Raw genomic sequence first — 105,011 nt, 5'->3', positions numbered from 1 at the left:
TTGTCACTAGGAGTCCTCTTATGCTCAAGCAAGCAACTCCAAAACTATTTTTCTCACTGCTGCTACTGTACTAGTTAGTCACGCAAAGTGCTGTAGCGAGTGTTTGTAGTAGTTAAAACAACTTCTGGGGCATAACGATTACGACTTGTAATACATCCGACTCCAACGGCATAAAAGGAAGTATTCATTAAGTCGGTAACAGGTAAAACATCTGTAGAGTCAATTGCTGCAATTGCTCCACGGCTGAAATCTGCTGCTACTTCTTCATCCAAATTATTCCCGTATGTCTGGAAGTTAAATAAAAAACGAGTTGGACTGTTAGCTGCTTCCATGATTTGGCGTATCCGACGCTGCACAGCTTCATCTGATTGGTGAAGATTCTGGGCAATTGTTTGGTCAGCAGAAAAATCCAGGAAGAAGGTTTCTGATACTGGACGTTGATTTGCCAGTGCAGAATCGAAGATACCCTCATCAGGCTGTATATTTCTATTGGTCATTGAGCATTATCTCTCCCACGGATTAAGCAGATTCGTTTCGCTCATTGAGTCTCTTATTCAACTGCTGATCAATAACATCCAACCACACTGGAATCACAAGTTTACCTTCATCCAGGGATGCGATTGCCTTTTTTCTGTCAAACTCCATAAGCTTAAGCGATCGCTCTTGTGCTTGCAACAACATAAAGCGTTTACCTTTACCTGAAAGAAATATCTCCGGTCTTTCGTCTTTCAGCTTTTTCAGCGTGGTGCTGGCTATGTCAAAACTGGTTCTTGCGTTACTTTTATGGTAAAAATTAAAATGATTAAAACTTCACCTATTGTAATGTATCACCAAAAATATCAAATTCCATGACTTTTACCAATTACCCAATTACGACGGAAAAATCGGGCTAAAGCTGATTCTTCTAAAGATAGATAAATTGGTCGTCCGTGGGGACAGGTGCGAGGGTTGCGAGTGCGTTGCCAATTATCTAAAAGTGTCTGCATTTCTTGTTGATTCATGGGTGTACCATTACGAATGGCACTACGACAAGCAACAGCTACTTGAGCAGTTTGTAAATCGCCTCCCCAACTAAGCTCTAAAATTGCTTCTGCACAGTCGTCTCTTTGTCGCAAAGGTGCGGGGATGTTTCGGACAGCCCAAAGTTGCTCGCCAAAGGGTTCTATTTCTAAACCGATGCGTTGCAGTTGCGATAATTGCGCTGGCGACAATTGATAAAGAATGATTGACGGTTCTACGGGAACAAGTTGCCAATCATCGCATAATTGCTCATACAAAACTCGCTCATGGGCAATGTGCTGTTCGACTAACCACATACCACCTGGATGTTCCACCACAATATAGGTGTTGCTAACTTGAGCAACAGCCTTCAAGGAATTAGGATTTTTGCAATCTTCCTTGGGATTTTGAGGATTAAAATTGTAGCCGCCTTTTGCTTCTGCTACTTTGAGTAATTTACTAACTCGTGTGGTGTGAACAGCTTCTTTGAGATTGGTAGAAGATATACTGAGTGCTTGGTTAATTGCTTGCGTAATTTGCTCTTGCCAATAAATGATTTCGTTGAGGTAAATTTCTGTTTTGGCTGGATTGCGATTCCAGTTAATTTGGTCGGGAGAAATGGCAAGATGTAAGAAACAAATTGGATAGCGATCGCGTGGTAATGTTCTGTGAAATGCTGATAATATTGTTTGCTCTAGTTCTGGTGTCTTAACCATCCGTCCGTTAATGGCTACACGTACCCAATCTGGACGATGACGATGAATGCGATCGGGTAATCCTACCACTAAATTTAGTGAGGAGTGAGGAGAGACGTGATTAATCACGTCTGTACAAGGGTTAGGTATTTCGAGTTTCACCTCTTGCAAATCACCTTGTCGCACCTGGGGTAAAATCTGCGGTAGGAGTTGCCCAGTTGTCGCAGCCGGAGAGATGGTGAACCATTGACGGTCATTTTGCCAAATCTGCCAAGTAACGTGGGGATGACATAGGGCAATTTGGTGAATTGTGGCTTGCACGGCTTTCATTTGCTGTGCTGCTGTAGGCAATCCCTGACGGCGTGATGAGCAGTTACCGAAAAGATGAGAAACTGTTACCACTGTACCAGGTGCGATCGCAGTTACTTCAAGTTGCACAACTTCCCCACCATCACCATAGCTAATCCGCCATCCTAATTTTCCGCCCACAGGACGACTCAAAATTTCCAAATCTGCCAGAGTTGTTAAGCTGTGTAACGCCTCACCACGAAACCCCAAACTGTTAATTTTCCATAAATCGGCACTAGAGCGAATTTTACTGGTGCTGTGGGCTGTGGCTGCTTGTTGCAAGTCATCTAGGTTCATTCCATAGCCATTGTCTGCAACACGAATTCGCCATTGCTGCGGCCATAGAGAAACCACAATTCGCGTTGCACCTGCGTCTAGGGAATTTTCTACCAATTCCCGCACCACAGAAGCTAAAGAGTCGATAACTTCACCAGCTGTAATAAGATATACGACTTCTGTTGGTAGATTGAAAATAGTAGATGCCATAAATGATAGTTTATAGCTTCTGCGGCTAAGGGAAGTGGGGGAAAGAAAACAATTCAAAATTCAAAATAAACTTCTAGAAAAAATCTAATCAGCGAAAAATAAACAACAAATAAACACAGATGAACAATCTGCGTCCATCTGTGGTTTAATTTATGAAGCATTGTTTTTGCCAGATATCTATTGTGCATTACAGCTTTCTCTAAAGCATCAGACAAATCAGCGATCGCAACACTCAACATTCATTAACGTTAATTACTATCCCTAATTGCCAAAACTTTCGGTGGTTCGGGTTTGAGCAAATCGTTCAACAACGATGCAGGACGTTCACTGTAAGGCCAAGCGAAAGCATGACGGAAAGCTGCATCCTGACAAGCTTGTAGTTGTTTAAAACTGATAATGTCGTAAGTCAAGAGATTTTCATACTCAAATGGTAGACGTACATTGTGCAATCCAGCATTATCAGTACAGATAGCGATATCTACCCCAGCATCAAAACAACGGTCAAAAACTACTTTGAGTTGACGGATATCTTGCAAAGTACCAGTTTTTATGTAAGTTGTCGGGCAAATCTCTAAACATTGTCCGCGTCTAGCTACATCATTAAGTAACTTTGGATACAGTAAGGGGATTTGGATACCGTGACCGATTCGCATGAGATAGGGTAACAGTTCGGGATAACAACCGGCGGTGGTTTCATATAGATGTCCCGTGGTGTTAACGCCTAGCGATCGCGCATAATCATATAAGCTAATCCATTCTTCTAAGCGATCGGCATAATAGCTATCACCGCCAGCTACATCGACTGCACAGACATACTGCTTATTTTGTGCCGCCAAATCAACAATCGCCTTGTTCACCTCATAAGGTAAGCGCGTGTGCATACAAAGAATTTGGCTAGTAACAATCGGATGTTCTGGCTGGTGGCTAGCAAGTCCTACTACTTTCACAATTTCAGCCATCTTGTCAATTCTCTGTGATTGATTCAGATGCTCAGGTGTTCGTAAATAGGGAGTGTAGCGTAGTTCCAAATAAGCCAAATTTTCAAAAATGTAAGCACCTCGCACCAAGCGATAGATAAAGTAAGGCAAAGTCTCCACAGTTTGCACACTTTCTACCAGGGTGTGTAATTCTAGATACTCATCTAAGCTGTTGCGTGGGCGAGTATAAAAATCTTCAAATTCTGAATAGTCAGCAAAGCGGGAAATCAACTCCGAAGAATGTCGCTCAAAATATCGCCATAAAACTCGCGGTACGACGGAACCGCCTAAGTGCCTATGTAATTCAGCATATAAAGCCATAGTGGTATTTTTAGGTAAAAATTTCAATAATTGTAACAAAAACATAGAAGGAAAAATCTGCACTCACAAAAATTCAGAGCAGATGGAGATTTAGCCCTATCTGGGTTTTCAAGATGAGGCTGCCAACTTAGTCCCAGAGGACACAGAGAGAAAGAAAAATACTTAACTGAACCGTATATGTCATACAAGTAAGTGAATTGCTCCTCCTGCATCCTCCAATAAAATCCAGGATTGAAAGGAGTTTTGAGCATAAATCAACTTGACATTATCAAGATAAAATTGATAGCATTTAGAACCTGTGTTTTTTGTGTTATACTGAAATAAATATTTAAACTGTTGAGCAAGTGAAATATAGCAATATATTTTTCACCTTAGCTAAACAAAATCTTGGGCGAGGTTGGTATTAAGTGAAAATTCAAGCATTAGATGTCAAGGCTGGCGATCGCATTATTGCTTACTGCAACAACAAAATGCAAACCTGCAAGGTAAAACGCATCTTAGATCCCGGTCAAGCTAATATCACACTATCAGTATTCACCTCTGAGAATTATCGTGGCTGCTCAGTCTCATCTATAGTCCGCTTCCAGTCAAACGCCTTGGTTGATTTGGTAAGTTAAAAATCAAGGAAAAATTCAATTTCAAAAATTTTTCTAGCAATTGTCCAGCCTCAAGCTGGATTTAATTTTTATTAAAAGTGCGATGCCTGAGTTAGGCTAGACCTACGCAGATACCAGTCTGTGCAGACTTGCCTTATCTAAATCCCTGATTTCTCAAAGAAATTGGGGATTTAACTTTTCACCAAAAATTTAGTGACTACTAAGCAAAAATAATATCCCCGACTTCTTTGATAAGTCGGGGAACTGCGGCTTGCAATTCTTACAAATCAAATAGAATTGCTATAGAACTAATATTTTATTTTTGAAAAAACTCAGTAAAAGTCAAAAAGCCTTTTTTTACGTTGCCTATTCCCTGCTGGGCTTCGCGCACCACGCAAATTGATTTTATGAATCAAATCAGATTCCGATATAATTCAACGCGTAGCAGTTTAAGCTTTAACTTTAGCTTTTGACCAAACACCATTTTCATCTTCATCATATTGCTGATGAACAGACTCCCAGGCGGCTTGTTCAGCTGTAAACTCGTCATTTTTCTCATTGAAGACAGTATTATAGCTCTCAATGAATGTGCGTTGAGCCGCATCAGAAAGATGAGCGCGAACTTCAGGAGACAAGTCTTCTGGGCTGTTGCACTGTCCAGGACAAGGGCGAGCAAAGATTTTTTCAATTGTGTGAATTTCTTCGCCACCAGCACTTTCGAGTAGCAATTGAAATTCGCCAGTGCGATCGCTCGGAACTTCTGCCATCACTAAGAATTCACCAGCTTGTAAGCGGGTTTGGTAGATAGCCGCTTTATCTTCTGACATCCCCAAAGTAGTTAGAACCGATACTAAACCAGCACCTGCACTACCTGCGATCGCTCCACTTGCAGCCCCCAGCAGCACTGCACCAATAGGCCCTGCTGCCACAATTGGGCCGACAAAGGGAATAAACAGTACGCCTACACCCGTGAGTAAGCTGAGAAAGGAACCAAACAAAGAACCAAAAACTGCCCCTGTTCTCAAACCTCCCAGAATCACATCCTTTTTACTAATAAAGCCAGCGATTCTAGTTTCTGACTGAAAGTTTCTACCCATGACCGAAATATGATCTCTAGGTACACTTCTGTCTAGTAAACGTCGAATCACATCATCAATTTGCTTCTGTTCTTTGAATGCAGCAGAAATGGTACGTTCTGCTTTATATACTTCTGTCACTTAAATACTCCTTGTATTATTTTTAGGACTTACGTAGAAAGGATTTCCCAACCCCATTAAAAAGTTGGTTCTTTTAAGATCCCCCCTTTTAATGAAGATGCGCGAAGAGTAAGCTAGGTGAACCAGATTTCACCTTTTCAATGCCTAAGGTGAAGAGCTAGGTTAATCCTTTCACACCAATTAGAAGGAGCATGATTCCCCCTTCTAATCGGTTTCACAGACAACCATCCTCAACTCAAACGTTATGAGCTACACGCCTACGGGAGTCTTAGCCCCAGATGCTGGCTGCTTACCATCTGGATCTAATGCTTCTCCTTCAATAAATGAACGCAGCATCCAAGCTATTTCCTCATGCTGTTCCAGCAGTCCAGTCAAAAAGTCAGCAGTCCCTTGATCGTGGAATTTATCGCTAGACTGATCCACATGGTCTCTTAAGTTACGGATAACCTGCTCGTGATCGTGTACTAGATTAGCTACCATCTTCGTTGATGTGGGAACACTACCAGCATGTTCCTTGAGGGTAGCAAGCTTGAGAAATCCTTCCAATGTACCAACTGGATAACCGCCCAAAGCACGAACCCGCTCTGCTAAGGCATCAATATTTAGAGTCAGCTTTTGGTAGTGTTCTTCCCAAAGCTGGTGCAAAGAGCGGAACTGAGGGCCGACGACATCCCAGTGGTACTTTTTGGTTTTCACCAACAGTAAATAGGCATCTGCCAAATCTTGATTTAACAGATTGATTACACCTTGACGCTGTTCTTCTGTCAACCCAATGTTTATCGCACGCATTTTTTTTCCATCCCTAAGCAAACTTATTTATTAATTTCTCAAATTTCAGATAGATTCCACATCAACCAAAGGAAGCATTATGAGTTTAAATTAATCACCCCATTTAGAACTATGCCTATGCCTTAATAGGTAGTATCAAGGCAATAATCTAGTCATTAGAGAATTTTATTATTTTTTTAGTTCCAAACATAAAATTTTAAATACAACTGCTATGGTTAATTCATAATTAAAACTATCGAAACGTAGTTTTCCCTATTTGATATTTAATTAAACTTGCCAGGTTGAAATTAGTAATGGGTGATTGCTTTTACGCAATCACCCATTACTACCGAAAAATTACCAGAACTATTAATTTAGTTACTTACCTGTAACTTTCTCCAACACTTTCTTTATATTTTCTTCAACAGTGGTTGCACTCTGTGAATTGTCAGGACGCTTCTGCTTGTCAATATCAGCATCTCCCTGAACTTCATTGAGTCCTTTGTTGGACTCCCTTTGAACCTTTTTCAATCCTGCTGGTGGTTCTTTAGCAGCTTTATCAGTTTTGCTTTGAATATCAAGCAGTTGTGTAGTACCTTCGGTAGGATCGCTTTGATAGCTATCCATCGCAAAAGCAGGAAAAGCACTAGATAACAGTAGTAAAGCGCAAGTAAAAGCCACAACTAGAAAACGGACTGGGCTTAAGATAGATAAAACAGAAGCAATAATCTTCATTTGAAATCCTCGATAACAGCTTTAACAACGCAGAACTTCACTGAGAGAGCGTAAGCTTATATCTTTATTTGGCAATCAATAATAAAAATAGCAAGCTACACTTCAATCTGGAATTTCTTTTAAGATGAAGTTGATGAAGGAAATGTCTTTGTATTTCTGCATCGAATTAGTAAGGGATAATAAGCAAAGTACCACCTTAATTCTCTTGCACAATTATTACATTTTATCTTGACATTCTTCTTTCAACCTTCGCTGTTTCTACTTGTACTTTGAAAATACTAAAGCCTGCATCAATCTCTGGAATGAACTTTCCTCTATCTGTGGTTACAATAAAATCAGTCTCTAGATATATCGACTTAATTTAGTTGTGGCAGCTTAATCACTTTAGTATTTATGTTTATTTAACTCCGCTTTATCTAATCAAAGGACTTTCAGTAACATGCACCTTATCGGATATTTGTAAAGTATAAAGTTATATAAAGTTCCCCTTTTTTAACTGTAAAAATAAATCTTTTATTTAAAATTGATAAGTCTGCCTTATTACCTCATCTATTGAACTTACACAATGGAACATTTCTATTAATTCGTGGGATCTAGTTTTTCGCTTCGCTAACAGCACTTTTAACGGCGTTAAATACTGAATATCTGGGTCATCTCCCAAGGAAACTTCGGCTGCTTGCAAGATTTTTGTCGCATTCTCAAAAATATCCTTGTTGTCAAAACCTTCTTTTGCAGAAATTTGATGTAGTGCTGCATCGGGTACAGTTGCTCTACCTACCAAGGTTTCATCTAACACCAAACCTTTCAATAACGTCAGCAAAGCCGCGTAGATTAAAAAATCATCACAACTATCACACGCCTTAAATTCAATGCGTCCCACTTCCGCTGGAATACGGGCGATTTTTGTTAAGGAAGGTATGCTATTAATTAGTTGCTCCTCTTTCTGAACGAAAACTAGAGCTGCTGGTCTTTTTCCGGTTCTGATAAAAGTTCGTACAGATAACCCATCCCATAAACCTCCTTTATAAAAAGGGGAACTATAACTAAAAGGGACGATATAAGGACTGTAATAAGTTAACTTTTTGCCAATATCAATTACATCTTCAGTAGATAAACCTGCCACTGAAATATTTAAATCTGGCCCATAAGACACCATGTGAATATTAGCAGTTTGTTCGTCAGGATAAGCCTCAAGCTGTTTAATTTCGTAATCATTTAGTGGGGGTTGAGGCTCAAAAGCCGGATTATAGGGATTGAAACTGACTAAAACTGGTGATAAACCAAAGTTAGCAGCAACCTCACGTAGTAGATGAAAACTTTCTGATAATTCCGTAATAGCGCCTTGAATATCAGAATGTATAGTTGTTCTAATTTCAATACCTTTAACATGGCAGTCTATAACCTCGTCAGAATCTGCAAATCTTTCAAATCCCTCAATGTACCATCTCTTCATCTTAATACCCGCATCGCCTACGCGCAGTTGAGGATAGTCACTGGGATATGTGGGTAGCTTTTCAATAATTTGATTAAAATCAGCAAACTTTGTGTGGGAAAAATCAGCAAACTTTCCTTGTTTGTTTAGGAAAGCGACTTCATGCTCAATGCCAAAGAAAAACATTATCTATACCTTTATTGCTGAGAGTTAATCTAATCTAACTAATAGATATTCGCCGAAACTAAATATGCGTTAGCCAGAATCATTTCACTTTAAATATAAAAATTCTCAATAATAGTATAAATGGATTTTACCCTAAGACCGACTTTGCGATTTGAAATCTGATTTATTTTTTCTGCTGCCCCACTATCTTCATAGTCACTGGTTAGGGTAGCTTAGTAGTGACTGAGGAAAGCTTGAGACGTGAGTTTATGACAAGTACCGTTCAATCCCCCTACAGTAGCGAACAGATTGCCGCTTGGTTGCGTGGACTGCTCACCATTGCTTGGGCAGATGGTAATTTTGATGCCCAAGAACAGGAATTAATTGCCAACATCACCAAAGATGAATTAGCTCCTAAGATAAAATGGGACTCATTAGAGGTAATTACGCCAGAAGAATTAGCCGCAGTGTTGGGTAAAGGTACACCAGCCGCAGAAAATTTCTTAAGGACTGCGATCATGGTAGCGATCGCAGATGGTACTTATTCCCCCAGCGAAGATGAGGTTCTACATCAGTTCTGTCAAGCCTTAGAACAGCCAGAGAATTTACTAGAAGCCCTTCGCCACACCCTAGAGAACCCACAGCAAGTTACCCCCATTATCCCCAGCCCTGGACTTACAAAGCGTCAAATTAATGCATTATACCCCCTGCGTGACTGGCTTGATAGGCTAGATATCCAAGACCCAAGAGTAGCCCGCTTTTTGTGTAAAATGATTCCCTCCCAGTGTCCCTTTGAGCGAGATGTCACCTTATTTGGACGCAAGATTGTCCACATCCCGCCGATGTGTAAAATTAACCCCTTGTATGAGCAACTGGTGGGGTTACGTTTTCGCGCCCTCTCTTATCTAGCAGATAAATGTGGTGAAGATGTTTCGCCATATATTTAGTTAGAGTTAGGAATGAGGAGTAAGGAGTTATAATTTGTAACTCCTCACTCCTCACTTTTCACTCTTATTTAAGTATGCAATTTATCGATCAAGCAAAAATTGAAGTTGAAGCTGGTAAGGGCGGCGATGGTATTGTCGCCTTCCGGCGAGAGAAATACGTGCCGACTGGTGGCCCCTCTGGTGGTAATGGAGGACGAGGCGGTTCAGTATTTTTCGTTGCCGATGAAAACCTACAAACCTTGCTGGACTTCAGATATAACCATCGCTTTCAGGCAGAAAAAGGAACTCGTGGTGGGCCAAGTAACTGCACTGGGGCAGGAGGAAAAGATTTAATCATCGAAGTTCCTTGTGGTACAACCATTTATGATGCTGAAACTGGCGAACTGCTGGGGGATTTAATTGAGCCTCAGCAGACTTTGCTCATTGCCCAAGGTGGTAAAGGTGGACTAGGAAATCAGCATTTCTTAAGTAACCGTAACCGCGCTCCAGAATACGCCCTCCCAGGATTACCAGGGGAAATAAAGCAGTTGCGGCTAGAGTTAAAACTTTTGGCAGAAGTTGGGATTATTGGCTTACCAAATGCTGGTAAATCCACTTTAATTTCATCTTTATCAGCTGCACGTCCAAAAATTGCAGACTATCCTTTCACTACCCTGATCCCAAATTTGGGTGTAGTGCGGAAACCCACTGGCGATGGAACTGTTTTCGCCGACATTCCCGGACTAATTGAGGGAGCGGCTCATGGGGCTGGGTTGGGACATGATTTTTTGCGTCATATCGAGCGCACGCGAGTGCTACTTCACTTGATTGATGCAACTAGTGATGATGTGGTTAGAGATTATAACACAATCAAGGAAGAATTACAAGCTTATGGACGGGGTTTAGCAGAACGCCCACAAATTTTGGCGCTGAACAAAATTGATGCAGTCGATCGAGAAAATGTTGATTTAGAGGCGTTAGCTACCCAACTTAATCATCTTTCTTACGCCCCGGTTTTTGTGATTTCAGCAGTTACCCGCACGGGGTTAGAGCCGATGCTACAAGAAATTTGGGGAATTCTCGATCAAATGAAAGTTGTCCAAGAAGTAGAGGTATTGAGATAATTACTAATTCGTAATTACTACTTTTATAAGAGAAGTAGATGATGGTAGTAGAAATACTTTCTTTTGACTTACCGTTAGGACTTACCTATTAACAGGAAAGTTCAAATATAAATGATTTGAAAAACCACATCTGTTGTAGGGGCAATTCATGAATTGCCTCTACACTCTGAGTCTATTTACCATCAAATAATGATTAATAAAACCTAGAACAATGTTTTTACATTAATACACAGCATAATTTTTAATGGGATGAAAACTCTTAAAATTATGAATTATGTTGAGTATCTTGAATCAGGGGAATATTAATCACAAACTCAGCGCCTTGTTCTAGCTGCGAAATACATTTTAAGGAACCACCATGTCTTTCTGTAACAATCTGGTAGCTAATGGCAAGTCCCATTCCCGTACCTTTGCCGATGGGCTTGGTGGTAAAGAAGGGGTCAAATAGTTGTTTTTTAAAATCTTCTGATATTCCCAATCCATTATCGGCAATCCTAATTATTACCTGATTTGAATCTTGTAGTTGAGTGCAAATGCGAATTGTCGGAATTGGGTATTGGTTATTCCCTTTGTTTGCCTCATCTACACTACCCACTCTTTCTTCTAAAGCATCGATCGCATTTGACAAAATATTCATGAATACTTGGTTTAGCTGCCCGGCGTAACATTCAACCAAGGGTAGTTTGTCGTATTCTTTGATTATTTCAATTATCGGGTGTTGCTTATTACCCTTGATGCGGTTTTGCAAGATCATCAGAGTACTGTCGATTCCCTCATGGATATCAACAGCTTTCATTTCGGCTTCATCCAAGCGCGAAAAAGTTCGTAGGGAAAGTACAATCTCTCGAATGCGGTCTGCCCCAACTTTCATTGAGTCTAGTATTTTTGGTAAATCTGACTTCAAAAAGTCCAGTTCAATTTGTTCTACAAAATCCTGAATTTCTGAGATGGGTTCAGGATAATTACTTTGGTAGAGTTGCAAAAGTGAAAGTAAATCTTGGGTGTATTCTTTGGCAGGAGTCAGGTTGCCATAGATAAAATTTACCGGGTTGTTGATTTCGTGTGCTACTCCTGCGACTAATTGACCCAAGCTGGACATCTTTTCACTTTGAATTAAGTGAGTTTGGGTGTTTTGAAGTTCGCGGAAGGCTTCTTTGAGTTCTTGGGCTTGTTGCCTTAGTTGCGCTTCCGACTTTAGCAGGGCTTCTTTGGCTTGTTTCCGATCTGTAATATCCCTAGCAACAGCTACCCGACAGAAAGGCTCTCCTGTTTCAGGATGTTTAACCATAAACAGGCTGCAATCAGTGGGAATTTCTATGCCTGTTTGAAAATGTCTATGGCGAAACTCGCCTTGCCAAAAACCATGTTGAAGCATCAAAGGAGTAATTTGTTGCTGGAACTCGGCAAAAGCTTCTGGTGAATGAAAATCAACTACTGACTTTGTTTTAGCTGCTTCTAGACTACTAAGCCCCACCATCTTGAGTCCGGCAGGGTTCACATAGACAACTTGCCCTTCCATTGAAGAAATGCCAATAAAGTCACTGCTGTTTTCAACCAACGCTACAAATTTTTGCTGTTCTTCTTCAGCGCGTTTGCGTTCTGTGATGTCTAACACCATTGAAGCAATACCAACCACCTGTCCATCAGGAGTTACCAATGGGTTGTTATACCACTCACCGACTATCGTTTTACCATCTTTAGTGATGTTATCGTTGACACTAAAACTGCCTCCACGTTGGGTTAAGAGGGCTGTGATAATCTCATTTACGTGCTTTCTGGCGTTTTCAGGTACTATGATCTCAAAACGATTACCCAACATTTCCTCTGTGGTGTATCCAAACATTCCTTCTGCTGCCCGATTCCATGTTTGAACCTCAAAGTTGGTATTCCATTCAATAATGGCTAAAGGTGTTTGTTCAATCAGCAATGCTAGCCTTTGCTGTGAAGTCCTAAGTTCTGCTTCGGCTTGTTTGTATTCGGTAATGTCGCGAAAGTACCAAATTCTACCGTAATAGTCTTTTAAAGCTGATGTTTCACCACAAGCGCCTTGCTGTTTATGCACGGGTGCAGAATAACGCTCAAAAATCTTTCCAGACTTGAGCAAAATTTGATCGCGGCTGCTTTCCTCTGGATGCTGATAAAGATATTCCACTTTACCCAGAAATTCGTCTGGATTTACTAGTTGGTCTAGTACCCATCCCACGAGTTGGCGACTGTCGCCTGTTTGAAGCAGTGCGGCAGGAATTTGCCATAACTGGGAGAATTTCTGATTTGATGATGTAACTATACGATTTTCATCAATAATTAAAATTCCGTCGATGGAAGCTTCTTGTTGAGCTTGGAGTACAGCATTAATGCGGTGTAGGTCTTTCTCTGCTTGTTGGCGTAAGCGCAGTATGGCTTGTTGTTCGCTGATGTCGCAAAGTAACCAACGCCAGCCGACCTGCTGACCTTGTGAATCATACATAGCAACCATCTTGATACTAGCAGGAAAGGTTGTACCTCCTCGTGACTGTAGATCGACTTCCCAATCTTGTATCTGCTGCAAATTTGCCAGTTTGTTCATGAAGGTTTGGCGATCTGCTTCAGCGATAAAGATAATGAATGATTTGCCTACCAGATAGTTTTGTCTCACAGATAGTAAGGCTGCGGTTACATAGTTAGCCTCTTTGATGATGCCGTCAACATCAGTCACTAAATAAGCATCTGGGGCGAGATTGAACAAATCTTGGTAACGCCGCCACTCTAATTCTGCCATTTCACAAGCGATCGCTAGTTTTTGGTTTTGTTGGCGCAGTTCTTCTAGGGTTTCCTGAAGTGCTTCACAGGTTTGCATGAGTTCAGTCAAATCGGTAACTCTGTCAGTTACACCCAGAAATTTCCCAGTTTCATCCTGTAGAATAATGTCTCGAACACTACCTACCAGAAATTTGTTACCAGTCTCATCCTCAAAGCAAGACTTTTTTGTAGAGATGAGATGAGTTATACCCTGAGCATCGGTAAAAAGATGCTGGTTCTCATTAGTAATATTTGTGGTGAAAACTAGTTCATCTTTTTGTCGAAACACATCAGCTTCTGCTTGCGGAAAAAAATCATAGTCTGATTTGCCAATTAATTCTTCTCGGCTATAACCGACGAAATCACAGTAAGTATCGTTAATTAATACCCAGCGATGTTGACGGTCTTTAACAAAAATTGGGTCAGAGATGGCATCGATCGTCTGATACAGAAATGCCAGCGAAAAGGTTTGCTGGTGTGTGTTTTGTTTTTGGGCGGGGTTATCTAAGAATCTATGATGGTTCATACTGGAGTTTATCTTTAAAATTAAGCAATAAAGAAATCTCTCCCTGGTCTTACTACCCAAAACTGTCCCTCTCTGAGTCAGAGAGGGAAAGAGTTGAACGAAATTTCACGGTAGGGAGAGGTTTCTTAAACTCACATTTATTTAGTTTCATCTGTGTCAGGATGATTAGTATTTATTATTCCCAGACTAAATAATGGATGCAACAATCAAGTCAATCTTTAATTTTGAGTGTTTTCAGGGAACTGGGGACTAGGAAAATTTTGTTTTCTGTTGGAATACTGATGCTAGGCAATCGCACTCATCATCTGTGGTAGGTTTTTTTAGTAGCATAATTGATACAAAAGCTTAAAAGCCTTGCTTACTGGTAAAAAAACGGAGTTAAACTAGAATTACACGGTAACAACCATAGGAAAATTATGATGAGCGATCGCGACTATACAATAATCATTGACAAAAGTGGTAGTATGTCCACTCCAGACCAAGTGGGTGGTAGAACTAGATGGGAGATCGCCCAAGAGTCTACTCTTGCCTTGGCAAGAAAGGCTGAACAGTTTGACCCCGATGGCATCACCGTTTACTTGTTTTCCGGTAGATTTAAACGCTACGATGATGTCACCTCAGCTAAAGTTGCACAGGTATTTCTCGAAAATGACCCTGCTGGGACGACAAACTTAGCAGGTGTGCTTCAGGATGCACTCAATAATTACTTTCAACGCAAAGCTGCCGGTAAAAGTAAGCCAAATGGAGAGACAATTTTAGTTATCACTGATGGTGAACCAGACGATCGCAAAGCTGTATTTGAAGTGATCATTCATGCTACTCGCCAGATGGAGCGTGATGAAGAATTAGGAATTTCGATTATTCAAGTCGGTTCAGATGCTCAAGCAACTAAGTTCCTCAAAGCTTTGGATGACCAGCTGGAAAGTGTCGGCGCTAAATTTGATATTTGTGACACGGTTACTTTAGACGATTTAGAAGAAATGAGTCTGGTAGATGTATTGACAAACGCAATAACTGACTAATGCATTAAAGTCCAATAACTTTTAACTGGAGAATTGAATAATGCTAGAAAATCGTGACTATACGTTAATTATCGACAAAAGCGGCAGCATGGCCACCCAAGATCAAAAGGGTGGTAGAAGTAGATGGTTAGCGGCACAGGAATCTACTTTAGCTTTAGCTAGCAAGTGTGAGCAATTTGACCCCGATGGGATCACCATCTATGTATTTTCTGGTAAATTTAAGCGATATGAAAATGTGACATCCAGCATAGTATCGCAAATTTTTCGAGAAAATGATCCTTCCGGCACAACCGACTTAGCAGGTGTGTTAAAACACGCAACTGATGATTACTTACAACGCAAAGCGTCTGGTAAAACAAAGCCAAATGGTGAAACAATTTTAGTAGTTACTGACGGTGAACCGGACGATCGCAAAGCAGTTATGAAGGTAATTATTGAGGCTTCTCGCCGCATCGATCGAGATGAAGAATTAGCCATTTCCTTCATTCAAGTCGGCGTAGATCCCCAAGCTACCCGTTTTCTCAAAGTCTTAGACGATGAACTTCAAAGTGCTGGCGCTAAATTTGATATCTGTGACACCATTACTATGGAAGATATGGAAGATATGAGTTTATCGGAAGTTCTACTTAATGCCATTAATGACTAGCTATACTATTTATTAGGAATTGCAAAAATGGATTCCATTGATAAGCTGTTAGCCGAACTCGAAACTGAATACAAAGCAGTACAACCACAACAGCAGCAGTCAAAATCAGCCACAGCCAAATCGTTTATTCCATCATCGCCCAAGTCGGCATCTTTTATGGATAACCTTTTAGCAGAAGTTAAGGCTGATTTTGCCCAAGAGGATGCTGCTATTGAGTTAAAAAGACAGCAAGAACTAGAACAGGAAGGAATTAGACAAGAAAAACTCAAAGCTAAACAATTAGAGGCTTTGAAAGTACAGGCAAAAAAATGGTTAGCCAAAGTAGATCCGCTTTCGTCCGAAGGACTTTGGTTTGAAAGGTTTGCTGAAAGTTATTCCTCAAAATTAGAGGCGGCGATTGAATATTTACGAAACAATGAATGAACAATTCAAAATTCTACAGATAAATCTGCTAGTTCAATTTGAAAATTAATAATTATTATTTCTTACCTATCATCAATATTGATGACGATTTGTGATATTTGAATGTTGAATAGCCCATTCATGCATCGCATAGAGGATTGGTTGCAAAGTTTCTCCTAAAGGTGTTAGCGAATATTCTACCTTGGGCGGAATTTGGGCATAAACTTCTCGATGAATAATGCCGTCTTCCTCCATTTCTCTAAGTTGTTGGGTTAGAACCTTTTGGGTAACTCCAGGTAAAGCTCGTTGCAATTCACCAAAACGTTTAACGCTAATCATTAATTCTCTAATAATTAAAACTTTCCAACGTCCTCCTATAATTTTTAGGGTAGTTTCTACTTCACAAGTCAGCCTGCTATTGTTTTCTGCTTCAGCTTTCATAGTTTTTTTATAGAAAGTACAAAGGCAGAGATCCTGCCTTTCCAGCTAGCTGTTAAATATGCTCAATTTTTTGAACATTAGATACTTAAGAATATCGATAACTACGTAGCTATCAACTCAGAATCGATTTCTGACGGCGCACTGTCTTGGACTAGCGATCGCGTTTCGCCATTACGCTGAAGGATACCACCAACCATTGCTAGCAAGGCGTTTACCTTCTGGGTTCGCCACATATCTACAAGTTTTTGCACTTTGGCAGCAGACATCCGTCGCATCATCGCTTCGTAGAGATAAGCAGCATGTCCAGTTTCATCTTGGGCAATATTTAGCATTCCTAACTTTAAATTACGAGCGGGTGGATCGTTATCAGGTAATACTTTCGCCATTCGCGCAAAGTCTTTACTAGCATCTAACTCCAGAATATATGTGCTAGCCATAAACACATCCCAGTCAATGACAGCCGGTTTAAGTTGTTCTTGGGTATAGCCTTCAAAGAATGCTGCGAAAAAGGGGCTACGCTGCTGTTGTGATTTATTTGTAGATGTAGTTTGGGGTTGACGCTTAAAATCTATAACTTGTTTATTCATCTGTTGTAAGGCGTGGGCAAAAATTTGACCATGCCTAGTTTCATCTGATGCATGTTTTGCTAGTTTTGCGGCTAGCCATGTATCGCCTTCAGCTGCGGCGCGATCGCTAAGTGCAGATAAAAATGGTACGGAACCCGATTCAGCAAAATAAAACCCCGCAAGGATGTTAGGACGGGTTTTAGAATCACGAATTTGAGCAGCAGAGTAATAGGCAAAGGCTCCTGAACCAGCTAGATGCAAAATGTGAGTTAAGAAGTTCATCAAAAATTGCCACTGATAATTGGAAGGTTACAATTCTTATACTAATCCGCATTTTCTATTCGGTTGTCGCCAGAGGGTCTTATGATTTGGAATTGATTGTCCGTGGCAGTATGTCAGCAGTTAACAAATATATCTGGTCATTTTGCTAATATCATCCCACAGAGGTAATGTAGGTAAGTTGGGATGGATAAATTAATTAAACCAGTGCGATTTTGGCTTTGTGCAACTATCATGATTGTGGGTTTGCTTGGCTGCGATCGCTTTACTGGTAGATATGGAGAACCAGTTGAGCGAGTCAGTGATGGCGATACTATAGTAGTTAAAGATGCCAATGGCAAAAACTTTAGCGTGCGCTTTGCTTGTGTAGATGCGCCAGAAATTGCTCATACCAACAAAGAAAAACAGAGTAAACGCACTAGCGATCGCAATCAATTTACTTGGGGTGTGAAAGCTCAAGAACGGGTGCAACAACTAGTCCAACAAGGAGGCGATCGCGTCACTTTAAATATCACAGATAGCGATCGCTATGGGCGCAAAATTGCCGAAGTCCGTTTACAAAATGGTACTTTTGTGCAACAGGTATTGTTACAAGAAGGATTGGCAAAAGTGTATCGTCCCTATTTAAACAAGTGTCCTAGCAAAGACTTAGTGCAACAAGCCGAAGCTGAAGCGAAACAACAACGGCTTGGTGTTTGGAGTGACACTAAATTTGTTAATCCTTGGGAATATCGCAGCCTATCAAAAAAATAAAAACTCTACATTTTTTGGCATTGCATATTTGCGGCATGATTTAGCAACTTCCAAAACATTTCCCCCTGCCCCTACTCCTCTCCCCAAGTTTGCAGTTGCAAATAAACTAGTACCATCGTCACTGCTAGTAATACCGTCGCGGCGGCGGCGGCATAACCAAAGTCAAATTGAGCAAAAGCTTCTTGATAAATGTAATAAACCAGCAAATTAGTCGAATTCAGTGGGCCTCCACCAGTCATCACATAAGCTTGCTCAAAACTCCGCAATGTAAAAATCGCGGTAGTGATGATTGCAAATATTACAGTAGGGCGCAATCCAGGCAGAGTAATATACCAAAATTGTTGCCAAGCATTTGCTCCATCTAAATCTGCCGCTTCATAACGACTGGGAGGAATTGCTTGCAACCCTGCTAAAAAAACTACCATATTGAAACCCAGTTGTTTCCAAATACTCATTAAAATAATTACCGGCATTGCCCAAAATGTATCTCCTAGCCAGGAGATGGCTGGAATACCAAAAAAATCTAAAAGTCCGTTAACTGGCCCTGATGTTTGAAACAGCCAGCGAAATCCTAAACCAGCTGCCACCAGTGAGATAATCGAAGGCAAAAAATAGGCACTCCGCAAGATTCCCCGCAAGGGAATAGAGCGGTTTAATAGCACTGCCAAGCCCAAGGAAATAACTATACTGGGAATGATGGTAGCAACTGTAAAATAAAAGGTGTTACCCAGAACTTGCCAGAAGTCGGAGTTGAGTAGCAAGCGCCAATAGTTTTTTAAGCCTATCCAATAAATACCTTTTAAAGTGAAGCTACCAGAGGTGAAGCTGAGGTAAAACAAATAAGCGATCGGCCAAATGACAAAAACGCCTAGTAAAATTAGTGCTGGTGTGAGAAAAATCCAGGCGGCGGCTGTATCATTGTCTAACCACGACTTAGTATATTTTTTTTGCATCTATAATTTTCCCTCTTAGCTGTTATGACCCTCCGCCCTGATTTTAGCCTGAGCTTGGTTTCTCCCAGCATTAGCGATGTTTGCCAACAAGTCGCACCTTTAAAACTGGGAATTATGGCTTCTGGGAATGGCAGCAATTTTGATGTAGTTGCTCAAGCTATCCAAGATGGACAGCTAAATGCCCAAATTCAAGTTTTAATTTACAATAACCCCTCGGCGAAAGCAGCCGTCAAAGCAGCCAATAGAGGTGTAGAAGCTGTTTTATTAAATCACCGCAACTATAAAATTCGAGAAGAGTTGGATGAGAAGATTGTGCAGACATTGCGACACTACGATGTGGAATGGGTGATTTTGGCGGGTTGGATGCGATTGTTAACCTCAGTTTTTATTGATGCCTTTCCTGAGAGGATTATTAATATCCATCCTAGTTTGTTACCTAGTTTCAAGGGAATCCATGCTGTAGAACAAGCTTTGGCATCTGGGGTAAAAATTACTGGTTGTACGGCACATATAGCTTGTTTAGAAATGGATAGCGGCCCCATTTTAATCCAAGCCGCAGTCCCAGTATTGCCGGATGATACAGCAGAAACACTCCACGCCAGGATTCAAATTCAGGAACATCGAATTTTACCATTAGCGATCGCTCTGGCAGCTTCTTCATCCAAAAATCCACTAACCTTAACGTCACTTACTTAAGCTGAATTTAGAACCCCGACTTTTTCAATAAGTCGGGGTTCTGGCTATGAACTACGCCTACGCAGTGATTTCTACGTATTTTTTAATTGCCGCAATTGCCACATTTTCCAGAAATAGCTAGAAGTCCAATTAGTAATCATGTGAGCGACAATCGGCACTAATAAGTTTCCCGTGAGCAAGGCACTATATGCCAATATCATCCCGACAATCGTTGCCCAAATGACATAAGGCCATTGTTGAGAACCACTAAAATGCAAGATGCCAAAGCAAAGACTAGATACAATGACAGCGACATTATCCAAGCCTAAAGCTGACAGCATTACACCCCGAAATAATAATTCTTCACTCAAACCCGGTAGCAACCCCAGCCAAATTAAGTCTGGTAAGGCTAAGGGCTTTAGTACCACTTCTAAATAATAATCTGCACTTTTACGGTAGGGAGTCCAAACGCGATAGGCTATGCCACTTAACGCGGTGATGACAAACCCCAATCCTACACCCAACAGCAAATCCTTCTGGTTCCACTTCCAGGAAAATAGGGAAAAGTTACCAAAGTGCAATGACAATTTGGCGACTATCAACAAAATGATTGCAGTCGCTCCCATCGCCCCAAGGACTTGGATGCGTGTCAGATATGGAATTTCTGGCTCTTGCTTTTGTTGTTCAACCACAGGTTTTTTAAGGCGAAAGGGGCGGGCGAGGCAGGGGGCAGGGGGCAGGGAGCGAGAGAGAAATAACTTCTAACTCCTAACTCCTAACTCCTAACTTTTAATTACTGGCTGCAAAGGTAATAATTTGGGACGGAGGGCGGAAGGGTTGATGCCTGCTTTGTGTGCTACTAATACGCCTACTGCTTCCAAATATGAGTTTACCTGTATAGCTCTGATCCCCAACGCTTGGGGAGGAACTTCGATCAGAGTTTTATTTTCTTCTACTGTAATTATTTGGCATCGTCTTTGGCTTAAACTCAGTAAGGCACTGCTACCACAAGCATTTGCAGGTGCGATCGCAGCATCCACTTCATCTGCCCAAATATCTCCTTTATCTGATGCAATCGCTCTTTTCTCTATTATAAATTGTGGGGCACGACTTAATCCTACAAGGACGCACGGCAAAAAGGTATAACCTAATTCTTCGGCGGCGGAACGGGGGGATAAATCAGGTTGGGGAGGTTCGCTCAAAAGGGCGGGAGAATGGGCGCAAGGAATTTGAAAGGTTCGCACTAGCAAATGGCTAATTACGGCTTCTGCACCTGCTAAGGAATCAACGCCTTCACCCTGGCGGTATTTTTGTACTGCTTCTGAGTCCATATCATCGGGGAAACGGGCAACAACTGCGATCGCTTCTGCCCCCGCTTTTTTTATTAATATCTCAGCTGCCCTTAACAAACTATCTGGGTTGCCAATTGTTCCCCAACTAGCTCCTGATGCTGTAGTCCGTAATTCTACATTTAATGGTGCATCTGTAATTACATAATCTGTTAAGGTCAATCCCAGAGTTGCTCTGACTGCATCGGCAGCTTGTATATGTCGTAGCCGTAACTCTGGCTCAATGCCTTGGTCTAAAAGCAAACCTACTTTGTTGTTGCGGACTGGACGCAAACCCCAGCATCCAGACGCAAATTTGTCAAGCCCGTAACCTTCAACATAGAAAGCGTTAGGGAGATTCCAGTACAAACTTGCGCCGTTAAGGACATTGGGGTGAGTAATTAGGCGATCGCAAACCTGTGCCATAACTTTGGCAACAGGTAAAGCATCACCTGCATAACCCCCAATGGCAGCCCCAACGCCAGTTGGCACAATTAAGATAGCTGTGTATGGACGATTCATTTTAAGTGATGAGTTATGAATTATAGAAATCAGAAGCCATCAACTCATAACTTTTAACTCCTAACTCCTAACTCCTAACTCTTGACTGTAGTTACCACGGCTTCAACTGTAGCTTTTTGTTCTTTAACATCTACAGAGGTAACAGCCCAACGGAGGGGTTCACCTTGTTTCTTCAATTCTGTTTCAATTACTTCTAGTAATTCTGCGGGAGTTTCTTGTAAATCAATTTCTGCGGTAATAAAATGAGTGGTCATCTTGGGAAATCCTGTTAATTTGTAGTTTCTAGAATAGCTGATGTCAGTTGCAATGAAATACTTATGTTATCCATCAGGTTTAGTAATCTCCAGTGAACAGTTATTCAGTTATGAATAATCATCCGATATACTGATAACTGTTCGCAGATTATTTGTCTTTGCCAAATTGTAACTGATAAACGATGTCTTCCTTTTCTGTCTCAACTTTCAAATCAGAAAGGGGTTTGGCAACACAAAGCAACACGTAACCTTGCTTTTGTAAATCTGGACTAACGCCCATACCATCAGCTTGATCCACAGTTCCTTCAGATATTTGACCGGCGCAAGTTGTACAAACCCCTGCATTGCAAGAACTTGGCAGTTCCAAACCAGCAGCATCGGCAACTGATAATATCGTTTTATCTTCGGGGACTTGCAATGTATGAATTTTGCCTTGGTGATTAATTTCTACGGTGTAAGTTTTGGACATATACAAAGGAAGTGTGACGCAACAGACAAATTTATTATCTTATCTGAATTAGTTAAAAATATCTAGATATTTACCATATAAATTATATGAAATCCTGATGTGATAGCAAATATTTTCTAGAATAGTCACATTAATTACTATAATTAACTGAATTACTAGTTAAATTTACTATAAATAATATGCGCGATCGCCTCCGGCACGCAGAACGCGATCGCAAAAACGGAGAAACCATCGTCAAGCGTTTAGCTGGCGATACCAAACGGATTTGACGTAACCGCAGCCACGACACTTTTAAAATGCGTCTGGGAATGGGTACTGTTCTGGAACAATCCGCTAAAATGACTTGATGCATTAACCCTTCATACAAATGAGGGGTTTTAAAATGTTTGGTTCTTCAGTTACCCTGAAAAGATAAGCGATCGCTTGTCATCTAAGTATACTTATGGTTGCAATAACCACTAAATTCCTGTTATCCCTGTTTGGGGGATGACTTACAGCAGAAATAAAACTGATGATTAAGTATCACTTGATAAAAGTAAACTGGCTTGTGGTTGAGGAATAAATTTTTATGAAAGCGATGATTCTCGCGGCTGGTAAGGGTACTCGCGTGCGTCCAATTACCTACACAATTCCCAAACCAATGATTCCCATCCTGCAAAAGCCAGTGATGGAGTTCTTGCTGGAACTGTTACGCCAACATGGATTTGACCAGATTATGGTCAACGTTAGTCATTTGGCTGAAGAAATAGAAAACTATTTTCGTGATGGTCAACGGTTTGGGGTGCAGATTGCCTATTCCTTTGAAGGGAAAATTGATGACGAAGGTAAACTGGAGGGAGAAGCAATCGGTTCTGCTGGAGGAATGCGGCGTATCCAAGACTTCTCACCGTTTTTTGATGATACCTTTGTGGTGTTATGCGGTGATGCTTTGATTGACCTGGATTTAACTGCCGCAGTGAAGTGGCATAAATCCAAAGGAGCGATCGCTACTATTGTTACAAAATCTGTCCCCAAGGAAGAAGTTTCTAGCTACGGTGTGGTAGTTACTGACGAAGAAGGGCGTGTTAAAGCTTTCCAAGAAAAACCCTCAACTGAAGAAGCCCTCAGCACCAACATCAATACAGGTATTTACATCTTTGAACCAGAGGTATTTAATTATATCCCCTCTGATGTCGAATACGACATTGGAAGCCAATTGTTTCCCAAATTAGTAGAAATCAAAGCCCCCTTCTATGCCATCCCAATGGAGTTTGAATGGGTAGATATTGGTAAAGTCCCAGACTATTGGCGGGCGATTCGTGGTGTACTGCTGGGTGAAATAAAAAATGTGCAAATTCCCGGTCATGAAGTTGCCCCTGGTATTTATACTGGCTTAAATGTCGCTGTAAATTGGGACAAAGTAGATATCACAGGCCCAGTTTACATTGGCGGGATGACGAGAATAGAAGACGGAGCGAAAATTGTCGGCCCAGCGATGATTGGCCCCAATTGTTGGATATGTAGTGGCGCAACAGTAGAAAATAGCGTGATTTTTGAATGGTCGCGCCTGGGGCCAGGAGTCCGCTTAGTTGATAAGCTGGTGTTTGGGCGTTATTGTGTGGATAAAACTGGAGCCGCCATAGATGTCCAAGCTGCGGCTTTAGACTGGCTGATTACCGATGCCCGTCAGACACCGCCATCACACACCCCTGTTGAGCGACAAGCAATAGAGGAATTGCTGGGAACAAACGCGAATTAGGGAATAGGTATTGGGGACTGGGTATTAGGTATTGGGTATTAGGTATTGGGAAAAACTTTCCTATCTAGTCCCCATTCTTTACTCTCTTTTAGTCCCCAGTCCCCAGTCCCCAGTCCTCAGTCCCCAGTCCCTAACTATTTAAGTACGTATATCTTCTAAGACTCTGCTCGTAAGTTTGCAGTAATCGCTGGGATTCTGCTAGGGTGATACGTTTTTCTTCTAATGCTTTCTCGCAACGCTGGCGAATGTTTTCTACCATATCTTCGGAGTCATACTGAACGTAGCTTACGACTTCGCTCATGGTGTCGCCTTTGACAACGTGTTCAATCTGGTAGCCTTTGGGCGTTAATTGGATGTGAACAGCGTTAGTATCGCCAAATAGGTTGTGCAAATTGCCCATGATTTCTTGGTAAGCTCCATTCAAGAACATTCCTAAATAATAGGGTTCTCCAGGCTTGTAGGTGTGTAGCTCTAAAACCGATTTGACATCGCGCAGGTCAATGAAGCGGTCTATTTTACCATCACTATCGCAGGTGAGGTCTGCTAAAATTCCCCGCCGGATTGGTTCTTCATCCAAACGATGAATTGGCATGATGGGGAAAAGCTGATCTATTGCCCAACAATCTGGTGCTGATTGAAACACTGACATATTAACGTAGTAGATGGAAGCCATGATTTTTTCAAGGTCTTCTAGTTCATCGGGTACGTATTCTTGCTGTCTGGTGATGTTCAAAATTTTCTGGCAACAAGCCCAGTAGAGACGTTCGGCTTTGGCTCGTTCTCTAAGGCGTAAAATTCCTAAGTTGAAGCGGCTGATGGCTTCTTCTTTGAATTGGGCCGCGTCGTGATACAACTCTTGGTAATTCTCTTGGTTGATGGATTGGTAGCTTTCCCAAAGGTAATTAATTATTGGGGATTCTCCCTCTTGTGGAGGTTCTGGTGAATCAAGGGGGACATCGCTGGTACTAAGAACATCAAAAATCAGCACCGATTGATGGGAAGCGATCGCTCGTCCACTTTCACTAATCAGTGTTGGTACGGTAATTTGGCGCTCTGCACAGGTATCTTTTAACTCTGCAACTATGTCGTTAGCATAATTTTGCATGTTGTAATTTTTCGACGCATAGAAGTTGGTTTGGGAGCCATCATAATCTACGCCTAAGCCACCACCAACATCAAGGTATTTCATATCTGCCCCTAGCATGGACAATTCCACATAAATGCGGCTGGCTTCTTGGATGGCATCTTTAATTACATTGATAGCAGAAATTTGTGAGCCGATATGGAAGTGCATCAACTGCAAAGAATCAAGCAGGTTAGCTTCGCGTAACTTATCAACAGCCTCAATGACTTCCGGCATTGTCAAACCAAATTTAGCGCGATCGCCACTAGAGGTTCCCCAACGTCCCATACCTTGGGTACTGAGTTTAGCACGGACACCTAATATCGGCTTAATACCTAACTGGCGATTGGCATCAATTACCAAATCAACCTCTTCAATCTGTTCAATAACGATGACTGGTGTTTGTCCTAGTCTTTGGGCTAACATTGCCGTTTCGATGTATTCTCGGTCTTTGTAGCCGTTGCAAATTAACAATGCTCCTGGTGTATCGAGGACAGCCAGAGCAATCATTAATTCTGGCTTGGAACCAGCTTCTAAGCCAAATTGATGAGGTTTGCCAAATTTAACTAAATCTTCAATCAAATGCCGCTCTTGGTTACATTTGACAGGAAACACACCCCTGTATACACCAGGGTAGTTGTAGCGGGCGATCGCTTTGGCAAAACAAGCATTCAACCGCTCAATCCGGTCTTCCAAAATATCGGAAAAGCGAATCAACATCGGAAGTCCCAAGTTGCGCTGTTTCATGGAGTTAACCAATTCAAACAAGTCTAGGGAACCACCGCGATCGCCCTTGGGTGAAACGGTGACGTGACCAGCAGCGCTAATGGAAAAATAGGGTTGTCCCCAACCTTCAATGCGGTATAATTCTTCGCTATCCTCAATTTTCCAGGAGCGAGGTAAAGTTCCTGTGGTAGTAGGTGGTAAAAGTTTCTTTTGTTTAGGATTTTTCACTTCAGATTTTTGTCCATTGGACGGTACTTGTACCACCTCGTCAGATGTAGCAGTTGACTCAACACCCATTTCTTCCTAACCTCTGTTTTTCGCCCACAATTTAACAATTTAACGCATTCATTTGGGAACGTATATGTACCCAAAGATAATTTCTAAGATAAACTCTGATTGGTCAAGAGTCATTGGTCATTAGTCATTGGTCATTAGTGCAAAACCCTTGGACAAAGACAAAGGACAAATGACTAATGACAAAATAAAAACTTTATTAAGCTTTGGGAGATGGCAATGGAACGTACATTTTTAGCAATTAAGCCAGATGGAGTACAACGGGGATTAGTGGGGGAAATTATCCGTCGCTTTGAAACCAAAGGTTTTACCCTAGTTGGTTTAAAGTTCTTGAAAGTCAGTAAGGAACTGGCTGAACAACACTATGGTGTTCACCGTCAACGTCCATTCTTTGCTAGTCTAGTGGAATTTATCACTTCTAGCCCAGTGGTGGCGATGGTATGGGAAGGTGATGGTGTTGTTGCATCTGCTAGAAAGATTATTGGTGCGACGAACCCCTTAACATCCGAACCGGGAACAATTCGCGGTGATTTTGGCATCAATATTGGCCGTAACTTGATTCACGGTTCTGATGCTCCAGAAACCGCGAAACATGAAATAGCCCTATGGTTTAAAGATGAAGAACTAGTCAATTGGCAACCACACATAACCCCTTGGTTGCACGAGTAAGGCATTAGGGAGTGGGGAGTGGGGACTAGGAATTTAGTTATTTCCCCTGCCCCCTACTCCCTGCTATTTTTATTTTGAGACTTCGCTCTTTTCTGGTTCTAACTCCTGCACTTCAGTGTCAGCACGCTTGGAAAATCCCCAGCCTAAAATCAGGAAGATGGCAGTAATCATGATCCATTCTGGTGGAACTAAATTATCGTTCACCACTTTCAACAACAGGCGCAAGCCTACGAACGCTACAGTTACATAGCCTGCGTCTTCTAGGTTTTCGTATTCGTCTAGCCAACGGATAAACAATCCCGCCATGAATCGCAGCGTAATAATCCCAATTGTTGCACCCGTCAGCACTAGCCATTTTTCTTGAGAAACTGCGATCGCAGTTGTCACGCTATCCAAAGAAAATGCCAAATCTGTAAATGCAATCACAGGTATGGCTTGCAACAAGGAATTAAAACGCGGCCCGTGATGATGCTCGTCTTCACTTTCTTGAGAGGTAAAGTGTTGAAATACCAACCACAGTAGATAAGTAGCGCCCAATAATTCAAATTGCCAGAATTGTTGCACCCAAGTGGCTGTGAGAATCAGGCTGATTCGCAGCACATAAGCAACGACTAAACCAAAGTTCAAAGCTCTACGCTCTAGTTCCTTATCTTCCAACCCCTTTGCGATCGCAGCTAGGGCGATCGCATTATCGGCAGATAACAGCGCCTCTAAAACCACCAGGATCGACAGAACTATAAGGGCTTCAAGGCTGAAATGAAAGTCGAGGTAATCAAAAATTTGGTCTAGCATTCCGGGTTTCTCAAGCAGAAAAAATTAAAATTTGACAAGTTCAGAGATTTGCATATTATAAAAGCGCAATAAATTGCTACTCTAATTCAGCTTAACGTGCTTGTGGTGCATTTTGAAGAGGGTTGAATGGATGCGATTTCAGTGCAAGTGGGGTAATTTGCGTATAAGTCAATACATCAAAAGTTTTAACATCTAGGCAGTGCGATCGCCTTTCTTTTGACTACGATTTTACGTCATTACGAGCGAAGCGAAGTAATCGCAAAGGCTTAATTTGTCGTCACGAGTGTAAGTCCTAGTAATAATTTTCAGTCTATTAAAAAACAAATTTTGTTACAGTAGGCTCTAGCTTCCCGTTCCAGATAATCAATTTCTCTTTTCCATCGCTCAAGCCTGTGTTCTCGCTGTTGTAATTGATCTGCTGTCGGATTTCTGGAAGGCTGGGTATCTGGATTAGGCAAAATTCCATTATTTGCAAGCCAGGTGCGGGAAAATATTTGCCAGAGAAATACATGATCGTGTTTATCGCCACCCAAACAGCGAATCTGTTTGACTGAAAGTGTTGATTCACCAAAAAGGATTTGCTCATTTGTGGAATTTTTAGGAAACAGGCGCGTCTCACCACCTCTTCCACGAAAGAATTCTACTACAAACCACTCACCAAAATCGAATATACAGACCTCTGTTGGGTCGCTACCATCATCCTCTAATAGATCAACATCACCTTGGATTTGATACCCTATGGCAATTTGTGATGTCTTGGGTAACAAGATGCGAAGTCGTTCAAAGCGGTTACTGTAATTAGCCCAAAAATCCCTGCGACTACATAGCCGATTTGACTCGAAGTTTTCTAAATTCAGCTTGTTCAATATTAGATTTACTAACTTTTGGAAATCACCATAATTGATACCTCCAATCCACTCTCGAAGTCTTTGCCTTGCTGGATCTGAAAGTTTATATCAATTTTCACCATTTCTATAGTTATGTCTCAACCAATCAACCAGTAAAGAATGATTGCTTGCTATATCATTGGAAACATTAGTTAGCAAATGATTAACAGCTTTTATTTGCTGACTCTCTGACATTTCATCCAAACAACTTAACAACCATCTTACTTGCTGCTGATTTGGAGAACGAATTGTAGTGAAATAGGGGGCTATATCTTCTATGAAATTGCTGAATAATGGAATCCAAACAGGTAAATATTCTCGGATTTTGTTTAGAAGTTCAGTTCGATTAATACGCTGTTCACAAGCAAGTTTCGCTAATTCTCTACCTGGTTTTTTACTGCAAAACGCCCGAATAATTTGAACTGGTAGCAGGTGACTAACTAGGTCAGAATTAGCAAAGATATCAAAAGATTCAGCTAGAGACTTTGCTAACACCTGTTCTTGCCGATCGCCATAATAAAGAGCTAAACGCCACAATAGCTGATGCTGCAACCATAAATTAGAAATTGCTACGTTCCAAATAGCTGCTGATGTTTTCCCGGATCGGTCAATATTTTGCCGATCCCATTGTGATTTAGCATGGATGCAGTAAATCCAGTCTAACTTACTTACTCGATCGGCTTTACCCTGTTCAATAGCTTCTAATACTTTATCAACACTTGGTATTGATATTGTTGCATCTGGTAAGTTCCTCGCAAGCTGAATAAGTTGATTAGGACTACACTGGGGAGTTTCAGGTAGCGAAAGAATGGAAGATTGAGAATTCAAAATTATTTCTCCTTTAAAGAGAGGTTTTTACGATATCTTTCTTTAACTCATCACTGCGAAACTGAAAACGGAAAACTACCTTGCGATCGCTTGGGTTATCACGTGTTTTGTCAGATTCAATTTCTCCACGACCAGCAGCTAATATTTTTTGGCTTAAAGGTGCTTTGGTAGGGAAATTCATATCATAGAAAATATATTTGTAAACTGATGCCGATCGCAACAAGCTTAGTTGTAGATTGGTCTTATCGTCTCCATCTGAGCTAGTATGACCTTCTATAACTACACGGCTAATTTCCTGCTAAAATTCTGGTTTTGAGAAAATAACCCCACTGTAAACAGGAATAAAGCGACGTAGAAATGCTTTCCCTTCTGGTTTTAGTTCTGTACTTCCCTTAGCAAAAAGAATTGATTCTTGGATACTGACATCCCCAGTATCTGGGTTAACTTTGACATTGATGTTGTTACTTTTCATCTGCCCGACAACATTACCAATTACTACCCGTTTTGGTACATCCTTTTGTGCAAGCTGGAGTAGTGCAGTAATAAATAGCAAAGCAAAAAACATTAGTAAACCAGACATCAGATCGCTAATAGACAGATAGATACTAGAGTCATCATCCTCTATAATTTCTGCATCCATTTCACCTCTGATAAAATCATCCATCATTGCTTCTACCATTACCAAATTGGCGGTTATCATGTGCAGCAGCCAGCACTTCTGCTGTCTGTAGTAAACGTCCGCAAACTCTAGACATAGAAGTATCTGCTTGCTGGAAAAAGTTTAACTGTGAGTCAACAGTCCTTTGCATAGAAACTTCAAGATGACCTTGCCAAGACTGGAGACTATTGTCAAATTTCTCATTCAAATTTTTGTATGAATTGTCAACTATGTTCACTTGCTTTGCAATATCAGTAGTAAGATTAGGTTTTTAAATCCCGTGAAGAAATAGATAAGGGTGAATCTTCTCCAAATAATTCACGAGCGACTTTCCAAGCGTGGTTAACTGCCACAATTTCGTTAACTAATTTTTCCACCGAGGGATACAATAGACATCTCCAGGATTGAGGTATCGATCCTGACTGCACAAGGCTTTTATCTTCTTTTTCGGAGATGTCTAATAGTGTTGCAGTTTCACTAATCAATGCTTTTGACCTACTTGCCGGAGCTTCAATAGGTCTATAGTTCCCAAAAGGGAAACTTATTTAACTTTTGTTGGTAAAGCTATTTTGATAAAAGTGTTTTTTGATGCCAAACGGCTCTTTGCACTTTGAAAAAATGCAGAGTGTGTCACTGCGTTAGCATACTGAAATGGTGCGTTACGGAAGCCGTAACACACCCTACAACTACAGTAGCCAATTCTCCGCGTACCTCTGCGCTTACCTTTGCGTCCCTCTGCGTTTCAATTTCCGTCCTCAATTGTCACAATTTTACGCAAAACTAACAATCGAATTATTCAAGGTGTGTCATTAAGTTCATAGTTTACTCTACCACTACGCAACTCAAAATCTCACAAAATCTCTGCCAACTTTACTAGCAGACTGTTTACTAAATTAAATAACCTGATATTATGTGTATCAAGACTATTTCCTTCACCAGCTAACAGATTTCTCACAGCAGATAATCTGTCATTAGGTTCATAAATTCTCCAAGATTCTTCTAAGTTTACTGCAAAATCAAATAGCGATCGCTCGCCTAAATGCTCTCTTACTTTCACAGCTACACTATCATGACTTACCAAAAATTCTTTGATAGCATCTAATTGAGAATTACCTAAAATTTCGTCATGTCCCCAAGTTTCTAGCCAGTCTCCATCTACATCTTCAACGTAAAAATTTACAAAATCAACTCCGTAAGTTAGCCAGTTTTGCTGCATTTGTCGCGCTGTTGCTAAAGCTTCAGCAAATGTATCTACTTGATTGTTGCAGTGAGTTTCTCTTTTGTTAGCCATAAAAGCTCTAATTAGCACGTAAGTATGTAGGCTGAACACAAATCTGGAATATCAAATTCCTTAAAGTTCACGAAAATTTTAAATATTTGCCACCAGAAAGGTAATCACTGTTATACAGGGCCACGTTGACTAACTGGTTGACAAAATTGGTATCTTTGGGATTGTAACTTAAGAACAATCCTCTCTCTATATCCCACGATCGCAGTGTATTTTGCCAAGCTTGGTACTTTTGGTAATTAAGTTCTTCAGAGACACTAGTAACTTGAATGCAAAGCGGTTGATTGTTACGACTACTAACAATTAGGTCTGTTGCCATCGATAGGTCGGCGATATAACGCTGCCAAAAACTACCTTCTCGACTAACAACATCTTGGGCTATTGATTTAATGATATCATCATCAACCTGATTAAATTCACCTGACATCAATTTTTGTTTCCAAATATAAAACTTGGAGTCACTTGCATTAATCCATCTAGGAAATAGATAACCATACCAATATCTCTCAATCGGTGTCATCAACTGGAACTTTGCTTTTTGTTCTTCTTCCGAAGGTAAGGATTTGATTATCAGCCAAATAGTAGAATCCGTAATTACCTCTAAGAGAAATGCAATCACAAATGGTTTTGCAGTCAGGGAACCTGGCTTGATATCTTTTACCCAACGATTGATTTCATCTAATCTTCTCGCCAAATTCTCATCTACCGAGGAAGCTTGCAGGGTAAGGGACTTTAATTTATCCTTAATCTCTGTTGCTTGCAAACTATGCCCTACTTTCAGAAGATAACGCTTTTTTTACACATTTATAACTAAATTTTAACTTGAAAGTGGACTCAATTAATTTCCTGATGTCGTTAAATATTCTCTAAGTCGATGCCCTGTGTGCGTAATACTTCCCGCAATCGAGCAAGTTTTTGCTCTGCTTGTTGGGCACGTTCTTCTGCCTGGTCAGCACGTAAACGTTCTTGTTCAGCTAGTTCCTCTGATGATAATATTAATTGATTTTCAGTAGTGAAGAATCTTAATTTACCTTCATATACTCCCAAATAAAGTTCTAACTGCTGGCTCCACAAACGTCCATCAGTGGTTACTTGGATTTCTTGATACTTCCCATCAACTAAATGAAATCCCTGAAGTTCCATTGTTACAGGGTGAAACCAGAAATAATCTGGTGTACGGAAGGTATCTTGATAAACTTGTTTTTTTAAACTTTTATCAACTGCTGTGGTTGAACTTGACAAAATTTCCACAATCACATTGGGATATTTACCATCTTCTTGCCAAACTACCCAACTCTTACGGTCTTTTTTCTCCGTTCCCAAAACTACAAAAAAGTCTGGGCCTCGGAAATATTCTGATTTTTTCTGATTAGGACTATAATAAACCGTCAAGTTCCCAGAAGCATAAAAATCTTGCCTTTCTCGCCACCATAATTTTAGGATGCGAATCAGCAAATCGATTTGGTCACGGTGTAAATCGCTTTCCAAGGGTGGTTCGTCACTCAGTATATCACCAGGAGGAAAAATCACTTCTTCCTCTGAAATATTATCAGAGATTAATTCTAAAGTAGCAGGTTCCGACATCCGCGATCGCTCCACAATTTATCTACTGAAAATCTGGTAACTTACAGATAGCTTTGAATACTTGCAATAACTCAATTGCATCTGGAGATTCGTTTAAACTTAATAATGGCATTAAGTCATAAGTTGGCTGTTCGTCACGTCTTAGATAAACAAATTGATAACGCAGTCCGTTAGTTGCTAGTCCCCAAACTGATGTTTGTTGCTCTAAACTCTTAAAAGCATAAGTGAGTAATTGAGGTAAACCTTCACCAACTTCGATCGCACTATTTTTCGTTTCAATCACTACAACCCAAAATGGCGGCGCAATCTTACTTTGAGGACTGTTGATTGCTAAAATATCCATCCGTCCGGTAATTCTTCTGTCTTCATCTTCAACTGCGATCGCAACGCTATCTTCCATTGTCAACCGAATTGGCACATCGTAAAACCCGGCTAACCGCATTAGTGGCGCAATTGTTAAAAATTTGACTAAACCTTCAGAAATTTTACGATAACTTAAGTAACGATCAAAATCGTTTCTGATTCGCAATAAATCCTGCTGTTCAAACTCGGAGAGTGGTTCTAGACTCAAGAAGTCTGTAAATGAACCAGTTGCAAGCTTATCTAATTTAAGAAAGCGATGAACATCGTTGAGAGATAGGCTGCTAGCTTCGACGGTGAGCGTCATAGTTTCAGGCGTTGTTTGTCAATACTACTTATATTTTGCAACATTCCCGGTAGATAGGCTGCAATCTCATATCTTTACAATTTTCGATGCTTGCTTTTAGTAGCTGAAAATCAATGTAAACTAAATGACTCGGCAATTTCCACCGAGCTTAATGAAAATCTAAACACCGTGTAGCACAAGTAAGCTAAGAATAGTTTTTAGTAATAATAGCGATCGCATTCATAACTAAACCATGTCTGAACCAAATATCGAATCAATCCTCCAAGAGAATCGCCTCTTTCATCCTCCTAGTGAATTCTCGCAGAACGCCCATATCAAAAGCTTAGACGACTATCAGCGTCTTTATGACAAAGCCAAAGCCGATCCGCAGCAATTTTGGGCAGATTTGGCTGGAAAAGAATTAGAATGGTTCCAAAAATGGGATACAGTATTAGATTGGCAACCACCTTTTGCTAAATGGTTCGTTGGCGGTAAGATGAATATTTCTTACAATTGCCTTGACAGACATCTCACTACTTGGCGCAAAAATAAAGCAGCCTTGATTTGGGAAGGAGAACCGGGTGATTCTCGTACCCTTACCTATGCCCAACTGCACCGAGAAGTTTGTCAGTTTGCCAATGTATTGAAGCAACTGGGTGTCCAAAAAGGCGATCGCGTTGGTATATATATGCCGATGATTCCCGAAGCTGCGATCGCAATGTTAGCCTGTGCGAGAATTGGCGCACCCCACAGCGTAGTATTTGGTGGTTTTAGTGCCGAAGCTTTGCGCGATCGCTTAATTGATGTTCAAGCTAAATTAGTAGTCACGGCTGATGGTGGTTGGCGCAAAGATGCGATCGTTCCTCTGAAGGCACAGGTAGACAAAGCCTTAGCTGATGGTGCTGTTCCCAGCGTCCAAAACGTCCTCGTTGTCAAGCGCACCGGACAAGAAACTGATATGCAGTTGGGGGGACGCGATCATTGGTGGCATGATTTACAAAAAGGAGTATCAGCCGATTGTCCCGCCGAACCAATGGACAGCGAAGATATGCTGTTTGTCCTCTACACTTCTGGTAGTACGGGCAAACCGAAGGGCGTAGTGCATACAACTGCGGGTTATAATTTGTATACCCATATCACCACCAAGTGGATATTCGACCTGCAAGACACAGATGTATATTGGTGTACCGCAGATGTCGGCTGGATTACGGGACACAGCTATATTGTCTACGGCCCCCTTTCCAACGGTGCAACTACGTTGATGTATGAAGGTGCGCCCCGTGCTTCTAATCCTGGTTGTACATGGGATGTGATTGAAAAATACGGCGTTAATATTTTTTATACTGCACCTACGGCAATTCGGGCATTTATTAAAATGGGCGAACAACATCCCAATGCGCGAAACCTGTCTTCGTTGCGTTTGCTAGGAACCGTTGGCGAACCCATTAACCCCGAAGCTTGGATGTGGTATCAGAAAATAATTGGTGGCGATCGCTGTCCAATTGTTGATACTTGGTGGCAAACCGAAACAGGCGGTATCATGATTACACCGTTACCAGGAGCAATCTCCACAAAACCAGGTTCCGCAACTCTTCCCTTCCCTGGAATTATCGCAGATATCGTGGATTTAGAAGGAAACACCGTACCCAATAACGAAGGTGGTTATCTGGCGGTGCGTCATCCTTGGCCAGGAATGATGCGGACAGTCTACGGCGATCCAGAACGCTTCCGCCGCACCTATTGGGAACACATTCCGCCCCAAAATGGTAATTATACTTACTTTGCTGGTGATGGTGCAAGACAAGATGAAGACGGCTACTTTTGGGTAATGGGTCGTGTTGATGACGTACTGAATGTATCAGGGCATCGCCTTGGTACAATGGAAGTAGAATCAGCCTTAGTTTCTCATCCAGCGGTTGCAGAAGCGGCGGTAGTGGGTAAACCCGATGAACTCAAAGGTGAAGAAGTAGTTGCTTTTGTGACTCTAGAAGGCACTTATCAGGGAAGTGAGGAACTGATTAAAGAACTTAAGCAGCACGTTGTTAAAGAAATAGGTGCGATCGCCCGTCCGGGAGAAATTCGCTTTACAGACGCTTTACCCAAAACGCGATCGGGTAAAATTATGCGGCGCTTATTGCGGAATCTCGCTGCTGGACAAGAGGTATCTGGTGATACTTCGACATTAGAAGATAGAAGCGTATTGGATAAATTGCGAGAAGGGACGTAAATAATTTGAAATGACCTTGTAGGGGCGCACAGTTGTTATGTTCCCCTACTAACGCACTCACATTTTATTATGGAGATAAGAACATTATTGAGGCATTCAGGGCGATGAAGGTAAAGCGCAAACTGAAATCAGCATTTGTTCAATCTTTTAGCGGCATAACGCTGAGTGCGATCGCTGTAATTGGTTTATCACCATTAGCATTAGCGGCTTCTGGAAAAGTTTATCTGCATTCGCCTGAACCGGATGTACAGAGACAACCACAAAAACTAGCACAGTCAGGCACAGGATCGCCAGAGCGATCGCAACTGCTGCAACAAGCCAATGCTTTATTTAATCAGGGAGACTTAACAGGTGCAGAAGAAAATTTACGCAAATTCATTAAAAAATTCCCAGATGATGCCTTTGGACACTTTCAACTGGGAAATGTGCTTTTTCGGCAAAAGAAACCAGACGAAGCAATTAGCTCTTATCAAGAAGCCATTCGCCTCCAGTCCAAATATGCTCTAGCTTACAATGCGATCGGTATGGTTTACGCTAGCCAAAGTCGCTGGGAAGAAGCCATGACTGAATATAAAAAAGCTCTAGGAATAAATCCTAATTATGGCGAAGCCCTGACTAATTTTGCACTAGTATTGTGGCAAACAAATAAAAAAGATGAGGCACTCTCTTCTCTAGAAAAAGCTTTAAATATCTTCAAAGCACAGAATAGAGGTGAAAAAGTTAACCAAGTCGAACGACTATTGAAAGAGATCAAAACTGCTGACGATCCTAGTGTTTCATGAAAATCAGATTATTCAGGGGATAAAAAGTAAAAATACTTGTCTGTCGATCGTTAGCTTTAAGAACGCTGGACTAAAAATGCGATCGGTTATGATGCGGCAAATGCTAAAGAATCTGGGTGTTTGTTAACAGGTATAAAGTTTGTAATTATTGTGGGGTGGGCATCTTGCCCGCCCTTTTAAAAATATATTTACATAATTATTTTAATGAATGAAAAATTTTTATTAGCCAGAGAAACTGTAAGAATAATTTTTCATTTGGATGGTGGATACACAAAGGTAATCTGGGAAAGGTCAGAAAATACTGCATGGGCAGGAACAGGATGGATTTTTGATATACCAACTCATGTAATACCAAATGAATTACGAATAATAGGTTCTCGTTTTTTATTGTCTATTGTTAAGTCTAATGCTAACCCTGGACAAAATATAGAGGATATTCGCAATCATCGCAATAGCTTTTTTAATATAGAAAGATTGACATTGTAATGTATAATTAAGTCCAAGAGTTCAGGGTGCTTGTCAAGTATTAAACTACTTGCTGGTACTGCCAAAGCATGTTGTATGTCTAAATCTGCAATTACCGTTACCGTCAAACTGTTCGCTGCTTATCAAGAAGCCTTTAAGGTTTCGGAATTAGTGCTGGAATTTCCCAATAATATACCAGTCAAATCAGTATGCGATCGCCTCATAGCTGAACACCCCGAACTCTCTCAATGGCGTGAAATTACCCGTTTTGGCATTAATTTAATATTTGTCGAACCAGATACTTTACTACAAGATGGTGATGAAGTGGTGCTGATTCCACCAGTTAGCGGCGGGTAGGGAAATAGTTAGGAGTTAGAAGTTAAAATCATAACTTTATATTATTTAACCTTGGCGCGGAAGCGAACAAAGCCATAAAAATCTTTGACTAACTTGGGTAAATCTGGACTCCGTGTGATATTAACCACCACAGCCCCGTTGGTGTTAGTACCGCAGTATGATGGGGTTGGATCGTTAACAGCATAAAAGCGTCCGCGATCGCTTGCGTCGTCTATATTAGTGAGATAAACAGTGGGACTGCTAGAACCAAGAGCAAGGGCAATACCTCGATCTGCTACTGTTAAGCCACCATCATCAGGAGTATTACCATTAAACGCAGTGGGAATAAAAGTAGTACTGCTAGGAACTAGATCGCAAAATTTAACATTAGTCGCATCACTTGGGCCCTTGGAGAGAAAGTAGATAGTGTATTCCAACTCATCTCCTGGTTTGACAGTCCCAGCATTAATTAATCCCCGCAGATAGCCAGCAGGCCATGTCACATAGTTATCATCAGAGGCGAATGGTTCCGGGACATAATTGGCAGCAGTCACAGCAACATCACTGCGACCATCTACAATGTCGGTGATATCTTGGTTATTGATGCGGGTGATGCGTTTAACTAACAGAAGCTTTGCATTAGCAGCAGTAGCACCGTTATTATTTTCTCCAACACTGGTAACACGACTACCTATAGTATCAGTGTCTCTAGTTGGTAAGTAGTTTGGACATCGTGTGCTGGCATTCCCACTGGTACTTGCTTCCCAGCAAGCACTGACATTAGTATCTTTACCATTGGGGGTCAAGCTGATAGATTGTCCCACATTGGCCCCAGCCAAAGAAGATTGATAGGTGTTGTCCCAAAGATTGAGAACACTTGCAGGAGGTGTATTCACCTCACTACCACCGCCATAAGCGATGTAATCAATAATTTTATTCTGATTATCGTACAACCAAATATCATCACCAGAGTTGTTGAGTTTGGGAGTCTGTCCCAACCAAGCTTGAAAAGCTGCTGCTGTTGCTTGATGGTTGGCATTGTTATCCCCAATCCAAATTACAGCATATTGTCCTGCTTGTAAGGTTGTGCCGTTAGGAAATGTATAAGTAAAGCCGTTAGTACCATCATTATCATTAGCAGTAAGATGTCCGTCTGCTAACTTCAAACCACTCAAATCTACAGGTGATGCAGAAGGATTATACAGTTCAATAAACTCATCGTTAGTGTTAGTAGCAGTACCCGTTTCGCTATACAAAACTTCGTTGATTATGACTTTGCCGACATTCGGTGAAACTATATCAATAATGTTTAATGGAGTCGGTTGAGTTTGACCAGGATAATAAGTCCATAAATCCAGCCCTTTGGTATCTCCAAAAGAGCCGTTGCATGATGTCCCGGCGTTACCACCGTTATTACTACTGAGAGTACTTTGACCAAATTTCCGGTCATTGCTGGCGGTGTCAAAACCATTAATCGGGTCGCTGAAGGCTGGGTTTGGTGGATTAGCACCACATAGTACTTGACCAGAAGTACCGATTTGAGTACCACCGATGGTTTTATAACCGCGATCGTCATAAAATGCTCTGCTGTTGCCTATGGGATTAGTGGCATTCAGCATTGTAATGGTAGGGCCACCAGTAAAATTATTTTCCGCATCTAGCAGGGGAAAGTGATATTCACCTCCAAAGGTTCTGACACTGACTTTGTAATTACTACCAACTGCGAAAAAGTTGCCACTGTTGTCTTTACCATCCCAACTAACCGTTTGCTGTCCCGTTATGGTCATAATCCCTCGCAAAAGACGATTTTGCGAGTTAGTGGGATCGAAATTAGTGCCGTCTCGGCTGATAATGAGCTCGTAAGTACCTGTAACGTTGCTGCCAAAGGATAAAGCACCACCAGTGCCGAATGAACTATTATTTCCTGTAACTGTGCCGTTGAATTGTAAGTTAGTGACAACAGGAATAATTGGGCTAAGGGGAATACCAGTTCCGTCTGAAGTGCCATCTGGTTTGTAACGTTCAACGGATGAAAGGACGTTGGTATCGATGGAGTTGAAAAAGGTAGCATATTGGGGACGAGCCAAGCTGACACCACCTTGGGGATTTGCCAGTTGACTATCGGCCCCTAGTATGTCGTGGTAGAGAGGTGATTTACCGTCACTGTCAAAGAAGCCAGTTTGATTACCATAGAGAACGAATCCATTCGGATCTGTGCCTCTGAGTTCTACTTTATATCGGTAGCCATCTGTAGTTACTGGATAAACGGGGAAGTTGAGATATCGACCGTTATTACCAGTAAAGAGGGCTAGATAGTAGCTGAATAAGCGTCCGTTTAAGTCGGTTGTTGAAGTTTGATCGCTGCTGCGTACCGTTACATCCCAAGCTGCAACACTGGTTCCTTGTTGAGCATTAAAGTTGTTCCCATTACTCAAATTCACTTCACCAGTAGGAGCGCCATTAGCTGAAGAGCTACCGCCATCAGGCCCATAGAAAACGATGTCATAAACTCCAGTAGATGGAGCTTTGTAGTAGCAGGGAATATAGCCGTTGGGATTACCTCCACCAGAAATAGCACGGGGGCCATTTAACTCCTGTTGACGAGTTGAGATAACCCCTCTTCCAGCTTGGGAAGTACACACAAAATCTGGTGTGTTAGGAACAGTTTCACTGCCAATACTTCCACTGACACGACCGGGGTTGTAAACGCGAACATTACCATTATTTACCCCAACTGCGCTGGAACCCAAAAGAATATACTCATCTTTATTGGCATAAACTTTTAGCAACGTTCGCCGCAGGACAAGACCGCCATAAGTATCAGTACGCCATTCTAGGTTAGCTCTGCTACTGCTGGCAGAAGCACTACTGGGATACAGAGTGCGGCTACCTTCAGCCTGAGCAGATTGGATGCCAGAACTCAGGTAGCACAGTGATAGAGCAAGGCCACTTAGTAGTTTTTTGTAACGGTTAGGGAGTCTATTGTTGGCTGCTAAAAGATGTTTTAACAGTAGGCTCATTTATGCTTTACTAGCTCCTGATTTTAATTAGATGAGTGCGAGCGATTGCAATACCGCATTCACCGAACAAAGCAAAAGTTAAAAGGCACTTATAAGAAAGAATAAAATTCCTGATGCACTTAGGCGATGTCTGCTTTTAGATTACCCAACTTGTACGAAAATCTACCATCTTGATTCAGATTCACTGTGGCGATCGCTCTGACTGAAGAGGCAGGGGAGCAGGGGGCAGGGGGAGAAAGATTCTGGAATTCCCCTGCCAAAAGGATGCAGACTAAATTATTAATATCTATCATCGTAGAGAATTAGTCTTAGCAGTTAGCTCCACTAAGTCATCTAACTCTTGCTGCATCTGACTAACAACTAATTCATAACATTCATCAACATAGTAGCGATCGCTAGCTGCTTCTCGACCGTAGCGTTGAAATACAATTGGCGGACAAACCCGCGTGTACATGGGTACAGGTAATGGAATGTTGGGCAAGGGGCCAATTGCTAATCCCCAAGGTAGCCCCAGATAGATCGGAAAAACTTCTGGATCGATCCCAAGCAACCAAGGCATTCCCCATTCGTGGAGTTGCTGCATAATTTTGTAGCAATCAGCCAATACAATCAGCGTATCGTGAGCGCCCCAGGAAATCACAGGCACAATCGGCACATTTTCTCGCAACGCTAACTTAATAAATCCTTGCCGCCCCGCAAAGTAGATTTTGTTACGCAAATAATGCGGACGGAAGACATCTTCGGCTCCACCTGGATAAACTAGCACACTAGCTCCAGAGTGCAAGGCAGTGTAAGCCATTTTCGGATGAGCAATGATTGCTCCAGCCTTGGCGACCAGTTGCGCTAGTGGTGTGCTAACCTGCCAAGCCTTGGGATGCATCAAACCATAAACGGGTTGCTCTACACCAAATCGTTTGAACCAATCGTATATGACCATCGCCATATCGGGAGATGAGAGTCCGCCATTGTGCGAACCAACAAACAGGACTTTTTCTTGGTGGGGAACATTCTCCCAGCCACTAGTTTTAACTTGGAAATAGTACTTATAGAAAAAGCCCAATAGAGGCATTACAGATTCTATGAACTTTGGATCTCGCTCATCCAAAGACCAACCGGGTTTTTTGTTTAAGAAATGTTGCTTTTTTGACATCGATGCATTCTAACAGGATCGGAACTTCGGAGGAAGCGGGGAGTCTTGAATTACAACTATTCAAGTCAAGTGTTGTATTGCTTCTGCTTGACTAACCAAACAGAGAGCAGAGCGATCGCTATAGCAACCACATTAACAATTCAAAATTCAAAAATAAAACAAACAGTATCCAATTTTGGAAAAATGCGATCGCTAAGAATACACATCAAGCCTCCTACCATACCCATAAGACAATTCAAAAGGCTCAAGGTTGAATAGTTTTCGCCGACTGGTTAAATAACAAATCTCGTAACTTATCTGGATCGAGGGCTTGAGTTTTGAATGCTTCGGCTTTCTCGTAGGCGCGAATTGTTGCTGGACGGGTTTTAATTGTCTCAAACCACCGCTTGAGGTGAGGAAAATCCTCTAGATTCTGACTTTGGATCTCATGGGCCACAATCCAGGGATAAGCAGCAATATCGGCGATGGAATAATCGCCAGCCACAAATTCTTTATCCGCTAGTTGCTTATTCAGTACTGCATATAAGCGTCCCGTTTCATTCACATAACGCTTAATGGCATATTCAATTTTTTCGGGAGCATAGACACTAAAGTGATGATTTTGTCCCGCCATTGGCCCCAGCCCGCCCATTTGCCAGAACAACCATTCTAAAACTTGAGTGCGTTGGCGTAAATCTTGCGGGATTAATTTCCCGGTTTTTTCTGCTAAATATAGCAAGATTGCCCCAGACTCAAATACTGAAATCGGCGCACCTCCATCTACCGGTTCGCGATCAACGATCGCAGGCATCCGATTATTAGGAGAAATCTTGAGAAATTCGGGCTTAAATTGATCTCCAGCGCCAATATTCACAGGAATTATGGTATGTTGCAAGCCGACTTCTTCCAAAAAAATCGTGATTTTATGACCGTTTGGGGTTGCCCAATAATAAAGATCGATCATGGCTATTTTTCCTAAAATTGTGTGATTGTTTTGTACGTAATTACGAATTAGATTCTGGTGCTTTGGCGATCGCTGCCCAAACTCTATGGTGAACCTGAAGGATTGGTGTAGGATATTTTGATTCAAGTAATTTTGCCAATTCTTGGTCAAATACTTCTACTTTTTCTGGTGTCAAGCTGGCTCCCACGCCAGCACTAGCCCGAATTCGTCCCCGCCAAGCCTCGTGTGTATAAGATACAAATACATCGTAAGAAAATGTGCGGATATCTCGGAATCCAACTTCGCCAATGTCTTGTAACCACAGGGGATGCAAGCCATTGCCGCCAGCCAGATTCCACGCGGGATTATGAGCCTGAATCAGTTGTTCTGTCGCTTTAACTACATTACCTTTTAAGGGTATCCAATCAAAATGTGCGATCGCAAGTGAGCCATTTTTTCTCAATATCCGAGTAATTTCTTGGACAGCACGCGGACGATCGAACCAATGCCAACATTGTCCAGCAGTGACTACATCGGCACTTACGTCTGGTAACTCGGTATTCTCGGCAGTTGCGACTCGATAATCTACTTTGATTTGGGCAGATTCGCTTAACTGTCTGGCTTGTTCTAAAAGTGATGCTGATGGATCTATGCCAATTACATAAGCACCTCTATCAGCAAAGCCCCGTGCTAGTGTTCCTGTTCCCGTACCAAGGTCAACAATATTCTGCCCTGGTAAACCTATACCATATTCAGACAGTCTGTTAAATAATGAACTGGGAAAACCAGCGCGGTGTTTTGCATAATCAACAGCAGTTGCACCAAAATCAATTTTCATACCTGCAAAACCATCGTTGTAACAATTGTCTAGGCTAGAAGTTCTCTACCCAAGGACGTAGTTCTACTTCATAAGTCCAAGCACTACGGGGCTGGCGTAGAATACTGAGATAAGTTTGAGCGAATCTCCTTTGGAGACACTGCGCGAACGCATCTGGGTCAAGAGTACTATCAGGATTATCTAATGGATCTTGGCGAACTGCTGAACGAATTGCCCCATCAATTACAAAATGCGCGACATGGATGTTCTTTGGTGTTAATTCTCTAGCAATACTCTGAGCCAAACCACGCAGTACAAATTTACCCATTGCAAAAGGAGTAGACAGAGGATAACCTTACAGCACTTACCAAAGTTATGAGGTACACTAATTGATCGAATTACCGTTTGCCTGTGCTAATAGCATTCCAAGTATCTGTACCTCATAGCAGCAGGAAGTGCTGTAATACTCGCTGAGGCTCCAGTAAAAAATATAGCACCACCACCAAGCTGTAAAAACCTTTTAGAACAAGTAATCATATATGTAAGTTCTCCCTGCACAATTACGCAAGTAGCAATGTTTAATTCTCCAACCTCAGCTATACGACGAATAACGTTTGGTTCGCCGAGGATGATAAAGCTACAGTGGTTTGTATCTAGTAGGTACATTACTCAAAAGGATTTAAGTCATAATCGAATTTGGCTTTACCACGAGTGGCGTAAACCGACTGAAGACACTCTTGAAAGTCATCGCCTTCCCAGGTTCCGCCGTGTCTGACGATGGAACGTCCATAAGCTGGTTGATACGCTAATTGAGGGCTATCATGGGAATACTAAATCCAGAAATCGTCAGGATTTAGCAGCATGGTTAGCAATCTAATTAGTATTCCCGGATATTACATAACTGAAGAACTCTACAATGGTTCCAGAACCCTTGTTTATCGAGGGTATCAAGAAACCGACTCCTTAAGAGTAGTCATCAAGCTGCTGAAAAATCCTTATCCCAGCTTTAGCGAACTCGTACAATTTCGCAATCAATATACCATTGCCAAAAATCTCAACTTAAGAGGAATCATCCACACCTATAGCCTAGAACCTTACCAAAATGGTTATATATTGGTGATGGAAGACTTTGGGGGAATTTCCCTCAAGGATTATTTTGCCAATAATAATAATGTCGCGTCTCTAGATGAATTTTTACAAATAGCCATATCTCTATGTGACATCTTAGATATTCTTTACCGTCAGAGAATTATTCATAAAGATATTAAACCCAGCAATATTTTAATTAACCCGGAAACCAAACAAGTAAAGCTAATTGACTTTAGTATTGCCTCTTTGTTACCGCGAGAAATCCAAACGCTCATCAGCCCTAATGCATTAGAAGGTACACTTGCTTATATTTCTCCAGAACAAACAGGAAGGATGAATCGGGGAATTGATTACCGGACTGACTTTTATTCTTTGGGTGTAACTTTTTACGAATTGCTCACAGGAAAGTTGCCCTTTGAGTCAAATGAGCCGATGGAATTAGTGCATTGTCATATTGCGAAACAAGTACCAGTATTAGTTGACAGTAAAGAAATTCCCCAAGTTATTTCTGATATCGTCATCAAATTGATGGCAAAAAATGCCGAAGATAGATATCAAAGTGCTTTAGGTTTAAAGCATGATTTAGAAAAATGTTTGTATCACATCAAAGAAACTGGTAAAGTTGAAAACTTTGAGATTGGTAAGCGGGATATTTGTGACAGCTTTATTATCCCTGATAAACTTTATGGACGAGAAACCGAAGTAGAAAACCTGTTCCAAGCATTCGAGCGCATCAGTACGGGGACAACCGAAATGATGTTGGTAGCTGGTTTTTCGGGTATTGGCAAAACAGCAGTTGTTAACGAAGTTCATAAACCCATTGTTAGACAACGTGGTTATTTTATCAAAGGAAAATTTGACCAATTTAATAGAAATATTCCCTTTTCTGCATTTGTGCAAGCATTCCGGGATTTAATGGGGCAATTGTTAACAGAAAATGATGCCAAAATCCAACAATGGAAAACCAAAATTTTAGAGGCTGTAGGTGAGAGCGGACAGGTAATTGTTGAAGTTATTCCCGAATTAGAAATAATGATTGGTACTCAAGCACCAGCAAAGGAATTATCAGGAACTGCGGCACAAAATAGATTTAATTTATTATTCCAGAAATTCACCCAAGTCTTGACTAGTAAAGAACATCCATTAGTGATGTTTTTAGATGATTTGCAATGGGCTGATTGGGCATCGCTGAAATTAATTCAGTTATTAATGGCTGATACAGCATATCTTTTCTTAATTGGCGCATACCGTGATAACGAAGTCAATCCAACCCATCCGTTAATGTTGACTTTGAGTGAAATTCAAAAAACGGCAGCAACTATCAATACTATTACTTTAGCTCCATTGAATCAAGGTAAGGTGAATGAATTAGTTGCTGAGACACTTAAGTGTACAGAAACTTTGGCATTACCTCTTTCTCAATTGGTAGATCATAAAACTCAAGGTAATCCTTTTTTTGCTACACAACTTCTCAAAGCATTGCATCAAGATGGACTAATTAAATTTAACTTTGATTTAGGCTGTTGGCAATGTGATATTGCAGGAGTGATTCAGCGAGTATTCACTTCGGATGTGGTTGAATTTATGGCATTGCAGTTACAAAAACTGCCAAAGTCAACACAAGAAGTTTTAAAGTTAGCTGCTTGTATTGGCAATCAATTTGATTTACAAACATTGGCGATTGTTTGCGAATTATCTGAGGTAGAAACGGCTACTGATTTATGGGCTGCTTTGCAGTCAGATTTTATTTTACCCCAAAGTGAGGTTTATAAGTTTTATCAAGATAGTTATGAATACAGTCAAATTAGCGATCGCCAGACAGCTAAGTATAAATTCTTGCACGATCGCGTCCAACAAGCTACTTGTTCTTTGATTCCTCAAGATCAGAAGCAATCTACTCATTATCGTATTGGCAACTTACTCCTAGAGAATCTCTCAGAGGTAGATAAGGAAAATCAGCTTTTTGAAATTGTTCATCACCTGAACATCGGCAGTTCATTAATTGTTAGCCTCTCGAAACGTGAAGAACTTGCCCAGTTAAACTTGGCGGCAGGAAATAAAGCCAGAATTTCTACTGCTTATGAAGCTGCTTCTAACTACTTTGTTGCTGGTATTGATTTATTGGCAACAGACCATTGGGAAAAGCAGTATCAGCTATCCCTAAAATTGTTTCTAGAAAGAGCAGAAGTTGAAACCCTTACAGGTCATTTTGAGTTGGCATCTAGTTTAATCGAAACAGTTCTCGATCAAACGGATATTTTACTCGATAAATGTGCAGCTTATGAGCTAAAAATGCGAATAAATACTGCCTCTGGACAACCCAAAACCTCTATTGAGACTGCTTTGGTGGCTCTGAACTTATTAGGCATTCCATTGGAATCCGAACCTCCTAGCAGCGTTGATTTTGAGCAACTACTAAACCTCCCAGAGATGAGTCATCCCGAAAAGCTCAAAGCAATGGAAATTCTCATGTCGGTTATTGGTGCTGCGTATGTTGCCCAGCCCGGACTCATGTTGCCTGTAACCCTAACCATGCTCAAATTATGCACTCAGCATGGCAATTCACCAATTGCTGCGTTCACCTATGCTTTTTATGGTGTCTTACTCTGTGGGTTTATGGGCGATATTGAATTGGGTTATCAATTTGGTCAACTTTCGCTCAAAATTCTTGAAAAATACGATGCTCGTTTCTTGAAAAGCAAGGTATATGCTCTCTTTTATTCGATGATATGTCCCTGGAAAGAACCTCTTTCTGCAACGATTGATGGCTTGCTAGAGTCCATTCAAAGCGGTTTAGACACAGGGGATATAGAATATGCTATGTACAGCTTAAAAGATTACTGCCATTATTATTTTCTAACAGGTGCATTTCTTGATGATGCTAATGCAAGATACGAAAAATATCTGGCATTAAGCCGCAAGATTGAGTATATACATGACGATCTTGCGATCTGGCAGCAGATAGGAATCAACCTGAAAAATTCCCACATTGGAGATGTACAGATTACCCTTGAAAATCTCAATGAGGCAGATACTTTCCATAGCTTGAAAAAGAAGCAATATAATATACCTTTGTTTAGTGCTTACTTTGCTAAGTGCCAACTAAATTACTTCAAGGGTGACTATGCAAAAGCCATTGAAAATGCAAATAAGGCTAGGACTTACCTTGACTTTGTTGTTGGCAAAATCTATCCTACGGTGCATAATTTCTATCAGTCGCTGGCACTATTGGGGCTTGCCCAAACATTAGAACCAGAGGAACGCTCAGAATATCTCGATCTAGTCAGGAAAAATCAAAGTCAATTACAAACCTGGGCTAATCATGCCCCAATGAATATCCTCCACAAATTTCATCTAGTCAAAGCTGAAATTTGTCGAGTTTTGGGAGAGAAAAGCGAAGCCATCGAATACTACGATCGCGCGATCGCCCTCGCCAAGGAAAACGGCTATATCCAAGAAGAAGCCTTAGCCAATGAACTTGCGGCTAAATTTTACCTAGATTGGGGTAAAGAGAAAGTCGCCACCAGCTATATGCAGGAAGCTTACTACTGCTACGCTCGCTGGGGTGCAAAAGCCAAAATTACCCATTTAGAACAACAATATCCCCAACTCCTCGCGGGGATTCTCCCACCCTCTTCCCTTCCCATCACCCATGAGGGAACCATCGCCCCAACCTTGATGAGAAGTTTCACTAACGTCTATAGCAGCCCAAATTTATGGTTAGATGTTCCGGCGGTAATCAAAGCAGCACAAGTTATCTCACAAGAAATTGAGTTAGAAAAACTGTTAGCAACCTTGATACAGATGGCGATCACTTCAGCGGGAGCGCAAATCGGTCGTTTAATTCTCCGCCAAGACGAACAATGGTTAGTAGTTGCTCAAGCCAATTCAGAGCAAACACACAGGTTAGAAATCCTCCTCGAAGAATGTCAGGAAATTCCCCAAAGTGTTATTTATGCGGTAGCGCGGACACAAAAGACGACTGTGTTTGAAAACTTGAGCGATTCAGCCCAATTTGCAGGCGATCGCTATATTACCACCCACCAACCCAAATCCGTGTTATGTACTCCCATTAGCCAGCAAGGAAAATTAATTGGCATCCTGTACTTAGAAAATAATCTCACCACAGGAGCATTTACGAGCGATCGCCTGCAAGTCATTCAACTCCTCACCGCCCAAGCAGCTATTTCCTTGGAAAATGCCAAGTTGTATTGCCAATTAGAGGAATATTCCCATAGTTTGGAGCAAAAAGTCTCCGAACGCACCCAAGAGCTAACACAAAAAGCAACGCAGCTAGAATCAACTTTACAGGAACTGCAACACACTCAAGCCCAACTAATTCAAGCGGAAAAAATGTCCGGTTTGGGACAATTAGTTGCTGGTATTGCCCACGAAATTAATAATCCGATTAATTTCATCTATGCCAACATCAAACCAGCGAGTGAATACGTTACATCCTTAATTGAATTAAATCATTTATACCAGAAAAACTACCCGCAACCAATACCAGAAATTGAAGAAAAAATTGCTGATGTGGAACTAGATTTTTTGGTGAATGATTTACAAAAACTGTTTAAATCGATGCAAGTAGGAGCAGACCGCATCTGCGAAATTGTTTTATCACTGCGTAATTTTTCCCGTTTAGATGAAGCCAAAATCAAATCAGTAGATATTCACGAAGGTATTGATAGCACGCTATTAATTTTACAGCATCGGCTCAAAAGTATTAGCAGACAAACAGAAATTTCACTCATTAAAGAATACAGTCAAATACCTTTAGTTAATTGTTATCCATCCGCTTTAAATCAGGTATTCATGAATATTCTCAGTAATGCCATTGATGCCCTAAAAGAATTAGAGGTAAATCACCAACCAACTATTACAATTCGTACTCAAATACAAGAACAAAAATATGTTTCAATCCAGATTATCGACAACGGAATGGGGATGAGCGAATCAGTACAAAATAAGATATTTGAACCATTCTTTACTACGAAGCCAGTAGGCAGTGGCACAGGTTTAGGATTGTCAATTAGCTATTCGATTGTAGTAGAACAACATCGAGGTCAGTTAAACTGTATTTCGGCTCCAGGCAAGGGTACAGAATTTGTCATTCAAATACCAATGTAAATTGATTCGCATATCTGGGAATAGGGGTAAAGTACCCTGGCTATCTAATTGTGTTCCGCCTTCAGTTGATCCCCGTACTCATTTCTAATCATTAGCAACCCATCTATTAAGGAAATTTTTGGTTCCCATCCTAGTAGCTGTTTCATCTTGTTATTACTAGCGCACTGATTGACAATCTCTAAATATTTTACTCCTTCTTCAACCTCAATATATTTCTCACTTGGGTTGAAGATACTAATGATACTCTCTAGGACATCTCTTACCCTATATTCTTGGCCACTGCTAATATTAAAGATTTCACCAATAATATTTGGCTTCTGCTCTAATAAGGCTTTAGCTACCACAATAATACCTTCAACAACATCAGAGATATGAATAAAATCTCGCGTATATTCCTGACCGCCCTTTGTCAAACGTAATTCAGGAGTAAGACCATTTTGTAATCTTTTTATAGTCCGTGGTACTAGACGTGAACTGTTTTTATCTAGACCCCCGTAGATGTTAGCAAAACGCACGATTGATAATGGTATTTGATAAGTCAGATAATATGATTGCGATATCAAATCTGCACAGATTTTAGAGGTTTCATATATGTTTTTTGCCACCAAAGGTTCATCTTCAAGATAGGGTTTTATTTGGGTTGCATCCCGTCCATAGACCTTATCTGTTGTACTTAGAATCATAGAACAGGAGTAAGTACTTTTTCGTATGGCTTCTAATAGAATAGAGACTGCACGTATATTGTATTCACAAGTTTGAAAAGGGTTCTCAAAACACCATCCTTCAACTGCAACACCTGCCAGATGGATTACCAGATCAATCTGGCTTGTTAAAATTTTCTGAACCACCTCGTTATCAGGAATCTCTAAAGAGCTAGTAATAAACTCATCATACCAATGATGATTAGGAGCTTTTACATCCGTTGCTATCAAATAAATATGAGGATAATCTGCTTTGATTTTTTTACATAATTCTGAACCTACGTATCCACTAGCTCCAGTTACGAGCCACACTTTATTGCTTAAGATGTCTTTGATATGATCTGAAAACATATAAAACCCAATATTTTTTCTGATGTAGATTTTGTTTGCTTATGCAGCATTTAGATTGAGAAGTAAAAGCCTAATCAGCTTTTTCCTAACTCCAGAAACAATGGGCGAACCGGGAGTGAACCGTCTCGGCTATCAGTGAATGGCGAGTGATGAAGGCATTTTGGTAAAGTACTTTGCCATCGGACTAACGGGTGAGCGTTAGTTTGCACCAAAAGACTCGCAAAGCTTTTTGGGTGTCTTTCAAGGGAATCAGATTGATGTAGCGATAGCGGTAAATCTATGAACGAATGCTTACTTCTGCCATTGGCTGATTTCTAAGGTCTTGCTCCTAGCCGCACGAGGTAGTCCAAGCAGTCAACATGCTACAGCAGGCTCTATGCCTAAAAGCTCTTCGGAGCAAAACAGCGGTTGTTTGAAAATTGATGTCGCCTTTATCTAGGGTTTTCTACCACTGACGAGAGAATAGTAACCGGAGGTTGGAGTGACCAATATATTTTCAAATCCACATTCTGTCAGCAGTTGATGAAGCTCATCAGCTGTGAATTGCTTGCCCTCAGCCATCCAAACCATGCACATCGAAAATGAAGTTGCAACTAGATGACTATCTTTAGTGTCTGACAGCAATATTTCATGAAGGTAGATATGACCTCCTTTCGGCAATGCTTCAAAGCTACTACGTGCCAAGTGGAGACATTTTTCTCGCCCCCAGTCATGAAAGATATTACTGAATAAAATTGCATCGTAACCTTCAGGAAAGGGGTCTTTAAAGAAATCTGCTTCTAAAGTATCTATTTGTTCTTGGAGTCTAGCAGAAGAAATGTATTCTTCTGCTATCCTACAGACTACTGGCAGTTCTAAGACAGTGCAACGTATTTCTGGATAATGTTGAGCCAAGGCAAAACTAAAAGCACCAGAGCCACCACCCACATCAAGAAGACGTTTGACATCTGCAAAGTCTCCTGTTTTAGCAGCACATAAGGCGGGAGAGATTGTCTGGCTGTGCATGTGTCTGGTAAAGGCTTTGGCTTGTTCTGGGTCTATCTCGTGAGCTTCCCAAATATCTTGATCTTTGTAGATGGTAGACTTATCTTTTTGTAATGCCTCTAGCAGAGATGAGTGAGATAGTGGATTAGTTCGCATTAAATGCAATATTCCACCCCAGTAGTAAGGGCTATTGGGAAGGAGGAAATTTCGCGACACATCAGTGATGTAAAACGTTCCTGAATGCTGAACGAGATAACCGAGTGATGTCAGGACTCCTAAGAGTGCTTCAGTGGAACGGTTTCCTAAACAAAGGCTTTTCGCTACTTCAGCAGCCGTTGCAGGAGACTTTTCTAGTAGAGGAAATAGCCCCAGTTCATCTGCAACAGTAAGCGTAGGAAAATGGAAAATGGACATCCATGTATCCCATAGTAATCTGTCATCACAAGTTGCTGAAGGGAAATTTACTTGTTGAATATATGGTGACATACGCAGCAGACTAAATTGGCGGGCTACATCAATAATGATCGGTTGTTGAAGAGAAAGGCTAAGGGAAGTGGACAGAAAAAATCATCCCATAGAGACTATCTGCCGAGATAACGGCAAAATGGGACACGTTATCAAGTTATGTTACGCAGATGTTTGAAAATCCCTGATTTTACGTTGTTTCAATATCAGATTGAGCGTGTCCTCTCTTGCGAAAACATCTCCTAAAACCGAATGTATTCTGACTCCTTCTTGAATTAATTTTTATTTTTCAGAGATTAATTAAATTAATAACCTAAAATTTTTAAAAAAGGATCAGTAATTATCTATTTATATAAGTACCAAAATCTTGGAAACGGGGTTTGAGTAGCAGGCGAATCTAAAACCAGGATAAACTTGAAAGCCTTATTATATAAGGATTATATCCAGAACTAAGGTCACTACTCAACGAGAAAATGAGGATTTCAGCTTCTAAACATGCTTGTATTACTCATGTAATATCTCTTAACCCGGTTTTCTGTGCGAATGGTACTCATACCCCAATGAACTAATAATCGCTTTAGGTTGGCTGATTACCAAAGGTAAATAAAGTAAATTTCTCGGAGAAACTATGGAAATAAAAGACATGACGACAGAACAGTTACTTCGGCGTAACACACCTCAAATAAAAGATTGGAGATTTTTATTTAATGGAGTACTTGATTCATCCGAGAATTACTGTATTGCATCCAAATATAAAGATAAAGTGAAAGATACAAGATTTACTAAAGGTAGCAATGGCACGTAAACGCTTGATTATCGAGATGGGGATGGGAATAGATCAACACGGACAAGAACCAACTGTAGCAGCATCTAGGGCAGTAAGGAATGCGATCGCTCACAATGCCTTACCTGGTGTTTGGGAGGTTGCAGGTTTAAGTCATCCCAATGAAATGATTATAGAGGTTCAGGTAGCAGTGCCATACCCAGAACAAGTTAGGGAAGAAGAAGTACTAGCTGTACTACCATTTGGGCGAAAAACCCTCACCGTAGAATCTGGGGGGATGATAGTTCAAGGGCGGGCGATTCCCGAACTCAATGATAAAAATGACGAAATGTTGATTGCGATCGCAGCTGTTACAGTTTTAATCGAAGATGACTAGTTAAGGTAAAAAAATAGAACAGTGGGAATCATCACCAAATCTCAAAAAGTCTCAGAACTGATTATGTAATATAATAATTCGTGTGTTTCTTAATTAAGTAAAATTTATGCCTTATCGGAGAAAATTTTTAACAAGAGCAGGATACACAACCCTTTCTGCCTTGTTGACTATGGGCTTTTTACAAAAGGATAAGCAGAAAGAAGACCAGAGTAAAAATTATCTTGCAGGAACTTATACAAATGTAGATTCTCCGCTTCGGCAAGTAGCTGCTGCTAAAGGTAAGCGTTATGGCGCAGCAGTTGATGCTGAATTTTTGCTGAAAGATAAAGATTACGCTAACCTAATTGCTCGTGAGTGTTCAATTGTGACACCGAATGGTGAATTAAAATGGAACGCCACTGAACCACAGCCAGGAAAATTTACCTTTGAATCAGCAGATGCGATCGCTAATTTCTGCCAGAAGAATAATATAGCATTACATGGACATACCCTTTTCTGGCACATGGGAAGACCAGACTGGCTTCCTTATCCCCCAACTCTTGAGATGATCGAACGCCATGTTAAAGGAGTCATGGGGCATTATCGCAATAGCCCCGTTTTAAAGTCCTGGGATATTGCCAATGAAATTATCGCTGATAATGAAAATAATACTGATAACGCTACCTACGGTTTGCGTAAAGGGGTAAAACCAGAATTAATTCGAGACTTGTTTAAAATTGCCGCTTCAGTTGATAACACCAAGAAATTTTACCTAAACGATTTTGGCATCGAAGGCGCTACATGGAAATCAAGCCGTTTCTTAAAAATGGTTGAGTATCTAAAGAATAGTGGCGTTAAAATTGACGGCGCAGGTATCCAGTCGCATCTATGGTTTTCTACCGCTTATGGTTTTGATGCCAAAGGATTTAGTTCTGTCTTAAAACGGCTTAACGATTTGGGAGTTAAACCAATGATTACAGAATTAGATATTATCATTGATACCCCACTGCCTGATAGTATCCAAAAGCTAGACCAGATGGTAGCCGACAGTTACAAGCGATATCTTGACCTGTGCTTTGCCGCTAAAGTTGATACTGTAATTACATGGGGAATTACCGACCGTCATACCTGGATACGTCATCCCGACTGGATGCCAAAGAAAACCTATAGGGACAATCCAAGTCTCTGGAAATTTCTGCGTCCACTTCCCTTCGATGAGAACCTAAAACCTAAGATTGCCCGCAATGCTATAGCCCAGGCTTTTCAGCAAGCACCTTAAGACTCCACTCATATCATGTCCGTTTAAGGACTTATCATGAAGACCGCAGGGAGCAGGGGGAAAGAGGGTTTTCCGATTTTTGCACAGATGTGGGAATCATAACTAATTAACCGGACATGATATCACTAATAAATCGTCAGATGGAAGCTATCAGTTGAGCGAAATCAGCTTTACTGACAAAAAAGCAATTGGAAAGCTGAAGCTAGGAGGGTGTTTATTTAGTCACTGTAACTCCGAAAGCGATCGCATGGTGGCGGATATGATCTTCAATAAAACTGGCGATAAAATAAAAACTGTGGTCATAGCCTTCTTGGTAACGCAAATTTAGGGGTTGCTTAACATCTGCACAAGCTTGTTCAAAAACTTCTGGCATTAATTGTTCAGCCAAAACTCCATCGGCAGTTCCTTGATCGATGAGAATTAGACTATGATATCCCACTTGCTTCACCAATTCACTGGCATCATAAGCACGCCAACTTTCTTGATTGCTGCCAAGATAACCACTGAAAGCTTTTTGACCCCAAGGACAACCCATAGGTGCAGTGATAGGTGCAAAAGCTGATACTGATTTATAGAGTTCTGGGTTTCTCATCGCACAGACTAGCGCCCCGTGTCCCCCCATTGAATGACCGAAAATTCCTTGTTTATCGGGTTGGGTTGGGAAGTTTGCGGTAATTAAAGCAGGTAATTCCTGGACGATATAACTATACATTTGGTAATTTTTACGCCACGGTTCCTCTGTAGCATCAACATAAAAGCCCGCACCTGTGCCAAAGTCCCAATCATCATCCTCACCTGCAATGCCACTATTCCGGGGGCTAGTATCTGGTACAACCAGCATCAAACCGTACTCCGCTGCGTAGCGTTGCGCTCCCGCCTTAACCATAAAATTTTCTTCCGTGCAAGTTAAACCAGAGAGAAAATAGAGAATTGGCACAGGTTTTTGAGTTGCTTGTGGTGGTTGATAGACAGCAAAGCGCATTTCACCGTTACAGCTTGAGGAGGGATGACTGTAAAAGCCGAGTTTGCCACCAAAGCTTTTATATTCTGAAATGAGATTGAGGTTAGGCATTGGTTATATTCTCTTTTCTGAGCAGTTGCCAAAGAAAGATTATCTTACCGTGAAATTTAATTTTTCAATCAACCCTCCGACTTGGTAACTTAGTTCCGCACCTTTTACAAAACCCCGCATCTACATCATGGAAAGCCAAACCACAATTTGAGCAAACGGTTTCTACCTGATTAGCAGTTTTCACCACTCTCTTAATTAAATCCCCCACTTGCCAAGGAATCAGCGCAATTCCGGTAAAAATCATCAATACTGTTAGCAAGCGCCCTAATTCAGAAATGGGAATAACATCGCCAAATCCTACAGTTGTCATCGTGACAACAGAGAAATAGAATGCATCCAAAAATGTACCGTAATTTTGAGGATTGACTGGATGCTCTACTTGATAAATTAAACCAGAATAAATAAAAACAATTGCAAATAATGTAAATAATATTCGCGCAAAAATCATTCCATCTTCGGTACTGATACTGGCGAATAAAAATTTTCTATCTATAAATCTAATTAATCGTAAAATCCGAAACCATCGCAGTAGGCGGATAAAGCTAATATCCACCATTCCTAGAAAGAATGGTAAAATCGCCATTAAGTCAATAATCGAATAAAAGCTAAAAATATACTGAACTTTATTTTCTGCACTCCACAGACGGAGTGAATATTCCACCGCGAATATGATGACGATCGCAGTATCAACAAGATTCAATTGGAACCGCACATAATCAGGGATATTATAAGTTTCCGCCACAAAAATCCCTGATGATAGTAACACCAAAGCGGCAAGCGTTAAATTAATCGCTTTACCTATTGGTGTTTCTAGGTCTGTTAAGTAGAATTCTGTTTCTTGTCTGCTCAGTAACATATTCGACCATTAACTAATCTTAATCCCCAGTTATAGCATTAGAAATACGATATTATTAATCATTATCCTTATGTTAACAGCAGCTTATATGAACCCAGAATATTTTATGCGTTTAGCTTTGGCAGAAGCAAAAGAAGGAGATGCACCTTATGGTGCTGTGATTGTTAAAGATAACGAAGTCGTTGCCGTAGGTCATAATACTGTTATAAGAGACAACGATCCATCAGCCCATGCAGAAATCAATGTCATTCGTAGTTTAACAGCTAAACTTAAAAACCCTTCTTTAGAAGGTTATAGCATATATACAACTGGCGAACCTTGTCCGATGTGTGCAACTGCTTGTGTTTGGAGTGGTTTATCAGAAATTGTATATGGTGCTTCAATTCAAGATTTAATCTCGATAAATCAATCTCAAATTAACCTATCTTGTGAAGAGATAATTGCTAAGTCATTTAGGAGTATCAAAGTCACCAAAGGCATTTTAAAGCACGAATGTTTAGATTTATTTAAATAGGCTGTAGTTTAATTCGACATTTTTCATAACATAATTTGGTTTATTTGATTTTTGAAATATGCGTAGTGGCGCGGCAAGGCTAAAATGTTGCAATAGATTTTAGAGAAAATTGAGATAAATCAATATTTTTTGCTTCGTCGCTAATGCACAACTTTAGGCTTGCCACGCCAGTAGCGTAACGCACAACCCCAACTTATTTTTTCAAAAATCAAATATAATTCCTATAGAGATTAAAATTACGAATTATTTAACTTGCCTCATTCAAATAAGGTAAATATGTATTTGCCCAAATCGCCGCTTGAGTGCGATCGCGCAAATTTAACCGATTTAGAATATTCGTCACATGATTTTTGACCGTACCCTCAGAAATGTAGAGTTGTTGAGCAATTTCTCGGTTACTAGCGCCTGTAGCAATTAACCGCAAAACCTCTTTTTCTCTGGGAGTAAGTTCGGCTAAAGTTGATGGTACAGGCGGTGACTGAGTTATTATACCATTAGAAAACTGAGTTAATAGCTTTTTAACTATACCCGGGCCTAATTGAGTATATCCTTTATAAACAGCACGAATAGCAACAGCTAATTCTTCTGATGGTGTATCTTTCAATAAATAACCCATTGCCCCATTTTGCAATGCTGCTGATACATATTCATCATCATCAAAAGTTGTCAGGACTAAAATTTTAGTTTTGCCAAAACGTTTTTGAATCTCCTTCGTGGCTGCAACTCCATCCATAATAGGCATTCTAATATCTAGCAATACGACATCTGGCTGGCATTCAGCAACCAAATTAATTGCCTGTTCACCGTTTTCTGCTTCTCCGACTATCTCTAAATCTGGTTCTAATTCTAATAACGCTCTTAGTCCTTGACGAATTAAACCTTGGTCATCTACCAACAATACTTTAATCATCATCTCAACCTCATTAAAGGAATATTAACTGTAATTTTGCAACCAGAACCAGGAGCGCTATTAATATTCAACTCACCTCCAAGTGCTAAAGTGCGATCGCGCATACTATGAAGTCCAAAACCAGTAGTATTTTGCCCTAAATCAAAACCTCTACCATTATCCTGAACTATCAATCGCAAATTTCCTCTGATCGTAGCGAGTTCCAGTTTAACCTCGGTCGCATAAGCATATTTAGTTATATTTGTCAAAGATTCTTGAATAATCCGGTAAATAGCAGTATTGATTTCAGGTGGTAGAGAATATTCTAGGTTAATTTGGCAAATTGGTAAAATGCCATTAGAGCGATGAAAATTTTCTGAAAGACTAGCGATCGCACCATCTAAAGATTGCTCTTGTAAGGGATTGTAACGCATAGTAGAAACAGATTGGCGGACATCTTTTAGCGCCTTGGAACCTAATTCTTTTGCTGTTGCTAGAAATGTTTCAGCCTTACCTGGGTTAGACTGCCACAGTTTTAAAGCTGTTTCTAATTGTAGATTTAAAGCAGTTAGAGAATGTCCTAACGAATCATGAATTTCACGAGCAATGCGGTTACGTTCTTCTAAGGTAGCTTGATTTTCAATTCGCATGGCATATTCGCGGAGTTTTTCATTAGCGATCGCTAACTTTTCTCGGCTGTGGCGTTCAGATAATACTGCATTCATCATCAACAACACAAACACCAAACTTAAGCCAAATACTAGCGACCAATTTAAGCTAAGAAATCGAAATTTTTCTTGTGCTTGTGGAGATGCTTGTAAATTGAATAACTGATATTTTAACTGTGTCGTAAATAGAAATAACGTAAAGGCTAGAGATGTAACAAATAAGCGTCCAGGTAAGTTAAATATTAGGCAACTGCGAGTAACTAAAATTATGTAAAGAAAGGGGAAAAGACGAGCAAATCTTTCACCAAACAATCCAGTAGTTAAAATTAATAAAATTTCAATAACCGTGTATATTATTTTAGATTTTTTGCTCTTTATAGGTAATATTAAGCCCATTAATGCAAAAATAACCAGACTATAAATTGATAGTTCTGGCAATAGATTGCAAACTGATAAGTCTGGAAATGTACTACAAATTGATAGCTCTGGATGTTTGGGATGAAATCGCCGTAACGGAGGTGGGATAACAGCTGTTAATGCAGTGATAGCCAGTAGTATCCACTCCAGATAAAGTAGAGATGGAAAAGGATGCTTGTTAATTTTAATTCGACTATTCATCAGTCATTTTGCTCCAGTAAATGAATGAGTTAAGAGTTTGGAGTTATAAATTCTAACTCTTTGAACGTTTACTTCGACAGTTTAAATTTTTCACTAAATGAGTAATTAATCGTAAATGCAGAGTATAAAAACACTATACAATAAGCTAAATAATGATTGATAAATCAATCATTATAAAAATATTCATCATTTATAACTTCTAACTCCTAACCCCTAACTATTTATTGTCAGTCAAATTTGTCAAAATTCAATCATGACTAAAGTCATGGGTAAAACCATGACCTTCTCCTCATGTAACTACTAAAGATAAGTTCTTATGATGGTGACAACCAACCAGGAAAAACCCACAGGATAAGTAATGAAACTCAAAGTATTATCGCTAGTCGCTGGAGCGATCGCTCTAACTTTAACTGCAACCTCCTTTGCTGTTGACGCTCAAACAGCCTCTCCTTCACCCTTGTTACTGGCACAAACTCCACAAAAAGAAAGAGGCCCTTGGAAAGACTTAAATCTAACAGATGCCCAAAAAACCCAAATTCAGACAATTCGCCGCGATGGCCGCACCAAAATGGACGCAGTGTTCACCCCAGAACAAAAAGCAAAATTAGAAGCGGCGAAACAAGCGCATCGGGCTGAGTGGCAAGCGCGTAAGGCTCAGGGGCAAACAGGTCAAGGGCAACCAGGTCAGCATCATGGTCGCAAAAAAGGTAATTTTGCTGATTTAAATCTGAGCGAAGCACAGAAAACCCAAATGCGACAAATTCGGGAGTCTGAGAAACAACAGATTCAAGCAGTCTTAACCCCCGAACAGCGCCAGAAAATAGAGCAATTCCGTCAAAATGCTCCTTCTCGCCGTCAACAAGGCAATCCTCAATAATAATTTTTCAAAAAAAATAATTCTGGGATGGGCAGTAATGCCCATCTCATCCCAAGATAGATTGGCAACCAGAATTACTGTGGCACTTACCTCTGACTGATGTCCAGTCATTATTTTCCACAGTCAAAAATTAATAGACTTCTTGCAGAAGATGCGGAAAGGGGATAAAATTTTCCCCTTTCCCTTTCCCTTTTTTAGAGTGTTCCAAAAAATAAATGATCCAAAACCTGTCATTGCGTTCGCGTAGCGTCTCGTAGAGAGCGAAGCGAAGCAATGACAATTGGGCATTTTTTTACTTGGAGTATTCTTAGGATTAGTTCTTTCAAAGTAACTTCTAAAATATCTGCTTTCCTCTCTGCGCTCTCCGTGCCTCTGCGGTTTAAAAGTGATTTATTAAACCACATCTGCCTAATTCCCCATTTACTAGACTTTCAAGATAGTTATGAGTTATGAGTTAATCAAAACTCCTAGCTTGATTAAGATGTCTCAAGAATTCGCAATTGGTAGTAAAGTGCGGGTTGTGGCACTACCGCCCTACGTCAAAACAGCTGAACCTATGCCCATGCTGCGCCCCCCTGATGTTATTCGCATTGGTGAAGAGGGGATAGTGATTGACCGCCGTCCTGGTGGATATTGGGGTATTCGGTTCACCAGAGGAGCCTTTCTGCTAGATAGCCAATACATCGAAAGCACAGATAACCCTCCCAAATCTGACTCTAAGTGAGATTTGTAGCAACCAAGAATTGTAAACTTGTGTAAAGTTATGATTCTGGTTTACACCATGATTTCCCGCCGCACTTTTTTAAACATATTATTTGCCAGCTGTATTTCTGTCATCAGCTGGCTGAACTTTACCCCTGTTGCTGATGCTTTTGGTGGTAAACTTCCTGCAATTAATCAACCCGCACCAGAGTTTACTTTGCCAACTAACACAGGTGATGGCAAAATTTCCCTCTCTGACTTGCGCGGTAAGTGGCTAGTCCTCTACTTTTACCCTAAAGACTTCACCTCTGGTTGCACCATAGAAGCTCGTCGTTTTCAGCAAGACTTACCTCAATACCTTGATAAAAATACCCAAATTATTGGCGTAAGTGCTGATGACATTGATTCTCACGCCAAATTTTGTGATTCAGAGGGACTAAAATTCCCACTATTGGCTGACACCGATGGTTCAGTGAGCAAAGCTTATGGTTCGTGGCTCGGTTTCTTATCGAGCCGCCATAGTTTTATCATCGATCCTCAAGGCATCTTGCGCGAGACTTTTGTCAAAGTCAACCCAAACATTCACAGTTTAGAAGTGCTGGCACGATTAGAAAAGTTGCAATCCACGGCTTCTTAGACCTCAATTAAGATAAGGGGCTTAAGCCCCTTGTTCTTCAACGTACAATAAACCCATATTTTCTGAGTACATTCTTCGCTTGACTGTCAGATAAAAACTGGATAAATTCTTTGGCTGCGGGAATATTTTTACTGCTTTTAATTACTGCCATTGGATAGACAATTGGTGAGTGAAACTTATCGTCAGCAGCAACTACGACTTTTACCTTATTGGAGATTTTGGCATCGGTGGCATAAACTAAACCAGCTTCGGCGTTACCACTTTCCACTGCTGCTAAAACTTGACGCACATTGTTAGCAAAAACCAATTTGGACTTTACCCGATCGTAAAGTTTCAATTTCTTTAAGACTTGCTCCCCATATTGACCAGCAGGTACACTTCTGGGTTCACCGATCGCAATTTTTTTAATTTTACTATCTGTTAAATTGTAGAAGCTACTAATGCCAACAACATCCTGAGCCACAATCAAGACTAAACGGTTATTTGCCATGTTAGTCCGGCTACCTGGTACCAAAAGTCCTTTTTGTTCTAAGGCATCCACTTGTTTTTTGCCAGCAGAAATAAAGATGTCGGCTGGCGCACCTTGCTCAATCTGTTGCTGCAAAGCACCAGAAGCCCCAAAATTATAATTAATGTTGACATCTGATTTACTTTGTTGGTACAAAGGCTTAATTTCTTCCAGTGCCTCTTTTAAGCTGGCGGCTGCGGACACGAGGATAGTGGTGTTTGACTGTGCTATTACAGGAGAAGGAGTAACTAACGGTAAACCAATTGCCAAGAACAAGCCAGCAACTGCTACACCCAGGAAACCAAGAATTTGTCTTCTTTTCATAGAGTAAGGGACTTGAGAGGTTTTTTCTAAAATTGATGCTAGGTAGAATCGTACCAATAATACCAAGATTTTCCCAACTATATCGGTAAAATTATGCCTAAAAAAGAACAAGGCTGGGTCACATTCCAAACCTCAGAAGAGGAACGAAAGATTTTAGAAGAGTTTTGCGGCCAGTCTCAGCGAACCAAGACCGAAATTCTGCGGGAATTGGTACGCGGTCTTAATCAACACTCTTCACCATCCAATTCCCTACCAACTGAGCAACATATCTACACTCAAAACCCTGAGATAGAAATTAGTACTCAAAAGAAATCACTCAAAGTTAGCTCCCGCAATATTCTCAAGGGTGTTATTAAACGAGTTGTTACAGGAGCAGTTAATAGTGAGGTGACACTGGAGATTATTCACAGAGTTGAGTTAACTTCGATTATCACCAGAGTATCGGTAGAAGAGTTAGATTTGTCTGAGGGGAAAGAGGCTTATGCCGTTATTAAGTCCAACGATATAGTTATTGCCAGAGAATAGGAGTAGGAAAAGATTTGTGATTTTACTCCAATACTCTGGGATTAAGTTTTGTCAGACTCGATTTTTCCATAGTCAAGTTTAATAATTCGGTTGGCTAAATGAAAATAGCGGTCGTCGTGGCTAATCACTAGTACTGTTTTGCCCCGCGATCGCAGTTCGGGTAGGATCTGAGTGTAAAATATTTCCTTGAATACTGGATCTTGATCGGCTGCCCACTCATCAAATAGATAAATTGGTCGATCTTCCAAGTAGGCTGTAAGCAAAGCTAGTCGTTTCCGTTGTCCTTGAGAAAGTGCTGTGGTGGAAAGTTGCCCATTTTCAATTTTCACCTTATGGTCTAGTTGCAGTTGTTTTAAATATTTTTTGGCTTGAGCATCCAAGTCAGCATTTTTTAATCCCAAAAGTTCTTCAAATAAATAAAAGTCGGAAAACACCACGGAAAAATGCTGCCGATACCATTCTCGGTTCTGTTCGCTAATTAACTCATTATCAAACCAAATTTCGCCATTTTCAGGGATATAGAGGCCAGTAATTAATTTAGCTAATGTAGATTTACCGCTACCATTACCGCCGACAATAAAGACTAATTCTTGAGGAGAGAGTGTCAAATCGATGGGGCCAAAGGTAAAGCTATTGTCTTCTTGAACTGTGTAGTAAGTGTGGGTAACACTTTTAAATTTTAAGCTGTGCCAATCATCTTTCAGAGCAGGTGGAACAGTTGATATTTCAGTTCGACTAGCTAGAGATAAACCCAATGACTCGATTTTTTGCAAGGCAATACTGGCTTTGCTTAATAGGGGAAGTTTGCTGATGATGTTATCCATTGGTAACACCAAATAAGTGAAAGTTAAAATGTAACCAGAAAGAGTTTCAGAATTGATGGTAAGCAGATTCGGCAACACGAATAGGACAAAACCGAGGGCAAAAAAGAATATGAGTTGACCCCAGCTTGAAGTTATGGCAAAAAGGGTCAGACCGTTAACATTGTGATGACGAAACTCGTTAGCAGTTGATTGCAGTTTTTCTGCTAAAAAGTCTTCACGTCGCCTGTAATTTAGTTTGAGTTCCTTGACTCCTTCGGTAATAGTGCGAAAGTGTTTAAACAGATGATCCTCATCTTCACGAGCTAGAGCTAGCAATTTCCCGCCTCTGTTGAGTAGCCACTGACAACTAGCGATCGCAACTACTGAAATCCCACAAACCATCAACAATACTAACCAAGACAGCCAAGTTATGTACGCTATGCAGCCCAGGACGATCGCTAAATTAATAAAAATGAAAGGCATCTGATAAACAGCATTAGCAACCGCTTGAATATCTTCTGTGAGAGTTGCCAATAATCGAGGATTCCCTAAGCGTTCTAGATGACTCAATTCCGAAGCGAGAATCTGGCGACTCAAACGCATCCGTAATTGCAAAACGGCATTCTGAGAAAGACGAACTAGCATCACTTGAGAAATGATACTGGTAATCAGTGCAACGATCGCCAGCCCCACAAAACCCCAAGCGATGGATGTGTAGCGGGAAGCGGAACTACTACTTGCTGTATGACTAATTAAGGCAATTAAGCCAGCGCTACTACCGCCACTCAAAAATCCGGTAGCGATCGCGATCGCTACCATCCCCCACGAAGAACGCAAAAGAAAGTAAATCAAATTCATGACAGATGCCTATACCCAGTTTGGATACAACAAAAAATGAAAATCTCCCTTTTTATGTGCCATGTGCGATTTCCACAATAGTTGTTTGCCAACCAATTAAATTTGCATTACTAGGGTAAATTTTATATTCTACCAGTTGAACACCCATTTCTTATCTCTCCGTGTTCTCTGCGCCTCTGCGGTTCGATTAAAAAATATTTTTTGCTCAAGAGAGAGAAATAGAAAATTTAATAAATCATTTACCACTGCGATCGCATCTGCTGCCCTTTAGGTTTTATCCTAAAGAAGTATTAAGTAGAACCTCCGAACTATATACAAGGAAATATACCTGTGAAAAAAACTTTGTTTCTCAGTCCTCCTTCCTTCGATGGATTTGATGGTGGCGCAGGTTCTCGATACCAAGCCAAGCGCGAAATTACTTCTTTCTGGTATCCGACATGGCTGGCGCAACCCGCAGCCCTTGTGCCTGGTAGCAAGCTGATTGATGCACCCCCACACGATCAAACAGTAGAAGATGTCATCGAAATTGCTCAAGATTACGAGCTAATTATCATGCACACCAGCACGCCTTCGCTGCCTAATGATGTGAAGTGTGCCGAGACAATCAAGGCTCAAAACCCTAATGTCAAGATTGGCTTAATTGGAGCGCACGTAGCAGTATTACCAGAACAGACGCTACTTGAAAACCCAATCATTGACTTCGTGTGTCGTCACGAATTCGACTATACCTGCAAAGAAATAGCCGAAGGTAAATCTTGGGAAGAAATCACAGGTTTAAGCTACCGCGATCGCCAGGGTAATATCCGTCATAATGAAGACCGCCCCTTGATTCACGATTGGGATTCTATGCCCAGTGTCTTGCCGGTTTATCACCGCGATTTGGATATTACGAAATACTTTATTGGCTACTTGCTGCATCCATACATTTCCTTTTATACTGGGCGGGGCTGTCCGGCAAAATGTACCTTCTGCCTTTGGCCGCAAACAATTGGCGGACACTTATACCGCACTAAAAGCCCAGAAGCAGTTGGGCGCGAGATGGAAGAAGCGAAAGCGATCTTTGGCGACAAGGTGCGAGAATATATGTTTGATGACGACACCTTTACTATAGACAAACAGCGGGCGATCGCAATTAGCGAACATCTGCGGCGACTCAAACTGACTTGGAGTTGTAACGCTCGTGCCAATCTCGACTATGACACCCTCAAAAAACTACGCGATAACGGCTTACGCCTACTTTTAGTCGGATTTGAATCTGGGAATCAGCAAATTTTAGATGGGATTAAGAAAGGAATCAAGCTAGAAGTAGCGCGGAAGTTTATGGAAAATTGTCATAAACTTGGCATCACCGTACACGGCACATTTATCATTGGTTTACCCGACGAAACCCCACAAACAATTGAAGAAACAGTCCGGTTTGCTTGTGAGATTAGTCCTCATACAATTCAAGTTTCCATCGCCGCTCCCTATCCTGGAACAGAACTTTATCGTCAAGCACAAGAAAATAATTGGTTTAGCAACAGTTCCTTAGTTGCTAGTTCAGGAATTCAAATGTCTACACTGCAATATCCAAATCTCTCTAGTGCTGAGATTGAGGATGCAGTTGAGAAAATGTATCGTAAGTTCTACTTCCGTCCCAGAGCGATTATCCCAATTGTTGGTGAAATGCTCACCGATCCGCAAATGTTAGTGCGCCGTTTGCGTGAAGGACGAGAATTTTTCTCATACTTGAAAGACCGTCGCACTCAAGCAACAGCGAAAGCAGAATCAGTAGTTGTTGGTTAGTTGTTCATTTTGAATTTTGGATTGGATCAGCATCAGTCTAACTCAATAGCTCAATTATCAGAAAAAATACAGAATATATGCAAGCACAGCGATTCGCCATCATGAATGGTGATGACTTTGGTTTCTCTGAAGGAGTTAATCAAGCAATTATCAAAGCACACAAAGAAGGAGTGCTAACTAGTACCAGCCTGATGGTGAGCGCTGAGGCTGCAAAAGAGGCTGTTACTTTGGCAAGCAACCATCCAAACCTGGCTGTTGGACTACATCTGGTGTTGGTATGTGGACGCTCCGTCTTACCACCAGAGCAAATTCCTCATTTAGTTGACAAAGAAGGTAACTTTTCCAACAGTCCATTTTTTGCCGGGTTGCGCTATCAATTTGTCAAAGAAACCCGTCAAGAACTGCGCCAAGAAATTCGCGCTCAATTAGAAAAATACCGTTCTACTGGTTTGCCTCTTTCTCATGTAGATGGACATTTGCATTTGCATATACATCCAGTAGTTTTGCGTATTTTAGTTGACCTGGCGGCAGAATTTGATATTAAAGTAATTCGTCTTCCCAGTGAAGAACTGGGAATGACCTTGAGAGTTAATCGCAGTCATCTACTGACAAAGCTAGTTTGGTCAGGAGTATTTGGCAGACTACGCCGCTATGGGGAGAAACTGCTAGAGTCCCAAGGTATTAGCTTTACCCAAAGAGTTTATGGTTTATTGCAAACTGGAGGCATTACAGAGGAATATTTGCTTGGGTTGATACCCCAAATTCAGGCAAACTTGGTGGAGATTTACTCTCATCCAGCGATGCCTGTGGCGGGTTTCGCCAACGCAAATGGAGAATTAGGGACAGGCGAAGCAGAACTGGCTGCATTGTTAAGTCTTCAGGTACGCGAAGCGCTCCTGAATAACGGCTTTGAAATTACCAACCATCATTTACTATCCCAACGTACCACCTAAATTTGATTTTCCATAATTCAGAGTAATAACTTTGTCATCCAAATCCTATGTAACGTACATACAAAAATCCTAAACTTATCGGCAGTGAATCGAGAAAAGGCTAATACTAATTGTCTGGTAATGAATAGCTATGTTTGCATCTACCTTCTTAACAAATTTTCACCTGTTTATCATTTATTTTCTCTTGATTTTGTCCATATTATCTGTTTGGTTTTATTGCTATGCAATTTATGCAGCAATAACTTTTTTTGCTGATCCCCGGCCAATTGATCTAGAGTTTCATCCACCTGTTAGTATCCTCAAACCCATTTGTGGAATTGATAGGGATGCTTATGAAAACCTAGCCTCATTTTGCCAGCAGGACTATCCAAAATATCAAATCATCTTTGCTGTGCGAAACTCTCAAGACCCTTGCATAGAGGTTGTAGAGAAAATTATCCAGAATTTTTCAGATTTGGATATTTTGCTGATTGTAAGCGATCGCGTCATCGGTACAAACCTAAAAGTTAGCAACTTGGACAATGCCGTAGCCAAAGCTAAATACGAAATTTTAGTCCTTGCTGATAGTGATATTCGAGTTGGAACAGACTATTTGCAGAGAGTTATCCAGCCGTTGCAAGACGAAAATGTTGGTGTAGTTACCTGTATGTATCGAACCTTAGCTCAAGGATGGATATCGACATTAGAAGCTATTACTACTACTACTGAGTTTCATGCTGGGGTTTTAGTCAGCAATATCCAGGAGAATGGTATAAAATATGCCTTTGGTTGCACCATTGCCATCCCTAAAAAAGTACTAGAAGCTATTGGTGGATTTGAAGCAATTGCAGATTATCTGGCAGATGATTTCCAACTTGGCTATCTACCTGTCCAAGCAGGTTACAAAGTTGTGCTTTCTGATTACATAGTTGAACATCTACATGAAAGCAACACCTTAATTGATGTCATCAAGCGCCAGACTCGTTGGGCGTTTTGTAAACGAGTTTCTCGTCCTTGGGGTTACCTAGGACTAATTTTTACCTATGGTGTCGTCACTAGCTTGCTGCTGCTAATTGCCACGAATGGTTCAACACTAGGATGGCTAGCACTATGTATCTGTTGGGTAACAAGATTGGTGATGGCTTGGGTTGTTGGTACTATCTGTTTGAAAGATCCAATAGTCAAAAGGTTTTTTTGGCTGGTTCCTGCGTGCGACTTGTCAAGCTTTATTATTTGGTGTTTTGGCTTTATTGGCAACACTATAGAGTGGCGAGGACAACAACTGAAGCTAACTAAAAATGGAAAGCTATTAGTACCAAAAGACAAAAGTTATGAGTTATCAATTATTAACTATAGGAATCCGGTTTGATTTATGAAAGTGAATCAGGTATTTGGTTCTGGTATTTTAGAAAGAATTCTTAATAGTTGGGGTTATCAATAATGCCTACTGTAGATATTCTTGATAACCTGCATCAGTACTATCCCTTAAGAGAATAGTTGTAATCCCTTATTCTGTAATTTCTGCTCAATAGACTGCATTTGTTCGATAGTTTCTCCAGTAGCAATCGCATAAAGTTCTGTATAGATTTTTCCGTATTTGACTTTCTCCAAAGCCGATAGAATAATCAAGTCTTTGCGATCTAATTCTGGTTTGAGGGTTAGGAGAATTGATTCTAATGTCCCCTCCATTCGGTAGCTACCAGAATATTTAGCTACTCCTTTTCCCAGTCGCAGTAGAGTATGGCGCTGCAAACACAACGAAGTCGAGCCATTAACTCGGAAATTGGCATCAATTGCATAAAGCTGTCCGTCTTGATTTTCTAGCACATCAAAGCCAATCACGCCGAAATACCCGTGTTTGTGAGCATACTGACCAACGTTGGTAATCATCTCAAAGAACTTGCTCATGTCAGTTTTGCGGTAGTCAATTAGTCCCCCTAAATAGTTGCCTTCTGGAGTAACGAGTTGTCCAGTAGTGCCGATGAGGGTTATCTCCCCCGCTTTGTTGACATAGAACTGTACGCAGTAATTTTGCACCTCATTCTTGACGAACTCCGAGACAATAATCGTATCAAGCAATTTAATAGCAAGATATTTTCTAATTTCTTCAAGGCAGTAGTTTAGATCGCTGGGACTTTTGATGATATAAGTACCTTCGCCTGAGAGTCCGTGCGATGTTTTGATTAAATAGGGGAATTGCGGTAACTGGATGTCTTGGAGGTTGACTTGGTGCAGATTGTAGGTCTTGTATTTTGGACATTGCACGCCCAGTTCGTCTAGTGTTACTTTACTAAGTAAGCGATAATGGGTGTCTGAATTAACAGCGTGTTTTTCGGGTTTTAAACGATCGAAGGGAAATAGAGTAATGAGTTTATCAAAACGTTCGTTGCTGCCCAGATCGTCTAGATAAGTTGAGCAGTCCATTATCTCAATATTGGAGTGATTGAATCCGAAATGCTCTTGCCAGTATTCCAGCAGCAACCTTGGTGGCGGAATAATCACAATTCCAGGAATGCCCTCGCCTAACACAGCCAAATTTTTCCAAGGTTCCTTTTGGCAAATCTTATCAAAGGAGGTTTTGGTGGCTTCACTACTGCCATCTTGAATAAAATATTTTTTCCGGTTGGGATAAGCAGCCCAACTCGCAGTTGCAGGGTAATTTAAGATAAACCCATAAGATGCATCTGTGATATCTTGAGCAAACAAATCAGAAAGAGAGCTTCCTTGGAAGTATTGAAAGTTATATTTTGAGTTCATTAATTTCTCTGATAAATCGGACTGACACCGAATCATACACAGTATTTTGAGTGTAAACACAGATAGTTCATCCCAATAGAGCCACTATCCTAAAATTCCAATATCTTTTCCAAATGGGCGAACCTATCGGTTAAATTAAGCCTTGGTGTAATTGAAAATATTGTAGAGTCAAGAAAAGTCCTAAGTATTGGCCTACACAATTCACCCTATGACTACCGCACCCTTAAGCTGGCAAGAACTAGAAACCCTCACGGACTATCAAATAGATACCGTTAATGGTCTCACCAACGCTAAAGCCAGGTTGCGCTTGTTTGGTCAGCGCGAATCTGATGTGCGGGTAACGCTGTACCGAGATAACCACGCCTGGTGTCCTTACTGTCAAAAAGTTTGGTTATGGCTAGAGGAAAAACAGATCCCCTATCGCATCGAAAAAGTGACAATGTTCTGTTATGGGGAGAAAGAAAGTTGGTACAAACGTAAGGTACCATCAGGAATGCTCCCCGCGATCGAGCTAGATGGACAGATTATTAAGGAAAGCGATGACATTTTGATCGCTTTGGAAAAGGTATTTGCTCCATTGAGCCAAGGGATGGAAGACTGGACGGTGCTACCTCTACGTCAATTAGAAAGACTTTTATTTAGAGCCTGGTGCGCTTGGCTGTGCTACCCACCCGTTTCCTCTCAACAAGAACAACGCAACCGAGAACAATTTATCGGAGTGGTGACTAGGGTAGAGGAGGCTCTGGGTCGCACCCCAAGCCCTTATTTTCTAGATAGCTTCGGCATCGTCGATGTCATTTTTACGCCATATCTCGAACGGATGAATGCGAGCCTTTACTACTACAAGGGCTACTCCCTGCGGGAAGAAAACCCTCGCTTGAGCGCATGGTTTGCAGCAATGGAAAGCCGAGCTACCTACTGCGGTACTCAGAGCGACTTTCACACCCACGCACATGATTTGCCTCCCCAGATGGGGGGCTGTTGGGAAAACCGCGAAACCCAGATGCTTCTCAATAAAGCGCGGGTGGATAACGGCCCCTGGTTTGGACTACCAGATGTTACTTATCCAGAACCGGAAAACTCCCGCATGGAAGCTCTTCAACGAACTATCGAGCATCGCGTCAATATTATCCGAGTCAACCCTTTAGATGATAAATTGTTTGACCAAGCCCTACGTTGTGCTTTAACACACATGATGACAGGTAAAGACTGTGTACCTCCGTCGGGATCTGATGTCGCTCTCCGATATTTGCGCGATCGCATTAATGTACCGCGAGACATGTCCATCTACGCAGCCAAGCGATTGAGGGAATCCCTGGAAAAAACCGCAGCCCTTGCGGGTGATGGGCAGCCAGACCCCATTCCCACTAAGCATCGACGAGATCAAGACCCGTCTAACTTTGTCAGAAAGTAGGATTCAGCATTCATCCTGGCAGATCGCGCTCCTTTAACAGCCAGCTAACAGTTATCTTGGTTTCAAGCTTTGACTCCCATTCTGATAATGATAAATGCGATCGCCTACATCAGTACGGCATTGTATCCAAAAATGCTTTTTAGCTTTATGCAGTCGTGTTATACAGTTTGCTTGTTTTTTATCATTACGTAACCATCCATTGCTTCTCTACCAAACCCGATTAAAATAAATACGCAACTTGGGCTTCCATAGGAGTTATCCAGCCGTGCAGCCGGACTTAATAGGTTTGGAAATTAGTAAGGGGGAACTGAGACGTTTGACTGGATTCGATTCAGAAGACGTTTTCCGTCCCTCTGTTTTGCGAGATAGCAAGAAGCGATTAGGGTTTTTGCTCAATGAATTGCTGGTGACGCTGGCGCTAACGCCCATAATTGTGGGCTTTATTTACGCATTTATTATTCTGCCAACAATTGGTTCTTCAATTAAATTCGGAATTCTTTTACTAATTTTAGTGCCAATGCCGATATTAGTGGGGCGATGGCTATGGCGACAATTGACCTGTCCCGAAGGACTGACAATACTTTTAGATGAAGTAGATAAATATCATGACCTGGTTCACGCTATAGATATTAATGACCAATTGGCAGCATCAGGAAATTTAGAAAGTAGTATCCATGACCGAGATAAAGTAACCGCAGCCCTGCAACTGATTAGAGAAGATTTAGTCCGCGCTCTGAAAACAGAACGAATTTTGCGAGATAATAAAAGATTGCTTGCTAATAACCAAGAGTTATTTGTGAATAATTTAGCCAGTCTGCAAGCTTTACAAGTTAGTAGTCAAGCAGGCGAATATGCTCAACTGCTAAATCAATCATTGCAAATTGCGATCGATGTGCAAGCAGAAATCAGAAAATTGCAGAAAGGCTGAGTGGATGTTTGTAAAGCTTGGGCGACTAGAAGTCGCAGCTACACAAACAAAACCTGCCTCCGCAGGTTAGAAAACCATTGATTTATTAGTCCACGGAGGTGGACTTTGCTTGTGTAGTCGCGAATTCTATTCGCCTAATACTTTTAAAACATCCTCTAGGTAAAAATTACTTAAATGAGCAACAAACCCAAAATAATTGTCCTGGATGACGATCCTACGGGTTCTCAAACAGTCCACAGCTGCTTGCTATTAATGCACTGGGATGTGGACACTTTACGCAGTGGGTTACAGGATGATTCGCCGATTTTCTTTGTGCTGACTAATACTAGATCGCTAACGCCAGAGTCAGCTGCATCTGTCACCAAAGAAGTTTGCCAAAACCTGAAAATCGCCTTGAATGCGGAAGGAATTGACGATTTTCTGATCGTCAGCCGTTCTGATTCTACTTTGCGGGGGCATTATCCTGTTGAAACTGATGCGATCGCCCAAGAACTTGGCCCTTTTGATGCTCATTTCCTTGTCCCGGCATTTTTTGAGGGCGGACGCATCACCCGCAACAGTGTGCATTACTTAATTATTGCTGGTGTCCCCACCCCAGTCGATGAAACCGAATTTGCCCGTGATTCCGTCTTCAGTTACCATCACAGTTACTTACCCAAGTATGTTGAAGAAAAGACTCAAGGACGAATTAATGCCGAAGCTGTAGAAAGGTTTCTCCTAGCCGATATTCGCGCTGGTAGTTTGGAACGCTTGTTACAACTGAGTGGTAATAAGTGCGCTGTCGTCGATGGTGAAACTCAAGCCGATCTCAACCGCTTTGCAGTAGACATATTAGCAGCAGCAAGTCAAGGAAAACGCTTTCTGTTTCGCAGTGCCGCAAGTATTTTAACGGCTTTAGCCGCTTTACCACCCCAACCGATTGCTGCCGAAAACATGGCGCAATACGTGCGTCAAGGTAAACCAGGGGCGGTAATTGTTGGTTCCCATGTGAAAAAGACTACTCAGCAGCTAGAGGCGCTATTGCAAGTACAAGGAACCGTGGGAATCGAAGTCAATGTAGCGCGATTGCTTGATGATGTAAATCAGTTTGCGGCACTGCTAACGGAAATTCAGGAAAGGACGCGGGCGGCACACGAAGCGGGCAAAACACCAGTAGTTTATACTAGCCGTCAGGAATTGAGTTTTAAAGATATCAATACCCGATTGGAGTTTGGGGCAAAAGTTTCAAGTTTATTGATGGATATTGTGCGGGGTTTACCATCTGATATAGGATTCTTAATCAGCAAGGGTGGCATTACCTCTAATGATGTCTTGAGTACTGGACTAACCTTAACTTCAGCCCGGTTACTCGGTCAAATTTTAGCTGGTTGTTCAATGGTGTTAACTCCATCCGATCATCCCCAGTTTCCTGATTTGCCTGTGGTGCTATTTCCAGGTAACGTTGGCGATGCTGATGCTTTGGGGATAATTTATCAAAGGTTGACTAAACAATCTTGAGTGTTGAGTGAAGATGATGATAATTCTGAACTACTCCCTTCCTGCTAGAAGATAATTTTTTTAACAAACTGCCAAGGACGCATTCGCGTAGCGTCTCGTAGAGAAGGACGCAAAGGAAAATACAAGTAATCTTATGGCGGGAAAGGAGTAATCTATCCTCTGTACTTTTTTACCTGACGATGTTGTTGAATTTTCCAACTGATCTAATATTGGTAATGATTCGGAGTGTCCCTTGTCTTTTGGCTAGTACTGCATGACTTCTGATCCTACGATTCCCAATCTAAAGTCAAATTCTGCACTTCCTAATGCAGAATCAAACTCTATTATTTCGGGGGTAGAGGTGAATCCTACTGTTTCTGATGTAGAGTCAGATCCTATCCCCCCTGATGCGGAGTTAAAATCCGTCCTCCTTTATTTAAAATCGAATACTGTCTTTGAGGATGTAGAGTCAAATCTTGCTAACCCAGATGTTGAGTCAAGTACTGATGCAGCATCAGATGATTTTATCCTTACTGATTCAAATCCCAATGAGTCAGCAGTATCAGGGTATCGCGTAAATGACAATACCCAAGTCCAGTTAAAAAGTAAGGAGGGACGACTTTTATTAATTTTGCCCCCGGAATCTCAAGTATCTGCCTCAGAACTCAGTTGGTCTGATATTTGGCAACAAATCAGGCAACGTTTGAATGCAGGCGATCGCTTTCGGATCGCTAATACTCCCGTACATCTGATGGCACAAGACCGCCTAGTAGATGCCAGACAACTCCAAGAACTCGCCGAGGCTTTAAGTGAAGTCCAACTGCGACTCATATCTGTCTCAACAAGTCGCCGACAAACTGCGATCGCTGCCGTCACATCTGGGTATTCTGTAGAGCAATTGCAGCCCATAACTTCCCTGAATACAGAGCCAGAAGCTACAGCTACACCCCAGGCAGATGCCCTCTATCTAGAAACAACAGTCCGCTCTGGAGTAGAAATTCGTCATCCTGGTACAGTAATTATTTTGGGAGATGTAAACCCAGGTGGTATTGTAATTGCAGATGGAGATATTATCATCTGGGGTCGTTTACGTGGAATTGCTCATGCTGGGGCTGGAGGCAATCGTGAGTGTCTGATTATGGCTTTGCAAATGGAACCTACCCAATTACGGATCGCAGATGCTGTAGCTAGGGCACCAGAAAAATTACCGATGCAATTTTCTCCAGAAGTGGCACATATTATGCCCCAAGGGATTCGCATTGCTAGAGCTAGTGATTTTTCTAGAAACCAATTTACTAAGAGCAATTAGTAGCCCTGAATATTTACCTAAAATCTGAAGAATATGAAGGATGAAATATAGCGGTTTTCATGTAGATGGAATACACTACTCTAATCCCTATCCCTAGCGTTGTGTATTTCACACGACCGAGCGTAGACGCAAAGCAGCTTGTCGCCAAACATCGCAATCAAAAAATATTTATCCCTCGCCCAAATCAGGGAGATCAGATATTTCTTCATACTTGATACGATACTTCATACTTTATACTGCAATTTACAGTTTTATATTTCCTGAACCCTCATTGACCGCATTTCTATCATGACTCGCATTATAGTGATTACCTCCGGTAAAGGAGGAGTGGGTAAAACCACAGTTTCAGCAAATCTGGGCATGGCTTTAGCCAAAATGGGTCGTCAAGTTGCCTTGGTTGATGCGGATTTTGGTCTGAGAAATTTGGATTTGCTGCTAGGGCTGGAAAACCGCATCGTCTATACTGCGGTGGAAGTCTTGGCCAGAGAGTGCCGCTTAGAACAAGCCTTGGTGAAAGATAAGCGCCAACCCAATCTCGTACTCCTGCCGGCAGCCCAAAATCGCTCCAAAGATGCAGTCACACCAGAACAAATGAAGTTACTGGTGAATGCCCTAGCCCAAAAATATCAGTACGTAATCATCGATAGCCCCGCCGGTATTGAAAATGGGTTTAAAAATGCGATCGGCCCGGCAAAAGAAGCACTAGTCATCAGCACGCCAGAAATTTCTTCAGTTCGTGATGCCGACAGGGTAGTTGGGTTACTAGAAGCACAAGGTATCAAGCGTGTTCATTTAATAATTAACCGCATTAGACCCGCAATGGTGCAGGCAAATGATATGATGTCAGTGCAAGATGTTCAGGAACTTCTCGCCATTCCCCTGATCGGGGTAATCCCTGACGACGAGCGTGTTATTGTATCTACCAATCGCGGCGAACCCTTAGTGTTAGCTGATAATCCATCTTTAGCTGCAACAGCCTTTGAGAACATTGCTCGTAGATTAGAAGGGGAAAGTGTCGAATTTCTGGAGATCGACTCGTCCCAAGACAGCATCTTCGCCCGTATACGAAGGTTGTTCAGGACGAAGATTGTTTAACTTACTTTTCCAGTCTCCGCGCAGACCTATTCGTAATGATTGAACTTCTAGAAAAACTTTTTTCTCGCGGCCCTGATAGCAGTCGAACTCAAGTTAAACGTCGCCTGCAATTGGTGATTGCTCACGATCGCGCTGACTTAGATCCTCAAACGTTGGAAAAAATGCGGAAAGAAATCCTAGATGTAGTCTGTCGCTATGTCGAAATTGAGACAGAGGGCTTGGAGTTCTCCTTAGAAAGTAACCAACGAACTACAGCTTTAATTGCTAATTTGCCCATCCGGCGGGTCAAAGGAGCCATCCCTGAGTGGGAAAGGGGTGATAAATAAGTTTTTATAGTTTTAATTTTAATCCTGTATAACTTAATACCATAAAGTATGATGTGTAATTAGGAAATGTTTTATTTTTTGCAATACCTTTGCTCATTTATGAGGCTTAGGAATAGAGTTTAGCAGGTATATAACGTGCGATCGCTGTTATCATATCTGCGCTTTTACACTTATTCTTAGGCTATCTAAACTCAGGAACGCCAAAAATATTTACCACATAATAAAAAATCCCGTTGTCAGTAATGAAGACAACGGGAGTATATAAATTTTTCTATAAACTATCGGTAGGCGACTTGTGGTCCTGCCCAAACTTCCGTAACCTTTTTACCAAAAGTAATCGGCTGATCGTCGTTTGTTGTAGTGATAGTCTTACCATCATTAGCAACTTGCATTAGCGGCCAGTTTTCTTCGCCCAATTCACCTGCACGGAACAGCACACGATCTGGTTGGCTTTTACTCCAACCTAACAATACTGCAATTTTTTCATGTTCTTCCTCATTAGCAGGAGCAACTGTATTGGCGTGATTTTTTTGTCGATCCCAAATCACTGCACTATCTGTAGAATCGCCTGTGTTAAATATACCCTCAAACTTGCGTGCTAAGAAGCGATCGCCTTTTTCCGACCAACTTACTGGAACTAATACCCCAATTTTGCCACTTGTGTCAGTTTCTTCTGACAATGCCGCCTTTACAGCTTTTACCTTTAATAAAGGATCGCTAACAGGAGTAGTTGAAGCCATTACCCACAACTTCTTAGTTTGCATATCTTGAACAAACAGAACGCTGGTAACACGGCTGTTGTACATTTCGGGCTTTACTTCTAATTGTACCCGGCTATAAACAGCATATTTACCATCAGGAGAAACCACCGGTACGCTGCGGTAGTGGCGGACTCCAGAACCACCCTTGGAACCAATAGCCTCTTGAGTCGCTGTAATCCATTTCCAAGGAATAGGATGAGGACTGCCTAATGGATCTATTTGTTCTGCTTGGGACTCATCAACTGGTTCAGCAGCAGGTGTCTCCGTCGTTGTGGTTGGTTGTGATTCTCTAAGAGTTGGGGCTATTTGAGTTGCTATCAATGATTTGGTCAAAGATTTATCTCTAGAGAGAGAATTTTCTTTTCCTTTCAAAGACTTGATATTAGCAGCTTTGAGTTTTTGTATTAGATTAAGCTGACTAACAGGAACATCTGTTAATGGTGCAAGTTCGACTGCTGCCAAAGTATTAGGAAAAGTTAAATCGCTATTTGATACAGAAGCATCTGCTTGAGCCAAAGACTCAATTTTATCCGATGGTAATACTTGCGGTTCAAGAACCGCAGTACTTTGAGTTGGTACAGGATCGGATTCTTCTGTTGATGAGTTGATTTGATCTGTTTTTGATATTTCAGCTATCTCAGGTTCCTCAACTACAGCTATTTCCTTTGATACAGAGTCAGAATCTCCAGTTATCGAAGTTAGTTTAGCTACTTCTGATTTTACAGGGAACGAGTGAGCCGATGCCCCTAGTAAGGGTGCAATCAGTATCACAACGACAACGTAATTTAGAAATGGTTGTGCGCGGAACCATCCTGACAGCAAAAGGGGTTTAAGCATTTGTAGACTCTCTAGAGGGGCGGTTGCTATGTGAGAAGCAATACCTATGCAGCAATGGGGCAAGCAGTAATTATATGTATAACAAGAAACTAAAAACTTTGACGATATATTTCCTTCAAAGTTTGCAGAGTTTTACAAAAATTAAGTATCATTGTCCACACCTTTTCTTACTCAGGTACTGAATGTTTTTTTGCAAAAATATGCGAGTATAGTAAAAATGCTGATAACTCAGTAATTACTACACTATATATAATCCTGCTGTTGTTATACCTAACCAAACCAAAAATAGGTATTAGTCAAGGGATATTACAAGTTATGGGTGAGGCAATGACGCTGGCAATTAGAAGTGAGATAACTTAGTTATTGGGGATCGTACTAGCGATCGCTAGTACACAGCAAACAAGCCAGGTTACACACTAAATATAACAGCGCAAACCCTCATGATGGTAAACGTGAGGCGTTACATGGAAAGCTGGGAAAGCAGACGCATAATAAATCATACTCAGAAAATATTGCTATCAGCAACCCAAAGTCATAAATTGCAATCTCAACTACAGAAATAGCTAGAAGATGCAATAGTTTTTTGGAAACCCAACTGTATTTAATACCAATTTGGGTTAAACATCGGGAACACAACAAAATTGACTTGGTAGATGCTCTAGTGGCTCGTGACGAGACACCACTAAACGACTAGATTAACTAAAGGCAGATGCAGTTTATGCTACCTGTTACACTTCTAAACTTAACTATTAAGTTAATCAAGTAGGCTTTTAGTTTCACTAATACGAAAATATTGTACCACCAAACAGCCGATATTATTTACCATTAACTAATAACTAACGATTAACAACTAAATCATTAATGAAAATTGTATTCTTTGGTACACCGCAGTTTGCTGTACCCACCTTGGAAAAATTATTGAATCATTCAGAGTTTGAGGTGCTGGCGGTTGTCACCCAACCAGATAAACGCCGGGAACGCGGAAATAAACTTACACCAACACCCGTAAAAGCGATCGCTACTGCTCACAATTTACCAGTATGGCAACCTGAACGAGTGAAAAAAGACACCGAAACTTTAACCAAACTCAAACAGTTAGATGCAGATGTGTTTGTTGTTGTCGCCTATGGACAGATATTATCGTCAAAAATCTTGAATATGCCAAAATTGGCCTGCATTAACGTGCATGGCTCGATTTTACCCAAATATCGGGGTGCAGCGCCGATTCAGTGGTGTTTGTATAATGGTGAGAGTGAAACGGGGATCACAACCATGTTAATGGATGTGGGGATGGATACCGGGCCAATGCTACAAATAGCCACTACACCGATCGGATTACTGGATAATACTCAATATTTAGCCGACAGACTAGCGGCGATTGGTGGAGATTTGTTGGTAGAAACTCTGTTGAAGTTGGAACGTCAGGAAATTCAGCCAATTCCCCAAGATAATTTGTCAGCTACTTATGCACCTCTGATTCAAAAAGAAGATTATGGTTTAGATTGGTCAAAAAGCGCCATCCAATTACACAATCAAATTAGAGGCTTTTACCCTAACTGCACGGCTACCTTTCGTAACAACTTGTTGAAAATCACCGCTTCGGTTCCCCTTGGTGCTGTAGGCGATCGCAACCTCCCACCAGAATTACAAGAGTTGATGCATAAATTGCCTGATTTGTCAAATATATCAGACAGGCCGGGAGTTGTAGTTAACATTGTCAAAGGAATTGGTGCGATTGTTCAAACTGGGGAAGGTTTGTTGCTGTTGCGAGAGGTTCAGTTAGCTGGTAAACGTCCTCAGTTGGGATGGGATTTTGTTAATGGTAGCCGCTTAACTGTGGGAGAAGTTTTTGGTGCTGGGAGTTGAGGGGGATGAGGTTTTTCACTGTTCCCACTAAAACAGCTTTGTTGCTTGACACTCTCAGATATGAAGACACTGAGATTCTTAAATAGATTAAAAAATCTAAACTTCAAAGGCATTGTCAAAGTGCCCCTAGATGCTTGTTGATGATACTGGTTTTGTTGCTTCCATTTATTACATCAAGTTGACAAATTGATGATTTACCAGGAACATTGGCCATTTGGTATCAATTCAAAACTGCCACATTTAAAGTTCGCTAACTGTGAAATAATATACTTAACTATTCAAGAAGGTTTGTAATGGTAAATAAGGCTAGAAACTTTATTGAACGCAGCGATCGTAGAGGCTTCTTTGTACTATTTAGGAACTGGAGTAGCATCATCCTCATTACTGCTTTTAGCATTTGGGGAAATAGTTTGCCGCTCTATATTATTTCGATATGGCTCATCGGAGCTTTTCAGTATGGGTTAGGAGAAGCTCTCGTACACGAAGCCTCTCACTACAATCTTTTTACGAGGCGATCGTGGAACGATCGCTTGGAATTTCTCTATGCACTTCCTTTTTTTACTACAATATCAAAATATCGAGAACTACATTCGCGTCATCATAAGTATTTTGGGCAACCTCAAGATTCTAAAGTTCAATCTTATGAAAAGCTGGGCTTTTTAAATGCTCGATATAGCGTTTTCTTCCTCTGGTTTGTTAAGCCGATTATTGGATATGCTGGTTTTGAATCCCAATTCTTGACCCACAATGCAGATTACAACAGATTTTTTGACCGAAAGGTTCTTCTGTTTTGGATGCCAGTTGTTTCCCTCTTTTATTGGACAGGGAATCTTCATATTTTATTGTTGTACTGGTTTGTTCCCCTTCTATGGACTTTCAGCAGCTTTATTTACTGGGAAGGTATAGACCAGCACTATGGTACTATCTCTGGAACGCGAACTAATATCGGTTTTCTGAGGAATTATTTTGGACATAATATTGGATATCACCACGTTCACCATATCTGTCCCTCCGTACCCTGGTACAATTTACCAGAAGCTCATAAAGTTTTATGTTCAGAAGTTACTGATATTTCTCATGGTTTTTTTGACACCTATCAGCAATTAAAAACATATCGGCAATTAAAAATTGATTGTTAAGTCAATTACAGTTTATTTATTTGTAAATGTGATAAATGAAAACACCCATTAATCCTGTAAACCCTAGACTAACTAGTGCTTGCCAGCAAGCTGAAGCTAGTTGCTGCAAAACGGGTCTGTTGTTCTTGCCTGATGACGAACATAAAACAATTGTTTCATGGCTAACTGACAACTCACCAAGTGAACTTGATGAGTTCGAGTCCAGATGTGTTAAACACGATGGATTCTACCTATACGATCAAAAAGATTGTTGTCAGTTCTTAACCGAAACCAATTTGTGTAGGCTGCATTCAGAAGGTGTAAAACCATCTGAGTGCTTTTGGTGGCCTGTGCAAATCTACGGCACAGAACCAGAAAATCTGGAATTTCGTGTTGCAACTAGATGCTGTACGGCTTGCGAGAACATTGATGCCAATTCATCTCTGCTTGACGACATTACAAAGAGAGTTAGCGAACTTGGTGCTGATGTATTTTGTCGGTTCAGAAAAGTTTACTTGGGAAATTCTGGAAAACGATTCTTACGTAAGTTGTAGCTGTCGCCACCCAAAATTTAACTGTAAATTTAGCTATTTTAAATGTATTCTATTACCTTCATCTGAAAGGATGGGGGTATTTTTTGGTGTACAATCCAACATTAATAATACTCAAGATTGAGAGGTTGTTTGAAAAGTCGTATGTTGTGATTTTAATCGGATTTACCCCCCTTAATCCCCCCTTATAAGAGGGGGGGAAATCCGGTTCCCTCTCCTTTATAAGGGGAGGGTTAGAGTGGGGTAAAAAATATTTGATACATCAATTAGAACTTTTCAAACACCCTCTGAGTTCTCAATACATAGTTCTATTAGTAAAATTAGTTGATGAAAAAATTTTTCACAGAAATTAACAAACAAACCCTGGGTGTTATTTTAGTCATTTTTACAACACTAATTTTCGGAAGTATTCCTGCGGTAGTCAAAGAGGCAATGACTATCTTTTCGCCAGCTACACAATTTGCAATTCGTTTTGCGATCGCAGCAATAATTCTTACTCCGTTTATTCGGAATCTGAGTGTAAGCTTAGTACGTGACGGAGTAATCATGGGACTGTTACTTTTCGGTATTTTTGCTCCTGCAACGATTGGATTGGAGACTATCTCAGCAAACCAAGCTTCATTTATCTTCAGTCTCAATATGGTCTTTGTAAACCTGTTTGAGATCCTGTTTCGCAAGCGCTTATCTATCAGGACTACACTAGGGGCAATGCTTGCTTTCGTCGGAATTGGAGTTATGTCTTGGGAGAGTGGGACACCGATGATTGGCGATCTTTGGGTGTTGAGTTCTGCCCTGAGTGATGCCGCTTACATGATTGTGCTTGAGGTGTTTTCGCCACAATACTCACCTATACCATTCGTTACAATCCAGCTTTGGGTTGTAGCAGCACTAGGCATATTGTGGGCTATTCCCGAACTAACTGAGCAAATTGAGGCAATTAAAACAAGTTTCCCTATACTGATTTATCTTGGTCTAGTTGGCACTGCCATAGTTATTTTGTTCCAGACAGTAGCACAACGCTGGATATCAGCCCAGAAAGCTGCACTATTCTTTGCCTTAGAGCCTGTATTTGGAGCAATTTTTGCATTTTTGCTACTTGGTGAGACTTTTTCAACTCGCAGTTTCATTGGCGCAACAATGGTGTTAGTCGGAATATTTCTGACTTTAATCCGTCCCAAGATTGACGAAAGTGATTCAGAGTTATCACAAAAAAGCACAGTCTCGGATGATACGTCCAAAGGTGGCGAGGTTTTGGAAGCAGTGCTGAGTCCTAACAAAGAAGTGGAATCAGTTGGTTGAGAAATTTTGAACCGAATAGCACTAAGTTAAGGCAAAATCGTTGATTGAAACCAATAGAAATTTTGATTGGTATCCTTATTTTTACAGCAGTTTATTTGGGCTTACACAAGCTAGCAGCATATAGTAGTATGATCGTTTCTTAATTGTCCTTGTATTAGCCCTCAGCAGGTTAGTCGTTTGATTTGTTAAAGAACGTACAGATGTATCAAAGTAAACCAATTGACTTTATTGAACGAAACGATATTAAAGCTGTTCTAGCTTTACTGAGAGACTGGATAGCAATTTTTCTGATCGTTGCTTTTAGCATTTGGATGAATAACATATTTGTGTATTTAATTTCAGTATGGGCGATCGGCATTTTCCAATTTGCTATCGGAGAGGGATTAGTACATGAAGCAACACACAATAATTTATTTGAGAGAAAAATCTGGAATGAAAACTTAGAGTTTCTCTATGCTTTTCCTGTATTTAGAACAGTATCTGCTTATCGGAAACACCACCTTCCCCATCATAATTATTTTGGGAGCGATAAAGATTATATCCCTGAATATTATGAAATGTTGGGCTTGTACAAACCAAATAGAAATGTGTTCTTTGTCTTATTTATTAAACCCATAATGGGATTTGCTGCTTATCTCTTCTTAGAAGACGCATACCTTCACATGAAAGAGTTGGACTGGCGTTCGTTCAAAAGCGGCTTTAAGATATTTCTGTTTTGGTTCGTTGTCGTTCTGAGCTTCTTTTTATCAGGACATCTCAGTATCTTACTCTTGTACTGGTTTGTCCCTCTAGTATGGTGTTATTCATGTTATTCATGTTGGTCTGAGGTACACGAACACTTTAATACTGTATCCGGTACGAGAACAAACCTTAACTTGATAATTAATTTTTTAACTCATAATACTGGATATCACTATCTTCACCATCTTTACCCTACTATTCCCTGGTACAAACTTCCAGAGTCACATCAGGTTTTGTGTGCTGAGAGTTCAGACATCTCATACGGCTTATTCGATATCTATAAGCAATTATCACGCAGTTAATTCGATGCCTAAGTCAGGAAGTCACCCCCCTGACTTACCTACTAAACTGTGCTTGAATCTTTTTATTCACACAACTTCTAACTTTTCATAAAAGCGGCAAGATTCGCAAGGGCCATCTGGGTTGACTGCACAGCGAATGAGTTCTGAATGAGCATTGTAGCAGCAGGTGGCATCACCAATTACCCAACGTCCACCTACCAAACTTTTCTCAGACGGACGTTTAGCAGACTGTACATAAATGGCAACATTATGTAAGCGGTAGCGCCCAGCTTTTAGTTGGTATCGATGGCGGCGTTCTAAAACTGCGTAGGTTTTACCCTCAAAATCGAGATAATTTCCGGGTTGGGGTGTCCAATCAAGTTGCACTTTACCGAGTGACTCAGGCGGATGCGTCAGAATCACCTCGGTTTGTAAAGAGTCTGGCTCCATAAGCTTATGTGATTTGGTTTACATTAGAAGAATGGTATGGCATAGCTTCCTTTAGCTTACCGAATTTAGATTACAATTAATGATTCCCTCCTTGCGTCCTTACGGATTATGGCAACCAAAAGTTAGGTAAGATAGATTTACCCAAGTCACGTAGAGTTTGGTTGAGCGATCGCGCCACTTGGATATGTGCTTCATCCTCTTCTACAGCTAAAATCTCGGCTGGCTGACCTTCTCCCAAATAAGACACCACCAAATTCGCCGCCTCCAAACCAGTAACATAAGCCTTTTCCTGTGACCAGGAACCATGACGGGTTACAATCCAATCCCCACTCATAAACACATTTTCAAAACTTGTCTTCGCGGGTAACATATAACGATAGCTACCTGGTGCAAAGTGAGTCACCGCTTGAGGTAGCCGAATTACACTGCTATCAATGATTTTTGCCTCCCGAAAGGCTGGCACACAAGTTGCTAAATAACCTTGAACTATTGCTAAAATCTCCTCATCACTCAAACCGAGAAACTGATTTGCGTGATAAAAATCAGCTTCAATCACCGTTCCTGGCTCATCCCGATATTCATCATGTAAGGCATTCAAATCAAAAAACGTCCAACCTGTACTTGCGTCGAATCCAAAACAAGCATTAGAAGGACGGGGAATATCAATTTTGCGGTCAAACCATAGCCGCGTTGCTAAAACATCAATTGCTCCTAAATTGCTCAAATTACGGAATTCTTCATGGCTTTGTAGACTAGGGCTGTTTGAGACAATTTTCTTCATCCCCGTTATGCCAACTGCAAAAATCACGGCATCTGCTTCAATTACTTCATCACCGCAAACCACACCCTTCGCCCGATGATTGCTATCAACAATTAAGTCTGTAACTCGGCGCTTGGGTAGGACTCGCGCACCAGCTTTTTCAATCTGTTCCACCCAAGGACGAAATATCTTTTCTCCAACAGTTCCTCGACACCAAACTACATCAAAATCAGGTTGATGAGCCAGAATAAAAAAGTAAAGCATTCCTAAAGTTGCGGCGGCTGAACATTGTTCGCCAGGGGCAAATAAGCCCACTAATAACATTGGTTCAAAAGCGTCGCGGTAAAGTCGCGCAGAAACGTTAAAGTCTTTGAACAATTCACGGGCAGTTACAAAGTCATAGCGTCGCCAAGCATCATCAGAATTGTCAAAATCAACAACAGCGTAAAGTAAAGGCAGAGCGCTCACACGGTCAATTAGTGGCAATCGTTTAAACTGAGTATATAGAAAAGTTCCTAGTGGGGAGGGGAGTCGCGGTAAGTCTTGAAAGATCGGTGATTCAACTTCTAAACCTGCTGGCGAATATTGTGAAGAACGAGTCCAAGTAGTAAAAGGATTAATTTCTAATTCATTGATTAGAGAAAAAATATTTTTATAAGGATACCAAAAGCCATGAATGCCAGCTTCAACAGATTTTCCGGTGGCTGTTTGCCAACCTGCCACCAATCCACCGGGATAAGGGCCTGCCTCTAGAAGGGTAACATCATAGCCTTGTTTTGCCAAATGGTAGGTTGCTCCTAAACCAGCCCAACCAGCACCGACAACTACCACCTGTTTTTGTTGCGATCCTTCTACCATCCCAGCCTCCGATTGTTGCTGTCCATCAACTAATGTATACGAACTTGCTGCTCTTATCAGATAACATGTTGCTATTACAGTAGACATCTCCGAAAAAGAATGTAGAGACGTAGCACTGCTACGTCTCTACAAGGGTTGTGGATAACGCATATTTAATTTCTGGAGATGTCTAGTAGAGAAAGAAGGAAAAAGCCAAGAAAATTTGGCGCAGCCTCACAAATAAATGGTATCAGCACTAATTAAAATGAAGAGCAGGAGAAATTCTCTTGCTCTGAAAAATTGCTATGCAGTCACTACTTTGGGTTGAGGTTTAGTGAATAACTCAGCTAAACGATGGGGTTTGCGATCGCGCCAGTTCCCCTTATGATACGCATACCCCGCGATTAACGGGAATGCCACAGTCGCCTCAGAAAATACCATTTGTTCAGTAGCTTTATCTACCTTCCCCCAAGAATGAGCCTCTTTGAGAGTAGAACCAGATAAAGCCCCATCCCGCTCATCGGCAACGGTGACTTGAATTGTATACTTGTGCATACTCGTATCAAATCCCAGCATTTCCGCAGCTACCACCGTATCCTGGGCGAAGTTTTTTGGTACACCGCCACCAATCATCACCAATCCAGTGTAGTTGGAAGCTAGTTTGCACTGCGTCAACTCTCGAAAGTCTCGCACCGAGTCAATCGTTACATGAGATTCCGGGGAATTCCATTGGTGATGCACTAAGCCAAAGCCAGCCGAACAGTCACTAAAAGCGGGGACAAAAATTGGTACAAGGTGTTGATAAGCAGCTTGCACTACAGATTGACCATAATTACCCCGGCGTTCTAAATAAGCCGCCATCTGCTCAATAAATTCCCGTGAAGAATAGGGACGCTTATCTAAATTATTGGCGATTTCTGCGATCGTCATGTCACACACCCGCAGTTGATCTTCATCAATGTAGGTGTCATATATGCGGTCTATCCGTTGCTGTCTTAACACTTCATCATCAGCAAAGGGATCGCCGACATAATGACGATAACCCAACGCTTCAAAGAAATCTTGATCAACAATGTTAGCGCCAGTAGACACGATCGCATCTACCATATTGTGAGTAATTAAATCGTGGACTATTCCCTTGAGTCCAGCACTAAATAAAGACCCAGCTAAACACAAAATAATCGTACATTCTTTATCTTGCAGCATTGCATCATAAATTTTTGCTGCCCGCCCCAAATTTCGACCTTGGAAAGCCGTCTTACCCATAGCTTCCACTAAGCCAACAACATCAAAATCTTTAATGTCAATTGGTTGCATAGTCTGTTGCAAAAGTTCTTCACGATTCATGGTAGATTGTCCTTTTTATTGAAAATAAAAGTTATACGGTCTGCACAGCGACTACAAGGCAAGTCTTGCCAATGTACTAGGCGCTTCGCAGTGGTCGTACCAGGACAAACCAGGATCAGATTGCCGTCTTTTATTTAACTTGACGTGCAATTCCCAGATACTCATGAGTTGGATGAAAGGACTGTTCAATTTTGCTAATAATGACTTCTCAAACACTACAATTCACCAATGATACTCAATTTACGCCAAACTAACAAGTGGTTGTCAAAACTCGCTCAATTCTTTCCAATGCCCAATCTATTTCATCTTGGGAAATAACCAAGGGTGGAGCAAAACGAATGACATTATCTCTAGTTTCTTTGGCTAATAATCCCTCTTTAGCTAAGGCTTTACAAAAACGTCTAGCACCACCAGCTTCGGGGTGCAATTCCATCCCAATTAATAAGCCTTTGCCACGCACTTCCTTGATATACGAACTCTCAATTGATTGTAATTTATCTAGAAAATATTCTCCTAGTTGTAAGGCTTTTTCTGGCAAATTTTCTTCTATAAGAACATCCAGTGCTGCAATTCCAATAGCAGCAGCTAAAGGATTTCCACCAAAGGTACTACCATGATCTCCTGGTTGAAATACACCCATCACTTCCTCTGTCGAAATAAACGCAGAAATGGGATAAAATCCACCAGATAAAGCTTTTCCTACAGTTATACCATCTGGCTTAACATTCTCATATTGATGGGCAAACATTTTACCTGTTCTTCCCAAGCCAGTTTGAATTTCATCAAAAACCAATAAGACATTATGATGGCGGCAGATTTGTTCTGCTTGCTTTAAAAACCCATCAGGAGGAACGATAATACCTCCCTCACCCTGAATTGGTTCTACCAAAAAGGCAGCAGTGTTAGGAGTAATCGCTTTTTCCAACGCCTCAGAATCACCAAAAGGGATAACTTTAAACCCACTCGTCAAAGGCCCAAACCCATCTTGATATTGTTCTTCTGTAGAAAAGCTAATCAAACTAATAGTGCGCCCAGAAAAATTATTACTACAAACAATAATTTCTGCCTGATTTTCTGGTAAACCTTTTACTTTATAAGCCCATTTACGAATGGCTTTGATAGCCGTTTCCACAGCTTCGGCTCCCGAATTCATGGGTAGCACTTTGGGTAAACCAGAAATTTGAGAAAGTTTCTCATAAAATCTTCCTAACTGGTCATTGCGAAAAGCTCTAGAAGTTAAGGTAATTTTCTGAGCTTGCTCAATCATGGCTGCCAGAATTTTGGGATGACAATGACCCTGATTTAATGCTAAATAAGCAGAAAGAAAATCCAGATATTTTTTACCTTCTATATCCCATATCCACACTCCTTCTCCTTTAGTGATGACTACATCTAAGGGATGGTAATTATCAGCACCATATTGCTGTTCTAGTTCAATATAATCCTGGGTATTCATAGTGTTGAATTTGGTAATTCCCAGAGTTAAGTTCGTTGCTTGCATATTTGCTCCTGATAGTTTTGAGAGGTTGAAATCAAACTAGAAAAAACCTGAAAGATTACCAGTCAAATGAGAGATTCAATAGATCCGAGCATAATTTGAAAAATCCAGATTTTATCCTTGTTTTTAAGAGTTACAAATTGATAGACAAGACCAAATAGGGATGATTTGAAAAACCACATCTATCGTTGGAGCTATTTACCATCAAAAAAATGATTAGTCAAATCCTGAAACGAATATTTTGGTAAATCCATACCATGATTAATTTGTACAGTGCTTAAGTCTTAGTTTTATAATTCCTAATTTCAGGGCGCTATTTACAACGAGACTAAAGGCGCAACTTCCAATATTAGCCCTATTTTTGATGTCAAAGACAAGACCTATTATTAGATATTGAGCGATTTTTCTGAATATCTAAATAGCTAGGAACTATTGACCAGCCATCTGGTTTTATTATAGATATGCAACTTGTGTAGAGCATCTTCTGCCTACTTTTAGTGAAGAAAACCAGTTGCCCATTCTGTCTGAATGTAAAACTTTGCTGGCATAACGACCAAGAGTGTAAACTGTAACATTTCTAATGTTGAATTTATCTTTATCCGCACCTTACAGATAAAAAACGAAGGGCGATGAACAGGCGGTGAGTGTTATGAGTTAGAGACTTTCGTCTCCTTCATAGATATCTTAAACTAGGTATACAATGAGTTTTTTATGCTGTTATCGAATATAGACTATCACTAAATTTCCTGTCTCTCAATGCTGGGGTGGGGGATGAAAAGGTTAAAGACTATCTCATTCAGAAAAATTTAGCTGAACTCCCAAAATGTAATGATTATTCAGAGAAGATAGTGAGATTGCCAGATTTCGTCATATTGAGTATAATAGCTTACCTGTGATTCTTGGTTCTAAGTAGGTCTTTTGAGGGGATTTTATTGCAGTTAATTACGACGTTGCCATAAGCTAAGTAGTTGGACAAAAATCTTTACAGTCATTGTGTAATTAATTCTGTCCAAGTACTTAAATTTTATCTTGAGAATGCGATCGCCTAGCAATATTTAATCAGCGCATTGGCATCGCCCGTCGGAGACATCGCATTTTCTCAGGAATCTTTTGGCTAACGGTAGGCTAACATACCTACAAAACTATGCTTTTAGGACTTGTGTGTACACTTTAGCCTTAGTAAGGAGAGGTGAGTATTTGCTGAAGCAAATACGGGGCGAGATTCAGACGGTGTTGCAGCGAAGTGACAAGCGCTATATATTTCACCAAATTGAAAACAGTTATAGACTTTAAGGAAAGGCTAAGGTGGAGCAATTCAGTAAAAATCCCTTGCGGTTAATGCTGAGTTGAGAGTATAACAGAAAACAGACTTGACTATTGATGAGGAATAATCATAATGACTCAATTAGCAAATACAAAATTCAGTCTAAATGACTTTGAATTACGAGATGGCATTTATTTTCCTAGCGATTATGAACAATTGAATAATACTCAACATAAAAAAACATGGGATGCAATTGGCAAAACGTATTATGGTTCCCAAAAAATTGAAAAAATTGCAGATACATCGCCCATTAAACAAGATTACACTCTGCTAACTGGCACACCTGGAGGGACTTGGAACAAATTTCCATCGAATAAATCTGTTGGCTCTATTCTAGAGATCGGCTCTGGTTATGGCCGCGCACCTTTGCATCTCTCGAAAGCGAAAAATCTCAGATGCGAAAAATATTACGGCATTGATATTTCTGAACCTTTATTGCGGCGGTTAATTAAGGTTAAACAAGAATATAATTTTTTCCCAGAAGCTGAATTTAACTTGATTTGCACTTCTGCTGAAATATTACCTTTGGAAGATAATTCTATAGATTTGGTAATTTCTAACTGCGTCTTTATGCATATACCAGATGCACAATTAAGAAATTTGTTAGCTGACATATCTCGCGTACTAAAGCCTGGTGGAATTTTTGTTTTTAATCATTCCTTTCACAATAAATCTTGTCCTTCTCATATTATCCATAATTTTATCAGAAGGCTAAACCCATTTGTGAGAAATCCAGTTTATCTCAAGCAATATTCTGCTGTTGAAATAAATGAAATGTTAGCATCTGCTGGTATACAAACTAAGTGCCCAGAATACATTGTCGAACCAACGCAAGAATATGCAATTTTGCCGGAAACTATTAAGGGAATTCCAGTACCCTTTGCTAATGCTATTAACAGAAGCCTTAAACCATCAGATGCTTTAAAAGAAACTTTGGCTTATGGTTTTAGTGCTTACAGTAGTCAACTATAGCAATCTTAAATAATTCGCAAACAATCAGATCCCCAACTTCTTAGAGAAGTCGGGGATCTTGTTTTTTAGGAGTTGTTATAGCGTTTCCCGGTCTGGTGAGATACAAGAACCCCACCCCCAACCCCCTCCCCGCAAGCGAGGAGAGGGCTATGATGTAACTCCTATGATTAAGAAACGCTTTATGTAACTTACCAACTTTTACCAACATCTTTAAATTAAAGTTGGTAAATTAGTAATTACTTAAGCTAATTTTTCCCTACGCAACTATGCCATTGGATTTATCGCCCCTTTGGATATCACTCAAAACTTCATTACTTGCCACATTTATCACCTTCTTTGTGGGTATTGCTGCTGCCTACTGGATGCTGGGATATCGTGGCAAAGGGAAATCGTTGATTGAGGGTATCTTTATTGCGCCACTGATTTTACCGCCTACAGTTGTCGGTTTCTTGTTGCTGCTATTTTTTGGCAAAAATGGCCCTGTAGGGAAACTCATGGGGGCTTTTGACTTCAGCATCGTCTTTACTTGGTATGGTGCTGCGATCGCAGCTACAGTAGTTTCTTTCCCTTTAATGTATAAAACTGCACTAGGAGCCTTTGAACAAATAGATGGCAACTTACTGCGAGTAGCTAGAACCCTTGGTGCAACTGAAGCTACAATCTTTTGGCGCATCAGTTTACCCTTAGCACTACCTGGGATTGTAGCCGCCACAATGCTCGCTTTTGCTCGTGCTTTGGGAGAATTCGGGGCGACGCTGATGCTAGCTGGCAACATTCCCGGACAAACGCAGACAATCCCAATGGCAATTTATTTTGCTGTGGAAGCGGGAGAAATGAACGAAGCGTGGTTTTGGGCGATCGCAATTATGGTAATTTCTCTATCTGGAATAATTGGGGTTAACTTCTGGCAAGAATTGAGGGAGAAGAAGAAGGCAGGGGGCGGGGGGCAGGGGGCAGGGGGAGAAATTATTTATACTCCGCAATCTAGTTTTGAATCTAGTGGATTGTTTGTCAATATTGAAAAAATCCTGACTAGCTTTGATTTAAAAGTTGCTTTCACTACTGATGAACAACCTTTGGGATTGTTGGGGGGTTCTGGAGCAGGTAAGAGCATGATTTTGCGCTGCCTTGCGGGGATAGAAACACCCTCTAGTGGACGTATAGTTTTAAATGACAGAGTATTGTTTGACTCAGAACAAGGAATTAATTTACCCAGCCGCGATCGCCGCATCGGTTTTTTAGTGCAGAATTACGCGCTATTTCCGCATTTGAGTGTGGCGCAAAATATTGCTTTCGGCTTACCCAAAAAACTATCTGCTGGAAGTATTAGAGTGCAGGTAGAGGAGCAACTTATAGCGATGCAGTTACAGGGATTAGGCGATCGCTATCCGCACCAACTTTCTGGGGGACAACAACAACGGGTAGCCTTAGCAAGAGCATTGGCAAGTCAACCGGAAGCATTACTTTTGGATGAGCCGTTCTCGGCACTTGATACCCACCTGCGTAGTCAATTAGAGCAGCAAATGACAGAAACCCTTGCTGACTACCAAGGTGTGACTCTATTTGTCACCCATAATATGGAAGAAGCTTACAGAATTTGCCCAAATCTGTTGGTATTAGAGCATGGTAGAGCCGTTCATCATGGCAGCAAACATGATATTTTTCAGCATCCTACTACCGTTAGTGTTGCTCAACTTACCGGATGCAAAAACTTTTCCCGTGCTGTTCTCCAGTCATCGCAACAGGTAGAAGCGATTGATTGGGGTTGTAGTCTCCAAGTAGTTGAACCAGTCACGAGCGAATTATCCCATATTGGTATTCGTGCCCATCAGTTCATTTTTACCAATGACTCATCACAAGAAAATACCTTTCCCTGCTGGGTAGTACGAACCAGTGAAACGCCCCACCGAATGACGTTGTTTCTCAAACTATATTCTGCTGGCAGGAATTCTCAAGATTACCATCTGCAAGCTGAAGTCTTTAAAGAAAAATGGGTGACTATGAAAGATCAACCATTTCCTTGGTATGTGCGTTTAGATCCCCTGCGCTTAATTTTAATGGAGTGAACGCAGAAATATACAGGACATGGGAAATTCTTCAAAATCATCTTACTTCAAGCGCCCAGACCCCAAAGAGTCTGAGCGCTTGAATATTAGGTTGCAGAGAAACTTCTGCTAGTTAGAGAAATTAAGCAGGCATCATCTGCATACTTCTGCAAGACTCTGCACACTTACGGCAAGCAGCAGCACATTCCATCATTTTCATGTCATCGCTCATCATCTCACAGGCCATTGCAGTGCGATCGCACATTTCAGCGCAAAGCATACAAGTACGTCCCATGAACTCAGAACCGCTCATCATCATATTCATGCACATCATGCACATTTCAGCGCAATCGCGCATCATGCTCATCATGCTCATCATATTTTTGTCCATCTGCATACCACCTTTGGCCATGCAGTAAGTCATGGTTTCCATGCACATCTTGTGACAGTCCATACAAACTTCCATGCAAGCTTGCATTTCGGCAGTCATGGTTTCATTCATCGTCATCATCATCATCTGAAATACCTCATGATTTTTTGATGTATTAAAGAGTGCCTTTAGAAGGACTACCTCATAACATTAATCCTATCCTTTTAAAGAGTCAAGTCGCTCTGCTCGCAATGACACAAAAATAACATGAACCAAAAAACCCTAAATTCAATCAAAGTCAACAGCCTACAACCTTCACCTCTTGATAGCTCACCCAAAATCCCTCTCTACACACCACTATAGAGGGATTGGCCGTTTCTAGGTGATTAGCGATAATCAGAGAGGACATTACTGAATTAGAGGGAGATTTTGGAGGTATCGCATTTGAGACACTATCCTTATATACACTAAATAGTGTTAAAGTTACTACATTCGCACACTTGACTATCTTAACTATCCTTGCGTCTTTGTCAAGATTTTGAGATATTAATTAAATTGAAAAAGTAATTCAGATAGAAACTTATGACAACCGAGCAAGAGCTTCAATCTCTTTTTAATACCTTAGATAGCGATCGAGATGGCAAAGTCTCCATTAACGATCTTTTTTTAAGTCCTGGCTTAAGTGCAATCATCTCATCAGAAACAAATACTAGTAGTCCCCAGGAATTACTAGTAAATTATGATTCAGACAAAGACGGTAGTATTACTTTTGAAGAGTTAAAGGAAGCAGTTGATAAAGCAAATAATTTAAACTAGGAGTCAAAAAAAAGGGTATCAATACCCCATAAATCCCTTTCTACACTTCAGTAGAGAGGGATTAGCCTTTTATAGGTCAAAATGGGACTCAGCAAAAAAAATGCTTTCAAACCCTATAATACTGTTCGCCGCAATTCAGGAAAAACCTTAGACACCTTATTCAAGACACAATCGCCATAGGTTCCCCGAAAATCATGAATGTTAGCTTTATCTCAGCGATCGCCTATATTAATATTATCATTCGCCATTATAGGAATCATATTTGATTTTTGAACAAAATTAGGTATTGTAGGGTGTGTTAGAACGCAGTTCGTAACGCACCAAACCCTTGATAATCGTGCGTTACGCTGTCGCTAACACACTCTACGTATCTTTTCAGAAATCAAATACTAGTCCTATATATTATCTAACGCTCTTTTATTACTTTGAAAAAATCAAATATTTGTAGGTTGGGTTGAACAACGTGAAACCCAACAGAAGTAGGGATTATTGGCGTTGGGTTTCGTTCCTCAACCCAACCTACTCATAGATTTATAGAAAATAGTGACAACAAAGGTTTCTGATTTTTATCTCGTGAGAGTCATAGAAGAGCGCTAATTGAATCGGCTTCACTTCTACATCGAAATTGGGATTCTAAAGCTTTGCGTAAAATCATAGCTATTTTAAACGCAAAGTAAAAATTAATGAGATTAAAATCGCTGACCTGTAGTAATTTCAAATCTAACTTCTCCTTGGTCGCTAATTCCTAAGTCACCCCGAATTAGCCCAAAGGTTGAGTTGACCCGCAATCCTAAGCCGTAACCAAAGCCACTTCCAGGTTTGTTTCGCAGCACACCTGGTTCTCCTAACACGGTGTCACTAGACCCGAAATCTGAGCCGAAGTCAGTAAAGACAACTCCGCCTATTGACTGAAAAATTGGGAACCGATATTCCACCGAAGCTAAACCATAACTCCGGCCACTGGCAACTTTACCATAACCGTAACCTCTGACAGAATCTAGCCCACCAATATTAAAAGCATCAGCTGGTGGGAAGTCTCCAATAGTTGTACCAATTTGTAAATTAATCGCCAACATTTCTGGATTATCAGTTAGTCTACCATTACCTATCCAACTGACTGGAAAATACTGAATATAGTCTCCCCGTAAGCGGTTGCTAGAAATATTCCCCAGTCCAATGGGAATCGCTTGTTCTGTGCTGAAGGTGAGGATCGATCCTTGGGTGGGATTGTCTCGGCGATCGCGTTGATCTCTGGATACAGCAAATGATACTGTAAATAGGTCATCAATTCCAGTCCCGCTCACAGATAGAGGACTCCCCAATCTATCGACCTGGACAACGTTATAGTCTCCATCGCGGAGGCTAATTCTGGTATAGTTAAGCGCTACAGATGTATACCACTCATCAAAAGATCGTAAAAGTGCCACAGAACCACCAAATCTTCCTTCTCGCACTTTGCTGCCGTCAGCCAATCTGATATCGTCGTTGAAGGTTCCCGATGTGTTTCGAGTCCGAAAACCTCTAATGCTATAGCCCAAACGGTTTGGTTCTTCAGAACGATAACGGCTAGTAAATTGGCCGTTAAATTGGACATCTTTAGTGCTAAACTGCAAAATAGTATCTAGTTTATCGTTCAGACCGCTAACATTTTCATCTTTATAACCCACCCGACCATATAGCCCAACGTCATCGTTATTACCGCCTCCTAAGATGAGAGAAGGGAAGCTACGCTCTTTGATTGCATAAAGAATATTAACACCGAAAGCATCTTCTTTAGGGTAAACTTTGACTTGATTAAATGACTCTAATCTCCTCAATCGTTGCAAGTCTGCTTGAAGTAAATCTTCACGGAATATCTGACCTGGTTTGAGTTTCAGCAAACCAATAATAAAATCTTTCTGAGTTCGCCCTCTGATTGGCAGACCTTTTTCATTAGTAAAGCGTATCTGGATATCTTTGACAACTTTTTGGGAAATTTCCAAGGTCTGGCTATCTCCTAAAGTTACTCCTATATAATCACCATATTTGGCATCCCCTCCCCCTATTTTGTTTGTAGCTTCTAGTGTCACAATCCCACTAGCGCCATCTTCAGTAGAAGGTTGCGAGTCTGCAAGGGCTTCTAGATTTTTACCACCTACTAACATTACTGCGATGCCTACGGCGGTAAGCAACGCAACTACAGTTATTTGAACTCGCATATTGAAAATACGTTAGTGTTATTAAGTTTACAGTATAGAGCGGATCTCTTTTGCGTAAGTTCTATATTAACCTTGCTATTGAGTATTTCAAAATCCGGTTGCTTGTTTCGCCAGTACTCAGTATAAACCGTCAGACTGTTTTCAAGTTGCGATCGCCTCCAACGGGCAGTTACGCCATCGCTCAAGTCCTCAAAAGTTTTGAAGTTGCGCTACTGCCACAAGAGGTTATAGTCTGGGAAATAGAACCTCTTCCCAAAAACTATGACAGACAAATACTCAGCGTTTAAGCTCTTTTTTAGCTTTTTTGTAGATAATTAAAGTGGGTGACTATCTGGTAAATCCACTTACACATAAAAAGCCATGAGACAAAAACCTAAACAACAAATGCGTATCTGGGCGGTGTTGTGTCATTTCTCAGCTTTGTTAGGATGGATGTTATTGGTTTTTTTAGTATTTCTTGGCATCCCTTTATATTTACCTTTAAATCTTTTAGTTCCCCTCTTGATTTGGCGCTTTAGAAAAGCAAAATATCCTTGGATAGATTTACAAGGAAAGGAATCTTTAAATTTTCAATTTTCTCTAACATTATATACCTTGATTGTCATAGCAATATCCTTAATTTTATTAATAACTAGCTTGAGTCTGGTTGTGACTAGCAATGGTTCAGCCCATGAAATAAAAAACACTTTAGATGGCTTATTAATTGTACTTGTGTCACTATTTTCATTCAAACTCATACTCCAATCGTTTATAGTGACATTTGCCTCTGTAAAAGCTTACAAGGGCGAGCATTATCGTTACCCTTTTACAATTAGAGTTTTACGATAATAAAAATCACATAAATATGGGAACCAAAATTATATGATTGGAATTGCGATCGCCGGGACTGGATTTGGTCAAAAAGTCCACATCCCCGGATTCCAAGCGCATCCTGGGACTGAGTTAGTTGCTGTTTATCACCGAGATATAAATAAAGCCAAAGCCATAGCAGAATCCCATAATATCCCCCACGCTTCCGACTCCCTAGCTGATATTGTGGCATTACCAGAAGTGCAAGCAGTCAGCATCTCTACACCGCCATTTTTGCACTATGAAATGGCAAAAACTGTATTGCAAGCCGGGAAACATTTATTATTAGAAAAACCGACAACTTTAAATGTAGTTGAAGCTAAAGAACTTTATCGGTTAGCAAAAGCAAAAGGCGTAATTGCGACTGTAGATTTTGAATTTCGCTTTGTCCCAGCATGGCAGTTATTTGCTGAACTATTGTCAGAAGATTATGTGGGTGAGTTACGCTTAATTAAAATTGATTGGTTAGGTTCTTCTCGTGCTGATACTTCACGCCCTTGGAATTGGTATTCTGACAAAGAAAAAGGAGGTGGTGCATTAGGATCTTTGGGTTCCCACGCTTTCGATTACATTCACTGGTTATTCGGGCCAGTGCGGAGATTAAACGCCCATTTAACTACTGCAATTCCTACACGAGTCGATCCTGCTAGTGGGGAATCTAAGCCAGTAAATACAGATGATAACTGTATATTAACCCTGGAATTAGCAAATGGTACACCTTGCCAACTTTCGATCAGCGCGGTTGTTCATGCACCAAGAACCCATTGGGTAGAAGTATATGGCGATCGCGGTACATTAATTGTGGGTAGTGAAAATCAAAAAGATTATATCCACGGCTTTCGGGTTTGGGGTTCCCAGCCAGGTAAACCCTTAACGGAAATAGAAATACCGAATCGGTTAATTTTCCCAAAAAATTATGCTGATGGGCGGATTTCGGCATTTATCCGCGTAATAGACCAATGGATACAAGGAATTGAACGCAATCAGGAGATTACACCATCACTGCGAGAAGGAATTTATTCTCAATTATTGATGGATTTATCCCATGAATCGCATACAAAAGCAAGTTGGGTCGATGTACCTAGCTTAGAAGGATTTCTTAGCAATTAGAAAACAAATGAGCAAAACTCCCCGTATTAGTATTCCACCGGAAGTCAAGAAATATGTTTTTGAACGTGACAAATATCAATGCCAAAGCTGCGGTAAAACTACTACAGAAACTAGCCTCAGTATCGACCATATCATTCCCCTTGCCCGTGGTGGTCAAAACGATATCAGTAATTTACAAACTCTCTGTCTTACTTGTAATCAGCAGAAAACAGACAATATTGACCCCCGCTTCCGACGATATTTTCAGCTTTAAGTTACGATAGTATGGGCGATTAATTTCTCATTTGTATGCCTAAAAATCAGAATAGCAATTCTCGAAGATTCCTCAATATTAAAACTTCGATTCTTTACTTATTCACTTCTATGGCTGTTTTAGTAATAGCTTTTCCCTGGCTATATGAGATTAAAACGAAAGCTGGGATTGATATATCACCTAACCGCCATGCAGGAACTTTTTTTGAGAAACATACCCACGGACTCTTTAAGTGTGAGTGGCTTTATCCTTACCATTGCGATCGCTCCCAGACTAAGTAAAGTAAATTAAAAAGAAAAGGGGAAAGTTTTCCCCTTCTCTGTGTGTGAGATTTTTACCGTACTACCCTACATCTATCCCAACTGATTTGAGATCGCGCTTACATCAACGGCTAACTTTTTGCCCAACTTGAGCAACTGAAGGCACTGATTCTCTGCTTCATTGCCAAAGCTAGTAATACACACCGGCGCAATCTGACTTTGCAGACAACTAAAATAGAGTTCTTGCGATCGCTGTAGGGAAATGTCAATATTTAGTTGATCCCCGACATCAATCAATCGCTCCAATAATTGGATATCTGCATTAAAGCTACCATTAGCATCGTGCAACAATTGCCAAAGCGATCGCGCAATTAACTGTTCTAACATCTGCTTACCGTCGGGAATATTCAGCCGACAACGCAGATGTTTTGCTTCAGTCGCGATCGCTTCTAATTCTAAGATATGACTCCAACTCTTTTGGGGATCGGCAATCTCTTGCTCAAGCGATCGCAATGTCATCAGACAGCGATGTCCTAAAGCAATATCTGCTGCTACCTGCAACTCTTGCGGTACTGCTATTTCATCTCGATGAAACGCCATCAGCACGCCATAATTATCGCGGTAGGCTTGAGTATACAACTGTCCTAAACGTGTCAGCGTTTCCTGACTAAGCAGCCCCATAATTCGGTGGCGTTCTTCAGCAAATAGATTTTGCAAGTTGAAAGCTTCTTCACCAAATAGCTGTGTCATTGCCAAGATGGTGTGAGCCGCACTAGCTTGTTTTAGTGCCCCAAACAGCTTTTCTTTAATTTGGCTGTAATCACGCCGCCCAGTAAATTGTTGAATGCAGCAGTGAAAATCCCAGCCTCCCAAATGCAGAACCGCAAATACCAAATGCTCGCTTTCCCAAGTAATCTCTGATACTAGCTTTAAACTTCCGACAGCCAGAGTTAGCGATCCCATGCGTTGCAATTGGTAATCTAGCTCATTGGCAGCGTAGCAATAAACCTTTTTGTGGTAACGCTGAGACTGTTTGTCAGCCACATCTTTTCTGGGCAAAGAATTATGCGCTTGGGCTGGTTTCTGATTAGTAAACAGCGAAGTAATAGCGTAATGGGCTGCTACTTGCTTAAAGCCAAGCTGGGCAGTTAACACGAGTTGCCGATAAATTTCTGCACCGTGTTTAAATTCATCCACATTACTGGGGGCTAAACCAAGACGTTTGACAAAGCCTTTTTCTAGCTGCACACCAGCCACTTCCCCTGCTAATTCTAAAGCCCGGGCGGCGTAGCGCATAATTTGCGTCCCCTCTGGACGGGAAATTTCTTCAAAAAACCAACCGCAACTAGTGAACATCAACAAAGCGTGACGCTGCATTTCTAATAGGCGCAAAGCGTCTACTTGTTCGGCTGCTGTTAGTTTGTGGGTTTGATGGCGGGCGAGGAAACGGTTAACATTGCCAGCAGAGCGATCGCGCATGACTTGGATATATTCATCCCGTGTTTGCCAGGGATCGCGAAATAACTGTCTGCCATGTTCCTCATACACTTCAGTTAGCTGATCCCGCAGCCAATTTAGGGCATCCCGTAGGGGACGACGCCATTTCTGATGCCAAACACCACCTTCTCCACCGCAACCACAGTCATCTTCCCATCTGCCGACACCGTGGGCGCAACTCCAGGCTGTAACTGACTTCAATTCCACTTCCCAGCCGGGAGAATTTAAGCTGAGGTAGTGGGCGAAGTTCGTTACTGTCCAACCTTGTTGAGGAAACTCTTTGGTAAAGGCGTAGGCTAAAGTTTTCTCAGTCCCCTTTTTGTGATGTCCGAAGGTTTCCCCATCCGTCGCCACAGAGATTAACTGGGCTGGACGATGATCCCCACGGACTGCTGAACCGATCCGGCCGGCAAAATGACTGGAATTATAAACGACATCACTAAAACCCATGTCCCGCGATATCGGCCCATCGTAGAAGAAGATATCAATGTAGGGTTTATCATTTGTTTCGTTGGACTCTTGACTATCTTTCAAATAACAACGATAGGGACGGGTGGAATCAATCTGACTACCGCCGACTTCGATCCATTCAGGATGAGGATGATCTGGAGTGGGGAGGGGACGGCAACGCAGGGCTTGAGATGGTGCCAGGACAATGAAGCGAATCCCCTCAGCAACAAGAGCTTCTAGGGTGGCGTAATCTACAGCAGTTTCAGCTAGCCACATTCCTTCGGGATCGCGGCCAAAGCGGGAGCGGAAGTCCTCTTTACCCCAGCGAATTTGGGTATATTTGTCCCGTTCATTCGCCAGAGGCATGATGATGTGATTATATACTTGCGCGATCGCATTACCGTGACCATCCAAGCGATCGCTACTCTTGGCATCCGCCTCTAAAATTCGCTGATAAACCTCCACATCGTAGCGTTCTAGCCACGACATTAGGGTTGGCCCGATATTAAAACTGAAATACTCGTAATTATTGACGATCCTCACCACTTCACCTTGGTCATTTAAGACTCTGGCAAAGGCATTCGGGCGATAGCATTCCCAATGAATCCGCTCATTCCAATCATGGAAAGGTGCAGCGCTCGGTTGGCGTTCAATTGCGTCCAGATAAGGGTTTTCCCTTGGTGGCTGGTAAAAATGACCATGCACCGTCACATAAACACCATTAGCTTTTCTCAGGGGATCGCCTTCTTTGGTGTTATTGGGATCTGAATGTAATGTTAACGTTGAGCCAGAGTTAGCCGGCATTTCAGCAGCAGAAGTCATGTATATTTATCCAAAACAAAAAACTTACAGTTGCACCGAAAACGTTGTGCGTAAACCTTTATCCAATGGTTTCGGCGCAAAATCCGGTATAAACAACAACTATGGAATCTAACTAAATTTTTGACAAATCTTCCTCATTGTAGTGGGAAATCTGCGTTATCGCACAACCCTTTCCCTGAAGGCTTAAATGTAATTAGCCATTGAACAAAGACTTAGCTAAGGGTTTCCTCGTTAGCAGCGCTAAATCAAAAATTTAATTGTCTTTTAATACATTAAACCCCATTCTTGGTGTAATAATTTGGCTCAAATTCATACTTTTGCAACAAAAAATTACGAAAACTCCTTAAATCGCAATCTTATTTTACATCCGCTGTAATGAACTGAAAACAGTACAATTTCTGAATTGCTCTACAGACGGTTGAGAGTATCATGTCGGAGTGCTGAGTGAAAGTAATTGTTAATTCAACACCCCAAATTTTAAATTTAGGATTGCTCGCTGTGAATGATACCCTCAACCCAAAACAACAAATGTCAACCAAAAACATTATTCTTTTCGTTTTATTACTGTTTATCCCAGTTTCCCTAGCAGCCCACTTTCTGGAGTGGGGAGAATTGCTAGTTTTCATTACAGCTGGATTAGCAATTCTGCCCTTAGCAGCTTGGATGGGTACAGCCACAGAAGAAATTGCTGTTGTAGTGGGGCCATCATTGGGCGGGTTGTTAAATGCCACCTTTGGCAATGCAACAGAATTAATCATCGCCCTAGTAGCGCTAAACGCTGGGTTAATAAATGTAGTCAAAGCCAGTATTACAGGATCGATTATCAGCAACTTACTACTGGTAATGGGTTTTTCCATGCTTTTGGGAGGACTGCGCTACAAAGAACAGACATTTCAGCCAATTGTGGCGCGGGTGAATGCTGATTCGATGAATTTGGCAGTGATTGCCATTTTGATGCCAACGGCGATGAATTATACCTCTCAAGGAATTAACGAACAAACACTGCAAAATCTTTCTATTGCTGTTGCTGTGGTGTTAATCCTGGTTTATGCCCTAACGCTGCTATTTTCGATGAAAACCCACTCCTATCTATATGATGTGGGTGTAGCAGAGACAGAAGAAGAGGAAACCCCTCACGCCAAACCAAATATGATGTTGTGGGTTAGCGTGCTGCTAGTATGTACCTTAATGGTGGCAATTGAGTCAGAAATGTTAGTTGATTCTCTAGAAGTGGCCACATCTCAGCTAGGTTTGACGGCACTGTTTACAGGGGTGATTTTAGTTCCCATTGTCGGTAACGCGGCTGAACACGCCACAGCAGTCACCGTGGCAATGAAAAATAAAATGGATCTTTCCCTTTCGGTAGCTGTGGGATCAAGTATGCAGATTGCCTTGTTTGTCGCGCCCGTGTTGGTGATAGCTGGGCGGATAATGGGTAAACCAATGGATTTGGATTTCCAACCCTTTGAATTAGTAGCTGTGGTTGCGTCAGTATTGATTGCAAACAGTATTAGTTCTGATGGTAGGTCTAATTGGCTGGAAGGCACTTTGTTATTAGCTGCTTATACAGTGTTGGGGTTCGCCTTCTACTTCCATCCAGTTATCGAAGGTATAGGGTAGTTAGGGGTGCGATAGAAGTGCGAGTCTTGCCCTACGGCACGCTAAGGGCGAACGAGCGTCATAGCCCGTCGTAGACATCGCACTTGATGATTTTAGATTTTAGATTCTTTTGGTTCATGCCAGACTAACGTCCTACTAAAGGATTTTCCCCCTTCTGCGTGACACAAATCCAAAATTTAAAATCCAAAATCTGTTAATTACACCCTTTTGCCTGGGACAGGAGAAAATAAGAACATATAAGAGCGATCGCCTATATGAGCTACTGCCTTAATCCCCATTGTCCCAAGCCTGAAAATCCTACTGATGTCAAGTTTTGCCGGACTTGCGGTTCTAAGTTACTCCTCAAAGAACGTTACCGTGCTATCAAACCAATCGGACAAGGTGGTTTTGGCAAAACTTTCTTAGCTGTGGATGAAGATAAACCCTCAAAACCACGCTGCGTAATTAAGCAATTTTATCCCCAATCCCAAGGCACTAACACTCTTGCCAAAGCCATAGAGTTATTTAACCAAGAAGCGGTGCAGTTAGATGAATTGGGCAAACATTCCCAAATTCCCGAACTCCTGGCATATTTTACCCAAGAAGACCGGCAGTATCTTGTCCAAGAATTCATTGACGGACACAACTTGGCTCAGGAATTATCACATAGGGGTGGTTTTAGTGAAACGCAAATTCGGCAACTATTAAATGATTTATTATCAGTTTTACAATTTTGTCATGCGAGACACGTAATTCACCGCGATATTAAGCCAGAAAATATTATTTTACGGGAGAGCGATCGCAAACTAGTATTAGTAGATTTTGGTGCGGCTAAATCTGCCACTGGCACTGCCTTAAATAAAACTGGTACAAGTATTGGTAGTCCTGAATATGTTGCCCCTGAGCAAATGAGAGGTAGGGCTGTTTTCGCCAGCGATATTTACAGTTTGGGTGCGACTTGTGTTAATTTACTAACAGCGCGATCGCCCTTTGATTCTTATGATACTAACAATGATACTTGGGTTTGGCAGCAATACTTGAAAACTCCCATCAGTAATCAGTTGAGCCGCATTCTCAACAAGATGCTAGAAAGTATTCCCATTCGGCGTTATCAAACAGTAGATGAAGTTCTCAAAGACTTAAATCACCAATCGCAAGTCGCAGCCACGCCAGCAATCGCCCCAAAACCTATCCCTCAATCTTCACCTAATTTCCCACCCGCATTTGTATCGCCATCTCCTAGTCAAATCGATCGAGAATTAGAGGAAATGAAAACTCAATTTTTGGGTGGCAACAAACCTCAATCAAATAAAATACAACCACCAACCCCGACATCTCAGCCTACTAGTAAAAGCAAAATAGATGAAGAATTAGAAGAATTAAAAGCCAAATATCTTGGTAATAATAACCCCTAATATAGGAATCCGGTTTGATTTCTGAACAGATACGTAGGGTGTGTGTAAAATACTTTGACTAATTCGGATGTTGATTCATCTGTGACACTCCACAAAGATGCGAGTGAACAACTACTCCGCGATCCGATCGATAAAGCAATCTATCAACAAAAGGAAGCATCTATGTCTGATTCTTGGAACCAACAAATTCTGCTCAAAAATTATCCGATCGCAGAACCCAAAGAGCAGGGCTATTTCATTCTAAAAAGCTGCTTGAGTGTGTCTAGTCCAAAAGAACATAAACGTTGAGCTTGTGCCATGTTTTTAAACATATTGTCCC

General features: G+C 41.1%; 98 protein-coding genes and 2 pseudogenes. 47 read left to right on the top strand and 53 right to left on the bottom strand.

Going from position 1 to position 105,011, the window contains the following annotated elements; translation table 11 throughout:
* Nucleotides 1–74: 74 nt before the first annotated feature.
* The 4 genes from V7K55_RS13945 to V7K55_RS13930 all read right to left on the bottom strand — a co-directional run bounded on the left by V7K55_RS13945 (nucleotide 75) and on the right by V7K55_RS13930 (nucleotide 3,826).
* Nucleotides 75–497: a hypothetical protein gene (locus V7K55_RS13945; protein ID WP_334832175.1), complete on the bottom strand. Its 423-nt coding sequence runs from the start codon at nucleotides 495–497 to the stop codon at nucleotides 75–77.
* Between the two features lie 22 nt (nucleotides 498–519).
* On the bottom strand, nucleotides 520–681 hold the full coding sequence (locus V7K55_RS13940) for a hypothetical protein (protein WP_334832173.1): 162 nt from the start codon (nucleotides 679–681) through the stop codon (nucleotides 520–522).
* Nucleotides 682–839: 158 nt separating this feature from the next.
* Entirely contained in the window at nucleotides 840–2,528 is a 1,689-nt protein-coding gene (mutL, locus tag V7K55_RS13935) for a DNA mismatch repair endonuclease MutL (RefSeq protein WP_334832171.1), read from the bottom strand.
* A gap of 248 nt (nucleotides 2,529–2,776) precedes the next feature.
* Nucleotides 2,777–3,826, bottom strand: a complete 1,050-nt coding sequence (locus V7K55_RS13930) for an adenosine deaminase (protein ID WP_334832169.1) — start codon at nucleotides 3,824–3,826, stop codon at nucleotides 2,777–2,779.
* Nucleotides 3,827–4,233: 407 nt separating this feature from the next.
* On the opposite strand from V7K55_RS13930, the gene V7K55_RS13925 reads away from it, so the two are divergent.
* Complete coding sequence (locus V7K55_RS13925; RefSeq protein ID WP_041565457.1) at nucleotides 4,234–4,443, top strand: hypothetical protein; 210 nt, start codon at nucleotides 4,234–4,236, stop codon at nucleotides 4,441–4,443.
* A gap of 428 nt (nucleotides 4,444–4,871) precedes the next feature.
* Here V7K55_RS13925 and V7K55_RS13920 read toward each other — a convergent pair whose 3' ends face one another.
* The 4 genes from V7K55_RS13920 to V7K55_RS13905 all read right to left on the bottom strand — a co-directional run bounded on the left by V7K55_RS13920 (nucleotide 4,872) and on the right by V7K55_RS13905 (nucleotide 8,760).
* Nucleotides 4,872–5,639 (bottom strand): ChaB family protein, encoded by a 768-nt coding sequence (locus V7K55_RS13920; protein ID WP_334832166.1) that lies wholly within the window; start codon nucleotides 5,637–5,639, stop codon nucleotides 4,872–4,874.
* A gap of 249 nt (nucleotides 5,640–5,888) precedes the next feature.
* Entirely contained in the window at nucleotides 5,889–6,428 is a 540-nt protein-coding gene (locus V7K55_RS13915; protein ID WP_334832164.1) for a Dps family protein, read from the bottom strand.
* A 357-nt stretch (nucleotides 6,429–6,785) separates the two neighbouring features.
* Nucleotides 6,786–7,142 carry a hypothetical protein gene (locus tag V7K55_RS13910; RefSeq protein WP_334832162.1) on the bottom strand — a complete coding sequence of 119 codons (357 nt, stop codon included), beginning with the start codon at nucleotides 7,140–7,142 and terminating at the stop codon, nucleotides 6,786–6,788.
* 517 nt (nucleotides 7,143–7,659) lie between these two features.
* A complete protein-coding gene (locus tag V7K55_RS13905; RefSeq protein WP_334832160.1) occupies nucleotides 7,660–8,760 on the bottom strand; it encodes a glutamate--cysteine ligase in 1,101 nt (366 codons plus the stop codon).
* Between the two features lie 248 nt (nucleotides 8,761–9,008).
* Here V7K55_RS13905 and V7K55_RS13900 point away from each other — a divergent pair, with 248 nt between their 5' ends.
* Both V7K55_RS13900 and obgE read left to right on the top strand, forming a co-directional pair.
* Nucleotides 9,009–9,686, top strand: a complete 678-nt coding sequence (locus V7K55_RS13900) for a Mo-dependent nitrogenase C-terminal domain-containing protein (RefSeq protein WP_334832158.1) — start codon at nucleotides 9,009–9,011, stop codon at nucleotides 9,684–9,686.
* A 74-nt stretch (nucleotides 9,687–9,760) separates the two neighbouring features.
* Entirely contained in the window at nucleotides 9,761–10,789 is a 1,029-nt protein-coding gene (gene obgE / locus V7K55_RS13895; protein WP_334832156.1) for a GTPase ObgE, read from the top strand.
* A 265-nt stretch (nucleotides 10,790–11,054) separates the two neighbouring features.
* Here the strand turns inward: obgE and V7K55_RS13890 are convergent, their stop codons facing one another.
* A complete protein-coding gene (locus tag V7K55_RS13890; RefSeq protein WP_334832154.1) occupies nucleotides 11,055–14,093 on the bottom strand; it encodes a PAS domain S-box protein in 3,039 nt (1,012 codons plus the stop codon).
* A gap of 416 nt (nucleotides 14,094–14,509) precedes the next feature.
* Between V7K55_RS13890 and V7K55_RS13885 the strand changes: the two genes are divergently transcribed.
* From V7K55_RS13885 to V7K55_RS13875, 3 genes are read left to right on the top strand one after another with little or no spacing between them, the layout of a single operon-like run.
* Nucleotides 14,510–15,115, top strand: a complete 606-nt coding sequence (locus V7K55_RS13885) for a vWA domain-containing protein (RefSeq protein WP_334832151.1) — start codon at nucleotides 14,510–14,512, stop codon at nucleotides 15,113–15,115.
* 40 nt (nucleotides 15,116–15,155) lie between these two features.
* The gene (locus V7K55_RS13880) at nucleotides 15,156–15,761 is read left to right on the top strand and encodes a vWA domain-containing protein (RefSeq protein ID WP_094332059.1); all 606 of its coding nucleotides are present in this window, start codon (nucleotides 15,156–15,158) and stop codon (nucleotides 15,759–15,761) included.
* A 27-nt stretch (nucleotides 15,762–15,788) separates the two neighbouring features.
* Nucleotides 15,789–16,184, top strand: a complete 396-nt coding sequence (locus V7K55_RS13875; protein ID WP_334832149.1) for a salt stress protein, Slr1339 family — start codon at nucleotides 15,789–15,791, stop codon at nucleotides 16,182–16,184.
* A gap of 72 nt (nucleotides 16,185–16,256) precedes the next feature.
* On the opposite strand, the gene V7K55_RS13870 is transcribed toward V7K55_RS13875, so the two are convergent.
* Both V7K55_RS13870 and V7K55_RS13865 read right to left on the bottom strand, forming a co-directional pair.
* The gene (locus tag V7K55_RS13870; RefSeq protein ID WP_334832147.1) at nucleotides 16,257–16,604 is read right to left on the bottom strand and encodes a winged helix-turn-helix transcriptional regulator; all 348 of its coding nucleotides are present in this window, start codon (nucleotides 16,602–16,604) and stop codon (nucleotides 16,257–16,259) included.
* A 101-nt stretch (nucleotides 16,605–16,705) separates the two neighbouring features.
* Nucleotides 16,706–17,452, bottom strand: a complete 747-nt coding sequence (locus V7K55_RS13865; RefSeq protein WP_334832145.1) for a ferritin-like domain-containing protein — start codon at nucleotides 17,450–17,452, stop codon at nucleotides 16,706–16,708.
* A 183-nt stretch (nucleotides 17,453–17,635) separates the two neighbouring features.
* Here V7K55_RS13865 and V7K55_RS13860 point away from each other — a divergent pair, with 183 nt between their 5' ends.
* The gene (locus V7K55_RS13860) at nucleotides 17,636–18,202 is read left to right on the top strand and encodes a thermonuclease family protein (protein ID WP_334832143.1); all 567 of its coding nucleotides are present in this window, start codon (nucleotides 17,636–17,638) and stop codon (nucleotides 18,200–18,202) included.
* Nucleotides 18,203–18,273: 71 nt separating this feature from the next.
* Here the strand turns inward: V7K55_RS13860 and V7K55_RS13855 are convergent, their stop codons facing one another.
* Complete coding sequence (locus V7K55_RS13855) at nucleotides 18,274–19,155, bottom strand: carbohydrate ABC transporter permease (protein ID WP_334832141.1); 882 nt, start codon at nucleotides 19,153–19,155, stop codon at nucleotides 18,274–18,276.
* Between the two features lie 24 nt (nucleotides 19,156–19,179).
* Between V7K55_RS13855 and purN the strand changes: the two genes are divergently transcribed.
* Complete coding sequence (gene purN, locus V7K55_RS13850) at nucleotides 19,180–19,851, top strand: phosphoribosylglycinamide formyltransferase (protein ID WP_334832139.1); 672 nt, start codon at nucleotides 19,180–19,182, stop codon at nucleotides 19,849–19,851.
* A gap of 71 nt (nucleotides 19,852–19,922) precedes the next feature.
* Here purN and V7K55_RS13845 read toward each other — a convergent pair whose 3' ends face one another.
* The 4 genes from V7K55_RS13845 to V7K55_RS13830 form a co-directional block, all read right to left on the bottom strand.
* Nucleotides 19,923–20,522, bottom strand: a complete 600-nt coding sequence (locus V7K55_RS13845) for a CPBP family intramembrane glutamic endopeptidase (protein ID WP_334832137.1) — start codon at nucleotides 20,520–20,522, stop codon at nucleotides 19,923–19,925.
* Nucleotides 20,523–20,612: 90 nt separating this feature from the next.
* Nucleotides 20,613–21,680, bottom strand: coding sequence for a DUF3326 domain-containing protein (locus V7K55_RS13840; protein WP_334832135.1), 1,068 nt, complete (start codon nucleotides 21,678–21,680; stop codon nucleotides 20,613–20,615).
* Between the two features lie 74 nt (nucleotides 21,681–21,754).
* Nucleotides 21,755–21,934: a hypothetical protein gene (locus tag V7K55_RS13835; protein WP_094343303.1), complete on the bottom strand. Its 180-nt coding sequence runs from the start codon at nucleotides 21,932–21,934 to the stop codon at nucleotides 21,755–21,757.
* A 148-nt stretch (nucleotides 21,935–22,082) separates the two neighbouring features.
* Nucleotides 22,083–22,403, bottom strand: a complete 321-nt coding sequence (locus V7K55_RS13830; RefSeq protein ID WP_334832132.1) for a 2Fe-2S iron-sulfur cluster-binding protein — start codon at nucleotides 22,401–22,403, stop codon at nucleotides 22,083–22,085.
* 568 nt (nucleotides 22,404–22,971) lie between these two features.
* Here V7K55_RS13830 and V7K55_RS13825 point away from each other — a divergent pair.
* Entirely contained in the window at nucleotides 22,972–24,141 is a 1,170-nt protein-coding gene (locus V7K55_RS13825; protein ID WP_334832130.1) for an NDP-sugar synthase, read from the top strand.
* Between the two features lie 130 nt (nucleotides 24,142–24,271).
* On the opposite strand, the gene speA is transcribed toward V7K55_RS13825, so the two are convergent.
* Nucleotides 24,272–26,287 (bottom strand): biosynthetic arginine decarboxylase, encoded by a 2,016-nt coding sequence (speA, locus tag V7K55_RS13820; RefSeq protein WP_334832128.1) that lies wholly within the window; start codon nucleotides 26,285–26,287, stop codon nucleotides 24,272–24,274.
* Nucleotides 26,288–26,503: 216 nt separating this feature from the next.
* On the opposite strand from speA, the gene ndk reads away from it, so the two are divergent.
* Nucleotides 26,504–26,953, top strand: coding sequence for a nucleoside-diphosphate kinase (ndk, locus tag V7K55_RS13815; protein WP_094330425.1), 450 nt, complete (start codon nucleotides 26,504–26,506; stop codon nucleotides 26,951–26,953).
* A gap of 69 nt (nucleotides 26,954–27,022) precedes the next feature.
* Here the strand turns inward: ndk and V7K55_RS13810 are convergent, their stop codons facing one another.
* The 11 genes and pseudogenes from V7K55_RS13810 to V7K55_RS13765 all read right to left on the bottom strand — a co-directional run bounded on the left by V7K55_RS13810 (nucleotide 27,023) and on the right by V7K55_RS13765 (nucleotide 33,657).
* On the bottom strand, nucleotides 27,023–27,745 hold the full coding sequence (locus V7K55_RS13810; RefSeq protein ID WP_334832126.1) for a TerC family protein: 723 nt from the start codon (nucleotides 27,743–27,745) through the stop codon (nucleotides 27,023–27,025).
* A gap of 305 nt (nucleotides 27,746–28,050) precedes the next feature.
* Nucleotides 28,051–28,686: pseudogene (locus V7K55_RS27540) on the bottom strand (EH signature domain-containing protein); the annotation flags it as partial.
* Nucleotides 28,687–28,701: 15 nt separating this feature from the next.
* Nucleotides 28,702–29,460: an EH signature domain-containing protein gene (locus V7K55_RS27535; protein WP_442949089.1), complete on the bottom strand. Its 759-nt coding sequence runs from the start codon at nucleotides 29,458–29,460 to the stop codon at nucleotides 28,702–28,704.
* Nucleotides 29,461–29,473: 13 nt separating this feature from the next.
* Nucleotides 29,474–29,737 carry an OmpA family protein gene (locus tag V7K55_RS13800; protein ID WP_334832188.1) on the bottom strand — a complete coding sequence of 88 codons (264 nt, stop codon included), beginning with the start codon at nucleotides 29,735–29,737 and terminating at the stop codon, nucleotides 29,474–29,476.
* 21 nt (nucleotides 29,738–29,758) lie between these two features.
* Entirely contained in the window at nucleotides 29,759–30,160 is a 402-nt protein-coding gene (locus tag V7K55_RS13795; protein ID WP_334832124.1) for a hypothetical protein, read from the bottom strand.
* Nucleotides 30,117–30,356: a hypothetical protein gene (locus tag V7K55_RS13790; RefSeq protein ID WP_334832122.1), complete on the bottom strand. Its 240-nt coding sequence runs from the start codon at nucleotides 30,354–30,356 to the stop codon at nucleotides 30,117–30,119. Before V7K55_RS13790 ends, V7K55_RS13795 begins: the two co-directional genes overlap by 44 nt.
* 25 nt (nucleotides 30,357–30,381) lie before the next feature.
* The gene (locus V7K55_RS13785; RefSeq protein ID WP_334832120.1) at nucleotides 30,382–30,603 is read right to left on the bottom strand and encodes a hypothetical protein; all 222 of its coding nucleotides are present in this window, start codon (nucleotides 30,601–30,603) and stop codon (nucleotides 30,382–30,384) included.
* A gap of 365 nt (nucleotides 30,604–30,968) precedes the next feature.
* The gene (locus tag V7K55_RS13780) at nucleotides 30,969–31,409 is read right to left on the bottom strand and encodes a hypothetical protein (protein WP_334832118.1); all 441 of its coding nucleotides are present in this window, start codon (nucleotides 31,407–31,409) and stop codon (nucleotides 30,969–30,971) included.
* Between the two features lie 67 nt (nucleotides 31,410–31,476).
* A complete protein-coding gene (locus V7K55_RS13775; RefSeq protein ID WP_334832116.1) occupies nucleotides 31,477–32,169 on the bottom strand; it encodes a hypothetical protein in 693 nt (230 codons plus the stop codon).
* A gap of 92 nt (nucleotides 32,170–32,261) precedes the next feature.
* Nucleotides 32,262–32,990 (bottom strand): Uma2 family endonuclease, encoded by a 729-nt coding sequence (locus tag V7K55_RS13770; RefSeq protein ID WP_334832114.1) that lies wholly within the window; start codon nucleotides 32,988–32,990, stop codon nucleotides 32,262–32,264.
* A 22-nt stretch (nucleotides 32,991–33,012) separates the two neighbouring features.
* On the bottom strand, nucleotides 33,013–33,657 hold the full coding sequence (locus tag V7K55_RS13765; protein ID WP_334832111.1) for a restriction endonuclease subunit R: 645 nt from the start codon (nucleotides 33,655–33,657) through the stop codon (nucleotides 33,013–33,015).
* A gap of 232 nt (nucleotides 33,658–33,889) precedes the next feature.
* Between V7K55_RS13765 and acs the strand changes: the two genes are divergently transcribed.
* From acs to V7K55_RS13745, 4 genes are all read left to right on the top strand, one after another.
* Nucleotides 33,890–35,863 (top strand): acetate--CoA ligase, encoded by a 1,974-nt coding sequence (acs, locus tag V7K55_RS13760; protein WP_334832109.1) that lies wholly within the window; start codon nucleotides 33,890–33,892, stop codon nucleotides 35,861–35,863.
* Nucleotides 35,864–35,967: 104 nt separating this feature from the next.
* On the top strand, nucleotides 35,968–36,645 hold the full coding sequence (locus V7K55_RS13755; RefSeq protein ID WP_334832107.1) for a tetratricopeptide repeat protein: 678 nt from the start codon (nucleotides 35,968–35,970) through the stop codon (nucleotides 36,643–36,645).
* Nucleotides 36,646–36,849: 204 nt separating this feature from the next.
* Nucleotides 36,850–37,131, top strand: coding sequence for a hypothetical protein (locus V7K55_RS13750; protein ID WP_334832105.1), 282 nt, complete (start codon nucleotides 36,850–36,852; stop codon nucleotides 37,129–37,131).
* Nucleotides 37,132–37,206: 75 nt separating this feature from the next.
* Entirely contained in the window at nucleotides 37,207–37,467 is a 261-nt protein-coding gene (locus tag V7K55_RS13745; RefSeq protein WP_334832103.1) for a MoaD/ThiS family protein, read from the top strand.
* A 41-nt stretch (nucleotides 37,468–37,508) separates the two neighbouring features.
* Here the strand turns inward: V7K55_RS13745 and V7K55_RS13740 are convergent, their stop codons facing one another.
* The 8 genes and pseudogenes from V7K55_RS13740 to V7K55_RS13705 all read right to left on the bottom strand — a co-directional run.
* A complete protein-coding gene (locus tag V7K55_RS13740; protein ID WP_334832101.1) occupies nucleotides 37,509–40,466 on the bottom strand; it encodes a lamin tail domain-containing protein in 2,958 nt (985 codons plus the stop codon).
* 119 nt (nucleotides 40,467–40,585) lie between these two features.
* Nucleotides 40,586–40,759: a hypothetical protein gene (locus V7K55_RS13735; protein WP_334832099.1), complete on the bottom strand. Its 174-nt coding sequence runs from the start codon at nucleotides 40,757–40,759 to the stop codon at nucleotides 40,586–40,588.
* The gene (locus V7K55_RS13730) at nucleotides 40,756–41,616 is read right to left on the bottom strand and encodes a lysophospholipid acyltransferase family protein (protein ID WP_334832097.1); all 861 of its coding nucleotides are present in this window, start codon (nucleotides 41,614–41,616) and stop codon (nucleotides 40,756–40,758) included. Before V7K55_RS13730 ends, V7K55_RS13735 begins: the two co-directional genes overlap by 4 nt.
* A gap of 244 nt (nucleotides 41,617–41,860) precedes the next feature.
* Nucleotides 41,861–42,559, bottom strand: coding sequence for a glutathione binding-like protein (locus tag V7K55_RS13725; protein WP_334832095.1), 699 nt, complete (start codon nucleotides 42,557–42,559; stop codon nucleotides 41,861–41,863).
* Nucleotides 42,560–42,599: 40 nt separating this feature from the next.
* Nucleotides 42,600–43,376, bottom strand: a complete 777-nt coding sequence (locus tag V7K55_RS13720; RefSeq protein WP_334832093.1) for a class I SAM-dependent methyltransferase — start codon at nucleotides 43,374–43,376, stop codon at nucleotides 42,600–42,602.
* 34 nt (nucleotides 43,377–43,410) lie between these two features.
* The gene (locus V7K55_RS13715) at nucleotides 43,411–43,683 is read right to left on the bottom strand and encodes a hypothetical protein (RefSeq protein ID WP_334832091.1); all 273 of its coding nucleotides are present in this window, start codon (nucleotides 43,681–43,683) and stop codon (nucleotides 43,411–43,413) included.
* Nucleotides 43,684–43,769: 86 nt separating this feature from the next.
* Nucleotides 43,770–44,021: a hypothetical protein gene (locus V7K55_RS27530; protein WP_442949088.1), complete on the bottom strand. Its 252-nt coding sequence runs from the start codon at nucleotides 44,019–44,021 to the stop codon at nucleotides 43,770–43,772.
* Nucleotides 44,021–44,176 (bottom strand): annotated as a pseudogene (locus V7K55_RS13705) (DUF2281 domain-containing protein); the annotation flags it as partial. The pseudogene V7K55_RS13705 and the gene V7K55_RS27530, both read right to left, overlap by 1 nt.
* 40 nt (nucleotides 44,177–44,216) lie before the next feature.
* Here V7K55_RS13705 and V7K55_RS13700 point away from each other — a divergent pair.
* A complete protein-coding gene (locus V7K55_RS13700) occupies nucleotides 44,217–49,574 on the top strand; it encodes a trifunctional serine/threonine-protein kinase/ATP-binding protein/sensor histidine kinase (protein ID WP_334832089.1) in 5,358 nt (1,785 codons plus the stop codon).
* A 44-nt stretch (nucleotides 49,575–49,618) separates the two neighbouring features.
* Here V7K55_RS13700 and V7K55_RS13695 read toward each other — a convergent pair whose 3' ends face one another.
* Nucleotides 49,619–50,626, bottom strand: coding sequence for an NAD-dependent epimerase/dehydratase family protein (locus tag V7K55_RS13695; protein WP_334832087.1), 1,008 nt, complete (start codon nucleotides 50,624–50,626; stop codon nucleotides 49,619–49,621).
* Nucleotides 50,627–51,061: 435 nt separating this feature from the next.
* On the bottom strand, nucleotides 51,062–52,096 hold the full coding sequence (locus tag V7K55_RS13690; protein ID WP_334832085.1) for a methyltransferase: 1,035 nt from the start codon (nucleotides 52,094–52,096) through the stop codon (nucleotides 51,062–51,064).
* A 773-nt stretch (nucleotides 52,097–52,869) separates the two neighbouring features.
* On the opposite strand from V7K55_RS13690, the gene V7K55_RS13685 reads away from it, so the two are divergent.
* Both V7K55_RS13685 and V7K55_RS13680 read left to right on the top strand, forming a co-directional pair.
* Nucleotides 52,870–53,235 carry a Lin0512 family protein gene (locus V7K55_RS13685; RefSeq protein WP_334771255.1) on the top strand — a complete coding sequence of 122 codons (366 nt, stop codon included), beginning with the start codon at nucleotides 52,870–52,872 and terminating at the stop codon, nucleotides 53,233–53,235.
* 106 nt (nucleotides 53,236–53,341) lie between these two features.
* Nucleotides 53,342–54,493 carry an endo-1,4-beta-xylanase gene (locus V7K55_RS13680; protein WP_334832083.1) on the top strand — a complete coding sequence of 384 codons (1,152 nt, stop codon included), beginning with the start codon at nucleotides 53,342–53,344 and terminating at the stop codon, nucleotides 54,491–54,493.
* A gap of 214 nt (nucleotides 54,494–54,707) precedes the next feature.
* On the opposite strand, the gene fghA is transcribed toward V7K55_RS13680, so the two are convergent.
* Nucleotides 54,708–55,565, bottom strand: coding sequence for an S-formylglutathione hydrolase (gene fghA / locus V7K55_RS13675; protein WP_334832081.1), 858 nt, complete (start codon nucleotides 55,563–55,565; stop codon nucleotides 54,708–54,710).
* 64 nt (nucleotides 55,566–55,629) lie between these two features.
* Nucleotides 55,630–56,421 carry an ion transporter gene (locus V7K55_RS13670; protein ID WP_334832079.1) on the bottom strand — a complete coding sequence of 264 codons (792 nt, stop codon included), beginning with the start codon at nucleotides 56,419–56,421 and terminating at the stop codon, nucleotides 55,630–55,632.
* A gap of 88 nt (nucleotides 56,422–56,509) precedes the next feature.
* On the opposite strand from V7K55_RS13670, the gene V7K55_RS13665 reads away from it, so the two are divergent.
* Nucleotides 56,510–56,935, top strand: a complete 426-nt coding sequence (locus V7K55_RS13665) for a nucleoside deaminase (protein ID WP_334832186.1) — start codon at nucleotides 56,510–56,512, stop codon at nucleotides 56,933–56,935.
* A gap of 247 nt (nucleotides 56,936–57,182) precedes the next feature.
* On the opposite strand, the gene V7K55_RS13660 is transcribed toward V7K55_RS13665, so the two are convergent.
* Nucleotides 57,183–57,845 carry a response regulator transcription factor gene (locus V7K55_RS13660; protein ID WP_334832184.1) on the bottom strand — a complete coding sequence of 221 codons (663 nt, stop codon included), beginning with the start codon at nucleotides 57,843–57,845 and terminating at the stop codon, nucleotides 57,183–57,185.
* On the bottom strand, nucleotides 57,845–59,110 hold the full coding sequence (locus tag V7K55_RS13655) for a sensor histidine kinase (RefSeq protein WP_334832077.1): 1,266 nt from the start codon (nucleotides 59,108–59,110) through the stop codon (nucleotides 57,845–57,847). The genes V7K55_RS13660 and V7K55_RS13655 overlap by 1 nt, the downstream gene beginning before the upstream one ends.
* 358 nt (nucleotides 59,111–59,468) lie before the next feature.
* On the opposite strand from V7K55_RS13655, the gene V7K55_RS13650 reads away from it, so the two are divergent.
* The 3 genes from V7K55_RS13650 to V7K55_RS13640 all read left to right on the top strand — a co-directional run bounded on the left by V7K55_RS13650 (nucleotide 59,469) and on the right by V7K55_RS13640 (nucleotide 61,326).
* Nucleotides 59,469–59,987 carry a Spy/CpxP family protein refolding chaperone gene (locus V7K55_RS13650; protein ID WP_334832075.1) on the top strand — a complete coding sequence of 173 codons (519 nt, stop codon included), beginning with the start codon at nucleotides 59,469–59,471 and terminating at the stop codon, nucleotides 59,985–59,987.
* Between the two features lie 481 nt (nucleotides 59,988–60,468).
* Nucleotides 60,469–60,711 carry a regulatory protein SipA gene (gene sipA, locus V7K55_RS13645; RefSeq protein WP_094329425.1) on the top strand — a complete coding sequence of 81 codons (243 nt, stop codon included), beginning with the start codon at nucleotides 60,469–60,471 and terminating at the stop codon, nucleotides 60,709–60,711.
* Between the two features lie 57 nt (nucleotides 60,712–60,768).
* Nucleotides 60,769–61,326 carry a peroxiredoxin gene (locus V7K55_RS13640; RefSeq protein WP_334832182.1) on the top strand — a complete coding sequence of 186 codons (558 nt, stop codon included), beginning with the start codon at nucleotides 60,769–60,771 and terminating at the stop codon, nucleotides 61,324–61,326.
* A gap of 37 nt (nucleotides 61,327–61,363) precedes the next feature.
* On the opposite strand, the gene modA is transcribed toward V7K55_RS13640, so the two are convergent.
* The gene (gene modA, locus V7K55_RS13635; RefSeq protein WP_334832072.1) at nucleotides 61,364–62,158 is read right to left on the bottom strand and encodes a molybdate ABC transporter substrate-binding protein; all 795 of its coding nucleotides are present in this window, start codon (nucleotides 62,156–62,158) and stop codon (nucleotides 61,364–61,366) included.
* A 93-nt stretch (nucleotides 62,159–62,251) separates the two neighbouring features.
* On the opposite strand from modA, the gene V7K55_RS13630 reads away from it, so the two are divergent.
* Nucleotides 62,252–62,683: a TOBE domain-containing protein gene (locus V7K55_RS13630; protein WP_334832071.1), complete on the top strand. Its 432-nt coding sequence runs from the start codon at nucleotides 62,252–62,254 to the stop codon at nucleotides 62,681–62,683.
* Nucleotides 62,684–62,724: 41 nt separating this feature from the next.
* On the opposite strand, the gene V7K55_RS13625 is transcribed toward V7K55_RS13630, so the two are convergent.
* Entirely contained in the window at nucleotides 62,725–64,344 is a 1,620-nt protein-coding gene (locus V7K55_RS13625) for a cyclic peptide export ABC transporter (RefSeq protein WP_334832070.1), read from the bottom strand.
* A gap of 330 nt (nucleotides 64,345–64,674) precedes the next feature.
* Here V7K55_RS13625 and hpnJ point away from each other — a divergent pair, with 330 nt between their 5' ends.
* The 3 genes from hpnJ (at nucleotide 64,675) to hpnI (ending at nucleotide 68,430) form a co-directional block, all read left to right on the top strand.
* Nucleotides 64,675–66,129: a hopanoid biosynthesis associated radical SAM protein HpnJ gene (gene hpnJ / locus V7K55_RS13620; RefSeq protein WP_334832068.1), complete on the top strand. Its 1,455-nt coding sequence runs from the start codon at nucleotides 64,675–64,677 to the stop codon at nucleotides 66,127–66,129.
* A 77-nt stretch (nucleotides 66,130–66,206) separates the two neighbouring features.
* Nucleotides 66,207–67,082, top strand: a complete 876-nt coding sequence (hpnK, locus tag V7K55_RS13615) for a hopanoid biosynthesis-associated protein HpnK (RefSeq protein WP_334832066.1) — start codon at nucleotides 66,207–66,209, stop codon at nucleotides 67,080–67,082.
* 130 nt (nucleotides 67,083–67,212) lie between these two features.
* The gene (gene hpnI / locus V7K55_RS13610) at nucleotides 67,213–68,430 is read left to right on the top strand and encodes a bacteriohopanetetrol glucosamine biosynthesis glycosyltransferase HpnI (RefSeq protein ID WP_334832064.1); all 1,218 of its coding nucleotides are present in this window, start codon (nucleotides 67,213–67,215) and stop codon (nucleotides 68,428–68,430) included.
* 116 nt (nucleotides 68,431–68,546) lie between these two features.
* Here hpnI and V7K55_RS13605 read toward each other — a convergent pair whose 3' ends face one another.
* Entirely contained in the window at nucleotides 68,547–69,818 is a 1,272-nt protein-coding gene (locus tag V7K55_RS13605; RefSeq protein ID WP_334832062.1) for an ATP-grasp domain-containing protein, read from the bottom strand.
* A gap of 208 nt (nucleotides 69,819–70,026) precedes the next feature.
* Here V7K55_RS13605 and V7K55_RS13600 point away from each other — a divergent pair, with 208 nt between their 5' ends.
* From V7K55_RS13600 to minE, 6 genes are all read left to right on the top strand, one after another.
* Nucleotides 70,027–71,232, top strand: coding sequence for a glutathione S-transferase family protein (locus V7K55_RS13600; RefSeq protein WP_334832060.1), 1,206 nt, complete (start codon nucleotides 70,027–70,029; stop codon nucleotides 71,230–71,232).
* Between the two features lie 265 nt (nucleotides 71,233–71,497).
* Entirely contained in the window at nucleotides 71,498–72,160 is a 663-nt protein-coding gene (locus V7K55_RS13595; RefSeq protein WP_334832058.1) for a hypothetical protein, read from the top strand.
* 174 nt (nucleotides 72,161–72,334) lie between these two features.
* The gene (locus V7K55_RS13590; RefSeq protein WP_334832056.1) at nucleotides 72,335–73,657 is read left to right on the top strand and encodes a four-carbon acid sugar kinase family protein; all 1,323 of its coding nucleotides are present in this window, start codon (nucleotides 72,335–72,337) and stop codon (nucleotides 73,655–73,657) included.
* Between the two features lie 253 nt (nucleotides 73,658–73,910).
* Nucleotides 73,911–74,945, top strand: a complete 1,035-nt coding sequence (gene minC, locus V7K55_RS13585) for a septum site-determining protein MinC (RefSeq protein WP_334832054.1) — start codon at nucleotides 73,911–73,913, stop codon at nucleotides 74,943–74,945.
* 288 nt (nucleotides 74,946–75,233) lie between these two features.
* The gene (gene minD / locus V7K55_RS13580) at nucleotides 75,234–76,040 is read left to right on the top strand and encodes a septum site-determining protein MinD (protein WP_334832052.1); all 807 of its coding nucleotides are present in this window, start codon (nucleotides 75,234–75,236) and stop codon (nucleotides 76,038–76,040) included.
* Nucleotides 76,041–76,075: 35 nt separating this feature from the next.
* A complete protein-coding gene (gene minE, locus V7K55_RS13575; RefSeq protein WP_012410010.1) occupies nucleotides 76,076–76,366 on the top strand; it encodes a cell division topological specificity factor MinE in 291 nt (96 codons plus the stop codon).
* 278 nt (nucleotides 76,367–76,644) lie between these two features.
* On the opposite strand, the gene V7K55_RS13570 is transcribed toward minE, so the two are convergent.
* Nucleotides 76,645–77,964 carry a hypothetical protein gene (locus tag V7K55_RS13570; RefSeq protein WP_334832049.1) on the bottom strand — a complete coding sequence of 440 codons (1,320 nt, stop codon included), beginning with the start codon at nucleotides 77,962–77,964 and terminating at the stop codon, nucleotides 76,645–76,647.
* Nucleotides 77,965–78,825: 861 nt separating this feature from the next.
* On the opposite strand from V7K55_RS13570, the gene fmt reads away from it, so the two are divergent.
* The 5 genes from fmt to V7K55_RS13545 all read left to right on the top strand — a co-directional run bounded on the left by fmt (nucleotide 78,826) and on the right by V7K55_RS13545 (nucleotide 83,841).
* Nucleotides 78,826–79,830 carry a methionyl-tRNA formyltransferase gene (gene fmt, locus V7K55_RS13565; protein ID WP_334832047.1) on the top strand — a complete coding sequence of 335 codons (1,005 nt, stop codon included), beginning with the start codon at nucleotides 78,826–78,828 and terminating at the stop codon, nucleotides 79,828–79,830.
* Nucleotides 79,831–80,123: 293 nt separating this feature from the next.
* Nucleotides 80,124–80,969 (top strand): fatty acid desaturase, encoded by an 846-nt coding sequence (locus V7K55_RS13560; RefSeq protein ID WP_334832045.1) that lies wholly within the window; start codon nucleotides 80,124–80,126, stop codon nucleotides 80,967–80,969.
* 35 nt (nucleotides 80,970–81,004) lie between these two features.
* On the top strand, nucleotides 81,005–81,502 hold the full coding sequence (locus tag V7K55_RS13555; protein WP_334832043.1) for a hypothetical protein: 498 nt from the start codon (nucleotides 81,005–81,007) through the stop codon (nucleotides 81,500–81,502).
* A gap of 324 nt (nucleotides 81,503–81,826) precedes the next feature.
* Nucleotides 81,827–82,798 (top strand): DMT family transporter, encoded by a 972-nt coding sequence (locus V7K55_RS13550; RefSeq protein ID WP_334832041.1) that lies wholly within the window; start codon nucleotides 81,827–81,829, stop codon nucleotides 82,796–82,798.
* A 200-nt stretch (nucleotides 82,799–82,998) separates the two neighbouring features.
* A complete protein-coding gene (locus V7K55_RS13545) occupies nucleotides 82,999–83,841 on the top strand; it encodes a fatty acid desaturase family protein (RefSeq protein WP_334832039.1) in 843 nt (280 codons plus the stop codon).
* A gap of 66 nt (nucleotides 83,842–83,907) precedes the next feature.
* On the opposite strand, the gene V7K55_RS13540 is transcribed toward V7K55_RS13545, so the two are convergent.
* From V7K55_RS13540 to rocD, 4 genes are all read right to left on the bottom strand, one after another.
* Nucleotides 83,908–84,270 (bottom strand): DUF6464 family protein, encoded by a 363-nt coding sequence (locus V7K55_RS13540; protein WP_334832037.1) that lies wholly within the window; start codon nucleotides 84,268–84,270, stop codon nucleotides 83,908–83,910.
* A 106-nt stretch (nucleotides 84,271–84,376) separates the two neighbouring features.
* Nucleotides 84,377–85,888 (bottom strand): hydroxysqualene dehydroxylase, encoded by a 1,512-nt coding sequence (locus V7K55_RS13535; RefSeq protein ID WP_334832180.1) that lies wholly within the window; start codon nucleotides 85,886–85,888, stop codon nucleotides 84,377–84,379.
* A 282-nt stretch (nucleotides 85,889–86,170) separates the two neighbouring features.
* Nucleotides 86,171–87,214 carry a 1,9-bis(guanidino)-5-aza-nonane synthase gene (locus V7K55_RS13530; protein WP_334832035.1) on the bottom strand — a complete coding sequence of 348 codons (1,044 nt, stop codon included), beginning with the start codon at nucleotides 87,212–87,214 and terminating at the stop codon, nucleotides 86,171–86,173.
* A 250-nt stretch (nucleotides 87,215–87,464) separates the two neighbouring features.
* Nucleotides 87,465–88,715, bottom strand: a complete 1,251-nt coding sequence (rocD, locus tag V7K55_RS13525) for an ornithine--oxo-acid transaminase (protein ID WP_334832033.1) — start codon at nucleotides 88,713–88,715, stop codon at nucleotides 87,465–87,467.
* A 1,393-nt stretch (nucleotides 88,716–90,108) separates the two neighbouring features.
* Between rocD and V7K55_RS13520 the strand changes: the two genes are divergently transcribed.
* On the top strand, nucleotides 90,109–91,008 hold the full coding sequence (locus V7K55_RS13520) for a class I SAM-dependent methyltransferase (RefSeq protein ID WP_334832031.1): 900 nt from the start codon (nucleotides 90,109–90,111) through the stop codon (nucleotides 91,006–91,008).
* A gap of 266 nt (nucleotides 91,009–91,274) precedes the next feature.
* The gene (gene modB / locus V7K55_RS13515) at nucleotides 91,275–93,074 is read left to right on the top strand and encodes a molybdate ABC transporter permease subunit (RefSeq protein ID WP_334832029.1); all 1,800 of its coding nucleotides are present in this window, start codon (nucleotides 91,275–91,277) and stop codon (nucleotides 93,072–93,074) included.
* 121 nt (nucleotides 93,075–93,195) lie between these two features.
* Here the strand turns inward: modB and V7K55_RS13510 are convergent, their stop codons facing one another.
* Entirely contained in the window at nucleotides 93,196–93,567 is a 372-nt protein-coding gene (locus V7K55_RS13510; RefSeq protein ID WP_334832179.1) for a four-helix bundle copper-binding protein, read from the bottom strand.
* A 438-nt stretch (nucleotides 93,568–94,005) separates the two neighbouring features.
* On the opposite strand from V7K55_RS13510, the gene V7K55_RS13505 reads away from it, so the two are divergent.
* Entirely contained in the window at nucleotides 94,006–94,239 is a 234-nt protein-coding gene (locus tag V7K55_RS13505; RefSeq protein WP_334832027.1) for an EF-hand domain-containing protein, read from the top strand.
* A 689-nt stretch (nucleotides 94,240–94,928) separates the two neighbouring features.
* Here V7K55_RS13505 and V7K55_RS13500 read toward each other — a convergent pair.
* Nucleotides 94,929–96,437 (bottom strand): BamA/TamA family outer membrane protein, encoded by a 1,509-nt coding sequence (locus V7K55_RS13500; protein ID WP_334832025.1) that lies wholly within the window; start codon nucleotides 96,435–96,437, stop codon nucleotides 94,929–94,931.
* A 50-nt stretch (nucleotides 96,438–96,487) separates the two neighbouring features.
* Here V7K55_RS13500 and V7K55_RS13495 point away from each other — a divergent pair, with 50 nt between their 5' ends.
* From V7K55_RS13495 to V7K55_RS13475, 5 genes are all read left to right on the top strand, one after another.
* The gene (locus V7K55_RS13495; protein ID WP_334832190.1) at nucleotides 96,488–96,724 is read left to right on the top strand and encodes a hypothetical protein; all 237 of its coding nucleotides are present in this window, start codon (nucleotides 96,488–96,490) and stop codon (nucleotides 96,722–96,724) included.
* A gap of 73 nt (nucleotides 96,725–96,797) precedes the next feature.
* Complete coding sequence (locus tag V7K55_RS13490) at nucleotides 96,798–97,265, top strand: DUF4870 domain-containing protein (protein ID WP_334832023.1); 468 nt, start codon at nucleotides 96,798–96,800, stop codon at nucleotides 97,263–97,265.
* Nucleotides 97,266–97,298: 33 nt separating this feature from the next.
* Nucleotides 97,299–98,396: a Gfo/Idh/MocA family protein gene (locus V7K55_RS13485; protein WP_334832021.1), complete on the top strand. Its 1,098-nt coding sequence runs from the start codon at nucleotides 97,299–97,301 to the stop codon at nucleotides 98,394–98,396.
* Between the two features lie 7 nt (nucleotides 98,397–98,403).
* Nucleotides 98,404–98,649 (top strand): HNH endonuclease, encoded by a 246-nt coding sequence (locus V7K55_RS13480; protein WP_334832019.1) that lies wholly within the window; start codon nucleotides 98,404–98,406, stop codon nucleotides 98,647–98,649.
* 35 nt (nucleotides 98,650–98,684) lie between these two features.
* Nucleotides 98,685–98,930: a hypothetical protein gene (locus V7K55_RS13475; RefSeq protein WP_334832018.1), complete on the top strand. Its 246-nt coding sequence runs from the start codon at nucleotides 98,685–98,687 to the stop codon at nucleotides 98,928–98,930.
* A gap of 72 nt (nucleotides 98,931–99,002) precedes the next feature.
* On the opposite strand, the gene V7K55_RS13470 is transcribed toward V7K55_RS13475, so the two are convergent.
* Nucleotides 99,003–101,678 carry a DUF3536 domain-containing protein gene (locus V7K55_RS13470; RefSeq protein ID WP_334832016.1) on the bottom strand — a complete coding sequence of 892 codons (2,676 nt, stop codon included), beginning with the start codon at nucleotides 101,676–101,678 and terminating at the stop codon, nucleotides 99,003–99,005.
* Nucleotides 101,679–102,206: 528 nt separating this feature from the next.
* On the opposite strand from V7K55_RS13470, the gene cax reads away from it, so the two are divergent.
* The 3 genes from cax (at nucleotide 102,207) to V7K55_RS13455 (ending at nucleotide 104,980) form a co-directional block, all read left to right on the top strand.
* Complete coding sequence (gene cax, locus V7K55_RS13465) at nucleotides 102,207–103,298, top strand: calcium/proton exchanger (RefSeq protein WP_334832177.1); 1,092 nt, start codon at nucleotides 102,207–102,209, stop codon at nucleotides 103,296–103,298.
* Between the two features lie 254 nt (nucleotides 103,299–103,552).
* On the top strand, nucleotides 103,553–104,692 hold the full coding sequence (locus tag V7K55_RS13460; RefSeq protein WP_334832014.1) for a serine/threonine-protein kinase: 1,140 nt from the start codon (nucleotides 103,553–103,555) through the stop codon (nucleotides 104,690–104,692).
* Between the two features lie 54 nt (nucleotides 104,693–104,746).
* A complete protein-coding gene (locus V7K55_RS13455) occupies nucleotides 104,747–104,980 on the top strand; it encodes a hypothetical protein (RefSeq protein WP_334832012.1) in 234 nt (77 codons plus the stop codon).
* Nucleotides 104,981–105,011: the final 31 nt, after the last annotated feature.

Origin of the sequence: Nostoc sp. (assembly GCF_036919895.1) — a bacterium.
Taxonomy (GTDB): Bacteria; Cyanobacteriota; Cyanobacteriia; order Cyanobacteriales; family Nostocaceae; genus Nostoc.
The sequence above is the reverse complement of the archived record's forward strand: the minus strand, read 5'-3'. Positions and strand labels throughout refer to the sequence as shown.

Bases quoted from the DNA above. Each gene is read 5' to 3' on its own strand.
- V7K55_RS13945 (WP_334832175.1), bottom strand. From the start codon at position 497: ATGACCAATAGAAATATACAGCCTGATGAGGGTATCTTCGATTCTGCA.
- V7K55_RS13940 (WP_334832173.1), bottom strand. From the start codon at position 681: ATGTTGTTGCAAGCACAAGAGCGATCGCTTAAGCTTATGGAGTTTGAC.
- mutL (WP_334832171.1), bottom strand. From the start codon at position 2,528: ATGGCATCTACTATTTTCAATCTACCAACAGAAGTCGTATATCTTATT.
- V7K55_RS13930 (WP_334832169.1), bottom strand. From the start codon at position 3,826: ATGGCTTTATATGCTGAATTACATAGGCACTTAGGCGGTTCCGTCGTA.
- V7K55_RS13915 (WP_334832164.1), bottom strand. From the start codon at position 6,428: ATGCGTGCGATAAACATTGGGTTGACAGAAGAACAGCGTCAAGGTGTA.
- V7K55_RS13910 (WP_334832162.1), bottom strand. From the start codon at position 7,142: ATGAAGATTATTGCTTCTGTTTTATCTATCTTAAGCCCAGTCCGTTTT.
- V7K55_RS13905 (WP_334832160.1), bottom strand. From the start codon at position 8,760: ATGTTTTTCTTTGGCATTGAGCATGAAGTCGCTTTCCTAAACAAACAA.
- V7K55_RS13900 (WP_334832158.1), top strand. From the start codon at position 9,009: ATGACAAGTACCGTTCAATCCCCCTACAGTAGCGAACAGATTGCCGCT.
- obgE (WP_334832156.1), top strand. From the start codon at position 9,761: ATGCAATTTATCGATCAAGCAAAAATTGAAGTTGAAGCTGGTAAGGGC.
- V7K55_RS13890 (WP_334832154.1), bottom strand. From the start codon at position 14,093: ATGAACCATCATAGATTCTTAGATAACCCCGCCCAAAAACAAAACACA.
- V7K55_RS13885 (WP_334832151.1), top strand. From the start codon at position 14,510: ATGATGAGCGATCGCGACTATACAATAATCATTGACAAAAGTGGTAGT.
- V7K55_RS13880 (WP_094332059.1), top strand. From the start codon at position 15,156: ATGCTAGAAAATCGTGACTATACGTTAATTATCGACAAAAGCGGCAGC.
- V7K55_RS13875 (WP_334832149.1), top strand. From the start codon at position 15,789: ATGGATTCCATTGATAAGCTGTTAGCCGAACTCGAAACTGAATACAAA.
- V7K55_RS13870 (WP_334832147.1), bottom strand. From the start codon at position 16,604: ATGAAAGCTGAAGCAGAAAACAATAGCAGGCTGACTTGTGAAGTAGAA.
- V7K55_RS13865 (WP_334832145.1), bottom strand. From the start codon at position 17,452: ATGAACTTCTTAACTCACATTTTGCATCTAGCTGGTTCAGGAGCCTTT.
- V7K55_RS13860 (WP_334832143.1), top strand. From the start codon at position 17,636: ATGGATAAATTAATTAAACCAGTGCGATTTTGGCTTTGTGCAACTATC.
- V7K55_RS13855 (WP_334832141.1), bottom strand. From the start codon at position 19,155: ATGCAAAAAAAATATACTAAGTCGTGGTTAGACAATGATACAGCCGCC.
- purN (WP_334832139.1), top strand. From the start codon at position 19,180: ATGACCCTCCGCCCTGATTTTAGCCTGAGCTTGGTTTCTCCCAGCATT.
- V7K55_RS13840 (WP_334832135.1), bottom strand. From the start codon at position 21,680: ATGAATCGTCCATACACAGCTATCTTAATTGTGCCAACTGGCGTTGGG.
- V7K55_RS13835 (WP_094343303.1), bottom strand. From the start codon at position 21,934: ATGACCACTCATTTTATTACCGCAGAAATTGATTTACAAGAAACTCCC.
- V7K55_RS13830 (WP_334832132.1), bottom strand. From the start codon at position 22,403: ATGTCCAAAACTTACACCGTAGAAATTAATCACCAAGGCAAAATTCAT.
- V7K55_RS13825 (WP_334832130.1), top strand. From the start codon at position 22,972: ATGAAAGCGATGATTCTCGCGGCTGGTAAGGGTACTCGCGTGCGTCCA.
- speA (WP_334832128.1), bottom strand. From the start codon at position 26,287: ATGGGTGTTGAGTCAACTGCTACATCTGACGAGGTGGTACAAGTACCG.
- ndk (WP_094330425.1), top strand. From the start codon at position 26,504: ATGGAACGTACATTTTTAGCAATTAAGCCAGATGGAGTACAACGGGGA.
- V7K55_RS13810 (WP_334832126.1), bottom strand. From the start codon at position 27,745: ATGCTAGACCAAATTTTTGATTACCTCGACTTTCATTTCAGCCTTGAA.
- V7K55_RS13795 (WP_334832124.1), bottom strand. From the start codon at position 30,160: ATGATAACCGCCAATTTGGTAATGGTAGAAGCAATGATGGATGATTTT.
- V7K55_RS13780 (WP_334832118.1), bottom strand. From the start codon at position 31,409: ATGGCTAACAAAAGAGAAACTCACTGCAACAATCAAGTAGATACATTT.
- V7K55_RS13770 (WP_334832114.1), bottom strand. From the start codon at position 32,990: ATGTCGGAACCTGCTACTTTAGAATTAATCTCTGATAATATTTCAGAG.
- V7K55_RS13765 (WP_334832111.1), bottom strand. From the start codon at position 33,657: ATGACGCTCACCGTCGAAGCTAGCAGCCTATCTCTCAACGATGTTCAT.
- acs (WP_334832109.1), top strand. From the start codon at position 33,890: ATGTCTGAACCAAATATCGAATCAATCCTCCAAGAGAATCGCCTCTTT.
- V7K55_RS13755 (WP_334832107.1), top strand. From the start codon at position 35,968: ATGAAGGTAAAGCGCAAACTGAAATCAGCATTTGTTCAATCTTTTAGC.
- V7K55_RS13750 (WP_334832105.1), top strand. From the start codon at position 36,850: ATGAATGAAAAATTTTTATTAGCCAGAGAAACTGTAAGAATAATTTTT.
- V7K55_RS13745 (WP_334832103.1), top strand. From the start codon at position 37,207: ATGTCTAAATCTGCAATTACCGTTACCGTCAAACTGTTCGCTGCTTAT.
- V7K55_RS13740 (WP_334832101.1), bottom strand. From the start codon at position 40,466: ATGAGCCTACTGTTAAAACATCTTTTAGCAGCCAACAATAGACTCCCT.
- V7K55_RS13735 (WP_334832099.1), bottom strand. From the start codon at position 40,759: ATGATAGATATTAATAATTTAGTCTGCATCCTTTTGGCAGGGGAATTC.
- V7K55_RS13730 (WP_334832097.1), bottom strand. From the start codon at position 41,616: ATGTCAAAAAAGCAACATTTCTTAAACAAAAAACCCGGTTGGTCTTTG.
- V7K55_RS13725 (WP_334832095.1), bottom strand. From the start codon at position 42,559: ATGATCGATCTTTATTATTGGGCAACCCCAAACGGTCATAAAATCACG.
- V7K55_RS13720 (WP_334832093.1), bottom strand. From the start codon at position 43,376: ATGAAAATTGATTTTGGTGCAACTGCTGTTGATTATGCAAAACACCGC.
- V7K55_RS13715 (WP_334832091.1), bottom strand. From the start codon at position 43,683: ATGGGTAAATTTGTACTGCGTGGTTTGGCTCAGAGTATTGCTAGAGAA.
- V7K55_RS27530 (WP_442949088.1), bottom strand. From the start codon at position 44,021: ATGTACCTACTAGATACAAACCACTGTAGCTTTATCATCCTCGGCGAA.
- V7K55_RS13700 (WP_334832089.1), top strand. From the start codon at position 44,217: ATGGTTAGCAATCTAATTAGTATTCCCGGATATTACATAACTGAAGAA.
- V7K55_RS13695 (WP_334832087.1), bottom strand. From the start codon at position 50,626: ATGTTTTCAGATCATATCAAAGACATCTTAAGCAATAAAGTGTGGCTC.
- V7K55_RS13690 (WP_334832085.1), bottom strand. From the start codon at position 52,096: ATGTCACCATATATTCAACAAGTAAATTTCCCTTCAGCAACTTGTGAT.
- V7K55_RS13685 (WP_334771255.1), top strand. From the start codon at position 52,870: ATGGCACGTAAACGCTTGATTATCGAGATGGGGATGGGAATAGATCAA.
- V7K55_RS13680 (WP_334832083.1), top strand. From the start codon at position 53,342: ATGCCTTATCGGAGAAAATTTTTAACAAGAGCAGGATACACAACCCTT.
- fghA (WP_334832081.1), bottom strand. From the start codon at position 55,565: ATGCCTAACCTCAATCTCATTTCAGAATATAAAAGCTTTGGTGGCAAA.
- V7K55_RS13670 (WP_334832079.1), bottom strand. From the start codon at position 56,421: ATGTTACTGAGCAGACAAGAAACAGAATTCTACTTAACAGACCTAGAA.
- V7K55_RS13665 (WP_334832186.1), top strand. From the start codon at position 56,510: ATGAACCCAGAATATTTTATGCGTTTAGCTTTGGCAGAAGCAAAAGAA.
- V7K55_RS13660 (WP_334832184.1), bottom strand. From the start codon at position 57,845: ATGATTAAAGTATTGTTGGTAGATGACCAAGGTTTAATTCGTCAAGGA.
- V7K55_RS13655 (WP_334832077.1), bottom strand. From the start codon at position 59,110: ATGAATAGTCGAATTAAAATTAACAAGCATCCTTTTCCATCTCTACTT.
- V7K55_RS13650 (WP_334832075.1), top strand. From the start codon at position 59,469: ATGAAACTCAAAGTATTATCGCTAGTCGCTGGAGCGATCGCTCTAACT.
- sipA (WP_094329425.1), top strand. From the start codon at position 60,469: ATGTCTCAAGAATTCGCAATTGGTAGTAAAGTGCGGGTTGTGGCACTA.
- V7K55_RS13640 (WP_334832182.1), top strand. From the start codon at position 60,769: ATGATTTCCCGCCGCACTTTTTTAAACATATTATTTGCCAGCTGTATT.
- modA (WP_334832072.1), bottom strand. From the start codon at position 62,158: ATGAAAAGAAGACAAATTCTTGGTTTCCTGGGTGTAGCAGTTGCTGGC.
- V7K55_RS13630 (WP_334832071.1), top strand. From the start codon at position 62,252: ATGCCTAAAAAAGAACAAGGCTGGGTCACATTCCAAACCTCAGAAGAG.
- V7K55_RS13625 (WP_334832070.1), bottom strand. From the start codon at position 64,344: ATGAATTTGATTTACTTTCTTTTGCGTTCTTCGTGGGGGATGGTAGCG.
- hpnK (WP_334832066.1), top strand. From the start codon at position 66,207: ATGCAAGCACAGCGATTCGCCATCATGAATGGTGATGACTTTGGTTTC.
- hpnI (WP_334832064.1), top strand. From the start codon at position 67,213: ATGTTTGCATCTACCTTCTTAACAAATTTTCACCTGTTTATCATTTAT.
- V7K55_RS13605 (WP_334832062.1), bottom strand. From the start codon at position 69,818: ATGAACTCAAAATATAACTTTCAATACTTCCAAGGAAGCTCTCTTTCT.
- V7K55_RS13600 (WP_334832060.1), top strand. From the start codon at position 70,027: ATGACTACCGCACCCTTAAGCTGGCAAGAACTAGAAACCCTCACGGAC.
- V7K55_RS13590 (WP_334832056.1), top strand. From the start codon at position 72,335: ATGAGCAACAAACCCAAAATAATTGTCCTGGATGACGATCCTACGGGT.
- minC (WP_334832054.1), top strand. From the start codon at position 73,911: ATGACTTCTGATCCTACGATTCCCAATCTAAAGTCAAATTCTGCACTT.
- minD (WP_334832052.1), top strand. From the start codon at position 75,234: ATGACTCGCATTATAGTGATTACCTCCGGTAAAGGAGGAGTGGGTAAA.
- minE (WP_012410010.1), top strand. From the start codon at position 76,076: ATGATTGAACTTCTAGAAAAACTTTTTTCTCGCGGCCCTGATAGCAGT.
- V7K55_RS13570 (WP_334832049.1), bottom strand. From the start codon at position 77,964: ATGCTTAAACCCCTTTTGCTGTCAGGATGGTTCCGCGCACAACCATTT.
- fmt (WP_334832047.1), top strand. From the start codon at position 78,826: ATGAAAATTGTATTCTTTGGTACACCGCAGTTTGCTGTACCCACCTTG.
- V7K55_RS13560 (WP_334832045.1), top strand. From the start codon at position 80,124: ATGGTAAATAAGGCTAGAAACTTTATTGAACGCAGCGATCGTAGAGGC.
- V7K55_RS13555 (WP_334832043.1), top strand. From the start codon at position 81,005: ATGAAAACACCCATTAATCCTGTAAACCCTAGACTAACTAGTGCTTGC.
- V7K55_RS13550 (WP_334832041.1), top strand. From the start codon at position 81,827: ATGAAAAAATTTTTCACAGAAATTAACAAACAAACCCTGGGTGTTATT.
- V7K55_RS13545 (WP_334832039.1), top strand. From the start codon at position 82,999: ATGTATCAAAGTAAACCAATTGACTTTATTGAACGAAACGATATTAAA.
- V7K55_RS13540 (WP_334832037.1), bottom strand. From the start codon at position 84,270: ATGGAGCCAGACTCTTTACAAACCGAGGTGATTCTGACGCATCCGCCT.
- V7K55_RS13535 (WP_334832180.1), bottom strand. From the start codon at position 85,888: ATGGTAGAAGGATCGCAACAAAAACAGGTGGTAGTTGTCGGTGCTGGT.
- V7K55_RS13530 (WP_334832035.1), bottom strand. From the start codon at position 87,214: ATGAATCGTGAAGAACTTTTGCAACAGACTATGCAACCAATTGACATT.
- rocD (WP_334832033.1), bottom strand. From the start codon at position 88,715: ATGCAAGCAACGAACTTAACTCTGGGAATTACCAAATTCAACACTATG.
- V7K55_RS13520 (WP_334832031.1), top strand. From the start codon at position 90,109: ATGACTCAATTAGCAAATACAAAATTCAGTCTAAATGACTTTGAATTA.
- modB (WP_334832029.1), top strand. From the start codon at position 91,275: ATGCCATTGGATTTATCGCCCCTTTGGATATCACTCAAAACTTCATTA.
- V7K55_RS13510 (WP_334832179.1), bottom strand. From the start codon at position 93,567: ATGATGATGACGATGAATGAAACCATGACTGCCGAAATGCAAGCTTGC.
- V7K55_RS13505 (WP_334832027.1), top strand. From the start codon at position 94,006: ATGACAACCGAGCAAGAGCTTCAATCTCTTTTTAATACCTTAGATAGC.
- V7K55_RS13500 (WP_334832025.1), bottom strand. From the start codon at position 96,437: ATGCGAGTTCAAATAACTGTAGTTGCGTTGCTTACCGCCGTAGGCATC.
- V7K55_RS13490 (WP_334832023.1), top strand. From the start codon at position 96,798: ATGAGACAAAAACCTAAACAACAAATGCGTATCTGGGCGGTGTTGTGT.
- V7K55_RS13485 (WP_334832021.1), top strand. From the start codon at position 97,299: ATGATTGGAATTGCGATCGCCGGGACTGGATTTGGTCAAAAAGTCCAC.
- V7K55_RS13480 (WP_334832019.1), top strand. From the start codon at position 98,404: ATGAGCAAAACTCCCCGTATTAGTATTCCACCGGAAGTCAAGAAATAT.
- V7K55_RS13475 (WP_334832018.1), top strand. From the start codon at position 98,685: ATGCCTAAAAATCAGAATAGCAATTCTCGAAGATTCCTCAATATTAAA.
- V7K55_RS13470 (WP_334832016.1), bottom strand. From the start codon at position 101,678: ATGACTTCTGCTGCTGAAATGCCGGCTAACTCTGGCTCAACGTTAACA.
- cax (WP_334832177.1), top strand. From the start codon at position 102,207: ATGTCAACCAAAAACATTATTCTTTTCGTTTTATTACTGTTTATCCCA.
- V7K55_RS13460 (WP_334832014.1), top strand. From the start codon at position 103,553: ATGAGCTACTGCCTTAATCCCCATTGTCCCAAGCCTGAAAATCCTACT.